Origin of the sequence: Pseudacidovorax intermedius (genome assembly GCF_001476815.1) — a bacterium.
GTDB lineage: Bacteria > Pseudomonadota > Gammaproteobacteria > Burkholderiales > Burkholderiaceae_C > Xenophilus > Xenophilus intermedius_A.
The window spans coordinates 1-112,539 of sequence record NZ_LDSL01000064.1; the positions used below are offsets into that span (position 1 = coordinate 1).

Genomic DNA, 112,539 nt, shown 5'->3' on the forward strand with positions numbered 1-112,539 from the left:
ACCTGCACGTCGTGGCCGGCGCCGAGAAGATCAAGGTGACCTTTTTCGACGGCCTGGAGTCGGTGGCCACCGTCACCAGCGTTCAGCCGGAAAACGATCTGGCCGTGCTGCAGGCGCAGAAGATCCCCGACGACCTGATGGCGGCCAGCATGCGCTCCACCGCCGACCTGCGCCCCGGCGACCAGGTGGCGGCCGTGGGCTTTCCCTTCGGCATCGGGCCGTCGGTGTCGAGCGGCGTGGTGTCGGGGCTCAAGCGCTCCTTCCAGTCGCCCGAGGGCCGGCAGGAGCTGTCCAACCTGATCCAGTTCGATGCCGCGGCCAACCCCGGCAACTCGGGCGGGCCGCTGATCAACATGGACGGCGAGGTGCTCGGCATCGTCACCGCCATCCTCAATCCCACGCACCAGCGCACCTTCATCGGCATCGGTTTCGCCGTGCCGATCGAGAACGCCGCCTCGGCGGTGGGCTCGCCCCCGTTCTAGCAGCGGTGCGCCGCCTTCGCCGGCCAGGTGCCGGCGCCGTCATCGCCGACCGACCGCCCTCTTCATCAGACCGCCACGGAAGACCCTCATGACCTCGCCCAGCACCCTCACCGACGCCGACGTTGCCGACACCGCCGAACTGATGGAGCAGATCCTGTATCAGGTCAAGCGCGTGGTGGTGGGCCAGGACCGCTTCCTCGAACGGGTGATGGTGGCCATGCTGGCCGGTGGCCACCTGCTGGTGGAAGGCGTGCCGGGCCTGGCCAAGACGCTCACCGTCAAGACGCTGGCCGACACCATGCGCGGCAGCTTCAAGCGCATCCAGTTCACGCCCGACCTGGTGCCGGCCGACCTGGTGGGCACGCGCATCTACAACCAGAAGACGGGCGAGTTCTCCACCTCACTCGGCCCGGTGTTCGCCAACCTGCTGCTGGCCGACGAAATCAACCGCGCGCCCGCCAAGGTGCAGAGCGCGCTGCTGGAGGTGATGCAGGAGCGCCAGGTCACCATCGCCGGCGAGACGCACCGCGTGCCGCGCCCCTTCCTGGTAATGGCGACGCAGAACCCGATCGAGACCGAAGGCACCTACCCCCTGCCCGAGGCGCAGGTGGATCGCTTCATGATGAAGGTGCTGGTGGACTATCCGACCGACGACGAGGAATTCGTGATCGTCCAGCGCGTGATCGGCGAGCGGCTGGAGGCATCGCCCGTGGCGTCCATCGAGCAACTGGCCCGGTTGCAGGCGCGCTCGCGCGAGGTCTACGTGGACCCGTCGCTCATCCAGTACGCCGTCAAGCTGGTGTCGGCCACCCGCAACCCCGAGAAATTCGGGCTGCGCGACACACGCCGCTTCATCACCTTCGGCGCCAGCCCGCGGGCCACCATCGGCCTGGCCGAAGGCGCCCGCGCCCTGGCCATGCTGCGCGGGCGCAGCTACGTGCTGCCCGAGGACATGAGCGACCTGGTGCCCGACGTGCTGCGCCACCGCGTCACGCTGTCGTACGAGGGGCTGTCGGAAGGGCTCACGCCCGACCTGCTGGTCGACAAGATCATGCGCGCCGTGCCGGCCCCGCCGCGGCCGCTGGAGCACGACAGGCTGGTGGCCTGAATGAAGCTCTGGAGCCGCAAGCCGCCGCCGGCGGCACCGGCCGCCAACGACGCCGCACCCGCCGCCGGCGCAGCGGACCGGCTGCTGCGCCGCCTGGAGTGGACGGTGATCCGCCGGCTCGACGGCCTGCTGCAGGGCGACTACCGCACGCTGATGCGCGGCACCGGCCTGGACCTGGCCGACCTGCGCGAATACCAGATGCACGACGACGTGCGCCACATCGACTGGAACGTCACGGCACGCCAGCAGGTGCCGCACGTGCGCGTGTTCACCGAAGACCGCGAGATGGCCGCCTGGTTCGTGCTGGACCTCAGCCGCTCGGTGGATTTCGGCTCCGGCGCGCGCGCCAAGCGGGAGATCTCCGCCGGCTTCGTCGGCGTGCTGGCGCGGCTGCTGACGCGGCACGGCAACCGCGTCGGCGCCCTGGTCTACGGCCACGACCTGGAGGCTGTGCTGCCCCCGCGCAGCAGCCGCCCGCATGTGCTGCGCCTGCTGCACGAGATGGAGCGCCGGGCCCATGCCGCCGACGGCGTCACCCGCGCCGGCCGGCACGGACACGACGGCATGACCCGGCTCGCGGACATGCTGCAGTCCGCCGCCGGGCTGATGCCGCGGCGCAGCACCGTCTTCGTCGTCTCCGACTTCCTGACCGAGCCGGGCTGGGAAAAGCCGCTCGCGCGCCTGGCGCAGCGCCACGAGGTGGTGGCCGTGCGCCTGTTCGACCCGCTGGAGCGCGAACTGCCCGACCTCGGGCTGGTGCCGCTGGCCGATGCCGAGACCGGCGAGCAGATCTGGGTCGACACGCACGACGCCGCCTTCCGCCGCCGCTTCGCCCAGCTCGCGGCGGAGCGCGAGGCGGCGCTGCGCGAGTCGCTGGCCGCGGCCGGCGTCGATGCGCTGGAGTTGTCCACCGCCGATGACCTGGTCGAGGCCATCGTCCGTTTTGCCGACATGCGCCGGCGCCGCGTGCGTGCCACCGGCGCCCCCGCGCGCCGCGCTGGAGAACTGCGATGAACGCTGCCCTGCCCGTGACCTTCCTGTGGCCGCAGTTCCTGTGGCTGCTCCCGCTCGTGCCGGTCCTGGTGCTGCTGTACCTGTGGCTGATCCGCCGCAAGAAGAAGATGGCGGTGCGCTACGCCAGCCTGTCCATCGTGCGCGACGCGCTGGGGGCGCGGCAGTCCTTCCGGCGGCACCTGCCGCCCCTGCTCTTCCTGCTCGCCATCGCCGCCCTGCTGGTGGCGGCAGCGCGGCCACTGGCCGTCATCACGCTGCCGTCCAACCAGCAGACCATCATCCTCGCCATGGACGTCTCGGGCAGCATGCGCGCCGAAGACGTCAAGCCCAACCGCCTGGTGGCGGCGCAGGAAGCCGCCAAGGCCTTCATCAAGGACCTGCCGCGCAACGTGAAGGTGGGCGTCGTGGCCTTTGCCGGCAGCGCCAACGTGGCGCAGCTGCCCACCACCAGCCGCGACGAACTGGTGGCGGCCATCGACTCCTTCCAGCTGCAGCGCGCCACGGCCACCGGCAATGCCATCGTGGTGTCGCTGGCCACGCTGTTCCCCGACGCCGGCATCGACCTGGCCGACTTCAGCGGGCCCAGCCGCCAGCAGGGCATCTCGCTCGACCGCGCCGGCCGAAAGCCGGCGGAGCCGCCCAAGCCGGTGCCGCCGGGTTCGTATTCGTCGGCCGCCATCATCATGCTCACCGACGGCCAGCGCACCACCGGTGTGGATCCGCTCGACGCCGCCAAGGCCGCCGCCGACCGTGGCGTGCGCGTCTACACCGTGGGCGTGGGCACCGTGGACGGCGAGACCATCGGCTTCGAAGGCTGGTCCATGCGGGTGCGGCTGGACGAGGAGACGCTCAAGGCCGTGGCCAACCGCACGGCGGCCGAGTATTTCTACGCCGGCACCGCCGCCGACCTGCACAAGGTCTACGAGACGCTCAGTTCCCGCCTGACCGTCGAGAAGAAGGAAACCGAGGTCACGGCACTGTTCGCCCTGGCCGCCGCGGCGCTGTCACTGGTCGCAGCGGGCCTGTCGCTGCTCTGGTTCAACCGCATCCTGTGATCGGCGGCGAGGCGGCTGCGGCGCCGAGGACCTAGATCCGCGATCCCCGAACGCGACAAGGCCCCGGCATGCCGGGGCCTGTATCCGGCCGACATGAAGATCGGCCACGCATGCGGTCGGGGCTCGTCAGTCGGCCATGGCCTCGATCATCACCTGGCCAAAGCCGGAGCAGCTGACCTGCGTGGCCCCGTCCATAAGGCGGGCGAAATCGTAGGTCACGCGCTTGCTCTGGATCGCCTTTTCCATCGCCGCGATGATCAGGTCGGCCGCTTCCTTCCAGCCCATGTGACGCAGCATCATCTCAGCCGACAGGATGCTGGAGCCCGGGTTCACGTAGTCCTTACCGGCGTATTTCGGCGCGGTGCCGTGCGTGGCCTCGAACATGGCGACCGTGTCGGACATGTTGGCCCCCGGCGCGATGCCGATGCCGCCCACCTGCGCCGCCAGCGCGTCGGAAATGTAGTCGCCGTTGAGGTTGAGCGTCGCGATCACCGAGTACTCGGCCGGCCGCAGCAGGATCTGCTGCAGGAAGGCGTCGGCGATCACGTCCTTGATGATCAGGTCCTTGCCGGTCTTGGGGCTCTTCACGCGCATCCAGGGGCCGCCGTCGATGGGCTCGCCGCCGAACTCGCGCGCCGCCAGGGCATAGCCCCATTCGCGGAAGCCGCCTTCGGTGAACTTCATGATGTTGCCCTTGTGCACGAGCGTGACGCTGGGCTTGTCGTGGTCGATGGCGTACTGGATCGCCTTGCGCACTAGGCGCTCGGTGCCCTCGATGGACACCGGCTTGAGGCCGATGGCCGAGCTCTCCGGAAAGCGGATGGTCTTGGCGCCGAGCTCGTCCACCAGGAAGCGGATCAGCTTCTGCGCCTTCTCGGAACGGGCCTCGTACTCGATGCCGGCGTAGATGTCCTCCGAGTTTTCGCGGAAGATCGCCATGTCCGTCTTGTCGGGCTCGCGCAGCGGCGAGGGCACGCCCTGGAAGTAGCGCACCGGACGCAGGCAGACATACAGGTCGAGCTGCTGGCGCAGCGCCACGTTCAGGCTGCGGATGCCGCCGCCCACCGGCGTCGTCAGCGGCCCCTTGATCGACACCACATGCTCGCGCACAGCGGCCAGGGTTTCGTCCGGCAGCCACACGTCGGGGCCGTAGAGCTGGGTGGACTTGCCGCCGGCGTAGATCTCCATCCAGTGGATGCGGCGCCCGCCGCCATAGGCCTGCTGCACGGCGGCATCCACCACCTTGCGCATGACCGGCGTCACGTCGCGGCCCACGCCGTCGCCCTCGATGAAGGGGATGATCACCTGATCGGGCACGTCGAGCGTGTTGTCGGCGTTGACGGTGATCTTCCGGCCCTCCGCCGGGACTTGGATGTGCTGGTAACTGGACATGGCTGGGGGTTGGAGAAGTGGAGCCGGCGCCTGCGAGAGGGGCCGCGCATGGCAGGAAAGCCGTCGGAATTCTAGACCCCGCCCTCCGTGGCCGATGGCAGCCCGCAAACCTACGCGCAAACTTCGCGAAGGCCGTCAACCGGATGGCGTCTCGGCCGTTTTACAAGCAGCCGGCCACGGTCTTCGTGAAGGGCTGAATGCTCATCCGCATTCCCAAAACCATCACTCCACTAGGATGTTCGTATGAAGAAGCTTCTCGCTTTCGCCACCGCCGGTCTGCTCGCCACCGGTGCCGCTTTCGCCCAAGCCCCCGCTGCGCCCGTCGACGCACCGGCCGTGAAGGCTGCTCCGACCAAGGCCAAGAAGGCCAAGCACAAGGTCGCTCACAAGGCCAAGGCCAAGAAGAGCGCCGCTGCCGCCTGATCGGCAACGCGCCCTGCACGAGGCCCGGCCATGCCGGGCCTTTTTCTTTGGGCGCAGCCGCAGCCATGCACGCGGGCTCGCCAAAGAAAAAAGCCTGGCGGGCGAACCCAGCCAGGCTTTGGTCGTGCGCTTCGGCCGTGGCCGAAGCAGGTGTAGTGGTGGAGCTGGGGGGATTTGAACCCCCGTCCGCAAGCCTTCGCCGCGCAGATCTACATGTTTAGCGCTCTGTTTTGGATCTCGCCACCGGCAACGCGCAGACGCACGCTTTGCCGGTTGCCAGCACCCTTGAATCTCGCGGCGGCCCAAGGTGCACGGACCGCCGCCAGCCAATGTGATTAACCTTGCAGCCGGGAGGCGTCAGATTGCTCTAACGCCCCCTTGCCCAGCCCATCGGCCGACTGTTGCAAGGCTCGCAGCGATTAGGCTGCGAGTGCGAAACGTTCGTCGTTTGCAGTTAGTTTGTTTGAATCTGTTTTACGAGCGCATTCAGCTCGACATGCACCACTGCGGTCCCGAACCCACGTCGAAACCAATGCAGCCCCAGAACCGAGCATTTTAGGCCGGCGCGAGCCATTGCAAGAGCTCAAGGGGCAAAGAAATCGTCGCATCGGCGCCCCAGAGCGTGTGGTCTGCCTCGGCGCCGAGGTAGCCGTAGGCCACCGCCACCGTCCGCATGCCCGCTGCACGGCCGGCCACGATGTCCCGCTGGTCGTCACCGACGTAGATGCAGCGCTGCGGCGCCACGCCCAGTTGGCGCGCGGCTTCCAGCAGCGGCGCCGGATGCGGCTTGGCATGCGGCGTGGTGTCGCCGCACACGATGGCGCCCGCGCTGGCGAACAGCGGCATGGCACGGGTGATCGGCAGGGTGAAGCGGCTCGCCTTGTTCGTCACCACGCCCCAGGGCAACCCGCGCCTTACCAGTTCGGCCACGAGCATCGGCACGCCCTCGAAGGCGTGCGAGCCGTCCAGCATGCAGGCTTCGTAGTTTCGGAAGAACTCCTCTCGCAGTTCGTCGAAGCCGGCGTCCTGGGGCGTGAGGCCGAAGGCGATGCTCAGCATGCCGCGCGCACCGGCGCCCGCCATCGACCGGTAGGCCGTCAACGGCAGCGAGGGCATGCCACGCACCACCCGCATGCGGTCGGCGGCTGCACCCAGTTCGGGCGCACTGTCGATCAGCGTGCCGTCCAGGTCGAAAAGGACGGCCTCGACGCCGGTCCACGCGTCTGCGGCCGGCGCAGATACCCCTTGCGGGACAGGATAGCGAACACTCATGCCGCGGCGGGCGCAGGGCGCCGCGTGGCGATCATGTAGTTGACGCTCACATCGTCGTTGAGCCAGTAGCGCCGGGTCAGCGGGTTGTACTGGAGGCCACGCGCATGGTCGACGTCCAGCGCCGCCGCGCGGCAGTAGGCGACCAGTTCCGACGGCCGGATCAGCTTCGCGTACTCATGGGTGCCCTTGGGAAGCATGCCCAGCACGTATTCGGCGCCCACGATGGCCAGCATGAAGGCCTTGGCGTTGCGGTTGATGGTCGAGAAGAAGACCCAGCCGCCGGGCTTGACCAGGCGCGCACACGCCGCCACCACCGATGCCGGTTGCGGCACGTGCTCCAGCATCTCCATGCAGGTCACCACGTCAAAGCTGCCAGGGGCCTCCTGCGCCAGCGCCTCCACCGCCACTTCCCGGTAACGCACACCGGACGTGCCGGCCTCCAGCGCATGGAGTTGCGCCACCTTGAGCGCCTTGCCCGCCAGGTCGATGCCGAGCACGTCGGCCCCGCGTCGTGCCATGGCGTCGGCCAGGATGCCGCCACCACAACCCACGTCCAGCACGCGCTTGCCGGCCAGGGGCACCTGGGACTCGATCCATTCGAGGCGCAGCGGATTGATTTCATGCAGCGGACGGAATTCGCTGTCCATGTCCCACCAGCGATGCGCCAGTTCCGAAAATTTGGCCAGCTCGGCCGGATCTGCATTGGGAGAAGTTGCCGTCATCCCTCAATTATGAAGCGGGCGGCATTGACGCTTCTGCGCGCGGTGTCAGCCTTTTGCCATAAAAAAACCCCGCCGAGGCGGGGTTTTCAGTGGGCTGACCGAAATCAGTTGGCGCGGGTGCCGACCACTTCGATTTCCACGCGACGGTTCTTCGCGCGGCCTTCCTTGGTGCGGTTGTCAGCGATCGGCTGCTTCTCGCCCTTGCCTTCGGTGTACACGCGGTTGCGCTCGATGCCCTTGGAGACCAGGTAGGCCTTCACGGCTTCGGCACGACGCACCGACAGACGCTGGTTGTAGGCATCGGTACCGATGGAGTCGGTGTGACCCACGGCGATGATGACTTCCAGGTTGATGCCCTTGATCTTGGAGACCAGGTCGTCCAACTTGGCGCGGCCTTCCGGCTTCAGGACCGACTTGTCGAAGTCGAAGAAGGCGTCGGCGGCGAAGGTGACCTTCGAGGCGGCGACGGCCGGGGGAGCGGGCGGAGCCGGCGGCACGACGGCCGGCGGCACAGCGGCGACCGGGGGAGCGGTACGGACCAGGGCGCCATCGCAGCCCACGGCAGCCGTGGCGGGGGTCCAGTTGGCATCGCGCCAGCACAGTTCGTTGGTGCCGTTCTTCCAGACCAGTTCGCCGGTGGCGTTCTGCCAGTTGTCGATCACGGGACCACCGTTCGCGGCGGTGACCTTGGTCTGCGCGCCGGCGGCCGTGGCGAGCGCAGCGACTGCAAACATCATCGCCACTTTATTCAGTTTCTTCATGGTTCTCCTCTTGGGGAAAAAGCCGCAGCCGCAGCCGCGAAACAAGGACGTCTCAAGTGACCACCACCCAAAACGCTGGAGGTCATTGTGCCATAGGGTCTTTCTCAAACTGGCCGCGCACGGCCCCCCTGGCGTAGGACTGCAACGGAAAGCCGACGATCTGTTGCTGTCTCGCGACACCCGCTGGCGGCGTAAAATCGCGCGCTTCGCCCTGCCGTCGCCTGCCGCCTCTCCAATGACATCGTTCGCCAAGGAAACCCTGCCCATCAGCCTCGAAGAGGAGATGCGGCGCAGCTACCTCGACTACGCCATGAGCGTGATCGTGGGCCGCGCCCTGCCCGATGCGCGGGACGGCCTCAAGCCGGTGCACCGGCGCGTGCTGTTCGCCATGCACGAACTCAACAACGACTGGAACCGGCCTTACAAGAAGTCGGCCCGTATCGTCGGCGACGTCATCGGCAAGTACCACCCGCACGGCGACCAGTCGGTGTACGACACCATCGTGCGGCTGGCGCAGGATTTCTCCATGCGCCACATGCTGGTGGACGGCCAGGGCAATTTCGGGTCGGTGGACGGCGACAGCGCGGCGGCGATGCGATATACCGAAATTCGGCTCGCCAAAATCGCCCATGAAATGCTGGCGGATATCGACAAGGAAACCGTCGATTTCGGCCCCAATTACGACGGCAGCGAAAAAGAGCCGCTGGTCCTGCCCAGCCGCCTGCCCAACCTGCTGGTCAATGGCTCCGGCGGCATTGCGGTGGGCATGGCCACCAACATTCCGCCCCACAACCTGAACGAGGTCGTGGACGCCTGCCTGCACCTGCTGCGCCATCCCGACGCCAGCATCGACGACCTGATGGAGATCGTGCCGGCGCCGGACTTCCCCACCGCCGGCATCATCTACGGCATCAACGGCGTCAAGGAAGGCTACCGCACCGGCCGCGGCAAGGTGGTGATGCGGGCCAAGTGCCATTTCGAGGACATCGACCGCGGGCAGCGCCAGGCGATCATCGTCGACGAGTTGCCTTATCAGGTGAACAAGAAGACGCTGCAGGAGCGCATGGCCGAACTGGTGCACGAGAAGAAGCTCGAGGGCATCAGCCACATCCAGGACGAGTCCGACAAGTCCGGCATGCGGCTGGTGATCGAGCTCAAGCGCGGCGAAGTGCCGGAGGTGGTGCTCAACAACCTCTACAAGCAGACGCAGCTGCAGGACACCTTCGGCATCAACATGGTGGCGCTGGTCGACGGCCAGCCCAAGCTGTGCAACCTGAAGGACCTGGTGCAGGTCTTCCTGCAGCACCGCCGCGAGGTGGTGACGCGGCGCACGGTGTTCAATCTGCGCAAGGCGCGCGAGCGCGGCCACGTGCTCGAGGGCCTGGCGGTGGCGCTGGCCAACATCGACGAATTCATCCGCATCATCCGCGAGTCGCCCACGCCGCCGGTGGCCAAGGCCGAGCTGATGACGCGCTCGTGGGACAGCAAGCTGGTGCGCGAGATGCTCACCCGCGCCCGCGCCGACGGCGGCACGATCAACGCCGACGACTACCGCCCCGAAGGGCTGGAGCGCATCTACGGCCTGATGGGCGACGGCCTCTATCGCCTGTCCGAGACGCAGGCGCAGGAAATCCTCCAGATGCGCCTGCAGCGCCTGACGGGCCTGGAGCAGGACAAGATCGTCGCCGAGTACAAGGAAGTGATGGCCGAGATCGACGACCTGCTCGACATCCTGGCCAAGCCCGAGCGCGTGTCGGTCATCATCGGCGAGGAACTCGGCGCGCTGCGGCACGAATTCGGCCAGACCAAGCTCGGCGCGCGCCGCAGCGAGATCGAATACAGCGCGCAGGACCTGTCCACCGAAGACCTGATCACGCCCACCGACATGGTGGTGACGCTGTCGCACAGCGGCTACATCAAGAGCCAGCCACTGTCCGAGTACCGGGCGCAGAAGCGCGGCGGCCGCGGCAAGCAGGCCGCCGCCACCAAGGAAGACGACTGGATCGACCAGCTCTTCATCGCCAACACGCACGACTACATCCTGTGCTTCTCCAACCGCGGCCGCCTGTACTGGCTCAAGGTGTGGGAAGTGCCGTCGGGCTCGCGCAATTCGCGCGGCCGGCCGATCGTGAACATGTTCCCGCTGGCCGAGGGCGAGAAGATCACCGTGGTGCTGGCCCTGACGGGCGAGACGCGCAACTTCCCGTCCGACCGCTACATCTTCATGGCCACGTCGATGGGCACGGTCAAGAAGACGGCGCTCGACGAATTCAGCAACCCGCGCAAGGCCGGCATCATCGCCGTCGACCTGGATGACGGCGACTACCTGATCGGCGCGGCCCTCACCGACGGCAAGCACGACGTCATGCTGTTCTCCGACGGCGGCAAGGCCGTGCGCTTCGACGAGAACGACGTGCGCCCCATGGGCCGCAATGCCCGCGGCGTGCGCGGCATGATGCTGGAAGAAGGCCAGGGCGTGATCGCCATGCTGGTGGCCGAGGACGAGACGCAGAGCGTGCTCACCGCCACCGAGAACGGCTACGGCAAGCGCACCAGCATCACCGAGTACACCCGCCACGGCCGGGGAACCAAAGGCATGATCGCGATTCAACAGAGCGAGCGCAACGGCAAGGTCGTCGCCGCCACGCTGGTGCACGTCGAGGACGAGATCATGCTGATCACGGACAAGGGCGTGCTGGTACGGACACGCGTATCAGAAATCCGCGAACTCGGCCGGGCCACCCAAGGTGTCACGCTCATCAATCTCGACGAGGGGGCGCAGCTCAGCGGGCTGCAACGCATCGTCGAGAACGATGCCAATGCAGCCGTCGAGGCAGAGGAAACCGACGACGGCGCCAACCCATCCCAGGAGAACCCCAATGAATAAACACTTCAAGACCGCGCTGATCGGCGCCACGCTCGCTGCCGCAGCCTCCGGCGCCTGGGCTCAGGACAAAGCCGCCCTCATCAAGCAATTCATCGAGCTGCAGCGCCCCGGCGTCGAGGCCCTGGCCCGCGGCCTGGTGGAAGAAGCCAGCCTGCCCATCGCCCGTGCCGGCGCCGGCTACCTGCAGACGCAGGTGCCCGAGGCCAAGCGCGAGGCCGCCGGCAAGGCGGCCGATGTCGAACTCAAGAAGTACTTCGACGAGACCTACCCGCTGGTGCGCGACAAGGCCGTACAGCTGGCGCCCAGCGCGCTGACGCCGGTGCTGGAGCAGAACTTCAGCGAAGACGAACTGCGCCAGCTCGTGGCCTGGATCAGCTCGCCGGTGAGCAAGAAGTACCAGGAAATCAACCCGCAGCTGCAGAACGCCCTGACCGAGAAGGTGGTGGCCGAGACCCGCGCCGCCGTCGAACCCAAGCTGCGCGCGCTGGACACCAACGTGGCCAAGGCCCTGGGCGCGCCGACCGATGGCGCCGCCAAGAGCGGCAACGGCGGCAGCGGCGCAAGCGCCGCGCCCAAGGCGCCCGCCAAGAAGTAAACCGCCCCCGACGGCCGGGCCGACGCGCCCGGCCGCGCCCTCCGCCCGTTCCGTGATCGTTGCATGACCACCTCCGCCGTCCGCCGCCCCTACAACTTCTCGGCCGGACCGGCCGCCATGCCGGAGGCGGTGCTCTCACGTGCCGCTGCCGAGATGCTCGACTGGCACGGCAGCGGCATGGGCGTGATGGAGATGAGCCACCGCGGCAAGGAATTTGGCGAAATCATCGGCCAGGCCGAGTCGGATTTCCGCCAGCTGATGGCCGTGCCGTCCAATTTCCGCATCCTGTTCATGCAGGGTGGCGGGCTGGGCGAGAACGCCATCGTGCCGCTGAACCTGTCGCGCGGCGGCACGGTCGACTTCGTGGTCACGGGCAGTTGGAGCACCAAGTCGCTCAAGGAAGCCGGCCGCTATTGCAAGGCGCGGGCGGCCACCAGCAATGCGGAAGGCGGCCATGTGGCGATTCCGGATCCGCAAGGCTGGTCGCTGAGCCCCGATGCGGCCTACGTCCACCTGTGCTCCAACGAGACCATCAACGGCATCGAATTCCAGGAACTGCCCGACCTGAAGGCACTGGGCAGCGATGCGCCGCTGGTCATCGACTTCTCGTCGCACGTCGCCTCGCGCGCCGTCGACTGGAACCGCGTCGGCCTGGCCTTCGGCGGCGCGCAAAAGAACCTGGGGCCGGCCGGCCTGACGCTGGTGGTGGTGCGCGAGGACCTGCTGGACCGCGCGCTGCCCATCTGCCCGAGCGCCTTCAGCTACAAGCTCGTGGCCGAGAACGACTCCATGTACAACACGCCCCCCACCTGGGGCATCTACATGGCCGGCCTGACCTTCCAGTGGCTGCGCGAGCAGCGCGAAGGCGAGCTCACCGGCGTGGCCGCCATGGAGGCGCGCAACATCGCCAAGGCGAAGCTGCTGTACGACTTCATCGACGGCTCGGCCTTCTACGAGAGCCGGGTCGACCCGTCCTGCCGTTCGCGGATGAACGTACCCTTCCTGCTGGCCGACGAGTCGCGCAACGAGGCCTTCCTCGCCGGCGCCCGGCAGGCCGGCCTGCTGCAGCTCAAGGGTCACAAGTCGGTCGGCGGCATGCGGGCCAGCATCTACAACGCCATGCCGCTGGAAGGCGTGCAGGCGCTGGTGGCCTACATGCGAGAATTCGAGCGTCTGCATGCCTGATCACGGGCATGAATCCGCCCGATGACCGCATCCCCATCCCCCTCGTCTTCTGCCTCGCCCGCCTCCAGCGACAACCTGGCGCCCCTGCGTGAGCGCATCGACGCGCTGGACGCCCAACTGCTCGACCTGCTGAACCAGCGCGCCCACGTCGCCGAGCTGGTCGGCGAGGTCAAGAAGCGCGAGGGCACGCCCTACTTCCGTCCCGACCGCGTCGCGCAGGTGATCGAGAAGGTCAAGCGCAACAACCCCGGCCCGCTCAAGGGCGCGCACGTCGAGGCCATCTGGCGCGAGATCATGTCCGCCTGCCTGGCGCTGGAGTCGCCCCAGCGCGTGGCGGTGCTGGGCCCCGAAGGCACCTTCTGCGAGCAGGCCGCCGTCGAGTATTTCGGCGGCGCGGCCGACCTGGTGTACTGCGCCACCTTCGACGAGGTCTTCCACGCCACGGCCGCGGGCAGCGCCCAGTACGGCGTCGTGGGCGTGGAGAACTCCACCGAGGGCGCCGTCGCCCGTTCGCTCGACCTGTTCCTGCATTCGCCGGCGCACGTGGTCGGCCAGGTGAGCCTGCTGGTGCGCCACAACCTGCTGTGCAGCCGCAATACGCTCGACGACATCGAAGTGGTGATGGCCCATCCGCAGGCGCTGGCGCAGTGCCATGGCTGGCTGTCCAAGCACCTGCCCAAGGCCGAACGCCGCGCCGTCTCCAGCAATGCCGAAGGCGCGCGGCTGGCGGCCACCAATCCCGCCTGGGCGGGCATCGCCAGCGAGCGCGCCGCCACCCAGTTCGGCCTGCACATCGTGGCGCATGCGATCCAGGACGATCCCTACAACCGCACCCGCTTCGCCGTCATCTGCCTGCCGCACACGCTGGCCATGCCGCCGGCCTCGGGCCGGGACATGACCAGCCTGGTGGTGTCGGTGCCCAACAGGCCGGGCGCGGTACACGACCTGCTGGTGCCGCTGAAGACGCACAAGGTCTCGATGACCCGTTTCGAGTCGCGGCCGGCACGCACCGGTCAGTGGGACTACTACTTCTACATCGACCTCGACGGCCATCCCGAGCAGCCCCACGTGGCGGCGGCGCTGGCCGAGCTGCGCGAGCTCTGCGCCTTCTTCAAGATCATCGGCGCCTACCCGGTCAAGGCTTGAGAAGGTGTGAACGAACCCGCCATGCCCGCTCGTCCTGCCAAAACACGCCCACTCTGCGTTGCAAATGCTCGCCATAGCCAGAGCTATGGCTGCGCTTTGCGCCTGGATTGGCCGCGTTTTCGCAGCCCGCTCGGCCACGCCGGATTCATTCACACCTTCTGAGAGGGTCCGGCATGTTCCAGCAACTCGGCCTGATCGGCTGCGGCCTCATCGGCGGCTCCTTTGCGCTGGCGTTGCGCCAGGCGGGGCTGGTGCGCCGGGTGGTGGGCTACAGCAAGTCGCCCTCCACCACCGAACGGGCCCGTCAACTGGGCGTCATCGACGCCGAGGCGCCCTCCGCGCTGCAGGCCGTCGCGGGTGCGGACCTGGTACTGCTCGCGGTGCCGGTGGCGGCGACCGAATCCACGCTGCGGGCCATCCGACTGGGCCTGGGCGAGGACGCGCTGGTGATGGACGTGGGCTCAACCAAGGCCGATGTGGTCGCCGCCGGCCATCGCGCCTTGCAGCAGCAGGCGGCCAACTTCGTGCCCGCCCATCCCATCGCCGGCAAGGAGGTGGCGGGCGTGGAGCATGCCGACGGCGCCCTCTTCGTCGACCGGCACGTCATCCTCACCCCGACCGAGCGCTCGCGTGCCGCGCACGTGCAGCGCGCCATCGAGGTGTGGAGCCGCATCGGCGCGCGCGTGCAGACCATGACGGCGCCCGCGCACGATGCCGCCCTGGCCGCCGTGAGCCACCTGCCCCACCTGCTGGCCTTCGCCTTCATGCAAGCGCTGAACGGCCAGGACGAGGGCGCGCGCTTCCTCGAACTGGCGGGGCCGGGCTTCCGTGATTTCTCCCGCATCGCCGCCGGCGACCCCACCATCTGGCGCGACATCCTGCTGGCCAACCGCGAGCAGGTGCTGCACCAGTCGCAGGCCTTCCGCGAGGCCTTGCAGCGCTTCGAAGCGCAGATCGCCGACGGCGATGCCGCGGGCCTGGCCGATGCCATCGGCGCGGCCAGCCGGGCGCGCGCCGCGTTGAAACCCGCCCTCAGCGGCTGACCCGTGCGGGCGCGCCGGCCGGCGCGCCTCCTCACCGGCCGCCGGCCTTGCAGAATCTGCCCACGCCATCGGGCGCCTTTCATTCCCTGCCTTCCTGCCCATGTACGCCACCGAGTTCCTCGACCTTCCCGCATTGGCCGGTGCCGCCGGCACCGTGCGCCTGCCGGGCTCCAAGAGCATCTCCAACCGCGTGCTGCTGCTGGCGGCGCTGGCGAGCGGCACGACCGACATCCACGACCTGCTCGATTCGGACGACACCCGCGTGATGCTGGAGGCGCTGGCCCAGCTCGGCTGCACCATTGCCCGCGACGGCGCGGTGCTGCGCATCGAGGGCCTGGGCGGGCAGGTGAAGCAGCGGCAGGCCGACCTGTTCCTGGGCAATGCCGGCACGGCGATGCGGCCGCTGACGGCGGCGCTGGCGCTGCTGGGTGGCGACTTCCAGCTGCGCGGCGTGCCGCGCATGCACGAGCGGCCGATCGGCGATCTGGTCGACGCGCTGGTGCAGCTGGGCTGCCCCATCGACTACCTGGGCAATCCCGGCTATCCGCCGCTGCGCATCCGGCCGGCCCAGAGATCGGCACTGCAGCTGGACGCGCCGATCCGCGTGCGCGGCGACGTGTCGAGCCAGTTCCTCACCGCCCTGCTGCTGGCCCTGCCGCTGGCCGCCGGAAGCCGCGACGTGGTGATCGAGGTGGTGGGCGAGCTGATCTCCAAGCCCTACATCGAGATCACGCTCAACCTGCTCGCCCGCTTCGGCATCCAGGTGCAGCGCGAGGAATGGCGGCGCTTCACCATCCCGCAGGGCAGCCGCTACGTCACGCCCGGACGCATCCACGTCGAGGCGGATGCCTCCTCGGCCAGCTACTTCATCGGCCTGGGCGCGCTCGCGGCGCCGCTGCCGGGGGGCAACGGCATCCGCATCGAAGGCGTGGGCGCCGACTCGATTCAGGGCGACATCCGCTTCATCGACGCCGCCCGGCAGATGGGCGCGCAGGTGGACAGCGGCCCCAACTGGCTGGCGGTGCGCCGCGGCGTCTGGCCGCTCCAGGCCATCGACCTGGACTGCAACGCGATTCCCGACGCCGCCATGACGCTGGCCGTGATGGCGCTGTATGCCGACGGCCCCTGCCGGCTGCGCAACATCGCCAGCTGGCGCGTGAAGGAAACCGACCGCATCGACGCCATGGCGGCAGAACTGCGCAAGCTGGGCGCCACCGTGGAATCGGGCCCGGACTTCATCGTCGTGCACCCGCTGCCCGCGGGTCACTGGAAGGCCGCGGCCATCCACACCTACGACGACCACCGCGTGGCCATGTGCTTCTCGCTGGCCGCCTTCAATCCCGACCACCGGCCGGTGCGCATCCTCGACCCGAAGTGCGTGGCCAAGACCTTCCCCGACTATTTCGAGACCCTGTTCTCGGTGGTCGCGGCGGACGACGTGCCGGTGCTCTGCATCGACGGGCCCACCGCCTCGGGCAAGGGCACGCTCGCGGCCGAACTGGCGCTGCGCCTGGGCTACCACTACCTGGACTCGGGCACGCTGTACCGCGTGGCCGGTCTCGCGACGCGGCGCGCCGGCCTGGAGCCGGAACCCGCCCACGAGGCCGCCATCGCCGCCCTCGCCCGCGCGCTGCCGCTGCGCTTCGACGCCGGCCGCGTGCTGCTGGCCGACGAGGACGTGACCGATGCGATCCGCACCGAGGCGGCCGGCATGGATGCCTCGCGCGTGTCGGCCCTGCCCGGCGTGCGTGCGGCGCTCACTGAACTGCAGCACGGATTTCGCCGCCTGCCGGGGCTGGTGGCGGACGGCCGCGACATGGGCACGGTGATCTTTCCCGACGCGCCGCTGAAGGTCTACCTCACGGCCAGCGCCGAGCACCGCGCCGAGCGCCGGCATAAGCAATTGATTTCCAAAGGAATTCCAGCTATACTCGCCGACCTTCGCGCGGACCTGGAAGCGCGCGACGCCCGCGATTCGAACCGTAGCGTCGCCCCGCTCAAACCCGCGCAGGACGCCCGCCTCCTGGACAACTCCTTCCTCAGCATCGATCAGTCGGTCGAGCAGGTGCTGGACTGGTGGCGGCAGGTGCAGCCCTTCGAGACGCATTGACACATCGTCGAAGCCGTCGTTGGGCTCGGCGCCCCGGCCCTGCCGGGCGCGCCCTTCGCTCCAGCCAAGCTCCCCTCGCGCGTCAGCGCACCGGCCTGCTGGTTGTTCAACCTCAACCCCCGGGCTTCACCGCCCACACCACCGGTTCCAGTCATAGAAACAGCCGCACGCGATGTTGCATGGGCGGCTGGAAACCTGGAGAGACCGGAAGGAAACTCAATGTCCGAATCTTTTGCCGCCCTCTTTGAAGAGTCTCTGAAGCGTTCCGAAATGCGCGCGGGCGAAGTGATCACCGCCGAGGTGGTCCGCGTCGAGCACAACCACGTCGTGGTCAATGCCGGCCTGAAGTCCGAAGCCTACGTGCCGATCGACGAATTCAAGAACGACAAGGGCGAACTCGAAGTCCAGGCCGGCGACTTCGTCTCCGTGGCCATCGGCTCCGTCGAGAACGGCTACGGCGACACCATCCTCTCGCGCGACACGGCCAAGCGTCTGGCTTCGTGGCTGGCGCTCGAGAAGGCCCTGGAATCCGGTGAATTCGTCACCGGCACGACCAGCGGCAAGGTCAAGGGCGGCCTCACGGTGCTGGTCAACGGCATCCGCGCCTTCCTGCCGGGCTCGCTGATCGACACCCGTCCGATCAAAGACCTGACTCCCTTCGAAAACAAGACGATGGAGTTCAAGGTCATCAAGCTCGACCGCAAGCGCAACAACGTCGTGCTGTCGCGCCGTGCCGTGGTCGAAGCCTCGATGGGCGAAGAGCGCGCCAAGCTGATGGAGACGCTGAAGGAAGGCGCCATCGTCCGCGGCGTGGTCAAGAACATCACCGAATACGGTGCCTTCGTCGACCTCGGCGGCATCGACGGCCTGCTGCACATCACCGACATGGCCTGGCGCCGTGTCCGCCACCCGAGCGAAGTGGTGCAGGCCGGCCAGGAAATCACCGCCAAGATCCTCAAGTTCGACACCGAGAAGAACCGCGTCTCGCTGGGCCTCAAGCAGATGGGCGACGACCCGTGGCTGGGCGTGTCGCGCCGCTACCCGCAAGGCACGCGCCTGTTCGGCAAGGTCACGAACATCGCCGACTACGGCGCGTTCGTCGAACTCGAGCCGGGCATCGAAGGCCTGGTGCACGTGTCCGAGATGGACTGGACCAACAAGAACGTGGCCCCCAACAAGATCGTCTCCATGGGCGACGAAGTGGAAGTCATGGTCCTGGAGATCGACGAGGACAAGCGCCGCATCAGCCTGGGCATGAAGCAGTGCAAGGCCAACCCGTGGCAGGAATTCGCGCAGAACACCAAGCGCGGCGACCGCGTTAAGGGCCCGATCAAGTCGATCACCGACTTCGGCGTGTTCGTGGGCCTGGCTGCCGGCATCGACGGCCTGGTGCACCTGTCCGACCTGTCGTGGAACGAAGCCGGCGAAACCGCCGTGCGCAACTACAAGAAGGGCCAGGAAGTCGAGGCCCTCGTGCTGGCCGTCGACGTGGACCGCGAGCGCATCAGCCTGGGCATCAAGCAGCTGGACGGCGACCCGTTCTCGACGTTCACCTCGGTGAACGACAAGGGCCAAATCGTGACCGGCAAGGTCAAGACCGTGGATCCGCGTGGCGCCGAGATCGACCTGGGCAACGACGTGATCGGCTACCTGCGCGCTTCTGAAATCTCCCGCGACCGCGTGGAAGATGCCCGCAACGTGCTCAAGGAAGGCGACGAAGTCACGGCCGTGGTGGTGAACGTGGATCGCAAGACCCGCAACATCCAGCTGTCGGTCAAGCAGAAGGACATGGTCGACGAGCAAGGCGCCATGGCCAATCTGAACCAGCAGTCGGCCCGCGAGAACGCCGGCACCACCAGCCTGGGCGCCCTGCTGCGCGCCAAGCTGGACGGCAGCGACAAGTAATCGACCCGAAAAGCGGCTGGCCGCGGGCCCTCACCGGTCCCGGCCTGCCGCGTGCCAGCAATGACACGTTCCGATCTGGTCGAAGAACTCGCCGCCCGCTTTGCGCAGCTGACGCACCGCGACGCCGAGCAGGCCGTCAAGACCATTCTCGACGCCATGAGCGACGCGCTGGTGCGTGGGCATCGCATCGAGATCCGCGGTTTCGGCAGCTTCTCGGTGAGCCGGCGCCCGCCCCGCATCGGCCGCAACCCGCGGTCGGGCGAGAGCGTGCAGATCCCCGAGAAGCGCGTGCCGCACTTCAAGCCGGGCAAGGCCCTGCGCGAAGCCGTGGACCGCTCGAGCGAGGCATGAGCGCCATCCACCCGGGCCGGGGTCCTCATCGGAGCCGGGCCGGCCGGGTGCCTACGTAGAATCGTCCCGCCCAACGGGACCCGCATGAAAAGAATCCGTTCCAACGCCTGTCGCACCGCGTGGTCACAGCCCCTCCAGTGGGGCGCACGTCACCTTGGGGCGGCCCGGCGATGAAGTACCTTCTGTGGCTGCTCAAGGCAGCCATTTTTTTTACCCTGTTCGCCTTCGCGCTCAACAACCAGCACGAGGCGACGGTGCATTTCTTTTTCGGCACCTCCTGGCGCGGACCCCTGGTGCTGGTGGTGCTGGCCGCCTTCGCCGCCGGTCTGGTGGTAGGCGCGCTGGGCATGCTGCCCGGCTGGTGGCGCCACCGAACGGCCGCCGCCGCCCTGCGCCAGCCGGTGAGCGCCCCGCCAGCGTCGGCCGATACGCCGGCTGCCAGCGTGGCTGCGGCGCCGCTGGCCGAACCTTCCGCTGCACGACGACATGGACTTTGACCTGAGCTGGCTGCTGCTGGGCCTGCCGGTGGCCTTCGTGCTGGGCTGGCTGGCCTCCCGGCTGGACCTGCGCCAGCTGCGTCTGGAAAACCGCCAGGCCCCCAAGGCCTACTTCCGCGGCCTGAACTTCCTGCTCAACGAACAGCAGGACCAGGCCATCGACGCCTTCATCGAGGCGGTGCAGAACGACCCGGACACGCAGGAACTGCACTTCGCCCTGGGCAACCTGTTCCGCCGACGTGGCGAGTACCAGCGCGCCGTGCGGGTGCACGAGCACCTGCTCTCGCGCGGCGACCTCAACCGCGCCGACCGCGACCGCGCCCAGCATGCGCTGGCGCAGGACTTCCTGAGCGCCGGCCTGCTCGACCGGGCGGAGGTCGCGCTGCAGAAGCTGGAAGGCACCCGCTTCGAGAACGAATCGCGGCTGGCGCTGCTGGCCATCTACGAACGCTCGCGCGAATGGGCCCAGGCCGAGGCCGTGGCCGCGAAGCTCGACGCCTCGGACCAGGCCAGCTACGCCGCCCGCCGGGCCCACCACCTGTGCGAGCAGGCCGCCGAGCACAGCACGCGCGGCAATGCCGACGAGGCGTTGCGCCTGCTGCAGGAGGCCGCGCAGCTCGCGCCGCAGGCCCCGCGTCCGCCCATTGACACCGCGGCCCTGCTGCTGCGCCAGGGCCGCGCGGCGGAGGCTTGGGGCACGCTGTCGGCGCTGGCCCGCACTGCGCCGCTGGCCCTGCCGCTCTACGCCGCCGCGCTGCAGCAGGCCGCCCAGGGCGCAGGTGAGCAGGCCGCCGCCACGGCACTGCTGCACGAGCGCTACGAGGCCGAGCCTTCCATCGACGTGCTCGAGGCCCTGATGGCGCTGGAAGCATCCATGCAATCGGCCGTGCCGGCGGACGGCCGCCCGGCCCCCACCGCCTCGCGGGACCGCTACCTGGAACACCTCACCCGCGTGCCCGGCTCGCTGTTGGCGGCCTCCCGCTGGCTGGCGGGCGAAACCCTGCGCGACGACGCCCGCACCCATCCCCCGGTACAGCGGGCGCTGGACCAGGTGGCCCGCCCGCAGATGCGCTATCGCTGCGCCGCCTGCGGCTTCGAGGCCCACCAGTACTTCTGGCATTGCCCCGGCTGTCAGGCCTGGGACAGCTATCCGCCCCGCCGCGTCGAAGAACTGTGATGTGCTTCACGCGCCGCCCCAGGCGGTGCATTGACAGCATCGACCCTGCTGCATTCTGATGAGCGCCTGCGTCCGGAGGGCGCAGCATCGTCAACCATTTCAGGGGGAAATCACACATGAAGCTCAAGAAGCTGATCGCTGCGGCCGTGTTCGGCCTGCTCGCCGCGGGCGCCTTCGCCGCGGTCGACGTCAACAAGGGCAGCGCCGCGGAACTCGATGGCCTGCCCGGCGTGGGCCCGGCCATGTCCCAGCGCATCCTCGACGCCCGCAAGCAGGGCGAATTCAAGGACTGGGCGGACCTGATGGCCCGCGTGAAGGGCATCAAGGCCAAGTCGGCCGCCAAGCTGTCGGCCGCCGGCATGACGGTGGGCGGCAAGCCCTTCGATGGCGCGGCCGCACCTGCCAAGGCCGCCAAGGACGGTGCGGCACCGGCTGCCAAGAAGTAGCCGCGGGCACAGCCCCCTCGGCACGAGGCCGCCTTCGGGCGGCCTTTTTCATGGCGCCCCCGTGGCCCTGGCAAACCCGCGGTCCATGGCGTGATATTTGCACGTAGTCTGGCCTTCCAATCACACAGAGTCGGAGCGTCTTCCATGATCGACAAGAAGGGCCTGGTGCTGGCCTCGCTGGTGTTCGGCAGCGCCGCCATGGCGCAGGTGAAGTGGGATCTGCCCACCGCCTATCCGCCGGCCAACTATCACACCGAGAACATCGTGCAGTTCGCCAAGGACGTGGAGACCGCCACCGGCGGCAAGCTGCGCATCACGGTGCATGCCAACGCCTCGCTCTTCAAGGCGCCCGAGATCAAGCGGGCGGTGCAGAGCGGCCAGGCCCAGGCGGGCGAGATCCTGCTGGCCAATTTCTCCAACGAGAACCCGATCTACGCGCTGGACGGCGTGCCCTTCCTGGCCACCACCTACGGCGACGCGCGCAAGCTCTACGACGTCTCCAAGCCCGCGATGGAGAATCTGCTGGCCGCCCAGAACATGAAGGTGCTGTTCATGGTGCCGTGGGCGCCGCAAGGCATCTACATCAAGAAGGAGATCGCCTCGGTGGCCGACCTGCGCGGCGTCAAGTGGCGCGCGTACAGCCCCGCCACCGCCAAGATCGCCGAACTGGTGGGCGCGCAGCCGGTGCAGATCCAGCAGGCCGAACTGAGCGCGGCCATGGCCACCGGCGCCGTCGAGGCCTACATGAGCTCCGGCTCCACCGGCTACGACACCAAGACCTACGAGAGCATCAAGAACTTCTACGACACCCAGGCCTGGATTCCGAAAAACGCGGTGCTGGTCAACGCCAAGGCCTTCGACGCCCTGGACGCCGCCGGCAAGGACGCGGTGCTCAAGGCCGCAGCCGCCGCCGAGGAGCGCGGCTGGAAGACCGCCCAGGCCAAGAACGACGAATACAAGAAGCTGCTGGCCGAGCGCGGCATGAGGATCCACAAGCCTTCGCCCAAGCTGGATGCGGACATGCGCCAGGTGGGCGGCATCATGCAGGCCGACTGGCTCAAGCTGGCCGGGGCCGACGGCGCGGCCATCGTGGACGTCTACAAGAAGAAGTAAGCCAGTCTTCGCGGCGCGTCGGCCCTGCCATGCAGTGCCGTGCGGGGCGGCGCGCCGCGCCTCCGAGGGATTTCCATGCGACGTTTTCTCGACCGCCTCTACGACGGGGCCGGCGCCCTGGGCGCCTTCTGCGTCTTCCTGATCTTCGTGCTGATGATCTGGGCCGGCCTCGGTCGCCAGTTCAACTGGCGCGTGAGCGGCATCAACGACATCGTGGCCTGGCTGTGCGCGGCGGCCTCCTTCTTCGCCATGGCCCATGCCTTCCGCCACGGCGACTTCGTGCGGGTGACGCTCTTGCTGGAGGCCGTGCCGCCGCGGGTGCGCCGCATGCTGGAGCTGGTCTGCCTGTTCATCGCCCTGGTCTGCGTGGGCTACCTCACCTGGTGGGCAACCAGCTTCACCTGGGAGAGCTACGAATTCGCCGAAATGGCGACCGGCCTGGTGGTGATCCCCATCTGGATTCCGCAATCCACCTTCGTCTTGGGCTGCTGGCTGCTGCTGCTCGCGCTGGTGGACGAGACGGTCGTGGTGCTGCGCGGCGGCAAGCCCAGCTACCAGCGCGCCGTGGAGGCCCGCCACGCGGCGGGCGACTTCTCCTCCGACGTGTAAGGACGCAAAGCAACCATGACCGAAACCCTGCTCATGGGCGCCATGCTGCTGGCGATCATGCTGGTGCTGCTGGCCGGCGGCGTGTGGATCGCCATGACCCTGGCCATCGTCGGCTGGGTGGGCCAGGCCTTCTTCACCAGCACGCTGCCGGGCAAGAACCTGTTCTCCGCCTTCTGGGAGAGCAATGCCAGCTGGGAGCTGGCGGCACTGCCGCTGTTCATCTGGATGGGCGAAATCCTGTTCCGCACCCGGCTCAGCGAGGAGATGTTCGAGGGCCTGCGGCCCTGGCTCAACCGCGTGCCCGGGCGGCTGATGCACACCACCATCCTCGGCTGCGGCGTGTTCGGCTCGGTGTCGGGCTCCTCGGCCGCCACCTGCGCCACCATCGCCAAGGTGGCGCTGCCCGAGCTGGTCAAGCGCGGCTACAGCGAAAAGCTGGCCATCGGCTCGCTCGCCACGGCGGGCACGCTGGGCATCCTGATCCCGCCGTCGATCACCATGGTGGTGTACGCGGTGGCGGCCGATGCCTCGATCATCCGCATCTTCCTGGCCGGCTTCCTGCCGGGGCTGCTGCTGATGCTGCTGTTCTCGGGCTACATCGGCTGGTGGAGCCTGCGGCATCCCGAGCAGGTGCCGCCGGCCGATCCGCCGATGTCCTTCGCGCGCAAGCTCAGGCAGTCGGGCAACCTGATTCCCTGCGCGCTGCTGATCGTGTTCATCGTCTGGGTGCTGGTGGCCGGCTGGGCCACGGCCACCGAATGCGCGGCCTTCGGCGTGCTGGGCTCGCTGGCCATCGCGGCCTGGGGCCGGGCGCTGAACTGGCGCAACTTCGTGGACGGGCTGATGGGCGCCACGCGCACCAGCTGCATGATCATGTTCATCCTGGCGGGCGCCGCCTTCCTGACCAAGACCATGGCCTTCACCGGCATCCCGCGCGAGCTGGCCGAATGGGTGGACAGCCTGCAGCTGTCGCCCTATGCGCTGATCGGCGCGCTGGTGCTGGTCTACCTGGTGCTCGGCACGGCCCTGGACGGCATCAGCATGATCGTGCTGACCAGCGCCGTGGTGCTGCCGATGATCCAGAAGGCCGGCTTCGACCTGGTGTGGTTCGGGATCTTCGTCGTGCTGCTGGTGGAGATCGCCGAGGTCACGCCGCCGGTGGGCTTCAACCTGTTCGTGCTGCAGAACATGACGGGCAAGGACAGCAACGTGATCGCCAAGGCCGCGATTCCCTTCTTCCTGTGCCTGGTGCTGTGCATCGCGCTGATCACGGTGTTCCCGCAGATCGTCACAGTGCTGCCGGACCTCGTGATGGGCGCCGAGCGCTGAGCCGCCGCCCGGACCGCCGCTCCCGCCACCGCCGCCGCCGCCTTGCGCACAATCGCACGATGCTTGCGAATGCTTTGTTCATCTGCGCCGCCGCCTGCGCCGGCGCCCTCCTGCGCTGGGGCTTCCAGACCTGGCTCAACCCCGGGGCCTGGCTGCCCTGGGGCACCCTGGCGGTCAACCTCATCGGCGGGCTGCTGATCGGCATCGCCATCGCCTTCTTCGGGGCGCGGCCCGACCTGTCGCCCGCCTGGCGGCTGACGGCGATCACCGGTTTCCTGGGCACGCTTACCACCTTCTCCAGCTTCTCGGGCGAGGTGGTCGGCATGCTGATGGCCGGCCGCGTGGGCCTGGCGCTGGCCACCATCGGCTTGCATCTGGGCGGCTCCCTACTGATGACCTGGGTGGGTTTCCGGGCCACGCAACACTGGGTCTGAGCCCAGCCGCGGCGGCCTGCGCCGTGTCCTACAGCGGGCCTCGCGGCCGTCCTGCATAACCGGCCGGTACGCACAGGTTTTTGCAATGGAGTCGAAGGGGTCGGTCGATAGAATCGATCACGATGCCCCTGGTCGCCCTCGTCCTCACCCCCTTTCTTGCCAGCGCACTGGCGGCCGTGATGCCGTCCGGCGCACGCAACCGGGGGGCAGGCATCGCAGGGTTGGCAGCGCTGGGCTGCGCCATCGTCGCGGCCCTGCAGTTCCCGGCGCTGGCGGGCGGCGAGGTGCTGCAGCAGACCTACCGCTGGATCCCCACGCTCGGCGTCGACCTGTCCTGGCGCATGGACGGGCTGGCCTGGCTGTTCTGCATGCTGGTGCTGGGCATCGGCGCACTGGTGGTGCTGTACGGGCGCTACTACATGTCCTCCTCGGACCCGGTGCCGCGCTTCTTCGCCTTCTTCCTGGCCTTCATGGGCGCCATGGTGGGCGTGGTGCTGTCGGGCAACCTGATCCAGCTGGTGCTGTTCTGGGAACTCACCAGCCTGTTCTCCTTCCTGCTGATCGGCTACTGGCACCACCGGCGCGACGCCCGGCGCGGCGCCCGCATGGCGCTGACGGTCACCGGTGCCGGCGGCCTGTGCCTGCTGGCGGGCGTGCTGCTGCTGGGCCGCATCGCCGGCAGCTACGAGCTGGACGTGGTGCTGGCCTCGGGCGACCTGGTGCGGGCCGACCCGCTCTATCCGCTCACGCTGGTGCTGCTGCTGGTGGGCGCTTTCACCAAGAGCGCGCAGTTCCCTTTCCACTTCTGGCTGCCGCGCGCCATGGCGGCGCCGACGCCCGTGTCGGCCTACCTGCATTCGGCCACCATGGTGAAGCTGGGCGTGTTTCTCATGGCGCGGCTGTGGCCCGTGCTCTCTGGCACGGACCTCTGGTTCTGGCTGGTGGGCGGCGCCGGCGCCATCACGCTGCTGCTGGGCGGCTACATCGCCATGTTCCAGCGCGACCTGAAGGCGCTGCTGGCCTATTCCACCATCTCGCACCTGGGCCTGATCACGCTGCTGCTGGGCATGAACAGCCCGCTGGCGGCGGTGGCGGCGGTCTTCCACGTGATGAACCACGCCACCTTCAAGGCCTCGCTCTTCATGGCGGCGGGCATCATCGACCACGAGACAGGCACGCGCGACATCAGCCGGCTGAGCGGGCTGCTCAAGCCGATGCCCATCACGGGGGCCCTGGCCATCATCGCCAGTGCCTCGATGGCGGGCGTGCCGCTGCTCAACGGCTTCCTGTCCAAGGAAATGTTCTTCGCCGAGACCGTCTTCCTCGACGGCTCGCCCTGGCTGGAGATCGGCCTGCCCGTGCTGGCCACGCTGGCCGGCGCCTTCAGCGTGGCGTACTCGGCGCGCTTCGTGTTCGACGTGTTCTTCGGCCCGCGCTGCGACACCGAGGTGCCCAAGCCGCCGCACGAGCCGCCGCACTGGATGCGCGTGCCGGTCGAACTGTTGGTGCTGCTGTGCCTGGTGGTGGGCATCGTGCCGGCCTGGTCGGTCGGCGGCTTCCTGGCCACGGCCGCCGCGCCGGTGGTGGGCGGCGACCTGCCCGACTACAGCCTGTCGATCTGGCACGGCTTCAACCTGCCGCTGGCCATGAGTTTCGTCGCACTCGCGGGCGGCGCCGCCATCTACCTGATGCAGCGGCGCCGGCGTGCCCTGGGCGGACTGACGCACACGCCGGGCCTGCGCCGCTTCGACGGCCAGCGCATCTTCGAGAACCTGCTCGCCCGCCTGTCCGAGCTGGGCCGCCGAGGCCGGCGCGTGCTGTCCACCAACCGCCTGCAGCCCCAGCTGCTGCTGCTGGTGCTGGTGGCCGTGCTGGGTGCCGGGGCGTCGCTGTGGCTGGCGCCCGCCGACACCGGCAGCCGCGAGCGCCTGCCCTTCTCGCCCATGTTCCTCATGACCTGGGTGATCGGCTGCACCTGCGCGGTGGCCGCCGCCTGGCAGGCCAAGTTCCACCGTCTGGCCTCGCTGATGCTCGCCTCCGGTGCCGGCCTGGTGTGCTGCATCACCTACATCTGGTTCTCGGCGCCCGACCTCGCGCTGACGCAGCTGGTGGTGGAGACCGTGACCACGCTGCTCATCCTGCTCGGCCTGCGTTGGCTGCCCATGCGCAAGGCCGAGGTGCAGCGTGCCGGGGAACGGTTCCGTCCGTGGGGCCGCCGCGGGCGCGACCTGCTGCTGGCCGGCGCGGCCGGCTGCGGCATGGCCGCCATGGCCTGGTACATGATGACGCGGCCCTTCCCGCAAAGCATCTCGCCCTTCTTCCTGCAGCGCGCGCTGCCCGAAGGCGGGGGCACCAACGTGGTCAACGTGATGCTGGTGGACTTCCGCGGCTTCGACACCTTCGGCGAGATCACCGTGCTGGGCATCGTGGCACTCACGGTGTATGCGTTGCTGCGCCGCTTCCGCCCCGCCGCCGAGGCCATGGCCCTGCCGCCGCAGCAGCGCGTGCAGCAGGACCAGGGCGGCACCGACCTCATCAACCCGCGCCGCGCCCGCGACACCGCCGTGGGCTACCTCATGGTGCCGGCCGTGCTGGTGCGGCTGCTGCTGCCGCTGGCGGCCATGGTGTCGGTGTACTTCTTCATGCGCGGCCACAACCAGCCGGGCGGCGGCTTCGTGGCCGGACTGGTGATGTCGGCGGCGCTGATGCTGCAGTTCATCGTCTCGGGGGCGGCCTGGACCGAGGAGCACCTGCGCATCTTCCCGCGGCGCTGGATCGCGCTCGGCCTGCTGGTCGCGCTCGGCACGGGTACGGGCGCCATCGTGGTGGGCTATCCCTTCCTGACCACGCACACGGCGCACCTGACGCTGCCGGTGCTGGGCGTGCTGCACGTGCCCAGCGCCCTGTTCTTCGACATCGGCGTGTTCGCCCTGGTGCTGGGCGCCACGCTGCTGACGCTCACGGCGCTGGCCCACCAGTCGATCCGCAGCCACCGCTGGGCGGAGGAGCAGGAGGAGAAGGCCGCCGCCAAGGCCGCGCTGGAGGCCGCCAACGCCGAGGCCATCCGCATCACCGGGGGGGCCGTCTGAATGGGCAGGCCTCCCCATTCCCCGCTGCGCGCAGCGCTGCCCCTCGGCGGGGCGCATCAATGCCCTCGGGCGGCAGGGAACCGTTGAGATGGAAGCCGTCCTCGCCATCGCCATCGGCGTGCTCACCGGCGCAGGCGTGTACCTGCTGCTGCGGCCCCGGACCTTCCAGGTCATCATGGGCCTGACGCTCATCTCCTACGCCGTCAACCTGTTCATCTTCAGCATGGGCCGGCTCAAGGTCGACAGCGAGCCGGTGCTGCAGCCCGGTGTCGTCGCCACCCTGCAGAACACGGCCGACCCGATGCCGCAGGCGCTGGTGCTGACGGCCATCGTGATCGGCTTCGCGATGACGGCGCTCTTCCTGGTGGTGATGCTGGCCTCGCGCGGCATCTCGGACACCGACCACGTGGACGGCCAGGAACGGGAGGAGACATGAACGAAATCCTCTCGCTACTCGACCGCCTGCTCGACTTCACCATGCCGCACCTAGTGGCGGTACCGGTGCTGCTGCCGCTGTTCACGGCCGCACTGATGCTGCTGCTGGGCGAGCAGCGCCGGCGCGCCAAGTCGGTGCTGACCGTGGTTTCCGGCCTGCTCGGCATGCTGGCGGCGCTGGCCCTGCTGCGCTGGGTCAACACGCCCGACACGGGCGGCGGCCCCGGCTCCATCGGCGTGTACCTGCCGGGCAACTGGCCCGCGCCCTTCGGCATCGTGCTGGTGGCCGACCGACTGTCGACCATGATGGTGGCGCTCACGGGCGTGGTGGCCTTCGCCGCCTCCATCTACTCCACCTCGCGCTGGGACCGGGCCGGCGTGCATTTCCACCCGCTGCTGCAGTTGCAGCTGATGGGCCTGAACGGCGCCTTCCTGACCGGCGACCTGTTCAACCTCTTCGTGTTCTTCGAGGTGATGCTGGCGGCGTCCTACGGCCTGCTGCTGCACGGCTCGGGGTCGCTGCGGGTGCGCGCCGGGCTGCATTACATCGCGATCAACCTCGCGGCCTCGTCGCTGTTCCTCATCGGCGCGGCCATGCTGTACGGCGTGACCGGGACACTCAATCTCGCGGACCTGAGCCAGCGCATCGCCGAGGTGGCGCCGGCCGACCGCGGCCTGCTGCATGCCGGCGCGGCCATCCTGGCGGCGGCCTTCTTCGCCAAGGCGGGCGCCTGGCCGCTGAACTTCTGGCTGGTGCCCGGCTACAGCGCGGCGGTGTCGCCGGTGAGCGCGGTCTTCGCGCTGCTGACCAAGCTGGGCGTGTACGTGGTGCTGCGCACGTGGACGCTGTTCTTCGGCGTCGACGCGGGCGACTCGGCCCTCTACGGCCAGTGGGTGATCGTGGGGCTGGGCCTGGCCACGCTGACGGTGGGCTCGCTCGGCATGCTCGGCTCGCAGCGGCTGTCGCACATGGCGAGCTTCGCGGTGGTGGTGTCGGCCGGCACGCTGCTGGCGGCGGTCGGGCTGGGGCAGGAATCGGTCTGGGCCGGCGCGCTGTACTACCTGCTGGGTTCTACGCTGGCCGCCAGCGCGCTCTTCCTGCTGATCGACATGATCGAGCGGTGGCGCAACGCCGGCCACAGCATCGCGCCGCACGAATCGGCGGCGACCACGCCCTTCCTCACCGAGGACCTGCAGGCGCTGGACGACGTCAACCTGGACGACGAGGCGCAGGCCCTGTACGGCCGCGCCATTCCCGCCGGCGTGGCCTTCCTGGGCCTGGCCTTCGTCTGCTGCGTGCTGCTGCTGGCCGGCCTGCCGCCGCTGCCGGGCTTCATCGGCAAGTTCGCGATGCTCTCGGGCCTGCTGGAGGGCCAGCGCACCGGCGCCTGGGGCTGGGCCTTCATGGCGCTGCTGCTGGTGTCGGGCTTCCTGACGCTGGTGGCCTTCTCGCGCAGCGGCATCCGACATTTCTGGACCCACACGCAGACCACGCTGCCCGCCCTGCGCGCACTGGAAGTGCTGCCGGTGGCCGGCCTGCTGGCGGCCTGCGTCGCGCTGGCCGTGGGCGCCGGCCCGGTTCTGCTGCATGCCCAGGCCACGGCGGCCAACCTGATCGACACCCGCGACTACCGCGCGGCCGTGTTCGCCGCCCGCCCCAAGCCCGGCCCGACGACCGCCGGCCCGCGGCTGGAGGTCCGGCCGTGATGCGCCGCCTGATCCCCTCGCCGCCGCTCACCATCGCGCTGTGGGTGGTGTGGCTGCTGCTCAACCAGTCGCTGCATCCGGCCACGATGCTGCTCGGCGCGCTGCTGGCGGTGGTGGTGCCGCTGCTCACCAAGGGCCTTCGGCCCGCGACGGTGCGCATGCGCAAGCCGATGCTGGCGCTGCGCCTCGTGCGGCTGGTGGTGGTCGACCTGCTGGCCTCGGCGCTGGGCGTGGCCCGCGCGCTGCTGACGCGGCGCACGCCGCAGATCCGTTCTGCCTTCGTGCGCGTGCCGCTGGCCATGCGCGATCCCAACGGCCTGGCGGTGCTGGCGATGATCCTGTGCCTGACGCCCGGCACGGCCTGGGCCGAACTCGCCGTCGACCGCAGCCAGCTGCTGCTGCACGTGTTCGACGTGCACGACGAGGCGGACCTGATCGAGCGCATCAAGCTGCGCTACGAAACCGTCCTGATGGAGATCTTCGAGTCATGACGCCTGTTCTGTTCTGGGCGCTCAAGGGCGCGTTGTTCCTGCTGGCGGTCGCCATGCTGTGCGCGCTGTTCCGCCTGCTGGCCGGGCCCACGGCACAGGACCGGGTGATGGCGCTCGACTGCCTCTACATCAACGGCATGCTGATGATGCTGACGCTGGGCATCGTGTATTCCAGCAGCGTCTACTTCGAGGCGGCGATGCTGATCGCGCTGTTCGGCTTCGTGGGCACCACGGCGCTGGCCAAGTTCCTGCTGCGCGGCGAGGTGATCGAATGAGCGGCGCCTTCGCCTTCTGGATCGAGGCCCTCACCGCCCTGCTGGTGCTGGTGGGCGCCGCCTTCGCGGCCATCGGCTCCTTCGGGCTGGTGCGCATGCCCAGCTTCTTCCGCCGCATCCACACCCCGACGCTGGGCGCCACGGCCGGCGTGTGGTCGGTGTCGCTGGCGACGGCGGTGTACTTCTCGGCGCAGGGTTTCTACCTCTTCCTGCATGCCGCGCTGATCGCGATGTTCGTCGCGCTCACGGCGCCGATCACCACGATCTTCCTGACCCGCGCCGCCCTGTTCCGCGAGCGGCAGAAGGGCGGCGACGTGCCGCCGCCGGCGGCCACGCGCGCCGACGGCGAGGACCCCGCCGAAGCGGCGGTGCGTCCCGACAGGACGCCGGACTGATCGCCCAGGCGGCACGGACAAGCCGCCTTGCGCAGTCGCGCGCAGTCCGTTAACGTCTTGTAACTTCTCAGCTTCCTGCGAATGCTCATGGTCGACAAGCGCCGCCTGCTCCGATCCTGTGCGGCCCTGGCCGCCACCGCCTGCGCGCCTGCCTGGGCCCAGGTGGGGCCGCGCCCGGCCCGGCCCGCCTCCGCGCCGCCCGAGGCCGATGCCGCCTGGCCGACGCGGCCGGTGCAGCTGATGGTGGGCTTTCCGCCCAACGCCTCGCCCGACACCGCCGCCCGCATCGTTGCCGCCCCCCTTGCCAAGCTGCTGGGCCAGCCGGTCGACGTGGCCAACAAACCGGGTTCAAGCGGCAACGTGGCGGCCGATGCGGTAGCGAAGGCGCGCGACGACCACACCCTGGGCGTGCTGATCAACGGCAACCTGACCATCGCCCGGCTGCTCGACCACGCCGTGCCCTTCGATCCCGAAAAGGACTTCGCGCCCATCGGCCTGATCGGCACTGCCCCGCTGGTGCTGGCCACCAGCGCCAAGGCCCAGGGCCACCGGCCCGACGAACTGCTGCTGTGGGCGCGCAACCTGGGAGCCGACGCCCGCTACGGCACGCCAGGCGCCGGCACCGTCGGCCACCTGGGCATGGAACTGCTCAAGATGCGCACCAGCATCAGCGCCCGCCACCAGCCCTTCGCCGGCAACCCGCAGGTGGTGGAAGCGATGCTGGCCGGCCAGATCGAACTGGCGCTGCTGCCGCCGGGCCTGGCGCTGCCGGCCGTCAAAGACGGGCGGCTCAAGGCCATCGGCATCACCGCGCCGGAGCGCAGCCCGCTCACCGGCGGCATGCCCACCCTGCGCGAGGCCGACGTGCGTGGCGCCGACCTGGAGATCTGGACCGCGCTGGCGGGCCCCGCCGGCCAGTCGACCGCCTCGATGGCCCGCATGAATGCCGCGCTGCAGTCGGTGCTGCGCACGCCCGAGGTGCGGGACGCCCTGCTCGCCGCCGGCTGGCAGGCCCGCGGCGGCACGCCGGAGGCGCTGGTGCGCCGCATCCGCAGCGACACGGCCACGCTGGGCGGCGTGATCATGATGCGCGGCATTCGCGCCGGCTGAGTCGCTCCGCGCGGCCTCTCGCCTGTCCTGTGCCGGACTGCACCGCGGCGGGCGGCTTCCTATGATCGCCGCCATGTACGCACCTCGCCGTCCGTCCCGCTCCGACTTCGTTCCCGTGCGCAACCTGCGCTACCACGTGCTGAGCTGGGGCGAGCCCTCCGCCGCCCGCGCGCCGCTCGTCCTGCTGCACGGCTGGATGGACGTGGCGGCCTCCTGGCAGTTCGTCGTCGACGCCCTGGCGCAGGACCGCCACGTCATCGCCCCCGACTGGCGCGGCTTCGGCCGCACCGGCGGCGGCGGCGCCGACAACTACTGGATGCCCGACTACCTGGCCGACCTCGACTGGCTGCTCGACCACCACGCCGGCGACCAGCGCGTGGACCTGGTCGGTCACAGCATGGGCGGCAACGTGGCCATGGCCTACGCCGGCGTGCGGCCGAACCGCATCCGGCGCCTGGTCAACCTGGAAGGCTTCGGCATGCCGGCTTTCCGGCCCGACGAGGCGCCCGGCCGCTATGCCCGCTGGATCGACGAGAACAAGAAGCTGCATGCCGGCGGCATGGCGCTGTCGGGCTATGCCGACGCCGACGGCGTGGCCCGCCGCCTGGCCAAGACCAACCCGCGCCTGGCCGCCGACAAAGCCGCCTGGCTGGCGCGCCAGTGGGCGCAGCCCGTGCGCCAGGCCGACGGCAGCGAGCGCTGGGAGATCGAGGGCGATGCGGCGCACAAGGTGATCAACGCCAACATCTTCCGCGTCGACGAGATCCTGGCGCTCTATGCCGCCATCACCGCGCCGGTGCTGGCCGTGGAGGCCGGCGACGACAGCCTGGCCGGCTGGTGGGCCGGCCGCTACACCCTGGAGGAATACCACCAGCGCCTGCGCAGCCTGCGCGACGTGCGCACGGCGCGCGTGGAAGATGCGGGCCACATGCTTCATCACGACCAGCCCGCGCAGGTGGCCGCCTTGATCGAGGACTTCTGCGCCGCCGGCTGAGCCTGCGCCGCCCCGGCCGCCCACAAGCGGCCTTTTCCGACAGTCCGCAGGCACGCCATCGGGCAGACTCTTTCGGTTTTGCCCTGACTACCGCCTGCCCCATGGACCGACGCCCCGCCATCGCCAACGATGAGTTCCGCCGACTGCTCAGCCGCAACGTCAAGCTGCCGCTGCTGCTCGGCATGCTGGGCGCGGTGGTGTTCGTGGCGCTCATCGCCTACCTGCTGTCGGTGATCAGCTGGGTCGAGCACACCGACAAGGTCACCCGCACCGCCACCGAGACCCAGCTGCTGCAGGCCGACATGCAGGCCGCCGTGCGCGGCTACCTGCTCACCGGCAACGACGGCTTCCTGCAGCCCACGGACATCGCGCGCACCCGGGCCCATGCCCTTCTCGGCGAATTGCGGCTGCTGGTCGGCGACAACCCCCAGCAGGCCGCGCGTGCCGCCAAGCTCGACGAATTGCAGCGCACCTGGGAAGCCTACGCCGACGACGTGGTGAGCGCCAAGCGCCGCGGCGAGGAAATCGGCGACCGGCTGCAGTCCGGCCGCGGCAAGCGCCTGGCCGACGAATCCCGCGCCACGCTCGACGCCTTCCTCACGACCGAACAGGCCCTGCGCGCCGAGCGCAACCAGAGCGCCAACCGCGCCGCCATCGGCGTGGTGGCCGGCTACCTGCTGTTGAGTGCGCTGATCAGCACCGTGCTATCGATCTTCGGGCGGCGGCAGATGCTGCAGCTGTCCGACCGCTACGGCACCGCACTGGCCGAACAGGCGGTGCACGCCGAGCGCATGGAAGAGCAGGCCTGGCTGCGCGGCACGCAGACCGAGCTGGCCAGCCGGACCGTCGGCAAGCTCACGGCGCACGACCTGGGCCGCCAGGTGCTGGACTTCTGCGCCCAGCACCTGCGCAGCGCAGTCGGCGCGGTGTACGTGGCCGAATCCGACGGCAGCCAGCGGCGCGTGGCCAGCTACGGCTTCTCGCGCGAGGCCGAGGCGGCATCGCAGAGCTTCCTGCCCGGCGAGGGCCTGGTGGGCCAGGTGGCCGCGCGCGGCGAGCTGATGGCACTCACGCCCGTGCCGCCGGGCTACGTGCGCGTCAATTCCGGCCTGGGCGATGCAGCGCCGCACACGGTGGTGCTGCTGCCCATCGCCCACGAGGGCCAGGTCAACGGCGTGGTCGAGCTGGGCCTGATGGCCGCGCCCCTGCCGCGCGAGCTGGAGCTGCTGCGCAACGTGGCCGAGGACGCCGGCAGCTCCATGGCCGCCGCCCGCTACCGCGAGCGCCTGCAGCAGGTGCTGGCCGAGACCCAGCAGCTCAACGAGGAGCTGCAGGTGCAGCAGGAAGAGCTGCGCACCGCCAACGAGGAGCTTGAAGAGCAGTCCCGCGCGCTCACCGAGAGCCAGGCCAACCTGGAGAACCAGCAGGCCGAACTGGAGCAGATCAACAGCCAGCTGGCCGAGCGCACCGAGCAGCTCGACCAGCGCAACGCGGCACTGCGCCGCGCCCAGTCCGACCTGGAGGAGCGCGCCGACGCGCTGGCCCGCGCCAGCCGCTACAAGTCGGAGTTCCTCGCCAACATGTCGCACGAGCTGCGCACGCCGCTCAACAGCGCCCTCATCCTGTCGAAGCTGCTGGCCGACAACGCGCCGGGCAATCTGAGCGAGGAGCAGGTGCGCTTCGCGCGCTCGATCCACGACTCGGGCAACGACCTGCTCACGCTCATCAACGACGTGCTGGACATCGCCAAGGTCGAGGCTGGGCGGCTGGACATCCATGCCGAGCACCTGCCGGTGGCCCGGCTGATGGATGCCCTGACGTCCACCTTCTCGCCGCTGGCCCGGAACAAGTCGCTGACGCTGCGCATCGAGATGGCGCCGGATGCGCCGGGCCATGTCATTTCCGACCGGCAGCGGGTCGAGCAGGTCCTAAAGAACCTGCTGTCCAACGCCATCAAGTTCACCGAACGCGGCGAAGTCGCGCTGCGCGTGCTGCCCGGTGCGGGCGGTGGCGTGCGCTTCGAAGTGCAGGACTCCGGCATCGGCATCCCGAAGGACCAGCAGGCGCTGATCTTCGAGGCCTTCCACCAGGCCGACGGCACCACCAGCCGCAAGTACGGCGGCACCGGGCTGGGCCTGTCGATCTCGCGCGACCTGACGCGCCTGCTCGGCGGCACGCTCGCCGTCGACAGCGAGCCCGGCCGCGGCAGCACCTTCGTGCTGAGCCTGCCGGCCGACGTCGCCCAGCGGCTGGAAGGCGACGATGCCGCGCCGCTGCCCCTGCCGCGCAGCGCTGGGCCCACCGCGCCGGTCGCCCCGGCACCGGCGCCCGCCGCGCCAGAGAGCGCGCCTGCCGCGCCCCGCCCCGCCCCGGCGCCCAGCTTCGAAGACGACCGTGCCCATCCGCCGGGCGACAAGCGCCGCGTGCTGGTGATCGAGGACGAGCCGCAGTTCGCCCGCATCCTGTACGACCTGGCGCACGAATACGGCTGGCACTGCATCGTGGCCCACGGCGCGGCCGACGGCTTCGCGCTGGCGCAGGAGCTGCAGCCTCACGCCATCCTGCTCGACATGCGCCTGCCCGACAGCTCCGGCCTGACCGTGCTGCAGCGGCTCAAGGACGATGCCGGCACGCGCCACATCCCGGTACACGTGGTGTCGGCCCAGGACCAGGCCGAGGCCGCGCTGCACATGGGCGCCGTCGGCTACGCGCTCAAGCCCACCACGCGCGAACAGCTGCAGGCCGTGTTCTCGCGGCTGGAGGCACGGCTCGCGCAGAAGGTCAAGCAGGTGCTGCTGGTGGAAGACGACGACGTGCAGCGCGAGAGCGTCGTGCACCTCATCGGCGACGAGGACGTGGCCATCACCGCCGTCGGCACCGGCGAGGAAGCACTGGCGCTGCTGCGCGAGCGCGTCTTCGACTGCATGATCACCGACCTGCGCCTGCCCGACATGCAGGGCGGCGAGCTGCTGCAGCGCATGTCGGCCGAGGAGATCTGCTCCTTCCCGCCCGTCATCGTCTACACCGGCCGCAACCTCACGCGCGACGAGGAGGCCGAGCTGCTGCGCTACTCGCGCTCCATCATCATCAAGGGCGCGCGCTCACCGGAGCGGCTGCTCGACGAAGTGACGCTGTTCCTGCACAAGGTGGAGTCGCAGCTGTCGGCCGAGCGCCAGAGCATGCTGCGCACGGCCCGCGAGCGCGACCGCGTGTTCGAGGGCCGGCGCATCCTGCTGGTGGACGACGACGTGCGCAACATCTTCGCCCTGACCAGCGCGCTGGAGCAGCGCGGCGCCAAGATCGAGGTGGCGCGCAACGGCCGCGAGGCGCTGCACAAGCTCGACGCCGTGCCCGACATCGACCTGGTGCTGATGGACGTGATGATGCCGGAGATGGACGGCCTGGAAGCCACGCGCCGCCTGCGCGGCGACCCGCGCTTCCGCAAGCTGCCCGTCATCACCGTCACCGCCAAGGCCATGAAGGACGACCAGGAGCAGTGCCTGGCCGCGGGTGCCAGCGACTACCTGGCCAAGCCCATCGACCTGGACCGCCTGTTCTCGCTGCTGCGCGTGTGGATGCCGCACATGGAGCGCCTGTGAGCGCCAACCCCGCGCGGCAGGGCGCCAGCCCCGGCGAGGCCGGCGGCGACGTGCTGCCGCAGCGCGGCGCGCGCGGCGGCCCGGCACCGGGCGAGCCCGCCCCGCCGCCGCCCAGCGCGGCCGACATCGAGGTGCGGCTGCTGATGGAAGCCATCTACCTGCGCTACAGCCACGACTTCCGCGACTACACCGGCGCCTCGCAGAAGCGCCGCGTGAACTATGCGCTGGAACAGATGGGCTTTCGCAGCATCTCGGCCCTGCAGGAGCAGGTGCTGCGCGACGACCAGGTCTTCGGCCGGCTGCTGCAGTACCTCACCGTTCCGGTCAGCGAGATGTTCCGCGACCCGGACTACTTCCTCGCGCTGCGCCAGCAGGTGGTGCCGGTGCTGCACACCTACCCGTCCATCAAAGTCTGGGTGGCCGGCTGCAGCACGGGCGAGGAGGTCTATTCCCTCGCCATCCTGCTGCGCGAGGAAGGCCTGCTCGACCGCGCACTCATCTACGCCACCGACATCAACCCGCAGTCGCTGGAGAAGGCGCGACAGGGCATCTTCCCGGCCGACGCGGTGCGCGAGTACACGGCCAACTACCAGCGTGCCGGCGGGCGCAAGTCCTTCTCCGACTATTACACCGCCGCCTACGGCAGCGCCCGCTTCGACCCCGCGCTGTGTGCCAACGTGATCTTCGCGGACCACAGCCTGGCCACCGACAGCGTGTTTGCCGAGACGCACCTGGTGTCCTGCCGCAACGTGCTCATCTACTTCAACCGGCGGCTGCAGGACCGGGCGCTGGGCCTCTTCCACGACTCGCTGTGCCACCGCGGCTTCCTGGGGCTGGGCGCCAAGGAGAGCATCGACTTCTCCGCCTACGGCGAGCGCTTCGACACCCTCGCCCGGGCCGAGCGCATCTTCCGCAAGAGGGCCTGATGCGCAGCGCGGCTTCGCCCTCCCCCGCCCCGGCCGCCCAAGCGGACGACGACGGCTTCGCGCCCGGTGCGCTGCCGGTGGTCGACGCCGTGGTCATCGGCGCCTCCGCCGGCGGCGTGGACGCCCTGCTGCGCCTGCTGGCCGACCTGCCCACGCCCTGGCGGCTGCCGATGGTCGCCGTGCTGCATCTGCCGCAGGACCGCGACAGCCGGCTGGCCGAGATCTTCGCGCACCGCCTGCCCATCCCCGTGTGCGAAGCGCGCGACAAGGCCGACGTGGCGCCCGGCACCCTGCATTTCGCGCCGCCCGGCTACCACCTGGGCATCGAGGCCGAACGCTGTTTCTCGCTCAGCTGCGAGCCGCCGGTGCATTTCTCGCGCCCCTCCATCGACCTGCTGATGAGCTCGGCCGCCGATGCCTACGGGCCCCGCCTGGCCGCCCTGCTGCTGACCGGCGCCAACGAGGACGGCGCGCGGGGCCTGGCCGACATCGGCCAGGCCGGCGGCCTCACGGCCGTGCAGGCACCCGACGAAGCCCTCGCGCCCCAGATGCCGCAGGCCGCCCTGGCCCTGCGGCGCCCCGATTTCGTTCTCTCCCTGGCCCTATTGCGCCGATTGCTGATCCGGCTCGACGCCCAGCACCATGTCCACTGAAACGCCCGAGATCGAAACCAAGCTCCTGATCGTCGACGACCTGGAGGAGAACCTGATCGCGCTCGAGGCGCTGATCCGCGACCCGGGCCGCCGCGTGTACCAGGCGCGCTCCGGCGACGAGGCGCTGGCCCTGATGCTGGAGCACGAATTCGCCCTGGCCGTGCTGGACGTGCAGATGCCCGGCATGAACGGCTTCGAGCTGGCCGAGCTGATGCGCGGCACCGAGCGCACCCGCACCATCCCGATCATCTTCGTCAGCGCCGCCGGCCGCGAACTCAACTACGCCTTCCAGGGCTACGAGAGCGGTGCCGTCGACTTCCTGCACAAGCCGCTGGACGCGCACATGGTGCGCAGCAAGGTCAGCATCTTCGTCGAGCTGTACCACGGCCGCATGGCCCTGCGGCGCGAGATGGAGGCCCTGGCCGCGATGCACCGCGAGCAGCAGGCGCTGGTGGCCGAGCTGCGCGAGGCCCGCGCCGACCTGGAGCGCGCGGTGCGCATGCGCGACGACTTCATGTCCATGGTCTCGCACGAGCTGCGCACCCCGCTCAACACGCTCTACCTGGAGACGCAGGTGCGCAAGATGCACCTGGCGCGCGGCCACATGTTCTTCTTCACGCCCGAGCGGCTGAAGGAGACGGCCGAACGCGACCAGCGCCAGATCCAGGCCATGGTGCGCCTGATCGACGACCTGCTGGACGTGACGCGCATGCGCAACGGCCGCCTGTCGATGAGCCCGCAGGCATTCGACCTGAGCGCCATGGCGGCGCGCGTGGTGGCGGCCCTGGCCCAGCAGGCCGAGGCCGCCGGCACCGCCATCCACCTGGAAGCGCCCGAGCCGCTCACCGGCGTCTGGGACGAATTCCGCCTGGAGCAGGTGCTGACCAACCTGCTGACCAATGCCCTGCGCTACGGCGGCGGCAAGCCGGTGGACGTGCGCGTCGCGCTGCGCGGCGAGGAAGCCGTGATGAGCGTGCGCGACCGCGGCATCGGCATCGCGCCGGAGGACCAGGCCCGCATCTTCCAGCAGTTCGAGCGCGCCGAATCCGGCCGCCGCGAGGTCGCCAGCGGCCTGGGGCTGGGCCTGTTCATCACCCAGCAGATCGTCCAGGGCCACGGCGGGCGCATCGAACTGGAGAGCACGCCGGGCGACGGCTCCACCTTCCGCGTGGTGCTGCCCTTCGAGCCGCCCTCGGCCGACGACGCCGCGTGAGAAAATCGCGCGTTTCCCCGAACACCCGCAAGAACAGGACCGCACCATGGACGCAGAACAGATCAACCTCATTGGCACCACCCTGGCCGACCTGAGCACCCGGACGGCCGACTTGCGGAGGTATCTTTGACTTCGATGCCAAAGCCGAACGCCTGAGGACCGTCAACGCCTCGCTGGAAGATCCGTCGGTCTGGAACGACCCCAAGAAGGCCCAGGAGCTGGGCAAGGAAAAGAAGGCCCTGGACGGCGTGGTGCTGGTCATCCAGCGCCTGGAGCGGGAGCTGGCCGACAACACCGAGCTCTACGAGATGAGCAAGGAAGAAGGCGACGAGGCCGGCCTGAAGGCCATCGCCGCCGACGCCGAGGAACTGCGCAAGGAAATCGAGCAACTCGAGTTCCGCCGCATGTTCAACAACCCGGCCGACCCGAACAACTGCTTCGTCGACATCCAGGCCGGCGCCGGCGGCACCGAGGCGCAGGACTGGGCCAGCATGCTGCTGCGCCAGTACCTCAAGTACGCCGAGCGCAAGGGCTTCAAGACCACGGTCGAGGACGAGTCCCCCGGTGAAACCGCGGGCATCAAGAGCGCCACGATCAAGGTGGAAGGCGAGTACGCCTTCGGCCTGCTGCGCACCGAGACCGGCGTGCACCGCCTGGTGCGCAAGTCGCCCTTCGACTCCTCGGGTGGGCGCCACACCAGCTTCGCCTCGCTGTTCGTCTATCCGGAGATCGACGACTCCATCGAGATCGAGATCAACCCCTCGGACGTGCGCGTGGACACTTACCGCGCCAGCGGCGCCGGCGGCCAGCACATCAACAAGACCGACTCCGCGGTGCGCCTGACGCACTTGCCGACCGGCATCGTTGTGCAGTGCCAGGACGGCCGCAGCCAGCACAGCAACCGCGACGTGGCCTGGAAGCGCCTGCGCTCGCGCCTGTACGACTTCGAGATGCGCAAGCGCCTCGAGGAGCAGCAGAAGCTGGAGGACAGCAAGACCGACGTGGGCTGGGGCCACCAGATCCGCAGCTACGTGCTGGACAACAGCCGCATCAAGGACCTGCGCACCGGCGTCGAGATCTCGGCCACGCAGAAGGTGCTCGACGGCGACCTGGATCCGTTCATCGAAGCCTCGCTGAAGCAGGGCGTCTGATGCTCGGACGCAGCCCGCGCCCGGACGGCGCCACCCTGCCCGTGCAGGCGCTCATCTTCGACATGGACGGCACCATGATCGACTCCATGCCCTGGCATGCGAAGTCGTGGGTGGCCTTCGCCCAGCGGCACGGCATCGCCATGCCCGCCGACGAGATCCTGCGCCGCACCACGGGCCGCACCGGCACCGAGTGCATGCGCGAGGTGTTCGAGCGCGAGTTGCCGCCCGACGAATGCCTGGCGCTGGTGAATGAGAAGGAAGCGATCTACCGCGAGCTCTTCGATGCGACCTTTGCCGAGGTCGCGGGCTTCACCGCCTTCGCGCGGCAGGCCGCAGCCCGCGGGCTGAAGATCGCGGTCGGCACCGCCGGCGACCGGCACAACATCGCCTTCGCGCTCCAGCGCCTGAAGATGGACCCGCCGCCGCTGGCCATCGTCGGCGGCGACGAGGGCCTGCGCGGCAAGCCCGAGCCCGACATCTTTCTCGAAGCGGCCCGCCGCATCGACGCCGATCCCGCGCGCTGCATCGTCTTCGAAGACGCACCCTTCGGCATCGAGGCCGCGCGCCGCGCCGGCATGCGGGCCGTGGCCGTGTGCAGCACCCACGGCGCCGACGAACTCGCCGGCCCGCATGTGATTGCGGCCGTGCCCGACTACCACTCCCTCCTCCGCTCTCATTTTCTGGAGACGCTCGATGTTGCTCTCTCGTGACGCCCAATCGGCCCAGCCCGTCGCCATCCAGCGCGAGGACTATGCGCCGCCCGCCTACTGGATCGACACCGTCGACCTGTGCTTCGACCTCGACCCCGCCAAGACGCGCGTGCTCAACCGCATGAAGATGCGGCGCAACCCCGAGGTCGCGGCCCAGCCGCTGCGCCTGGACGGCGACGAACTCAACCTGGCGCGCGTGCTGGTCAACGGCCAGGGCGCCGCCTTCCGCATGGAAGGCAGTCAGCTGGTGATCGACGGCCTGCCCGACGACTTCGAGCTGGAGATCTTCACCACCTGCTGCCCGGCGAAGAACACCAAGCTGATGGGCCTTTTCGTCAGCCAGAACACCTTCTTCACCCAGTGCGAGGCCGAGGGCTTTCGCCGCATCACCTACTTCCTGGACCGTCCGGACGTGATGGCCAGCTACATCGTCACCCTGCGCGCCGACAAGGCGGCTTACCCGGTGCTGCTGTCCAACGGCAACCTGGTCGAGGAAGGTGAATTGCCCGAGGGCCGCCACTTCGCCAAGTGGGTGGACCCGTTCAAGAAGCCGGCCTACCTGTTCGCCCTGGTGGCCGGCAAGCTGGTGGCGCGCGAACAGCGCATCAAGGCCCGCAACGGCCGCGAGCACCTGCTGCAGGTCTACGTGCGCGCCGGCGACCTGGACAAGACCGAGCATGCGATGAACTCGCTGATCCATTCGGTGCTGTGGGACGAGGCCCGCTTCGGCCTGCCGCTGGACCTGGACCGCTTCATGATCGTCGCCACCAGCGACTTCAACATGGGCGCGATGGAGAACAAGGGCCTGAACATCTTCAACACGAAGTACGTCCTCGCCAGCCAGGCCACTGCGACCGACGCCGACTACGCCAACATCGAGAGCGTGGTGGGCCACGAGTACTTCCACAACTGGAGCGGCGACCGCGTCACCTGCCGCGACTGGTTCCAGCTCTCGCTCAAGGAGGGCCTGACGGTCTTCCGCGACCAGGAGTTCAGCATGGACCTGTGCGCCGAGCCGTCGGCGCGCGCGGTCAAGCGCATCGAAGACGTGCGGGTGCTGCGCACGGCGCAGTTCCCCGAGGACGCGGGCCCGATGGCCCATCCGGTGCGGCCCGACAGCTACATCGAGATCAGCAACTTCTACACCGTCACCATCTACGAGAAGGGCGCCGAAGTCGTCCGCATGATGCAGACGCTGGTGGGCCGCGAAGGCTTCGCCCGCGGCATGACGCTGTATTTCGAGCGCCACGACGGCCAGGCCGTGACCTGCGACGACTTCGCCCAGGCCATCGCCGACGCCAACCCCGACAGCGAACTGGCCCGCCGCCTGCCGCAGTTCAAGCGTTGGTACAGCCAGGCCGGCACGCCGCGCCTGGCCGCCACCGGCCACTACGACGCCGAGGCACGCACGTACACGCTCGCCTTCTCGCAGAGCTGCCCGCCCACGCCGGGCCAGTCGGTGAAGGAGCCCTTCGTCATCCCCGTGGCCCTCGGCCTGCTGGGCGCGGACGGCCGCGCGCTGCCGCTGCAGCTGGAAGGCGCCGCGCAGCCGGCCGGCGAATCGCTCACGCTGGTGCTGCACGAGGCCGAGCAGCGCTTCACCTTCACCGGGGTGGACGAGGCGCCCGTACCCTCGATCCTGCGCGGCTTCAGCGCGCCGGTGGTACTGCAGTTCGACTACACGCGCGAGCAGCTGCTCGCCCTGCTGGCCCACGACACCGACCCGTTCAACCGCTGGGAAGCCGCCCAGCGTCTGGCGCTCGGCGCCGCGCTCGCGGCCATCGGCGACGACACGCGCGCGCCCGACGCGCCGGTGCTCGACGAGGCCTTGATCGCCGCCATGCGCGAGGTGCTGCGCCATCCCACGCTCGACGCCGCCTTCAAGGAACTGGTGCTCAGCCTGCCGTCGGAGGTCTACATTGCCGAGCAGCTCGACGTGGTCGACCCGCAGCGCGTGCACCGCGTGCGCGAGGCCATGCGCACCCAGCTGGCGACGGCGCTCTTCGCCGAATGGCAGCAGGCCTACGAGGACAACAAGGACACCGGGGCCTACCGGCCCGAGCCCGTCTCGGCCGGCCGCCGCGCCCTGGCCGGCATGGCGCTGGCGAACCTGTGCATCGCCGCGCGCGAGTCGGGCGACACCGTGTGGCCCGGCAAGACGCTGCAGCGCTTCAAGGACGCGTCCAACATGACCGACCGCTTCAACGCGCTGACGGCACTGGTGGTGGCCGGCCATCCGCTGGCGGCGCAGGCCCTGGCGCGCTTCCATGCGATGTTCAAGGACGAGGCGCTGGTCATCGACAAGTGGTTCGGCCTGCAGGCCAGCGCGCCCGACCGGGACGGCGACGTGCTGCCGCTGGTCAAGCAGCTGACGCGGCACGCCGATTTCTCCATCAAGAACCCGAACCGTGCGCGCAGCGTCATCTTCAGCTACTGCAACGCCAACCCCGGCGCCTTCCACCGCCTCGACGCGGCCGGCTACGTGTGGTGGAGCGACCGCGTGATCGAGCTGGACGAGATCAACCCGCAGGTCGCCGCCCGCCTGGCGCGCGCGCTGGACCGCTGGAGCAAGCTGGCCGAGCCCTACCGCAGCGCCGCGCGCGAGGCCATCGCCCGCGTGGCGGCCCGGCCCGGCCTGAGCAAGGACACGCTCGAAGTCGTCAGCCGCGCGCTCGCCCCCTAAACGTTTTCAGCCATCCCACAGGAGACCCCATGGCCTCTCAGAACATTTCCCTCACCCGCTACCTCGTCGAGCAGCAACGCGTCGACGGCCTCATTCCCGGCCAGCTGCGCCTGCTGCTGGAGGTGGTGGCCCGCGCCTGCAAGCGCATCAGCCTGTCGGTCAACAAGGGCGCCCTGGGCGGCGTGCTGGGCACGGCCGGCAGCGAGAACGTGCAGGGCGAGGTGCAGAAGAAGCTGGACATCATCGCCAACGAGGTGCTGATCGAGGCCAACGAATGGGGCGGCCACCTGGCCGCCATGGCCAGCGAGGAGATGGACAGCATCTACGTGGTGCCCAACCGCTATCCGCAGGGCGAGTACCTGCTGATGTTCGACCCGCTCGACGGCTCCAGCAACATCGACGTCAACGTCAGCATCGGCACCATCTTCAGCGTGCTGAAGAAGCCGGACGACCACCCGGGCGTGCAGGAGGCCGACTTCCTGCAGGCCGGCTGCAAGCAGGTGGCCGCCGGCTACTGCCTGTACGGCCCGCAGACGGTGCTGGTGCTCACCGTGGGCGACGGCGTGGCCATGTTCACGCTGGACCGCGAGCAGGGCAGCTTCATCCTGACGACGGACAAGATGGAGATCCCGGCCGACACCAAGGAATTCGCCATCAACATGAGCAACATGCGCCATTGGGACGCCCCGGTGAAGCGCTACATCGACGAATGCCTGGCCGGCAAGGACGGCCCGCGCGGCAAGGACTTCAACATGCGCTGGATCGCCAGCATGGTGACCGACGTGCACCGCATCCTGACCCGCGGCGGCGTCTTCATGTACCCCTGGGACAAGCGCGAGCCCGAGAAGCCGGGCAAGCTGCGCCTGATGTACGAGGCCAACCCCATGGCCTGGCTGGTCGAGCAGGCCGGCGGCGCAGCCACCAACGGCCGCCAGCGCATCCTGGACATCCAGCCGGGCAAGCTGCACGAGCGGGTGTCGGTGGTGCTGGGCTCGAAGAACGAGGTCGAGCGCGTCACGCAATACCATTTGGAAGCCTGAGATTTTTCAGGCTATACTTGCGGGCTACTTTCGAAGCCGCTGACCAAAGCGGCTTCTCGCACTAAAATGCAAAGTCCGCCGGCGTAGCTCAGTTGGTAGAGCAACGCACTCGTAACGCGTAGGTCACCAGTTCGATTCCGGTCGCCGGCACCATCTTCAAGCCCGCAAGCTCACCGCTTGCGGGCTTTTTTGTTGGCCGGGCTGCTCCGGTACAGCGCAGCCGGTCGGCGCACTGGATCGCCCATCCGTTGGAGGACAGCGTTAAGCTCCCCTCCCCCTCTACACACTGAAGCGATGGCCGCGCCGACCGACTGGCTGGGTGCTTCTTCCCACCTCCAACTGCTCGCCAGCGCCTGGCTGGGCGCGGCCGCCTGCCTGCTGTGCGGCTGGCACGCCTTGCGCACGGGCGCCGGTCTCGGCACACGCGCCGACCGCGCCGCGGGCCTGCTGCTGGCCGGCCTCGCCTGGCTTTTCGGGCTGCTGCTGCCACTGCAGGCGACGCTCGGCCTGGGCGGCATCGAGGAGGACGGTGCCCCCTGGGGCTGGCCGCTGCTGCCGCTGGCCGCGCTGGCGGCGGTGCTCGGCGCCGGCTGGGCACGGTCCCCGCGCCGCGGCGCCATCGCCGCCGGCCTGAGCGGCCTGGCCGGGCTCGGCCTGTGGATGGCCTGGCGCGTGCCTGCGCTGGCGGCGGTGGCCGTGCTGCTCGCCTGCGCCGCCGCCGGCATTCTGATGGTCTATGCGGCCCTTCGCCATACGCGCCGTCCGGCAACCGGGCCGGCTTACAGTCCTTTGCCGATCGCCCTGGCGGCCGCCGCGGGCGCCTGCGCCATCGTGGCCCTGGGCGCCCTGCTGGGCGACGCGCCCGCCCCCGCGCTGCCGCCGGTGTTCGGCCTGCCCTGGCCCGCGCAGGCGCTCCTGCTGTGCGCCGCGGCCGTGGGTTACGCCGGCCATGCGGGCCTGCGCCAGGCCCGCGCCCGTCAGGAAAAGATGGACGACCTCCAGCGACGCTTCGACCAGGCGCCCGACGGCCTGGTGCTGATCGACGGCGAGGACCGCGTCACCGCCGCCAACGCCGCCGCGCTCCGGCTGCTGGGCCTCGCACCCGGCGCCGCCCTCGGCCAGGCGCTTCCCGCCCTGCTGGACGCCACGCACACCGATTTGTCCGACTGGCTGCACGACGCGGCCAGCAGCCCGGCCGGCCCCGGCGAACGCCGGGCGCTGCGCAACCTGCCCGGCGGCGGCACGCTGGCACTGCGGCTGGCCCACGCCGACCTGCGCCCGGCGACGCACCCGGGCACCGAACGGCTGGTCTCGCTGGTGGACATCAGTGCCCAGCATGCCGAGGAAGAAGCCATCCGCCGCCGCGAGCGACGCTACCGCGGCCTGATCGACAACATCCCCGGCGTCTCCTTCACCCTGCTGCTCGACGAGGGCCACACGGTCACCTTCGCCAGTCCCCGCGTCGAAGGCCTGACGGGCTGGACGGCCTCCGAATTCACCGCCGGCCGGCGGACGCTGGTCGACCTGATCCATCCTTCCGACCGGCAGCGCGTGCAGCAGGCGCTGATCCTGGCCAGCGGCCTGGCGGAGGGCGCGCCGGTGACGGCGGAATTCCGCCTGCTCCACCGCAGCGAGACCGAGCGCTGGGTCTGGTTCACCGGCCAGGTGTCCCATCCGCGCGAAGGCGGCGCGGCGCGCCTGGACGGCGTGCTGCTGGACATCACCGAAACCCGCCGCCAGCACTGGCTCCAGGAGGGCATGTCCGAAGCCGTGCGGCGCGTGATGGGCGTGGCCGTGTTCGACATGGACGGCCGCATCGAATGGGCCAACGACCGGCTGCTCGGCTGGATGGGCTATTCCCGCGCCGAAATCGGCAGCCGCCACCACCACGACCTGGTGGACGCCGTCACCGGCCGCCAGACCGCCTTCGACGCTCTGTGGGAGCGCCTGCGCCGCGGCGAATTCGAGGTCGGCGAATACCGCCGCGTGACGCGCCAGGGCCAGGAGTTCTGGCTGCAGGGCTCCTACAACCCCATCTTCGACGCCGACGGCATCGTGGTGCGCGTGGTGCTGCTGGCGCAGGACATCAATCCGCGCCGCCAGATGGAAGGCGCCCTGCGCGAAGCCAAGGCGCGCGCCGAGCAGGCGGCCGCGGCACGCACCATGTTCCTGGCCAACATGAGCCACGAGATCCGCACGCCGATGAACGCCATCCTGGGCTTCACCGAACTGCTGCTGGAAGGCCCGCTGGCGGTCGAGCAGCGGCGCCACCTGCAGACCGTGCGCCAGTCGGCCCAGAGCCTGCTGGGCCTGCTCAACGGCATTCTCGACACCGCCAAGCTCGACCGCGGCGCACTCGAGCTGGAGCTGGCCGACTTCTCCCTGCGCGAACTGCTGGAGCAGACCGCCGCCTCGCTGCGGCTGGAGGCCGAGCGCAAGGGCCTGAAGCTGCTCGTGCTGTGGGACGACGCACTGGCCGAACATTTCCGCGCCGACGCGGTGCGCATCCGGCAGGTGCTCACCAACCTTCTGGGCAATGCCATCAAGTTCACCGAACGCGGCGAGGTGCGGCTGGAGGCCCGCCGCGCCGGCGATCTGGTGGAGCTCGCCGTGCGCGACACCGGCATCGGCATCCCGGCCGACCGGCTGGCCGCCATCTTCGACCCCTTCGCGCAGGCCGACGCCTCCACCAGCCGCCGCTTCGGCGGCACCGGCCTGGGCACCACCATCGCGCGCCAGCTCACCGAGCTCATGGGCGGGCGCATCGAGGTGCAGAGCGAGCCGGGCGAAGGCAGCCTGTTCCGCGTGCTGCTGCCGCTGGCGGCCGGCCTGGCCCAGGCGGTGCGCACGCCCTCCGATGACGACCAGGGCATCGAGCCCCCCCCGCTGGCCGTGCTGGCCGTGGACGACGTGCCCGAGAACCGCGACCTGGTGCGCCTGGCGCTCGGCCAGCGCGGTCACCAGGTCCACACGGCCGGCGACGCCACCCAGGCGCTGGCGCTGATGGCGGCCCACCGCTTCCATGTGGTGCTGCTCGACGTGCACATGCCCGGCATCGACGGCCTGGAAGCCGCCCGCCGCATCCGGGCCCACGAGGCCCTGCGCAGCCTGCCGGCCACGCCGCTGATCGCCCTGAGCGCCAGCGTGCTGCCGGCCGATCGGCAGGCCGCACGCGAAGCGGGCATGGACGGCTTCGTGCCCAAGCCTTTCGAGGCCGCCCAGCTGCTGGCCGAGATGGCGCGCGTCACCGGCCTGCAGCGCGGCGACGGCGAGCGGTCGATGGCCGCGGGCGAAGCGACGCACCCGCCCGCCGAACGCGGCATCGACTGGAACCGCGGCATCCGCAACTGGGGCGGCGAGTCCTGCCTGCGCCACGCCATGGCCCAGATGCTGGCGCAGCATCAGGACGGCGTCCTGCTCGACCTGATCGAGCGCGGCGAGCTGGACGACGCCCGGCAGGCCGCGCACCGGCTGCGCGGCCTGGCCGGCAACCTGGCCTGCGACGGCCTCTACACCGTCGTCACCCGGGTCGAGCTGGCCCTGGCCAATGGCCAGCAGGATGCGGCGCTCGAGGCCATGCCGGCGGTGGACGAAGCGCTGCAGGCCGTGCAGTCCGAACTGGCCGACCGGCCCGCGCCCGCCGCCGTGGCGGGCATCGAGGGCACCGAGCGCACGCTGCTGGACAACGCCCGGCTGCGCCAGATGCTGGACGGCATCCTGGCCACCCTGCGCCGCAACGAGATGACCGGCGACGACGACTGGGCCGACATCGCCGCCACGCTGGCCTACCTCGGCGAGGGCGAGGCGGCCGACGTGCTGCGCCATGCGCTCGACGGTTTCGAATTCACCACCGCGGCCGGACTGCTGGAATCGCTGATCGACCGCCTGCCGGCCGACGCGGCCGTGGCCGGCGAGAAGGCCTCCCACCCATGATCGACCTCTCCGCCATCCAGCGGCCCACCGTGCTCGTCGTGGACGACGAACCCCTGAACCTGCAGGTGGTGCGCAGCATGCTGCATGCCGATTACCGGCTGGTGTTCGCCAAGGACGGCCGCAGCGCCCTGACCCTGGCCGCCGCCGCCACGCCCGACCTGGTGCTGCTGGACGTAATGATGCCCGGCATGACCGGCTACGAAGTCTGCCGCGAACTGAAGAGCCAGGCGCTGACCCGCTTCGTGCCGGTCATCTTCGCCACCGCGCTGGCCGACGAGGCCAACGAGGAACTCGGCCTGGCCTGCGGCGCGGTCGACTACGTCGTCAAACCGCTGAACGCCGGCATCCTGCGCGCGCGCATCCGTACGCACCTGTCGCTGGTGCGCATGGAAGAGCTGCACGTCACGCGGCTGCAGGCCATCCGCTGCCTGGGTGCCGCCGCCGAATACAAGGACAACGAGACCGGCCTGCACGTGGTGCGCATGAGCCACTATGCGCACGTGCTGGCCCTGGCGGCCGGCTACGGCGCCGCCGAGGCCGACGACCTGCTGCATGCCGCGCCCATGCACGACATCGGCAAGATCGGCATTCCCGACGCCATCCTGCAGAAGCCCGGCGCCCTCACGCCCGAGGAGCGCACGGTGATGATGGAACACCCGCGCATCGGCGCCGACATCCTGGGCAACCATCCCTCCCGGCTGTTCCAGCTGGCACGCACCATCGCCCTCACCCACCACGAGAAATGGGACGGCAGCGGCTATCCGCACGGCCTGGCCGGTGCCGACATTCCGCTGGTCGGCCGCATCGTGGCCCTGGCCGACGTCTTCGACGCCCTCACCAGCGCGCGGCCCTACAAGCCGGCCTGGCCGGTGGAAGACGCCATGGGCTGGATCCAGAGCCAGAGCGGCAGCCATTTCGATCCCGCGCTGGTCGAGCTGCTGCAGCAGAACCTGCCGCAGCTGCTGGAGATCAAGGCGCGCTTCGGCGAGGAAACGGCTGCGCTGCCGCCGCCGGCCTGAGACGGTGTGAACGGCACCTCCCGGCGGCGACCTTGGCGCTGGCATCCACGCTCCTGCTCTGCCTGGTGACGGCGGTCTTCGACGGCGACACGCTCCAGGCCGACTGCGACGGCACCGGCCCGCTGGCCGTGCGCCTGCATGCCGTCGATGCGCCCGAGGCCGGCCAGCCGCACGGGCGCAGCGCGCGCCGCCTGCTGGCGCAGCTGGCCCTGCACCGCGAGGTCGAACTCCATTGCGTGGACCAGGACCGCTACGGCCGGCAGGTCTGTGCGGTGAAGGTGCCGCCGCAAGACATGCCCGATGCCGCGCCCTCCCTGGACGCCGGCGAAGCCCTGCTCGACGCCGGCCTGGCCTGGTGGTACCGGCAGTACGCCCGACGGCAGACGGCGGCGGAACGACGGCGCTATGCCGCCGCCGAAGCCGGTGCACGCCGCGCGCGTCGCGGCCTGTGGCAGGACGCGCTGGCCGAGCCGCCCTGGCAGTGGCGCCACGAGCACCTGCCCCACGGGCACGCAGACGCCCCGGCACCGGACAGGCCTTGAGGCCCGCACGCGCCGGCAACCGCGCCTACTAGTCAGGCGGCCGCCGCCTCCAGCGGCCGGGCCAGCACCCGGTCGATGCGTCGGCCTTCCAGCGCCAGCACCTCGAAGCCCCAGCCGGCGCATTCGATCTGCTCGCCGACCGCCGGCAGCCGGCCCGACACCGACATCAGCAGGCCGGCGACGGTGTTATAGCGACCGCGCTCCTCGTCCGGCAATTCGCGGATCGCCAGCCGTGCCCGCAACTCGGACACCGGCATCAGCCCGTCCAGGTTCCAGCTGCCGTCCGGCTGCGGCATGGCCCAGGCGTCGGCCGGCATGTGCGGATGCAGCTCGCCGGTGATGGCCTCCAGCAGGTCGCGCGGCGTCAGCAGGCCCTGCACCACGCCGTATTCGTCCACCACCAGCACCATGCGGCCGGCGCGGGCACGGAACTGCTCCAGCAGTTCCAGGCCGGTGAGCGTCTCGGGCACGAAGGAGGCCGGCTGTGCCAGCGTGCCCAGCGTCCCCTCGTGGGCCGTGCCCAGCTTCAGCAGGTGGGCCACGCTCACCACGCCCACCACGTCGTCCAGCGAATTGCGGCACACCGGGTACCAGGAATGCATCAGGTTGAGCGCACCGGCCGCCGCCACCTTTTGCAGCGCCTCGGCCACGGTCAGGTTGGCCGGCATCCAGTCGATGTCGCTGCGCGGCACCATCAGCGAGGACAGGCGCCGGTCGTCCAGGTGGAACACGTTGCGCACCATCTGGTGCTCGTGCCGCTCGATCAGGCCGGCATCCACGCCTTCCTCCAGGCTGGCGGAGATCTCTTCCTCGGTCACGCCGCGCGCGCCGGTGGCGTCGATGCGCAACAGCTTGAGCGTGGCCGCGGTGGTGCCCGACAGCAGCGCCACGAAGGGCTTGGCACCCCGCGCCAGCCCGCCCATGGGCCGCGACACCCAGCGCGCCACCGGCTCGGGATACAGCTGGCCGATGCGCTTGGGCACCAGCTCGCCGAAGATGATCGAGAAGAAGGTGATGCCCGTGACCACGACGGCGGTCGACAGGATGCTGGCCGGGCCTTCGCCCATGCCCCATTCCTGCATCTCCAGCGCCAGCGGCCCGGCGAAGGCGGATTCGCCCACGATGCCGCTGAGCATGCCGATGGAGGTGATGCCGATCTGCACCGTGGACAGGAACTGCGTCGGCGTGTCCAGCAGCTTGAGCGCCGCGGCCGCGCCCAGATCCCCCGTTTCGGCCAGGGCGGCCAGCCGTGCGCGGCGGGCGGTGGCCAGCGCCATTTCGGACATGGCGAACAACGCGTTGCATGTCGTCAGGAAGGCCAGCAGCAGGATATCCATCGAGGGGCAAAGGGGAGAATGAGGGCATGGCACTCTATCTCATCGGCGACGTGCAGGGCTGCGACGCCGCCCTGGGCCGGCTCCTGGACACGCTCGACTTCTCCCCCAGCCGCGACCGGCTGGTGCTGCTGGGCGACCTGATCAACCGCGGCCCCGACTCCCTGGGCGTGCTGCGCCGGGTGCAGGCCCTGGGCGACGCGGCGCGCAGCCTGCTCGGCAACCACGACCTGCACCTGCTCGGTGTGGCCCACGGCGTGCGCAAGCCCGGGCGGCGCGACACGCTGGCGCCCATTCTTCAGGCGCCCGACCGCGACGCCCTGCTCGACTGGCTGCGCCACCGCTCGATGGCGCTGCACGAGCGCATCGGCGGCCGCGACCTGCTGATGGTGCATGCCGGCGTGCTGCCGGCCTGGACGGTGGACGCCACCCTGGCCCATGCCCGCGAACTGGAGTCGGTGCTGCGCAGCCCGGACCTGGGCGCCTTCCTGCACGAGATGTACGGCAACGTGCCCGACGCCTGGTCCGACGGGCTGCGCGGCACGGCGCGGCTGCGGGTGATCGTCAACGCCCTCACGCGGCTGCGCTTCTGCAGCGCCGCGGGCGTGATGGACTTCGAGACCAAGGACGGCGCCGCGGAGACGCCGGCCGGCCTCCTGCCCTGGTTCGACGTGCCCGGCCGCCGCACCGCCGAGGCGGTGGTCGCCTTCGGCCACTGGTCCACGCTGGGCTGGCTGTCGCGGCCGGACCTGCTGTCCACCGACACCGGCTGCGTCTGGGGCGGCTGCCTGACGGCGGTGCGCATCGGCGCCACGCTTCAGGATCGCGAGCGCATCGACGTGCGCTGCGAGCAGGCCCAGCCGCCGGGCTGAGGCGCCGGGACCGCGCCGATGCCGCCCTCGAAGCGGCTCGGCTCCACTCAGGCGGCGCTGCCCAGCACCTTGTCCAGCCCGGCCTTGAGGTGGCCGACGCTTCGGTCGACGTTGCGCCACTTCTCCAGGCCGAACAGGCCGATGCGGAAGGTCATGAAGTCCGCACCCTCGCCGCACTGCAGCGGCACGCCCGAAGCGGTTTGCAGGCCGGCCTCGATGAATTTCTTCGCGCTCTGGATGCCGGGGTCGGTGGTGTAGCTCACCACCACGCCGGGCGCCTTGAAGCCCTCGGCCGCCACGCTGGGCAGGCCGCGCGACTCCAGCAGGGCACGCACCTTGTCGCCGATCTCGAACTGCGCCCGGCGCGCCGCCTCGAAGCCCCAGTCGCGGGTTTCCTGCATGACGTCGCGCAGCAGCACCAGCGCGTCGGTCGGCATGGTCGTGTGGTAGGCATGCTGGCCGCGCTCGTAGCCTTCGGCGATCTGCATCCACTTCTTGAGGTCGCAGGAGAAGCTGCTGCTGGTGGTGCCCTCGATGGCTTCGCGGGCACGCTCGCCCAGCATCACCATGGCGCAGCAGGGCGAGCCGCTCCAGCCCTTCTGTGGGGCGCTGATCAGCACGTCCACACCGGTGGCTTCCATGTCCACCCACACGGCGCCGGAGGCCACGCAGTCCAGCACAAAGAGCGCGCCCACCTCGCGGGCGGCGGCGCTCACCGTGCGCAGGTAGTCGTCGGGCAGCAGGATGCCGCTGGCCGTTTCCACGTGCGGCGCGAAGATCACCTTGGGCTTCTCGGCGCGGATGGTCGCCGCCACCTCCTCGGCCGGGCACGGCGCCCAGGGCGCCTGCGGCCCTTCGCCCTGCTGGCGAGCTTGGCAGACGATGGCGCCGCCGCCCAGTCCGCCGGCGTCGAAGATCTGGCTCCAGCGGTAGCTGAACCAGCCGTTTCGCACGATCAGCACCTTCTCGCGGTTGGCGAACTGGCGCGCCACGGCCTCCATGCCGAAGGTGCCGCTGCCGGGCACCAGCACGGCGGTGCGGGCGTGGTAGACCTCCTTGAGCGTGGCCAGGACGTCCTGCATCACACCCGTGAAGCGCTTGGACATGTGGTTGAGCGCGCGGTCGGTGTAAACCACCGAAAACTCGAGCAGTCCGTCGGGATCGACGTCGGGCAGCAGGCCGGGCATGGGAGGTCTCCTTTTTTGATCGATGCAGGGTCAAGGCCAGCACGGTGGCTGGCAGAAAAACGAAAGCTGGCACGGATGCCAGCTCGTTCAAGATCGCGGCGCCCCGCCGACCGAGGCTTGCTCAGCTCAAATTAGTTCTGCTGCTGCGGCTCCGCCGACTTGAACAGCGCCGCCACCTTGCGCTTGGTGCGGATGTTGGACGAGCCCGGCGGCTTGGCGGCCGCCGGTGCCTTGGCGGCGGACTCCCAGGCGGGCGCCTCGTCGCGGCCTGTGGCTTCGTAGGGCTTGTCGAAGAACGGGTCACGCGGCGCATGCGACGTGCGCTGCGGCCGCGGGGCGCGGTAGCCCTCGGCGGCGGCGGGGGCGCTGCTGCGCGGGCGGTCCAGCGTGTCGCGGGCGTCGCCCGTCTCGCCGTCCTCGCGCCAGCGGCGCCGGCCGTCGTTCATGCGGCCGCGCGGACGGTCGTCGTCCATCTCCAGCGGCTGCAGTTCGATCTTCTTCTTGATCAGCTTCTCGATGTCAGCCACCAGACGGGCATCGTTGCCGCCGCCGGCGAAGCTCACCGCCAGGCCCGAGGCGCCGGCGCGGCCGGTGCGGCCGATGCGGTGCACGTAGTCTTCGGCGTTGAAGGGCACGTCGTAGTTGAAGACGGCGGGCACGTCCTTGATGTCCAGGCCACGCGCGGCGACGTCGGTGCACACCAGCAGGTCGACCTCGCCGGCCTTGAACGCGGCCAGGGCCTTGAGGCGCTCGTCCTGGCTCTTGTCGCCGTGCAGCGCCGTGCAGCGCAGGCCCTCGCGCTCCAGCGAGCGCGCCAGGCGGGCGCAGCCCAGCTTGCTGTTGACGAAGACGAAGGCCTGGGTGATGCCGCGCTGGCGCACGATCTGCTTAAGCGCGCGGCGCTTGTCGTCCTCGTGCACGCCGTAGAACACCTGCTCGACGGTGGAGGCCGTCTCGTTGGGCCGCGCCACCTCGATGGTGATCGGGTCCTGCAGGTAGCTGGAGGCCAGGCGCTTGATCTCGGGCGAGAAGGTGGCAGAGAACAGCAGCGTGGTGCGCTGCTTGGGCAGGTACGACAGGATGCGCTGCAGATCGGGCAGGAAGCCGATGTCCAGCATGCGGTCGGCCTCGTCGAGCACCACGTACTCGACCTGGTTCAGCACCGCGTTCTTCGCCTCGATGTGGTCCAGCAGCCGGCCGGGGGTGGCCACCAGCACCTCGACGCCCTTCTTCAGCTCCGCGGTCTGCGGCTTCATGTCGATGCCGCCGAACACCACGGTGCTGCGCAACTGGGTGTACTTGGCATACAGCTTGACCTGCTGCGCCACCTGATCGGCGAGTTCGCGCGTCGGCAGCAGCACCAGCGCGCGCACCGGATGCCGGGCGGGCGAGGTGGAGGCGTTCTCGTGCTTGAGCAGGCGATGCAGCAGGGGCAGCGAGAAGGCGGCCGTCTTGCCGGTGCCGGTCTGGGCGGCGCCCATCACGTCCTGGCCGGACAGCACCACCGGAATCGCCTGCGCCTGGATCGGCGTCATGTGTTCGTAGCCCATGTCGGCCACGGCGCGCTTCAACGGGTCCGCCAGCGCGAGGTCGGAATAGAGAGTACTCATAGGAAGTCCGCGATTGTCGCACTGCCTTCAAAAACGGCAGTGACAGCGGGGTGACGGGCCATTCGGCCGCCGGGGTGGGCCCCCCTGAGGCCGTCAGAGCGTGCTGGCGTTGAAGGTGTCGCAGGCCTTGACCTGGCCGCTCTTGTAGCCGTTCATGAACCAGCGCTGGCGCTGGGCGCTGCTGCCGTGGGTGAAGCTGTCGGGCACCACGGCACGGCCGGCCGAGCGCTGCAGCGCGTCGTCGCCGATCTTCTCGGCCGCGTTCATGGCGGCAGCGATGTCGGACGGGTCCAGCCACTGCTTGGATTCCTGCGAGCGCTGCGCCCATACGCCGGCGAAGCAGTCCGCCTGCAGTTCCACCCGCACGCTGGTGGCGTTGGCCTGCGCCTCGCTCTGGCGGCGGCGCAGGTTGTCGACCTTGTCGGTGATGCCCAGCAGGTGCTGCACATGGTGGCCGACTTCGTGGGCGATCACGTAGGCCTGGGCGAACTCGCCCGGGGCGCCCAGCTGGTTGCGCAGCGTGTCGTAGAAGCGCAGGTCGATGTAGACCTTGCTGTCGCCAGGGCAATAGAAGGGGCCCATGGCACTTTGGCCGGTGCCGCAGGCGGTGTCGATCCGGTTGTCGAAGAGCACCAGAATCGGCGGTCGATACTGCGCGCCGCCTTCACGAAACACCTCGCCCCAGACCACCTCAGTGTTTCGAAGAACTGTTCTGACGAAAGCCGTCTGCTGGTCGTTGCGCGGCGCATGCGAAGGCGCCTGTTGCTGCTGGACGACCGGGCTTCCGCCGCCGCTCAGGGCGCCGAGCAGCGTCAGAGGGTTGATGCCGAAGATCCATCCCGCCACCACGGCAATCGCCACCGTGCCCAGGCCGATGCTTCGGCCACCGATGGGAAAGCCCCCGCCGCCGCCCATGCCACGGCGGTCTTCGACGTTGTCGGACTGTTCGTTGCCTTCCCAGCGCATCGTTTTCCTTTCGACCGGCCCTGCCGGCGGCGCGACCCGCGCCGCGGCGTGTCCGCTCAACGGGCCAGTGTGTAGCCCACCGACTGTACGCTGGCCGCCTCGGCAAAGGCGGCCGTCAGACGAGCGCGCTGGGCACGCGTCTCCGCCGCGGCCTGTACGTCCGCGCGCTCCTGTTCGGCCCGCGCCCTCGCCGCCTGCACCTGCCCCTGCGTCACCTGGTAGAGCGCCACCAGCTGCAGCACGGCGACGACCGCCAGCAGCCCGATCACGATGCGCTGGAAGCGCGAGAGCGAGGAATCGGACGCTGACACCGAGAACGAGGAAGACAGTGAGGACATCGGCTACTCCTGCGCGGCCCCTCCGCGCCATGGCGGCGAAGCATGGCCTCGATGCCCAGGCGCCAGATGGAGGCCCGTCCCGCAGCGGCTTGTAGGTTGCGGCGGGCGCGCGCTGTCGGTCGCGCAGGCGGCCCATCTGTCGGCACCACCGACGCGGCGGGCGTCGGGCGCGCACGCGCCAAGGCCGAGGCGGCCGTCCCGGCCCCGGGTGGGCGGCCCGGCGTCGACCGGCCCGCTCAGCCCCGCGTCAAGCCTTGGGCAGCGTGACGCCGCTCTGCCCCTGGTACTTGCCGCCGCGGTCCTTGTAGCTGACCTCGCAGACCTCGTCGCTCTCGAAGAACAGCACCTGGGCGCAGCCTTCGCCCGCATAGATCTTGGCCGGCAGCGGCGTGGTGTTGGAGAACTCCAGCGTGACGTAGCCTTCCCACTCGGGCTCGAAGGGCGTGACGTTGACGATGATGCCGCAGCGCGCGTAGGTGCTCTTGCCCAGGCAGATGGTCAGCACGTTGCGCGGAATGCGGAAGTACTCCACCGTGCGCGCCAGCGCGAAGCTGTTGGGCGGGATGATGCAGACGTCGGCATGGATGTCGACGAAGCTCTTCTCGTCGAAATTCTTCGGGTCCACCACCGTGCTGTGGATGTTGGTGAAGACCTTGAATTCCGGCGCGCAGCGGATGTCGTAGCCGTAGCTGCTGGTGCCGTAGCTGATGAGCTTGCGACCGTCCTGCTGGCGCACCTGGCCGGGCTCGAAGGGCTCGATCATGCCGTGCTGCTCGGCCATGCGCCGGATCCATTGGTCGCTCTTGATGCTCATGGGAAGACTCGCGCTGGGCGTGCCGGGGCACGCGTCGGAAAAGAGGGCCCGCATTGTGGCACGCGCGGCCCCGGCAGCCGCTCAGCCTGCGCGGGCGATCACCGTGCGCTCGATGACGCGGTCGTCGCCCAGCACGATGAGGGCGAAGAGCAGTTCCTCCAGCGATGCCGCATTGGCCGACTTGCGCGCCAGAAGCGGCGTCGCCGACGGATCCAGCACCAGGAAGTCGGCCTCGCAGCCCGGCTGCAGGTTGCCGATGGTGCCGGTCAGGCCCAGCGCCTGCGCAGCGCCGGCCGTGTGCAGCCACCACAGGCGCGAGGGCGCCAGGCTCAGGCCGGGCTTGGTCTGGCCCTCGCGGCCGACGTAGTAGGCGGCCAGCATGGTGTGGAAGGGGCTGAAGCTGGTGCCGCCGCCCACGTCGCTGGCCAGGCCATGCAGGTAGTCCACGCGCTGGGCGCCTTCGAAGTCGAAGAAGCCGCTGCCCAGGAACAGGTTGCTGGTCGGGCTGACGGCCGCGGCGGTGCGCGTGGCGCGCATCAGCTGCCGGTCCTCGTCGTCGAAATGGATGCAGTGGGCATACACGGCCCGTTCACGCATCAGGCCGAAGTCGTCGTACACGCCCAGGTAGGAACGCGAGGCGGGGAACAGCTCGCGCGCCCACTTCACCTCGTCCTTGTTCTCGGCCACGTGCGACTGGATCCAGGTGTCGGCATGGCGCGCCGCCAGCTCACCGGCGCCGCGCAGCTGGGCCTCGGTGCTGGTGGGCGCGAAGCGCGGCGTGATGGCGTAGCCGAGCCGGTCCACGCCGTGCCAGCGGCGGATCAGGTCCTCGGTATCGGCCAGGCTGCGCTCGGTCTCGTCACGCACGCCGTCGGGCGAATGGCGGTCCTGCAGCACCTTGCCGGTGATCAGGCGCATCTGCCGCCGCTGCGCGGCCGCGAAGAGCGCATCGACCGAGGCCGGGTGCGAAGTCGCGAAGGTCAGCGAGGTGGTCACGCCATGACGCAGCAGTTCGTCCAGGAAGACCTCGGCCACCTCGGCCGAATGGGCGGGTTCGGCAAAGCGGGTCTCGGCCGGGAAGGTGTAGTTCTCCAGCCAGGGCAGCAGGCCGTCGGCGGGCGCGCCGATGATGTCCGTCTGCGGGAAGTGGATGTGCATGTCCACGAAGCCGGGCGCCAGGATGCGGCCCGGCAGGTGCTCGGGCGCCACATCGGGATGGCGCGGCTGCACGGCGCCATGGCTGCCGGCATCGACCACGCGCTCGCGGCCCTGGGCGTCGGGGGCGACGACCAGCAGGCCGTCGGTGTCGAACACGGGTTGCCCGGCGTCGTCGAAACGCAGGAGCGAGGCGCGGTAGGCTTTTTTCATCGTGGGTGGGCGTGGGAGATGGCGCAGGGCCTGCAAGCGGCAGGCCACGGCGGAGGGTGCGGCCGGCGCACGCCGCCGGGGTCGAGCGTACTGGAAGCCCGGCCCGCGCAACGGCGGCGCGCCGTATAGCGGCTATATGGCGCTCGGTTCGCCGTCAGGGCGAGACGCGGCCCTGCACGCCCTCGGCCAGCCAGTTCATCCGCAGGATCTGCCCGTCGTCCAGCGCCTGGCCGCGCGGGATGACGACGCGCCCCTGGTTGTCGTGCACGTCGGCCGCGACGGCGCGGAAGGGCTGCAGCCGGCCGGCGGCGATGTCCTGCTGGCGGGCCAGCACCTCGTCCTGAACCGCCCGGGGCACCCTGGGGCCGAAGTCGCCGACGCGGATCATGCCGTCCTTGACGCCGCCCCAGGTGTCGGTGCTCTTCCAGCTGCCGTCGAGCACGGCCCTGGCGCGCTGCACGTAGTAGTCCCCCCAGCGGTGGGTGACGGCCACGATCTGCGCATCGGGCGCCACCTGCCGCATGTCGGAGTGGTAGGCCACGGCCATCCGGCCACGGTCCTGCGCCGCCTTCATGACGGCGGTGGAGCCCGTGTGGAAGGCCAGCACGTCGGCGCCCTGGTCCATCAGCCGCATGGCGGCGTCGCGCTCAAGGCCCGGGTCGAACCACTGGTTGAGCCACACGACCTTGACCTGGGCCGCCGGATCGACCGAGCGCATGCCGAGCGTGAAGGCGTTGATGCCCTGCAGCACCTCGGGGATAGGGAATCCCGCCACGTAACCGGCGATGTGCGACCGGCTCATCCGCCCCGCCGCCACGCCCGCCAGATAGCGGCCTTCGTAGTAGCGGGCATTGGCCGTGGCGACGTTGTCGGCCCGCTGCAGGCCGGTGACGGACTCGAAGCGCACCTGCGGAAATTCCCGTGCCACGCGCATCGTCGGCGCCATGTAGCCGAAGCTGGGCGTGATGATCAGCTGGTGGCCCTGGCGTGCCAGATCGCGGATCACGCGCTCGGCGTCCGGGCCCTCGGCCACGTTCTCGACGTAGGTGGTCTTCACCTTGCCGGGCAGCGCCGCCTCGATGGCCTGGCGGCCCAGCTCGTGCTGGTGCACCCAGCCGGCGTCGCCCAGCGGCGCGACATAGACGATGCCCACCCTGAGCGGCGGCTGCGCCGGCTGGGCGTGGGCGAAGGGGGAAGAAAGAAAACAGCAGGCAGCCGCGAGCGCGGCGGCGAGGTTTTTGTACATGGTGTTCCTCGACATGGCCCCGAAAACGAAAACGCCGTGCAGCGGGGCGCTGCACGGCGGGCGGGATTGTAGGGAGCGGCGCTTTTCCGGCGCCTCGACGGCCGACCGGCGCCCTGCCCGGGCGCCGTCGCCGCTCAAGCCGCCACAGGCGCGCTGGTGCGGATCAGGTGGTCGAAGGCGCTCAGCGCCGCCTTCGCACCATCGCCGGCCGCGATGATGATCTGCTTGTACGGCACCGTGGTGCAGTCGCCGGCCGCGAAGACGCCGGGGACCGAGGTCTGGCCCTTGGCGTCCACGATGATCTCGCCGTGGCGCGACAGTTCGACCGTGCCCTTGAGCCAGTCGGTGTTGGGCACCAGGCCGATCTGGATGAACACGCCTTCCAGGTCCACGCGCTTCTCTTCACCGGTGGCGCGGTCCTTGTACGTCAGGCCGTTCACCTTGTCGGTGCCGGTGATGGACGTGGTCTGCGCGTTGGTGAGCACCGTCACGTTGGGCAGGCTGGTCAGCTTGCGCTGCAGCACGGCATCGGCGCGCAGCTGGGTGTCGTACTCGATCAGCGTCACGTGGCCGACGATGCCGGCCAGGTCGATGGCCGCCTCGACGCCGGAGTTACCGCCGCCGATCACCGCCACGCGCTTGCCCTTGAACAGCGGGCCGTCGCAGTGCGGGCAGTAGGCCACGCCCTTGTTCTTGAACTCCTGCTCGCCGGGCACGTTGATGTTGCGCCAGCGGGCACCGGTCGACAGGATCACCGTCTTCGCCTTGAGCGTGGCACCGCTTTCCATCTGCACCTCGACCAGGCCGTCGCCCGGCACCAGCGCCGACGCGCGCTGCAGGTTCATCACGTCCACGTCGTAGTGGCGCACGTGCTCATCCAGCGCCAGCGCGAAGTGCGGGCCCTGGGTTTCCTTGACGGAAATGAAGTTCTCGATGCCCAGCGTGTCCAGCACCTGGCCGCCGAAGCGCTCGGCCGCCACGCCGGTGCGGATGCCCTTGCGGGCGGCGTACACCGCGGCCGCGGCGCCAGCCGGGCCGCCGCCGACGATCAGCACGTCGAAGGCCTCCTTGGCGCTGAGCTTCTTGGCCTCGCGCTCGACGCCACTGGTGTCGATCTTGGCCAGGATCTCTTCCAGGCTCATGCGGCCGGAACCGAACATCTGGCCGTTCATGAAGACCGTGGGCACGCCCATGATCTGGCGGTCCTCGATCTCCTTCTGGAAGGTGCCGCCTTCGATCATGGTGGCCTTGATGCGCGGGTTCTGCACGGCCATCAGGTTCAGGGCCTGCACCACGTCCGGGCAGTTGTGGCAGGTGAGCGAAACGTAGACCTCGAATTCGAAGTCGCCGTCCAGCTGCTTGATCTGGTCGAGGATGGCCTGCTCCACCTTGGGCGGATAGCCGCCCTGCTGCAGCATGGCCAGGATCAGCGAGGTGAACTCGTGGCCCATGGGCAGGCCAGCAAAGCGCGGGCCGTCGGTCTGGCCGGGCTTGTTGACGGAAAACGAGGGCTTGCGGGCGCTGCTGCCGGGCTGGTCGATCACGGTGACCAGCTTGGAGGTGCTGGCGATGTCCTGGAGCAGTTCACGCGTCTGTGCCGACGCCGGCGAATCGTCCAGCACAGCCACGATCTCGATGGGCTGGGAAATGCGCTCCAGGTAACTGGAAAGCTGGGCTTTGGTGGCGGCGTCGAGCATGGTGTTTCTCTCTCTGGCGTTGGTCTTCGATGGGGGACGGGCCTCGGGCGCTGGGCCTTTCGGCGGGGGCACGTCTCCTGCATCTAGGGACGGGCCGGCAATAAAAAAAGCCCGGGTCACGTGGTGCCCCGGGCTCGGGGGCAGCTGCTGCGCAGCCGCCCGGCAGGCGGTGTCAGGCGCGCGCCGGCCGTCCTCCCGTGGAGGAAGAGGCTCGGTGCGGGCGGCCTGACGCCAGCCGGGCGAAGGGCATGCTCAGATCTTGCCGACCAGGTCGAAGGACGGCTTGAGCGTGGCGGCGCCTTCTTCCCACTTGGCGGGGCAGACTTCGCCGGGGTGGGCGGCCACGTACTGGGCGGCCTTGACCTTGCGCAGCAGGTCCTTGGCGTCGCGGCCGATGCCTTCGGCGGTGATTTCCAGCGCCTGGATCACGCCCTGGGGGTCGACGATGAAGGTGCCGCGGTTGGCCAGGCCCTGGTCTTCACGCAGGACTTCGAAGTTGCGGCTGATGGCCAGCGTGGGGTCGCCGATCATCGTGTACTTGATCTTGCCGATGGTTTCCGACGAGTCGTGCCAGGCCTTGTGGGTGAAGTGGGTGTCGGTCGACACGGAGTAGATCTCCACGCCCATCTTCTGGAACTCGGCATAGTGGTCGGCCACGTCGCCCAGCTCGGTCGGGCAGACGAAGGTGAAGTCGGCCGGGTAGAAGAAGAAGACGGACCACTTGCCCTTGACGTCGTCGCTGGACACGTCGACGAACTTGCCATCCTTGTAAGCGGTGGCCTTGAAGGGCTTGATTTCGGTGTTGATCACGGACATGTGCGGTTCCTCTTGAGGTCGAAAAAACTTGCGAGCCACTAGTATATGCATGGCTCATCAAAAATTGATAGATAAACACTATCAATCACCAACCCGGTGGCTATGGGCGACCGGCGCGAGGCAGCAGACCGATACGAACGCCTCTCACGATCAAACGCATGCAGACCGCCGCGGCCGGGTCTTGCCTTGTGGGGGCCGCGGCGCACCCGCACAATCCGCCGCTTCGGGACCTTCCGGTCCGAGGACGAGAACATGCAAGGCGATCCCCAGGTCATCGACCACCTCCAGGCCCAGCTCAAGATCGAACTGACGGCCATCAACCAGTACTTCCTGCACTACCGGATGCTCAAGCATTGGGGCTTCGACAAGCTGGCGAAGAAGGAATATTCCGAATCCATCGAGGCCATGAAGCACGCGGACAAGCTGATGGACCGCATCTTCATGCTCGACGGCCTGCCCAACCTGCAGGACCTGGGCAAGCTCAACGTCGGCGAGGACGTGCCCGAGATCCTCGACTGCGACCTGCGCACCGAGCAGGGCTCGCAGGCCACGCTCAAGGCCGGCATCGCCTACTGCGAGTCGGTGCGCGATTTCGTTTCCCGCGACCTGCTGGAAGACATCCTGGAGGACACCGAGGAACAGATCGACTTCCTGGAGACCCAGATCGATCTGATCGGCAAGGTCGGCCTGCAGAACTACCTGCAGTCGCAGATGGGCGACGCGGACTGAGTCCACGCTGCCGCACCTTCCGCCGAGTTGCGTCCGCGCAGGGCGCACGGAAATGAACAGACAGGGCCCTTCGGGGCCCTTTCTGCTTCATGAAACTTTACAGAGCGCCATGCGCTCCCGATTTGCTAGCAACAGCGCTTTCCAGGACGAGCTTCAAAGGCGTGTTCGGCCTCCCACCCTTTCGGCGATACAAATAGCATCCATTCTCATCTTGGTCGCTAGAATGCGCGGCGTCCATGACTGCCGCCACCGCTTCCGCCCGCCGCGCCGCCTGGCTCAAGACCCTGCACCAGTGGCACTGGGTGAGTTCCGCACTGTGCCTGGTCGGCATGCTGCTGTTCAGCGTGACGGGCATCACACTCAACCATGCGGCGGACATCGAGGGCCGCCCTGCCGTCTCGCAGCAGACGGCCACCGTGCCGCCGCCGCTGCGCGCGGCGCTGCAGCAGATGCAGCCGCAGGTGCAGCAGCAGCACCGCGGCCGGGCGCCCGTGCCGGCCGCGCTCGGCGACTGGCTGCGTTCCCAATGGGCCGTCGACGCCGGAGTGCACGAGGCCGAATGGTCGCCCGAGGAGCTGTACCTTTCCCTGCCCCGGCCCGGCGGCGATGCGTGGGTGCGCATCGCCCTGGATGACGGCAGCGCCGAGTACGAGCTGACCGACCGCGGCTGGATCTCCTACCTCAACGACCTGCACAAGGGCCGCCACACCGGCGCGGCCTGGCGCTGGTTCATCGACGTCTTCGCCGCCGCAGCGCTGGTGTTCTCGCTCACCGGCCTGCTGATCCTGCAGATGCATGCCGGCAAGCGGCCCTTCACCTGGCCGATGGTGGGCCTGGGGCTGCTGGTACCGGTGCTGCTGGCCCTGCTGCTCGTGCATTGACCGGCCCCCTTTTTTCCTTCCCTCGCTTTCGTCAAAGGACGCCTCGTGCAGATTCGCTATCCCCTCGCCCCACTCACCCTGTCGATGCTGTTCGCCGGACCGGCCGTGGCGGCCGGCCTGGGCGTGAACGTGGAGATTCCCCGGTTGAACGTGTCCGAGTACCACAGGCCCTACGTCGCGGCCTGGATCGAGCGGCCGGACAACAGCATCGCCACCACGCTGGCCGTCTGGTACGACGTGCGCACCCGCAACAACAACCCCGAGGGCGAGGGCACCAAGTGGCTCAAGGACCTGCGCCAGTGGTGGCGCCGCGGCGGGCGCGAGTTGTCGGTGCCGGTGGATGGCGTCACCGGCGCCACCAAGCCGGCCGGCAAGCACCAGTTGCAGTTCGCCGAAGGCAGCAAGCCGCTGGGCCAGCTGGCGCCAGGCAGCTACCGGCTGGTCGTGGAGGCCGCCCGCGAGGTCGGCGGCCGCGAGGTGGTAACGGTGCCCTTCCAGTGGCCGCCCGCCAAGGCGGAGGTGGCCAGCGCCGCCGGCAAGGAAGAACTGGGCGAGGTCAAGGTCGAACTCAAACCCTGACGGGGCCTGGACGCCTCCCGCCCTGCGTCCCCGCCCGATCCGCCCCACGACCCCGCCGGCCCCCGACGGCCGCCCATCCGCTCTCTCGCCTTTCCAGGAACACCGCCATGCGCCTTCCCTTCCGCCTTGCCGCCGCCGCACTCGCCTTCGGCGCCGTCGCCGCCCAGGCCCACAACACCTGGCTGCTCCCCGCCACCACCGTGCTCGCCAAGCCCGACTGGGTGACGGTGGACGGCGCCGTCTCCAACGACCTCTTCGTCGCCAACCACTTTCCGCTGAGCCTGGACAACCTGCAGGTCACCGGTCCCGACGGCGCAGCGGTCAAGCCCGAGAACGCCGCCCGCCTCAAGTACCGCAGCGTGTTCGACCTCAACCTGCCGCAGCCCGGTACCTACCGCATCGCCGTCGTCAACCAGGGCGCCTTCGCCAGCTGGAAGGACAAGGCCACCGGCCAGCCGCGGCGTGCCCGCGGCAGCGCCGAGACCCTGGCGCGCGAGGTTCCCGCCGATGCGCAGGACCTGGCGATCACCCAGTCGCTGGGCCGGGTGGAGACCTTCGTCTCGGTGGGCAAGCCGACGCCGATCCGGCCCACCGGCCGCGGGCTGGAGCTGGTGAGCACCGCCGGCGCCACCGACCACGCCAAGGGCGAGACGTCCGAATTCACGCTGCTGCTGGACGGGCAGCCGGCCGCCGGGCTGGACGTCACCGTCACGCAGGGCAACACCGTCTACCGCGACAAGCTGGGCGAGGTCAGCGTCAAGACCGACGCCCAGGGCCGCTTCAGCATCACCTGGCCCGCTGCCGGCATGTACTGGCTCGAGGCGAGCACGCGCGACGCCAAGACCTCGCTGCCGCAGGCCAGGGAGCGCCGGCTGAGCTACGCCGCCACGCTCGAAGTGCTGCCCTGATGCCGACCCGCCGCCGCGCCCGATGACCCGCACCCTGTCCTTCGCCCGCTGGGCCGCGGGCGGCTATGCGTCCGTGCCCGCGCCGCGCGCGGCGGACCCGGCGCGGCTGCAGACGCTGGGCGGCCCGACCATGGGCACGCACTGGTCGCTGCGGATGGACAACCCGCGGATGCTGCCGCAGACCGCCGTCCGCGAGGCCATCGAGACGGTGCTGGCGCAGGTCGTCGCCCAGATGAGCCACTGGGCGCCCGATTCGGACCTCAGCCGCTTCAACGCCGCGCCGGCCGGCCACCGGGTCGAACTGCCGCAGGCGCTGGCCGCCGTGCTGGCCCGCGCCAGCCATTGGGCACAGGCCAGTGGCGGCGCCTTCGATCCCACGCTCGGCGCGCTGGTGGCCGCCTGGGGCTTCGGGCCGCAGGCCGCGCCGGCCGGTCAAAGCGGCCCGCCGGACGCCGCCACGCTCGCGCGTGCCCGGGCCACGGGCGGCTGGCAGCGGCTGGCGCTGCGGCCCGGTGCAGCCGGTGCGCCGCCCTCGGCGCTGCAGCCGGGCGGCCTGCAGCTGGACCTGTCCGGCATCGCCAAGGGCCATGCGGTGGACCTGGGCGCCCAGGCGCTGCAGCAGCTGGGCCTCACGGACTTCCTGTTCGAGATCGGCGGCGAGCTGGTCGCGCGCGGCCTGCGGCCCGGGGGCCAGCCCTGGCGCGTGCAGGTGGAACCGGCCCTGGACGACGAGGCGCAGGCCCTCGCCCTGCCCTTGCAGGACGTGGCCATCGCCACCTCCGGCGACCGCTGGCACGTGCGCGCCCACGGCCGCCGGCGCTGGTCCCACACCCTCGACCCGCGCACCAGCGCGCCGGCGGCGCATGCACTGGCAGCCGTGACCGTGCTGCAGCCGCGCTGCGCCGATGCCGACGCCCTGGCGACCATCCTCACGGTGATGGGCCCCGCCGAGGGCACGGCCTTCGCGGACCGGCTGGGCGTGCCCGCGCTCTTTACCGAGCGCCTGGCGGACGGCCTGCTGCAGCGCCGGGCCAGCCGGGCCTGGCCCTTCGGCACACGCGCGGCGGCCTGATGCGGGCGGCACGTCCATCGGGTCGCCCGGGAACGGGGCCTACTCCGTCTAAGACCCTCCGGCGATGAACGAACTCGCACGCCAGCTGGCCGCCGGCGGCGCCACGCTGGCCTATGCCGGCCTGTGCGCCGCCCTCTACCTGCGCGAGCGCCGCCGCGCCGCCGCCCAGGCCGGCGCCGCCGCGGCCCTGAACGACAGGGGCGGCCCGCCGGTGCTGGTCGCCCATGCCACGCAGACCGGCCAGGCCGAAACCCTGGCCTGGCAGACCGCCAAGGCGCTGCATGCCACCGGCCTGGCGGTGCGCGTGCTGCCGCTCAACGCCGTGGACGCCGCGCTGCTCGCACGCACGCCGCGCGCACTGTTCATCGCCAGCACCTACGGCGAGGGCGATGCGCCCGACGGCGCCAGCGACTTCTTCGACACCTGCATGGCCCGGCCGGCCGCTCTGGCGCCACTGCGCTATGGCTTGCTGGCCCTGGGCGACCGGCAGTACGCGCGGTTCTGCGGCTTCGGCCGGCAGCTGGACGACTGGCTGCGCGCCAGCGGCGCCACGCCCGACTTCGCACCCATCGAGGTGGACCGCGGCGACCCCGAGGCGCTGGCGCAGTGGCAACGCCGCCTGGGCGTGGACGCCGCCGCGCCCGCCGCGGCCGCAACGCCGCAGCCCTGGACGCTGGCACGCCGCGAACACCTCAACCCCGGCAGCCAGGGCGGGCCGATCCACCTCGTCACGCTGCGCCCGCCAGCCGGCCCGCCGCTGCGCTGGGAGGCCGGGGACGTGGCCGACGTGCATCTGGCGGAGGACCCCGGCCGGCCGCGCAGCTATTCCATCTGCTCCATCCCGGAAGAAGGCGAACTGCGCCTGCTGGTGCGCCAGGTGCGTCATGCGGATGGCCGTCCGGGTGCCGCGTCGGGCCTGCTGGGCACGTTGCTGCAGCCCGGGCAGCAGGTCGATCTGGCGCTGCGGCCGAACCCGGGCTTTCGCCTGGGCGACAACGCGCGGCGGCCGCTGGTGCTCATCGGCAACGGCACCGGGCTGGCCGGCCTGCGCGCCTTGCTGCGGGCCCGCATCTCGCGCGGCCTGCACGACCAGTGGCTGGTGTTCGGCGAGCGCCAGGCCGCGCATGATGCGCTGCTGGACGACGAACTGCGCACCTGGCTGGCCGAGGGCCGGCTGGCGCGGCTGGACCGCGTCTTCTCGCGCGACCAGCCCGCGCGCCGCTACGTCCAGCATGTGCTGCTGGAACAGGCGCAGGCGCTGCGCGCCTGGTGCGCGCGCGGTGCCGCGTTCTATGTGTGTGGCAGCCTGGAAGGCATGGCCGCCGAGGTCGATGCCGCCCTGCGCCAGGTACTGGGCGCGGTCGGCGTGCAGGCGCTGCGGCGCGAGGGCCGGTACCTCCGCGACGTGTATTGAGCGGCGTTGCCGCCGGGCCACAGGGCCACCACCGGCCCCTCCTCGATCTCGCCAATCTTGTTGCGACTCGTTATCATTTGAGGCTCCGCAGCGCTTGCCCCGCTGCGGCCACACAAAGCCAGCCACGCGCCCTCCCGTTGCGCCCAGCCAAGCAGATCACGCAACGTTTTTCCAATCCCCGGAGGGATTCCCATGGCCTACATCAAGAGCCGCAAGCACGCCGCGCCGCGTGCTGCTTCCGCCTGGACCGGCGCCGCAGCCGCCCTGGTCGCCATCGCCGCGCCGGCCGGCGCGCAGAACGCACCCGCCCCGAGCAACACGGCCGCGGCCGCCACGCTGCGCGAGGTGCGCGTCGAAGGCGCGACCGAGTCCTTCAAGGCCGACACCGTCTCCTCGCCCAAGTTCACCCAGCCGCTGGTGGACACGCCGCAGACCATCACCGTCATCAAGAAGGAAGTGCTGCAGGAACAGGGCGCCACCACCCTGACCGAGGCGCTGCGCAACACGCCCGGCATCACCTTCCAGATGGGCGAGAACGGCAACACCTCCACGGGCGACGCCGTCTTCCTGCGCGGCTTCGACACCTCCGGCAGCATCTTCGTGGACGGCGCCCGCGACGTCGGCACCGTCACCCGCGACATGTTCAACGTCGAGCAGGTCGAGGTGGTCAAGGGTCCGGCCAGCGCCGACATCGGCCGCACAGCGCCCACCGGCTACATCAACCTGGTCAGCAAGGTGCCCCAGGCATCCAACTTCTTCGCCGGCAGCGTCAGCCTGGGCAGCGCCGACGCCAAGCGCGCCACCGCCGACCTCAACCGCGTGCTGAACGCCGAAGGCACGACGGCCCTGCGCCTGAACGTCATGACGCAGGACAGCGGCGTGCCGGGCCGGGACTACGTCAAGAACAAGGGCTGGGCCTTCGCGCCGTCCATCGCCTTCGGCCTGAACACGCCGACGCGCGTGATCCTGCAGTACCAGCACGTCGAGCAGCGCAACCGGCCCGACGGCGGCATTCCCACCGTCGGGCTGCAGGGCTACTACCTGGCGCAGCTGGCCGCCCGCGGCGGCAACGGCCCGCAGCCCGACACGCGCAACTACTACGGCTGGCTGTCCGACCACGACAACGTGGACGGCGACATGCTCACCGCCCGTGTCGAGCACGACTTCGACGGCGGCGTGAAGCTGCGCAACCTCACCCGCTGGGGCCGCACCGACCAGGACCTGGTGCTCACCGCGCCCTTCAGCAACGGCCTGCTGACGCCCTCGGTCGCCAATCCGCTGACCTGGTCCACCCGCCTGCTGCCGCAGGGCAAGGGCCAGCGCAACGAGATCCTGGCGAACCAGACCAACGTCACGGCCGACGTGCAGACCGGCAGCGTCAAGCACTCGATCAGCGCCGGGCTGGAGCTGACGCGCGAGGAACAGGACAACACCACCAGGGCCGCGACGATCAACGCCGGCAACGGCGTGCGCACGGTCTCCGGCACGCCGCCGACGGTGTCCTACCTGGCCTACACCAGCCTGTACGCGCCCAACCCGTACCGCGCCTTCGTGCCGGTGCTGCCCACCGGTGCCAGCACCGCCGGCAGCACCCGCACCGCGGCGCTGTATGCCTTCGACACGCTCAAGTTCAACGAGCAGTGGCAGCTGACCGGCGGCCTGCGCTGGGAGCACTACCGCACCCGCTTCAACAGCCTGGCCGCACCGGTCAACGGCGTGCAGACCGCGCTGGGGCAGGAGGCCTCGGACAACCTGCTCACCGGCAAGCTGGGCCTGGTCTACAAGCCGGCGGACAACGGCAGCGTCTATGCCGCCTATGCCACGGGCGCCCAGCCGCCGGGCGGCAACTTCAGCTTCCCGACCTCGCTGACCACCGCCAACGTCAACAACCTCAACCTGGACCCGCAGAAGTCCAAGACCTTCGAGGTGGGCACCAAGTGGGACGTGATGGACAAGCGCCTGGCCCTGTCGGCGGCCGCCTTCCGCACCATCAACCAGAACGAGCAGGTGCAGGTGGATGCCTTCGGCAACTTCGAGCAGTACGGCAAGACCCGCGTCCAGGGCCTGGAGCTGAGCGCCGTCGGCCAGATCACGCCGGCCTGGCAGGTGATCGGCGGCCTGGCCCGCATCGACACCGAGATCCTGCAGGGCCCGCTGACCGGCACCAGCACCAACGGCGCGCAGATCCGCTACTCGCCCAAGCTGTCGGCCACGCTGTGGACCAGCTACCGCCTGCCCCTGGGCCTGACGGTGGGCGGCGGCGTGCGGTACGTGTCGACCCAGCAGCGCGCCACGTCCGCCGCGGCCATCACCGCCACCAGCTTCTTCCCCGAAGTGCCGGCCTACACCGTGTGGGACGCGATGATCGGCTACGAGGTCAACCGCAACGTGAGCATCCAGCTGAACCTGTTCAACCTGACCGACAAGTTCTACCTCGCGCGCGTGAACAACGCCGGCAACCGGCTGGTGATGGGCACGCCGCGCTCGGCGACGCTGAGCGCTAATTTCCGGTTCTAGACGCGACCCCCTGCCGTTTCTCGGCGCTCTCTTGCTCGCGCTTTCGGCTTGGAGGGGTGCACCCGGAGGCCCGGCAAAGCCGGTTCCCCGGGTGCCCTGGCGTGGCCTGCTCCGCGGCCATTCGAACCTTGTGGTCACGGTCGATGCCGGCCCAGCGCAGCAGCAGAGCGCGCCGCCCCCCAAACCCGGCCCTCGCGGCCGGTTTTTGCATGGAGCCAGCGGGCGTCGCAGCCCGGCCGTGACACCCAACCCTCACCGCAAGGAACACCCCCCATGATGGTCCACGTCCCCCAGGTCCTCAGCCCCGCGCAGGTGGCGCAGATGCGCGCCGCACTGGACGCCGCCGACTGGATCGACGGCCGCGACACCGTCGGCCCCCAGGGCGCGCGCGTCAAGCACAACCGCCAGTTGGCCGAGCAGTCGCCGGTGGCGCTGGAACAGGGCCGCATCATCCGCGAGGCGCTGGCGGGGCATCCGCTCTTCTTCTCGGCGGCATTGCCGGCGCGCCTGGTGCCGCCGCTCTTCAACCGCTACGAGGGCGGCGAAACCTACGGCCTGCACGTGGACGGCGCCGTGCGCAGCCTGCCCGGCGGCGGCGGCCAGCTGCGCACCGACCTGTCGTGCACCCTGTTCCTCTGCGAGCCGGAGGACTACGACGGCGGCGAACTGGAGGTGGTCGACACCTATGGCACCCACGAGGTGAAGCTGCCAGCGGGTGACCTGATCCTCTATCCGGCCAGCAGCCTGCACCAGGTGCATCCCGTCACGCGCGGCGCGCGGGTGTGCGCCTTCTTCTGGCTGCAGAGCATGGTGCGCGACGATGCGCGGCGCGCCCTGCTCTTCGAGCTGGACCGCAACATCCAGAGCCTGCGCCAGCGCCTGGGCGAATCGGCCGAGAGCGTGGCCCTCACGGCCACGTACCACAACCTGCTGCGCATGTGGGCCGAGGTGTAGGTGTTGGCGCCGCACCGCCCGAGGAGAAGACGAAGCCCCCACGGCGGCTGAGGATGACGATAGAAATTGCGAATGCGAGAAATTCGTATTTATAATCGCCGCACTTCCTCATCACAGCCAGCCAACTGCAGCCCCTGTCATGATCGTCTGTGTATGCCGCCGTGTTTCGGACCGCGAGATCGTTCGGCATGCCCGGGCCGGCATGAGTTTCGACGAGATTCAATTCGAACTCGGTGTGGCCACCCAGTGTGGCCGCTGCGAAACCTGTGCACGCGACGTGGTGGCCCAATGCAGTGCATCGCATCCGGTGGCCGCCCTCCACAGCGACATCGAACCCCGCGCGATCCAGCTTGCCACCGCCATCACGGAGAGCAAAGCATGGAATTCTTCGCGGCCCTCGTCGGCAGCCTGAGCTTCGCCGGTTCGGTGTGGTGGGTGCTGCGGCGCTAGATCGCCTCTTCTGATCTAAGCTTTCCGGCCCGCCCAGGCGGGCCTGGATGTGTTTCTGGGTTGACCGTGTCGAGCCGCCTTTCTTCTCCTTCCCATTCCTCCCCCCTGGCGCTGTCGCGCACCACGCTGATCGTCGGCGGGGTCGTGCTCTTCCATGCCGCCGCGCTCTGGGCGCTGCAGAGCGGCCTGATCCGCAAGGCCGCCGAAGTGGTGGTGCCGGTCGAAATCCTGGCCCAGATCATCGAGGCGCCCAGGCCTGCGCCGCCGCCTCCCCCGCCACCGCCGCCGCCCGCGCCGCCGCAGAAGCAGGCGCCCAAGCCGCCGCCGCGGCCGATCGCCATCCGCGAGCCCAAGCCCGTGCCGGCACCCAATGCGCCCACCGGCGTGGTGGAGCCGCCGCCGGTCACGGCACCGACGCCCGCGCCCCCCGCACCGCCTGCGCCGCCCGCGCCCGTGGCACCGCCGACGCCGCCGGCCCCGCCTGCGCCGCGGCTGGTGGAGATCAGCCAGGGCCAGACCACCTACGTGCGCGAGCCGCGCGTCGTCTATCCGACCATGAGCCGCAAGCTCGGCGAGACGGGCACCGTCATCGTGGCCGTGTACTACGGCGCGGACGGCCATCCCAAGCGGGCCGAGATCGCCAAGTCCAGCGGCTTCGAGCGCCTGGACCAGACCGCCGTGGCCGCCGCCATGAGCTCGCAGGTCACGCCCTTCCGCCAACTGGGCGGCGGGGACGCCAACACCGTGTACCTGCTGCGCGCCCCCTTCAACTTCGTCCTGAACTGATTTTTCCGCTGGAGTATTTATGGATTCTCAATTTGGCCTGCTGCACGTCTGGACCCAGGGCGACTTCGTCACCAAGGCCGTCGCCATCCTGCTGCTGGGCATGTCGCTCGCGTCGTGGATCGTGATCCTGGTCAAGGGACTCGACGTGGTGCGCTACAAGCGCATGGCCCGGCAGTCGGGCCATTTCTGGCACAGCGAGGACTTCGCCACCGCGCTCGACAAGCTGGGCAAGGACGACAGCAACCCCTTCCGCGCGCTGGCGCTCGAGGGCCGCGAAGCCGCCGCCCACCACCGCAACACCAAGGCCCACCTGCACGACCAGCTCGACGTGAGCGACTGGATCACCCGCTGCCTGCGCAACGCCATCGACGAATTCACCGCCCGCCTGCAGGGCGGCCTGGCGATCCTGGCCTCGGTCGGCTCCACGGCGCCCTTCATCGGCCTGTTCGGCACCGTCTGGGGCATCTACCACGCGCTGCTGGGCATCGGCACCGCCGGCCAGGCGACCATCGACAAGGTGGCGGGCCCCATCGGCGAGGCGCTGATCATGACCGCGCTGGGCCTGGCCGTGGCCATTCCCGCCGTGCTGGGCTACAACGCCCTGGTGCGCGGCAACAAGTTCGTGCTGAACAAGCTCAACAGCTTCGCCCACGACCTGCATGCCTACTTCGTCACCGGCGGCCGCGTGCAGGCCAACGGCGAGGCGGCCACCATCGTCTCGCTCAAGAAGGGCTGATGCCATGGCCTTCGGAACCCAGGACGAACCGGACGACGTGATGAACGAGATCAACATGACGCCCCTGGTGGACGTCATGCTGGTGCTGCTCATCATCTTCATCATCACCGTGCCGGTGATGAAGCATGCGGTCAACATCGACCTGCCCCGCGCCACCAACGAGCGCGAGGAAACCAAGCCGCAGACCATCCAGCTGAGCGTGGGCGCGGACGGCAGCTACTACTGGAACCAGGACAAGGTCGACGACGCGACGCTCGAGCAGCGCCTCGCGGCCGAAGGCGCGCGCGACCCGCAGCCCGAACTGCACATCCGCGGCGACAAGGACGTGCGCTATGAACGCGTGGCCAAGGCGATGGCCGCTGCGCAGAAGGCCGGCGTGCGCAAGATCGGCTTCATCACCGATCCGACGCCGCAGTGAGGACGAGCCCCGCAGGGGCAACGTCGCGCCATCGAAGCCGGCCTCGCGCCGGCTTTTTCTTTGGCGGGCCGGCAGGCACGCACACCCTCGCCGGACGACCGTTACGTGTGGGGAGGTGATCGTTTTGTCAGACCCGGATGGTGGTCGGAAAATCGGAAAACCTGAATCGGGGCGCGGGGTTACGTGAAGTCGGCGAGGTCAGCGGGCCGTTTGGCAGAGTGGGCCAAATTGGGCCGCCCGCGGCGTCAGAACGGCCGCTGTGGGCCGGGAATGGGTTGGGCCGAGCCAGGGTAGCCCGAAACGGGATGACGAGCCCAAGGGCCTGATTTCATTGAGAAATACCTCACACCGCGTCACTCGCGGTGCTCTGCCGCCAGCGGCGCCGCCCAAGCGTTGAGGTCGGACGTTTGAGGTCGGACGGGTGATTTTGCGTCCGACCTCGAAAAATCCATGCGCATCAACAGCTTGCGGCGGTCCGTTTCCCTTGACGCGAGCGTCCGACCTCGCGCAAGGTCGGACGCAAAAAACGGCCCGCTCGGGGCCGTTTGGCGTTGGAAAGGGCGTCCGGGCATGGGCGAGGTCGGACGTTTAACCGGTTTAACTGACGCCGAGTTAAACCTACAGATCGAGCTGCGCCTGCAGGTCGGACGCCTGATCGGCGCCCGCCACGATGCGTTCCACTGACCGCTCGGTGAGGCGGTAAAGCAGCGCCAGCTCGCGCGCCGTCCGGTGCTTGTACTCCTCGCGGATCCGGGCGTTCCGGGCCGCCGTCAGTGCCGCCGTCGCCTTCGGCAAGGGGTAGCGCAGGCCGTGGCCATCGTGCGAGAACTCGGCGCACAGCGCCCGCAGGTTGTCTAGGCCGATCAGCTCGGCGTATGGATGCTCAGCCGTAGCCTCCGCCGGGATGTAGACGCGCACCCCGCCGTACTGCTCCACGAAGCGCAGCGTTGCGGGCAGCCCGATCAGGCGCACGAACTGCTGCAGCAGCGGAGGCAGCAGCTCTTCGGCCGGTGCGGTCTTGCCGGTCATGGCTGGGCGTCCGCCTTGGGCCGGTTGAGCATGGCCTTCAGGGCCTCGATGACCTTCGTGGCGTCGGCCACCGGCAGGAACCTGGCGTGGGAGTAGCCGGCGCCGGTCACACGCGCGATGAAGGCAAGCAGCGCCTGCGGCGAGCCGTCGCGGATCCGCTGCGTCTCGCTGAGCTTCTTCCAGAGCCAGACGATCTTCTCCGGCTGACCGAAGGGGCGCTTCTTGGCTGGCGCGGCACCCTGGGCCTCCAGATAGCGAAGCACGCGCTGCCGGCCGGCGTGGTCCAGATCGCGCGCGCTGCTGACGCTGCCCTGGGCCATCAGCACGGTGCGGTAGGTGGCGTCGTCCAAGCCGAGTTGAGCCTTCGCCATGTGGATCCGCGCAAGGTCGGCATTTCGGTTGTCGCGAGCGAGTTTGCTCATCGCGCGCCTCCGGTGACAAACGGCACGGCCTTGACGATGGCGACATCGCCGGACTGTCCAAGGTCGGATTCGAACGAGTAGCCGAAGGGCCAGCGCGCACCTGTGATGGCCTTGTGCCGCCTGTCCCACCGATCCGAATGCTCTTCGTCCGAGATGCCATCTTCAAAGGGGTCCGGCATCCTGGCCAGGCGCTTTTGCAACGAGTGGAAGAAGGCATTCACCCGCCTCGCTGCGGCGTCGGCTTCGCCCTTCGTGAGTGCCGCGGCCACCACCTCCAGACTGTCTTCGTAGCCAATGACGGGGCGGACGATCACCCACGCCTTCTTCATGCGGCACGTCCTTTCCTCGACCGTCCGCCCAGCTTGGCCTGGGCGGCGCGCTGCTCGCACCATCTGCTGATCTCGCGGATGAAGATGCTCAACCAGGGCGACGGGTGCTGGGAAGGCAGGCCAGTCGCCTCGGTGGCTTGGCGCGCGCACTCGTCATAGTCCGGGAGCGGCGTGGCCGGATCCTTCGGGACCATTACCCAGCCTTCGGGCGACACCGCATCATTGACCACGGCGGCAAAGTCGCGCGCCAGGTCGATGCTCATCCATCGTCCGGTCTTGTGGTCGATCACGTCCGGCCCGAAGGGCCCGTCAGGGCGATAGGTGAATCTCTTGCTCATGGCTGCACCAGGTGGGTAAAAAGGTTGCGCTGCCCGATCTCGTCCACGGCCTCCGTGCGGCAGCTGGGGCACAGGTGGCTGTTGGGTCCGACCTGGGTTGCGTGTCGTTCGCACATGGCGGCATCGCACGTCCCTTTGCCAGACTTCGAAGGGCCATCGCACAAGAAGCCGCTGGGGGCCAGGCACGCGGCTTCCTTGCCTTCGATCAGCACGCGGGCAGCACAGGGCGCGGGCAGCTTCGAGCCCTTCATGTGCACGATCCCAATGCCCAGGCGGTAGAACGGCATCAGGCGGCCCTCCGGCTCTCGCGGAAGTCGCTGTAGTTCGCCGCCACGATCAGGCGCATCGGCAGCGGGCTGACGCTGTTGCCGCACATGCGCACCTGTGCCTTCGCCGAGAGGCGCTTGCCGTCGGCCGTGCGGTCGATGATGTAGCCTGGGGGGAAGTCCTGGGCGTTGTACAGCTCGCGCGGCACCAGCATGCGCAGGCAGATGTCCACGATCACCCAGGGTTCGCCCTTGAGCCACACCGTCACCAGTGCGAGGCGGTCGTGCGTGGTGATGGTGGTCATCGGGTCGCGCAGGTCGGCCCACTGGCCGCCGGTGCCGTGGTAGCGCATCAGGAAGGCCGCGCAGCGCAGTGCGCCCGCCTCTTCGTGCCCGGTCAGGCCGTTCCGCAGCTCGGCGGTGATGAGCTGCTGTTGGCTGCCGCTGGTGGTGGCGGTGGACAGCGGCGCCCGCACGTCGCGCGCGGGCGTGGCGTTGAATCCGCCGTTCGCCTGCACCAGATAGGCCGTCGTGAGGCCCTGGCCCGCGCCGCTGGCCGTGATGGTGCCCACCGGCCCGCGGATGTCGTTGACGCCGTAGCTCCAGCGCTCGCCGCCCGCTGCACCCTCGCCGTGCCCCATCTGCACCAGCGTGGCGGCGGCGAGACCGAACTTGCCGCCCCCCGCCACGATGGTGCCGAGAGGCTGCTGCAGATCGAGCGCGCGCGGCGCCTGGCCGTCTCGCTCGCCATAGCCCATCTGGATCAGCGTCGCCACCGCCAGGGCCGTCTCACCGCCGTTGGCGGTGGTGATGGTGCGCAGCGGCTCCTGTGTGCTGTAGGCCGTGTCCCGGCTGTGCGTCACGGGCACGAGCGTCGGGGTCAGCAGCATTTTGTGGCCGCCGGTGAGCACCGGCGCGAGAGGCTCCGACACCGGCCGGGGTGCGTTGTTCGCCATGTTGTTGACGATGTACGGCTCAGGGCTCTCCAGCACGAAGCGGCGAAGACCGTATGCCACGCGGCGCATGGTGGCCTCGGCCAGGGGCTTCTCGCGGTCGAAGATGCTGCGCCCGGGAATGCTCCAGTCGATGCAATCAGCGGCCGGGCGGTAGGCTTTCAGCTTGCCCGTGGGCTTCTTCGCGTGGGTCTGCTCCGGCCAGGCGATGGGAAGTCCATCGCAGCGGGCCACCAGGTAGAGACGCTTGCGGGTGCTGTGGGCACCCAGCTGCGCGTTGACGATCACGCGCCACTGCACCACGTAGCCCAACGAGCGCAGCGCGCCGACGAAGTGCTCCCAGTTGTGGCCCTTGCGCGAGGGATCGGGCACCAGGAACTGATTGCCGCGGGGCACGCGCTCGCCCGGATCGGCCACGCGGTGCACCAGCTTGCCCGTCTTCGGGTCGCGCACGCGGTCCAGCGTCAGCACCCGGCCGGTGGCGGGGTCGCGCTTGGCGATGAGCGGCGACCACACGAGCATCTGCTCGACGTTCTCCAACGTGATCACGTCCGGCCGTACCTTGCCTGCCCAGCGTAGCACCTGCCACGCGAGGGAGCGGATCTCCTGCTTCCGCGGCTGGCCGCCCAAGGCCTGGGAGTGGTGGGTGCAGTCGGGCGAGGCATGCAGCAGGCCCACGGCCTGGCCCCGGGTCACGGCCAGCGGATCCACCTCGCGGATGTCGGCGCGGAAATGCCGGGTCTGCGGGTGGTTCGCCTCGTGCATGCCGATGGCGTCCTCGTCGTGGTTGATCGCCACGTCGACGGGGCGGCCGATGGCCTGCTCGATGCCGGTTGACGCGCCGCCGCCACCGGCGAACAGGTCGATCACGAGCTTGGCGGCCAGTGCCAAGACAAATTGGGGCGTCAGCACGGCACGCTCCCTGACCAATTGGTGGCTGTCGGATCGGAGCTTAGAAACCGATACTGCTGCGCAAACCGCAGGAGGACTAGATGACTGAAAGCCCCGTCGAACGATGCATGTTCCTCTGGCACATGCAGAGCAGCGAGTGCGCCTCGTGGGTACAAGCCTGGGGATCGATCTTTGCCATCATTGCTACGGTCGGCGTTGTAGCGCTGGCGCACTATCTGCAGCGCACGGCCAAAAAGCGAGACGACCACGACGCGGAGACGCGCGAGCTGGAGTATGGCTATCAGCTCGCCCACGGCTCTGCGCGCGTCGCTGAGAAGATCCCGTCCTTCATCAGCGATACAGGGGTTAGCTGGCTTGACGGGCGTGCAATGCTCGCTGAGGTGACCGCCTACGCTGACGCCTTCAGCCGGTTCGACGCGTCGAAGATGCAGAGCACCAGACTTTTCCAAGCGGTGTTGGCTGCCGATGCCCTCACCCGGCTTCTCCAGCAACAGTTGGAGGACTTGCTCGCTGCGAAGGCAGAACCCGCTGTCACGGTCAAGCCAATCTTTAACGCAGCACTCGCCCGCGCCCAACGGCGTCCAGGAGCAGTGCGAGATCTGATCGAACAGATCGCTCAAGAGCTGAGCTCTCATGCCCGGACTATTGGGAGCGTGCTGGATGACCGAAAAGTCAAACCCGAGAGCAAACGGCTCGTTGGCGATGTGATTCTTCGCGCCCTCTCGGATATCACCACCCCTTTCCTGCGATAGGGAGCTGCAAGGCACGTTCATACGGCGCCTCGTCGAATGGGTTCAGAGGGGATGGAGTCGGCGGCACAGCTGCCCTTCCAGGCAAAGCAAACCTGCATGTCTGCATAGCCAAGCTTCGCGAGGATGCAGGCCGCGATGTAGGCCGCGCCGACGATGGCGAAGGCGGTCTTCATGAGCGGACCTCCAGGTCATCGGCGATGAACGCGAGAGCGTCGACGCTCAGATGCGGTCCGAAGACGCGCCGCCCGCCATAGGTGAACTGCTCGCGCGCCTCGTGCTCGACGCTGGTCAGCACCAGCTTCAGCGCCGTTTGCACCAGTTCGCTGGGCGTCATGTGCTCCGAGAGCAGCCACTTGCGCGTGGACTGGGTGCACAGCCGTTCGGGAGCGTCGTTGTCCGGCGCGTAGAAGTGCGCCTGCAGGTAGAAGTGGCCGCAGCCTGGCGCGACGGGCTTCACGCTGAAGACGTAGCCGGGAAAGGCCACCTTGCCCAGTACCTGGCGCATCTGGTCGGGCGTCATCATTACGAGGCCTCCCCCCGCAGCTGCGCATAGCGGCCCAGGAAGAGGTTGTAGGCCTCGTGCGGCGCCCAGGGAGTGATGGTGATGGACAGGCACGCAACGCCGGCGATCAACGGCCACTCGTCGTCGTGTGGCGGCATGAGGTCACGCTGCTCGGTGGCCAGCATCACGCGGTCGAAGTACTTCACGCTCTCGGGCAGCGGCAGCGGCACGTTGAAGCGCTCCATCACCGCCGCCTCGACGCGCTTCTCCACGCGCCGATATTCGGGCAGCAGCTCCTTTAGCGGACGCGGCATGTCGCCCACGAAAGCCTCGGCCGCGTCATGCATGAGCGCCGAGTAGGCGTCGGCGGGCGGCACGTAATACGACATCAGCACGCTGTGCTGGGCGACCGAGTAGAACCGGCGGGTGTGGCCGCCGAAGCGGCAGAGCTTCGACAGGGCAGCAGCCACGTCCGTGATGTCAAAGACGGACTGGGCCGGCGTCAGGAAGTTGAAATAGTTCCCACCGGCGGTCAGGATGTCGGGACGGGTGTTCATCGCTTGATCTCTTCGAGGAGTTGCATGGCGGCATCCAGGCGGGGCTGGACGAGCCAGCGCCAGATGCCGATGAGGCTGGTGGCGGAGAACACCAGGTGCTGCAGCTGGAGGCGCCAGTGCCCCGTCTCGCGGCCGAAGACCCACCAGACGGCATTGCTGGCCAGGAAGAGCACGAAGCCCCAACCCGCGTGCCGGCTGTTCAGGGCCAGCAGCAGCGCGCCGGCCGCGCCGAGGACAGCGCCGAGCGTCTCGATCCATTCGAGATACGTCATCGCGGAGGCCTCCGCGGTGCGGGGAGCTTGAGCGGCTCCATGCCGATGCGCAGCTGCGCATCCTGCAGCTGCTCGGGGCGCACCAGCTTCACGGACATGCGGGTGGCCCTGCGGTCAGGATCCTGGCGATACACGGTCTCGCCGTCCTCGTAGTGCTCTTCGCACACGAGGGCAGCGGCGAGCAGAGCCAGTGCCTTCTGAGCGTGGTCCATCGGCAGCACAAAATGCTGATAGCCGATCTCCAGGCAGCCCAAGGGCCCCGCGGGTGGTTTGCGGCCGGCCATCAGGGTCTCCCCCATCGAGCTGCGACGATCAGGCGGCGCAGCTTGGCCTTTTCATGGTTGGCTTGTTCGAGCTGGCTGCCGTTATCGAACAGTCCACCCACCAGAGACCATGAGCTGGCGAATACCTGGGCCTGGTACAGGATGGCATCGACGGTCGGCGCCTCCTCCGCCTGCTTGGTGCCGCCCGCCGAGAGGGGCAGCACCGGCTTGCCGTTGATGTACACCTGCTTGAGCTCTGCCCTGTCGATGACCCGGGCTGCATCCTCGCGGACTTCTTCGGCGGCCAGTTCCGCGGCGAGGCGCTCCAGCTGCTCGTAGGTGAATGAGTAGCCTCGGACGGCGCGCATGGGCGGCGGCGAGAACGAGACTGCGCCGACCTCGGCAGGCAGCTCGGACAGACGGCTCCCGTTCACGGTGCGATCCTCACGTTGCGGTGCAGCCATTCCGCCGCGAGGCGGTTGACGCCGGCCCACTGAAGGGGCAGGAAGTGGTGATTCCAGACAGGCACCGTGTCCGTCTGCAGCGCCTGCGCAAGCTCCTCCTGCAGAGCGGTGCAGCACAGGTGCACGCCGAAGGTGTCGGGCACCCCCGTGTCCACGTTGTGCTCGAAGACATCCGCCGCGAGGTGAGCGCCGCACTCGGGGCACCGAATGAACTCCGGCAGGTCCAGGCAACCCGCGCGCGAAAGCACTGCTGGGCCAACACCCAGCCGGGCCCGCGCCTGCGCGAACTCGACCACGGTCGCCAGCTGGGCCCGCTGCGTGAGTCGGTGGATCTCGATGCGCAGCCTCACCTTGGCGAGGCTGCACGCGGTTTCGGCATGGAAAGGGTGGTTCATTCGCCCTTCTCCTCGCCGCGCCCGAAGGCGCCGTTGCAGAAGCTGAGCAGGGCGATGCCCACGAAGACGCCCGCAGAGAAGGCGAGCGCGCAGCTGGTGAAGGTGCCGAGCGTCATGACGTCACACCGCAGCCAGGTCAAGGGCGATGGCGATGTAGTCGCCGCTGTGCTCGTCGCGCTCGTAGAAGCGGATATAGGGCTTGCTCGACGCCACCTTCATGGAGTCGCCGATGGCCTTCATGGCGTTCTGCCAGCGCGGATCATCGATCTGCAGCCGGCGCAGCCCCAGCACGCGGCCAGTGTTGATCTTGCCGGCCTGGTCGACGTCGAAGGCGTCATTGATCAGCGCCTTGATCTCGGCCTTCGAGCCTTTGCTCCATTCCTGAATGCACTCGTCCACCAGAACCTTGGCTGCCTGCAGCCGCTCGTCGAAAACGAGCGTGTCCTGGATCTGGCGCACCACCTTGTAGCGGCCGTCGAACGTCATCAGCGAGACGTTGCCCTTGGCGCCGCCCGTCTTCGTGTCGTACTCGGCCAGGCTGCGCTCGATGAACTCCTGTACGGCCGCCATCGAGTTCAACTTGAACGCCGTGAGCTTGGCCTGTTCATCCTTCGCCATGGCCACCAGGGCCTCCACAACCTGGGTGCGGTCCTTGTCGATGGGCTTGATCTTGGAGATGGGGATGAACGAGCCCTTGGCGTCTTCCCAGTAGCCCGGGGGGATGTCTTTTTTGGACATGGGGTTTCCTTTCGGAGGGTGGTGGATCAATGGATGGGGGCGCCAGCCGGCGCGGTCCCGCGGGCGGACATCGCCAGCTGCATCGCAGCCGTCATGGCCGTGTTCGCAGCGGACTGCGTGCAGCAGGGGTGCTGCATGCGCGATAGAGGGTCAGCAGCGCACTGAGCCCCACGTGGTGATGCTGGCCGTTCAGGCAAGCGCCCAGCTGCTCGATCAGGGCCGTCACTTCGGCTTCGGTCTTTGGGTCGGGCATGGCGCCTCCTAGTGAATGGTTTCCATCAGCTCCAGCAGCGTCATGCCCTGGAGCACCGTGCACCGCGGGGTGACGCAGTACTCGTAGTGCAGCCCGCCCTCCGCCAGCCGGCGCTCGCAGCAGCCGGACTTGTGGAGGTTGCGCATCGTGTTGCCGAGGTGCGTGCCGAACTCGCGCCAGGCACGTTCCTGGGCGAGCAGCTCGGTCACGCTCCACCAGCCGCCTGCACGCAGGAGGTGCAGCCAGACCTGGCGGGTGCGGTCCACAGCGGTGGACATCAGCCGCCCCTCCCGAACAGCACGCGCAGCCGCCGCGCCAGGCGCGCCCAGCGGCTGCAGCGGTAGACCTCCACGGCGCCAGGCTCGAAGGGAAAGCGTGCCGCGCTCATGACCGGCCTCCACGGACGGCCGTCAGGTGTGCGCCGCCAGGCAGCACGAAGTCGATGTAGTCGCGGTGGGCATCAGCAATGGCCATCCGGCGGTCGATGCCGTAGAAGCGCATCAGCCGACGGGCGCGCCGCTTGATCCAAGCCAGCCGGGGCCGCTCGATGTGGATGGCGGGCATCACTCGGCCCCTCTAGGCTTGCGCGGTTTAACTTCGCGCGGCGGCGCAGGGGCGCAGGCGACCTTGTGGGGGCACTTCTGGCATGCCTGCCAGTGCTGCATCTCCCGCGGGTTGCTGGTGGGCGCGCTGCGCCATGCATAGGCCCTGCAGCGGTCTGCCGAGATCACCACGGGCTCGCCTCCGCCACCATCGCTCGTGAGATACGGGCAGGTGTAGTGCCCAAAGGTGTGGATCACCTTGTCCGCAACGCGGCCTGTGCTGGCCTCGCCGCTGCCGTACTTGCCCTTGGCGTTCAGGACGATGCTCAGCGTTGCGTGGCTGATGCCCAGCAGCGCTGCGACCTCGTAGTGCTTCATGGCGCTGCAGCGATCCACCAGGATCTTGAACCAGGGCTCCTGCGTGTAGCTCACGGTGCGCGGCTCCTTGCCTTGGCGCGGATGTCCGGCGGCGTGGGGCCCAGGTCGACCATCAGGCCGTAGCGCTTGGCGCCCTTGATGCGCCGGTCGCTGGGCTGGATGGCCAGAGGGCACTGCCGTGACCAGGCGAGCAGCAGTTCGCTGGCCCGGGTGCGCGCGCGTCCAACGTCCTGGCCTGCGTCCACCAGCAGGTTGGCAGCCTCCTCCGCGGTGAGCACCTTGCGGATGCACAGGAGCTTCCACAGCCGGCCGGCGAAGGGCTCCACCTGGTCGGCGGGCGTCATCGGGCCGTGCGCAGCCTTGTGCAGGCTCGGCAGCAGCTTCTTGGCCCCCCGCACGGCTTCACAGCCAGCAGGCGTCAGTCGGTACTGAAGCGGTGCGGTGTCCGGGACACCGGGCTGCGGTGCCCGCTCGATCAGATTGGCTCGCACCATCCCGTTGATCGCCGCGCGCCCGGCGGAAGTACTTCGCAGAGAGGGCACCCAGACAGCCAGGGCACCTTCGTTGAAGGTCAGATTCGAATCGGCGTTGCGCGCCTGCAGCGTGAGCAGAGCAACGGCAACCTGCCATGTCTTGACCGGTCCCATCTCAAGCCCCCGCCCGGCCGAGAGGTGCCGGCTTGAACTCGCTCACCAGGCGCTTGTTGGCGATCTGGCTTGCCTCGACCTTGCTGAGGCTGTTTGCCTGGGCCCACGCCTCAATCAGCGGGATCGCGTTCAGGACGCCGCGGATCATGCCTTTCGACTGGCGGTGGATCTCTTCGATCACACCGTCATCGACCGCCACTTCGCACTTGGCCTGCACCGTGGAGCGAACGTCCGCGATGTCCAGCGGCTTCAGCTCAACGTCGCCACCGACGCGGCTGCCGATCCAGCCGTGAGCGTCGACCTTGAGGCCCAGCTGCTTCATGCCGACGAGCACGCAGACGATGCCCGTGACATCGGTGATGTCGCGCAGGGCCTCCATCAGGTCGATGGTCAGCTTCGAGCCCGCACCCTTGAACAGGTGGTCCGCTTCGTCGATCACGATGGGCGTCTGGTGCACACCCAGGTGGGCGATGCACGCGCTCTGGATCTGGTGGACGCTGCCGCGGGGGTCGAGGCCCAGGGCGGACGCCAGTTCAGCGAGCATCGACTTGGTCCGCCATGTGCTCTTCGCACGCAGGAAGACGCCGCCGATGTCCACCGTCCACCGATTCGTCAGTTCGCTCTTGCCGATGCCGTAGGGCCCGTACACCACAAGCAGGCCAGCCTCGCGCGCGCCCCGCCCCTCGACCTGTTTGAACCGCTGCTGCAGCGCCTTGTAGTTCGCCGTTTTGACGAATCCTGGCTTCATGATCACAATCTCCTTGTCTGTGGCATCACCACGTTTGCAGGCACGCTCGGTGAAGGTGGCCGCCTTCACCGGGCACTCTTAAAAATCGCTTCGTTCTCATCCCACGCCAGGCCACGGCCCTGGAAGTACTCGGTGAGACCTGCGTACTCCGCACCCGTGACGTAGCCCTGCACCCATTGGGTGTCTTCCCCTGTCCATTCGCTGCGGTGGCACATCAGCCACTCGTAGCGGTCGCTCGCCGATTCAAAGAAAGGCCGCCTCGTGGCCGCTTGCGCCTCCACGATCTCGTCGGGGGAAGTGGGGAGGGTCTCGGCAAAGGAAGCGCCCACGACGATGGGCACCAGCACCTCGGGGGCGCTGGGCTCGAGCAGCAAAAGTGATTCGGCGAGCGGGGGACCGCTGATCTCGCGCAGGGCGACCTCGACCTTTTCTTCCAGACGCTGCACGCGGCGCTTGGCGCGCTGTTCGCGTGCGTGGTCGATGACCGCCTTCGGGAAGTAGTCGCCTTTGCGGCCGTCCCACTTGGCTTGGCACACGAACTGGCCGTCCGTCGTGTAGATCAGCACGAAGGTCGGGTCGTGGATGTCGTAGCGGACGGAAACAAGCTTGCCGTCCACGGACATGCCCATCAGCTCGTCGGCCGTGTAGTCCTGGTTGAACAGCGACACCAGGCCGCGCGTGGCCGTCCGCAGGACCGAGGGCATGAACGTCATGCGCAACTGCTGTACGTCCAGCTTCACCTGCAGCTCGGGCTCGAACATCGCCTGCCAAGCTTCGTCCGGCGTCATGCGCTTGCCGTCCGCGCGGCGAGGCAAGGCACGGTGACGGTGGTGGGCGTTGTATTCGGCGACGCCTGCCTCGACGGCATCCAGGAACTGCTGCCAGCTGGGCACCTTGGGCGTCAGCGCCACCACCTCGCCTGTGGACTCAGCGCGCTTGAGTGCGCGACGCTCCTTGTCGATGTCGGCCCGCACCTTGCGCAGCGTGCCCTGGTCGACGTCGCTGCCCTGGTACGAGCCGAAGCGCCGCGCCACGTTGATCATGTGGGTGCGCCAACTGCGCTCGATGAGGCCGTGGCCCTGGGGATGCCCCGCGATGCCGGTGTGGTGCTCGCTGCCCAGACGCTTCATGATGCCGTCGACCGGGCAGTCGAAGACCTTAGCCCGCTCGCCTGCGCCGTTGTCCGAGTAGACGATGGCCCACACGCCCGCATTGCCGACCGCGTGCCGCATGGCATCCCCCACCGCGATGGTGTTCTCTGAGAGTGAGGCCGACCAGCCGCAGACCCTGCGCGTGGCCGCATCGATCACGAGGGTGACCTCGGGCGCGAAGGGCGCGCCGTGATCGGGGTGGCGCACCTTGGCCTTGAAGGTGTGGCCGTCCACCAGGCAGACGTCCAATGGGCGCAGGCTGCTGGTGTCGCGTTTGCGGTAGGGCAGCTTGGCCGCTCGCTCCGATCCGCTGTGGCGCGCCTTGATCAGCTTGACCTTGTCGACCTTGGCAAGGGCGCGCCGGGCCCGGCCGTAGAGCTGTTCCCAGCTGTCGTAGTCGCGGCCGAGATCCTTGGTGACTTCCTTGGCAGCCACCGAGAGGTTGCGATACAGGGCGTTGCGCGAGTGATACCGCGCCAGCACCTCTGCCACGTCTTGATCGAGTGCCGCTACGACCTCGCGCGATTGCTCTGCAGGCAGCAAGCCTGTCCAGCCATCGGCCTGGTATTGGGCAAGCCAGCGGTACAAGGTGCGAGCGCTGACCGCTGCCGTTCGGGCCCGGCGATTCGCCAGGCGCGCAGCCGCCTGCAGCTCCGGGCTGGCTTTGCCGGTGAGCAGCTGCAGCGCCACGATCTGGCATGCCTTGTCACGGCCCTGCAGCGGGGCCAGTTCCAACGCCTGCTGGATGAGGGTGAGGCGCGCATCAGCGCAGGCCCGCTCCTGGTCGCTGGGGGGGCGGCGCGCAGCTGCCGCAACTGCCGGCAGCGATCCTGACTGGATCGGCATGGGAGCGGGCGCGGGAACGTCAGTCGTGTTCACCGGTATCGCGGCCACCTGCCTGACCAGGACCGCATTGCGCGTCTCCGTGGGCAGAGCGCTGCAGTCGTACTCCATCCCGCCTCCTCCCACGCGGCCAGAACGAGGGCGACTTGGCAGGCCGAGGCTGGTGGCGCGCTCCCGGGCCCGCCGCTCCGATGTCGGCATTCCGGGAAGCCCTGCAAGCTCGCGAGCAGTCAGCCAAAGGCTCACTTCGCGCCCCTTCCTACGCGGGTCCGCTTGCCGATGGCCTTCGGGTTGCGCGTCAGCTTCTCCGCCCGGTCTCGCGAGCGGCTGTACCGGGACGGCCAGATTTCTTCAGCTTTCTTACCAAGTGCGCCTGCAACGATCTTCTCGGCAGCCAACCAAGGGCGGTGCAGAACCTCATTGATATGGGCGTAGCCGTGTTTCTTCGCTAACCGCGAGAGGTTTGTGTCGGCCATTTCTAGGGCCGCTTTAACCTGTGCCGGGTGCCAATCCATCGGTTCTCCACCAATATGTGTTGATGGGCTCGATTATGAACACAGATTGGTTTTTATGCCACCGCACAGACATGCATCGGGTTATTCGATGCCGAAACAACACTGACCGGATTGACGACACCCTCCGGCGTGTCTAATCTGTGCGGATGCGCACAATTCGGGAACATGCTATGGATTCGGCCAACGTTTCAGGGCAGGCCACCCAGCCCGGCGCGCCCATTGCTGACCGAGTCGCAGAACTGCTCAGGGCGCAAGGCACGCGGATCCGGGCTCTCAGACAAGCTCAGGGAATGACCATCGAGGGATTGGCCGAGAAGGCGCAGTTGCACTTCAATACCGTGGGCCGGATTGAACGAGGTACATCAGAGGCCAGCCTGGAGCAGCAATTGGCGCTTGCCGATGCCCTGGGAGTGCCGCTCAGCCAACTCAGCGTCGCGCCCGCTTCCTCATCGGATGAGCGAACCCTGTCTGCTGAACTTGATGGAGAGGACTACGCATTGATCGAGATGCTCGACGTGCGGGTGAGTGGCGGCTCGGGCGCTATCAACGGTGGCGCCGAGACCGTAGGCCGCTTTGCGTTTGCGAAGTCCTGGCTGAATCAGAAGGGCATTCGGCCGACCGACGCTCGCATCGTTCGCGTGCGTGGGCGCTCGATGTCTGACCGCATAAACGATGGGGACATACTGCTCGTGGACGTGTCTTGCAACCAACTCACGCGCGAGGGGGTGTATGTGATCGAGTTGAACGGTGAGGACTACGTGAAGATCCTGCAGAGGGACTTCGTCACGGGTGGTGTGCGCATCGTCAGCTACAACCCGGAGTTCCCTCCGCAGGTTCTGTCTCCACAACAGGCGAACGAACTTCGCATCACCGGCCGAGTGGTCTGGCACGCAGGAGAACTTTGATGAAGGCGAGTCTTCTATTTTTCGCGTGCGCCCTTGCTGGTTGCGCTGCCCAACCCCAGGTCGAAATGGAGTGGGCAGCTCAGCGCGCAGACGCAGCGCCGTTTGGTGTCTCTCGGGATCGATGCGCTTATGAGTCAACGGCGGCCACCCAGGCTCCCGATTACTCCTACAGGTCAGCGCTCGGCCAAAGCTTGGATCAGCAGCGGCGCCGGGATGAGTTGTTCGTGCTCTGCATGCGCGCCCAGGGCTACGCCCAGCAGATCAAGCGTTCAGATGCACTCAAGGCGCAAGACGCGCATTGGGCCGAGCTGGAGAGGCAGTGGGAGGTCGCGCGTAGTGACCGCATCAAGGCACGAGCCGATCTAACCGCGAACCCCAATGGCCCGAACGCTGCAGAGTTGAGCGAGCGCATTCGTCAACTCAACCTCACGGTGCGCTCGCTCGAACGGCGGCTGAGCTACGCGCCAACGGCAGCTGTCAGCACCGACCATAATTCGACTGCCCCCGATTGACCCCATCGTCGGGCACGTGCTAACTTAAAGCGCTATCTCCGCGATCAAGGCCGACATCTGTCGGCCTTATTCGTTTTGGGCCCTCGCATGACGATCCGGCTCATGCGAGTCCCCACCACAGTCTGGAAGTTCGGCGCGCCGCTGGCCCTTGCAAGCGCGGGCCTGATGGCGCTCCTGGGGCAGTGGGAGCCGGACCACGCCAACCCCGGGCGTGTCTACGCCGACAACCTCGCCGGCGGCTTGCCTACTGTCTGCAACGGCATCACCAAGCACGTCAGCCCCTATCCGGTGGTGATCGGCGACACCTGGTCGCCCGAGCGCTGTGCCGAGGTCGAGCAGCTCGTCATCGAGCGCGGCCAGCTCACGCTGCTCGACTGCGTAAAGACGCGCATCGGCCAGAACACGTTCGATGCCCTCTCCTCCTTCGCCCACAACGTGGGCAGCCGCAACGTCTGCGAGTCTCGCGCTCTGGGTCTGATCAACACCGGCCGGCTCGCCGAAGGCTGCCGCGCCCTCGCCTTCACCTCCGAAGGTCAGCCCAACTGGAGCCTGGTGCGAACCGGGCGCATGCTGCCCAACGGCAAGCCGGAATACCGCTTCGTCCAGGGACTGCACAACCGCCGCAAGGCAGAGGCCGCGTGGTGCATCAAGCCCGATGGAGCGAAGCCATGACCGGATTCAAGTCTTACCTGTGGGCCGTCGTTGCCATGCTGGTCTTCGCGGCCATGCTCTTCGGCCTCGGCGCCTTGGCCTACCACGCGGGCGACAGCGCCGGCCAGACGCGTGAGCGCGTCGTCTGGGTCAAGAAGGAGCGCGACCAGGCCCAGGCCTTCGCCAAGCAGCTCGACGCCGAAGTCAAGCGCGCCCAGCAGGCCTCGGCCGCACTGAACCGCAGCCTGATCGCCCTCAACGATTCCTATGCAGCCCTCGAAGGGAAATACCGTGATGTTCTGGCTCGCGTGCCTCTGCTCGCTCCTGCTGTTGTTCGCCCTGTCCGTGTGGCTGGGGGTGCGAGCAGTGGGCCACCGACTGCCGCTCAGCCGGCCAGCGCTGACGCAGGCCCTGACGACCCGCAGCGCGGCGGTGTCGATCCTGATCGTTTTCGCCTCAGCCTTGCTGCTGTATGGATGTGGAACAGCTCGCTCGCCGGTGCTGACGTACCGGCCCATACCTGCGGATCTGCTGACACCTCCGAGCAAGCCTGTGCTGCTGACTCCGGCCTCAGCCTCGCCGACGCCTGGGCCAACCACCACGCCAATGCCAAGTCCTGCGCGACCGACCGCACCCGGTTCCGTGCGCTGATCGAGTTCCTTACCGAGAGCCCCACGCAATGAGCGCACCCGACGAACTGGACCGCAGACAGGAGTTGATCCTGCTGGGCCGCATCCATGGCCTGGTCGAGTCGCTCAAGACCGGCCAGGACGTGACCAACATGCGTATCGATGACCTGGCGAAGCGGTTCGACGCGCGGCTCGATGGCATCGACGCGCGCCTGCGGACGGTGGAGCAGCGAGCGGCCGTCGCCGGCGCCGTGTCGGGTGGAGCCATGGCGGTGGGCACCGCGCTGATCCTCGAGGGCCTCAAGATGTGGCTGCGCGGCAGCGGCGGCGGCGGCGGCCCGTTCCTGGGCCCCTGAGCGATGGCGCACGGCTCGGAGAAGCGCGCCACGCTGCGCGGCCTGTACGTCTACCAGCGCCTGTCGATGGAGATTGCCTGCACCAAGGCAGGCGTTCCGAAGTCGACGGGTAATCGCTGGAAGGCCGAGGCCAAAGCCGAGGGCGACGACTGGGACATGGTGCGCTCGGCCATGGCGCTGGGCGACGAGAACTTCGCCACCATGGGTCGGCGGCTACTGGAGGACTATCTGGTGCAGCACCAAGCCACGATGGACATGCTGCGCGATGAACAGGGCCTGAGCGCGCTCGACCGGGCCCAGACGCTCGCCAGCATGAGCGACTCCTTCGGAAAGACGATGGCGAGCTTCCGCCGGCTCTCGCCCGAGTTAAACCGCCAGGCCATTCAACTGGAGGTGCTGCAGCGTATGGCCGCCTTCGTGCAGCAACGCTTCCCCCAGCACGTCGCGGCCATGCTCGACCTCCTGGAGCCCTTCGGCGAAGAGCTGGCGAAGGCGGGTTAAACCGTGGCGAAGAAACCGGGCAAGGAGTTCTTCGAAGGGCTGGCGCAGCTCGCCGAGCAGCTGCGCCGCCAGATCGACGCCAACCTCGACGGCTGGGACATCTCGCCGGAGGCCGTGGCCGAGCGGCGCCGCAAGGTGTTCGATCCGATCAGCGGCTATGAGTACTGGGACCGCACCTACTTCCCGCACTACGGCACGGCGGAGCCGAGCGAGCTGCACAAGTACCTGTACGAGCGCCTGCCGCGCATCGTGGCGACCAAGGCCGGTCAGCGCGACGCCATCGCCGCGCCGCGGGGCGAGGCCAAGTCCACGAAGGTCTCCATGTCCTTCGTGCTGTGGACCGTCATCACCGGGATCAAGTGGTATCCGGTAATCGTGATGGACGCCTTCGAGCAGGCGGCGGAAATGCTCGAAGCCATCAAGGCGGAGCTGGAAGCCAACCCGCGCATCGCGGGCGACTTCCCCGAGGCCGCGGGCCAGGGCAAGGTCTGGCGCGCCGGTGTGATCGTCACGGCCAACGGCCGCAAGGTCGAGGCCTTCGGCTCGGCCAAGAAGATCCGGGGCCGCCGCCACGGCGCTCACCGGCCCGACCTGGCCATCATGGACGACATCGAGAACGACGAGAACGTCCAGACACCGGCGCAGCGCGACAAACTCGCCAAGTTCGTCACGGCGAGCGTGCTCAACCTCGGCCCGCCCGACGACAGCATGGACGCCATCATCATCGGCACCGTGTTGGCCTACGACTCGGTCCTGGCCAGGTTCCTGAAGAACCCGATGTGGCACGGCAAGGTCATGAAGGCCATCATCCAGTGGCCGGATGACATGGACCGGTGGGACACCTTCGAGGGCCTGCTGCTCAACGCCAGCTCTCCTGATGAGGGCATGGCATCGGCCATGGCTTTCTACGAGGAGAACCGGGCAGCGATGGACAAGGGCGCCAAGGTGTCCTGGCCGGCGCTGCGCCCGCTGGTCAAGCTCATGATCAAGCGGGCTCGCGAAGGCCATGGCGCCTTCGACAGCGAGCAGCAGAACGACCCCACGGCCGGCGACGACGCGCCGTTCGCCAACAGCATCCACTTTTGGGTCAACCGGATCGCCGAGTGGATCTTCTACGGCGCCGTGGATCCTTCGCTCGGGCGCCAGGGCAAGGGGCGCGGCAGCAAGACCGACCCCAGCGCCATCGGCGTGGCGGGCTACCAGCGGACGCTGGGAGTCATGGATGTGGTCGAGGCCAAGATCAAGAAGCGCACGCCCGACCGGATCATCAGCGACATCATCGAGCTGCAGCAGGAGTACTGCTGCATCGTGTGGGGCGTCGAGGCCGTCCAGTTCCAGGAGTTCCTGCGCACTGAGCTGGTCAAGCGCAGCGCGGCGGCCGGCGTGCCGGTGCCCGCGCGCGCCCTCACGCCGATCACCGACAAGGATCTGCGCATCGAAAGCCTGCAGCCCCACATGCACAACGGGCTGATCCGGGTCCACGCCAGCCAGTCGACCCTCATCGACCAATTCCGCCACTTCCCCAACGCCGACCACGACGACGGGCCGGACATGGTCCAGATGCTGTGGATGCTGTGCGTGACGGGCGGCGTTGCAGCAGCTGCACAGGGCGGCATTGCCGCCACCCCAGCACAGACCGCGCGGGAGCGCTATGGCCGCCAGGCGGCCGGCATGTTCGGCCGCCGCCGTTGAAAGAGCCCATGACCTTCGAAGAACAGACTCTCCTCATCATCAAGGGATCCATCGCCGACCTGCCGGAGGCAGAGCGCCAGCGGGTGGAGACCGCCGAGCGGCACATCCGCGCGCTGATCCAGCAGGACAAGGGCGCGGCCGTCATGGCCATGGCACTGATCGGCGCCGAGCTGGACGCGGGGCGCTGACCATGGGCTGGCTCCAGCGTTTAACCGAAACCTTCGGCGCCCTCGCCGCGGCACAGCCCGCGCCCGAGCCAGCGCCGGCCCCAGCACCGCCTGCGGCGCCGGTGCGCGAGGCGGCTGCGGCCCAGGACACGGCCGACGAGCCGGGCTTTACCCGACTGACCGGCAACGGCACCGGCCGCGGCACCGAGCGCGACCTGGCGCCGCTGGCGCAGGACCGCATGGTCAAGCTCGCTGAGTACCTCTGGCAGTCGAACCTCCTCGCCAACCGGCTGATCGAGCTGACGCTGGCCTACCTGCTCGCCGAGGGCGTGACGCTCCAGTGCAAGGACGATGAGCACCAGAAGAGGCTCGACCGCTTCTGGAACGACCCCATCAACAACTGGCCGCTCAAGCTCGAGCCGCGCGTGCGCGAGCTGTTCCTGGCCGGCGAGCAGTGCTACATCTGCCATGTGAACGAAGCCAACGGCATGGTGCGCTTGGGCTACCTGGACCCACGCCAGATCGGCACCGTGGTCATGGACCCGGACAACATCGAGCAGCCCATCGGCGTCGTGACGCGGCGGGACGCGCGCGGGCGGTACAACAAGTACCGCGTGGTGGTGCTGGGCAAGGACGAGGAGCTGTTCAGTCGGCGCACCGCCGAGATCCGCGCGAGCGACTTCACCGACGGCGATTGCTTCCTCTTCCAGATCAACAAGCTGCCGAGCGGCACGCGCGGCCGCAGCGACCTGCTGGGCCAGATGGACTGGCTGGACGCCTACGACAACTTCCTGTTCGATGAAATCGACCGCATCGGCTTCCTGCGCTCCTTCGCCTGGGATGTGACGATGACCGGCGCCGACGACGCAGCCGTGAAGGAATTCGAGAAGAAGTTCAAGGCGCCGTCACCCAACAGCACGTTCGTCCACAACGACCAGATCAAGCTGGAGGCGAAGTCGCCCAGCCTGCAGGCCGCTGACACCAGCACCAGCGCGCGCCTGCTGCGCAATCACGTTCTGGGCGGCGCCACCGTGCCCGAGCATTGGTTCGGCGGCGGCGGCGATGTCAACCGGGCCGCCGCCTCGGAGATGGGCGAGCCCACCTTCAAGGTGCTGACGAGCCGGCAGACGAAGCTGAAGTTGATGTTGGAAGAGATCGGCCGCTTCGTGCTGATGCATGCCGACCGCTCCGGCGGCGAGCCGGACTGGAGCGACGAGCGCTGGCAGGTGACGGCGGTGTTCCCGGAGCTGATCAACGCCGATCTGACCAAGTTCGCCGCCGCAATGCAGGGGGTGGTCAGCGCCGTGGTGATCCTGATCGACAAGGGCCTGATGACCCAGGAGACGGGCTTGAGCATGGTGGCTGACGTGGCCCAGCGCTTCGGCCAGGAATTCGACGCCAAGGCGGAGCTGGAGGCGGCCCAGGAAGAGTTCCGAGAGCGCGAGACGGCGCGTGCCGCGGCGGACACGTTCAACCTGCCGGCGGATCTGCGGGCAGAGCAGCAGCGCCAGCAGGCCGGAGCCGGCGGCGCGGGCGCGCCCACGCCGGCGCCCGCCCCGGCTGCATGACGCCTGAGCAGAAGTCCTTCCAGGCCGCGCTCGCCGAGCGGCTGCGCCAGCGCGCACGCACCATGCTTGCCGGCGAAACCCAGGTGCTCAAGCAGCTCGCGCAGGCGCGCACCGAGATCCTGACCATCCTCGCCGGGTTGCCCAGCGACTACCAGCAGTGGCAGCTCTCCCTCCTGGTCGGCCAGATCACCGAGGTGCTCGATGGCGCCACGGGCCGGGCCGGCGCGTTGTTCGACACCACCGCCCGCGACATCTGGCAGCAGGGCGAGGACTTCATCGACAAGCCACTCGCCGTGATCGGCCGGGCCGTGGAGTTGCAGCTGCCCCTCCTCGACACCCGCGTCCTGACGGCGATGCGCAGCTTCGGCCAGCTGCGCCTCAAGGACGTGGGCAGGGAAGCAACCAGCAAGATCGGCGCGCAGCTCAGCCAGGTCACCATCGGCGCCCGGCCGGTGCAGGACGCCGTGCGCGCCATCCAGGCCCAACTGGCTGGCCCGACGCCGGTGCGTGCGACGACCATCGTGCGCACCGAGGTTGGACGCGTCTTCGCGGTGGCCAGCGAGGATCGGCTGGAGCAGGCGGCCGACTTGGTGCCGGAGCTGCAGAAGCAATGGCGGCGCAGCGGCAAGATCCACAGCCGGTGGACGCACGACCTGATGGACGGTCAGGTCGTGGGCGCCAGGGAATCCTTCAAGGTGCCCAACCCGGGCGGGGGCTTCGACATGATGAAGTGCCCCCACGATCCCCAGGCCCCGGCCGAGCAGGTGATCAACTGCGGATGCGTGGCGCTGCCGACGATGAAGGGGTGGCAGGTCATGACGCCGGGCGCCAAGCCATTCACCAAGAAAGAACTGCAGCTCGACGGAAGAAAGGCTGCTCTGGACCAGGCGGCGAAGCGCGCCGGCCGGCGCCGGGAGGGTGGCTGATGGCGCTCAGGCCGTAGGAGCCGCGATCCGGGTAAGACGCCACCAGGGTATGGAATTTTCCGGCGCGGCCCGCCAGCGCCCGGTTAGCCCGGAGTTAAACGTATCGGCGGGGCCGGGTGGCGATGTGGAATCCGGCCATCGGGCGTGGTAGCCTGAAAACGCCCCCTCAGGGCCCCTGGCCGACACCTGTCGGCCTTATTTATATGTCGGCGCTCGCTGACAGTCGCTCCATCCCTTATCTGGAGCGACATCGATGTCCGACACCCCCCAGGCTGACAAGGCCGCCAAGGAGCTGACCGCCGCCGAGGCGGCCAAGCGCGTCAGCCGCCCGATCTACGAGCAGGCCCAGGGCAAGGATGAGTCCGGCGCCCCCATCCTGATCTCGAAGTTGGTCAAGCGTGCGCCTGTCAAGGTGGACGAGGTACTCAGCTTCAAGGATTACGGCACCCACGTCGTCGTGGTCACCACCGACGGCCAGAAGTTCAGCAGCCTGGACGGCAAGGACGCCTGATCGTCATGGTCAAGCTGATCCCGGCCGGCAGCGGCTTCGCCCGGCTCACCGAGGCGGTCACCACCGAGTACGGCCAGCTCATCGAGCTGGTGCGCCAGGCGGTGCAGGCCAAGGTCCGCGTGGCCGGCATCACCAGCGACTACTACGTCGACGTGCGCGGCATCTGGCCCGACCAGGTCGTGGTCAGCGTGCGCGGTCGCCTCTATGCCTACGCCTACACCCTGGGCGCCGACAACACCGTGGTGGTGGGCGACGGCCAGGAGGTGGTGGCGAGTTACCAGCCGGTGGCGGCGGTCGATCCGGCGGCGGTGCGCGAATCGGTGCACCAGCAGGGTTCGACGTTGCTGTCATCCCATATGACGGTTGGCGTTCTGGGTGGGTTGTCGACGCAAAGCGCGCAACTGCAGCACTTGGTGCAGGCCGAAGCGTTCCGCGAGGCCACGGACGGCTCCATCCAGGTCACGCTCCTGCGGGCTGGCCGCTCGATCAACAACAACTTCTACCCGGACGCCGTGCTGCGCGAGTCCGCACCGCAGTTCGAAGGGGTGCGGGTCTTCGTCAAGAGCGACGACGAGCACACCAGCGGCAAGGGCAAGGACGTCCGCAATCTGATCGGCGGCGTCTACGGCGTCCGCTTTGTCGAGGGCAAGGGTGCCGACGCGGGCGCGCTGGTCGGCACCTTCAAGCCGCTGGACCCGAAGGACGCCGCCGTCGTCAAGATGACCGAGGCGGTCAAACGCGGCCTCACCGGCCTGCTGGGCCTGTCCATCGACGCAATCGCCCAGACCAAGAAGCGCCAGCAGGGCCGCGAAGTCCTGCGCGAGGCGGCCAAGTTCCTCAAGGTTCATTCCGTCGACCTGATCGTCGAGCCGGGCGCTGGTGGCGGCCTGGATCGTCTTACCGAAGCCACCGCCACCGACATCTCCCCCAACTCCCCCGAAGGAAGCACCATGCCCCTGTGGAAGCAGCGTCTGCTGGAGGCCATCAAGGCCAAGGATCCGGCCGCCCACGCCAAGATCGACCCCGCCACCATCGGCGATGACGACCTGGTCAACCTGCACGAGTCCGTCTGCGGCTCCCTTCTGGCCCCGCCCGGCGCCGACCGGGTGACCGAGGCCGCCCGCGGCGACGACGCGCCCGTGACCCGCGCCGACCTGGCGATGCTCCAGGTGCGCCAGGCCGCCGCGGTCAAGATCACCGGCAGCAAGCTGCCGCAGCTGGCCAAGGACCGCCTGGCGGCCAACTTCGCCGGCATGGAGCGCTTCACCGAGGCCCAGGTGGACGATGCCATCAAGAGCGAAGGCGAGTATCTGGCCCGGTTCACCGAGTCGGGCTCCGTTCGTGTGCCGGCGTTCGGCAACATCGAGGTCGGCGACCGAAGCGCCCAGATCAAGGACATGCTGGACGCGTTCTTCGATCCGGCACACAAGGACCACCGCAACATCCAGTCGTTCCGCGAGGCCTACGTCGAGATCACCGGCGACCGCCGCGTGACCGGCCGCATCGAGAACTGCGACCTGTCGCGCCTGTCCGAGAGCCTGGGCATCATGCGCGAGTCGGTCAGCAGCAGCACCTTCTCGGCCGCGCTGGGCGACAGCATCACGCGGCGCATGCAGGCCCTGTACCTGGGCATGGTGGACCTGGACACCTGGAAGAAGGTGGCGACCTGGGGCCCTGTGAATGACTTCCGCACCCAGGAACGCATCCGCATCGGCGGCTATGGCAACCTGCCCGCCGTGGCGCAGGGCGGCACCTACCAGCCGCTCACCACCCCGGGCGACGACAAGGCCACCTACGCGGTGACCAAGCGCGGCGGCACCGAGGACGTGACGCTGGAGGCGATCAAGAACGACGACGTCCAGGCGCTGCGCCGCATCCCGCTGGAGCTGGCACTGGCCGCCAAGAACACGCTGTACGAGTTCGTGTTCGACTTCTACCGCGCCAACCCCACGATCTACGACACCAAGGCGCTGTACCACGCCGACCACGGCAATCTCTTCACGGCCGCGCTGTCCGCCGCCGAGTTCGTCGCGCACCGCCTGGCGATGCAGAAGCAGACGCGCGCCGGCAGCGGCAAGCGGCTGGCCACGGCTCCGGTCTCGATCCTGGTGCCCTTCGAATTGCAGGAGACGGCATTCAACCTGTTCGTGCGCAACCAGAACCTGGACAAGACCTTCGTGCAGTCGATCAACCCGGAGATCATTCCGGTGTCGTACTGGACCGACGGCAACGACTGGGTGACGGTCGGCGACCAGGCGCGCGCCCCGGTGCTGGAGATCGGCTTCCTGGACGGCCGCGAGGATCCCGAGCTGTTCGTTCAGGACATGCCCAACGTGGGCTCGATGTTCACCAACGACAAGATCACCTACAAGATCCGGCACATCTACGGCGGCAACATCCTGGTCGACGGCTGGAAGGCCACCACCAAGGCCGTGGTGGCCTGACGGCATGGCCCTGGTCGACTATGAGCAGCTCGTCGCGCGCCTGGTGGGCGGGCAGAACGCCGGCGTCGACCAGGGCGACATCGCCAGCGCCATCGCTCTGGCGGTGACGCGTTACAGCGCCGATCAGCCCCGTGTGCTGGTGCGCAACACCGCGTGGCTGCTCCAGGGCAACCTGGCGCCGCTGCCGGCGGACTGGGAGGTCGGCAGCGGCATCCTCTCGGTCGAGTACCCGGTCGGCCGCTACCCGGCACAGTTGATCGACGCCGAGGTCTACCAGGATGCCGGCGGCGCCCAGCTCGTGAGCATCGAGCCGCTGCCGGCCGCCGCGGTGGTGCGGGTGACCTTCACCGTTCGGCACCAGCTCGGCGCCCAGGCCGACACGATTCCCGAGGTGCACCGCGAGGCGGTTGCCAGCTACGCCGCCCACTCGCTATGCCGACAGTTGGCCGCGCGCTTCAGCGGCGAGCGGGAATCGAGCATCAGCGCAGACGGCAGCAATACGGACTCCCGCGCCCGCAACTACGCGGCGCGCGCGAAGGAACTGCGCGCGACCTACTACGGCGCCATCGGCAAGCCCGACCCCGCCTTGCAGACGAGCGGCCAGACCGCCGGGTCGGGCGCGACACCCGCTGCCGCGGTCGCCAGCTGGGAGGGACGGCCGCGCAACCGGCTCACGCGCATGGGGTCCGGCCTGTGAGCAGCCTGCATCTGAGCATCGGAGGCCTGGCGGCCATCAACCGTGGCCTGGCCGAAGATCCGGCCATGGCTCGGCGCGAGCTGTTGATCGCAATGACCGAGGCCACGCTGCTGGTCGAGCGCGAGGCGAAGGAGCGCATGCCGCGCGGCGCCACGGGCCTGACTGCGCAGTCCATCCAGTCCGATGCCTTCAGTACGCCGGCCGGCGTGCTGGGGGTGGTGAGCAGCTCGCTGCCGTCCGCTTCGGCCGTCGAGCTGGGCACGCGGCCCCACATGCCGCCCATGGATGCGCTGGTGCCCTGGGTTCGGGCGGTCCTCGGCGTGTCGCCGAAGCGCGAGCGCAGCGTGGCTTACCTGGTGGCCCGCAAGATCGCGCGGCGCGGCACGCCCGCGCAGCAGCCCTTCGCCAAGGCCATCGCGGCGACCGAGAGCCGGGTGCTGCGCATGTTCGAAGCGGCGGCCGGACGCATCGCCGCCCGCTCGGCAGGAGGCGCATCGTGAGCGGGCTGGCCGACATCCGCGCCGCGATCCTTGCCTCAGTGGGGGCAGTGCCCGAGGTGGGGCCGGTGCACGCTTACGAGCGATACATGCGCGAGGAAAGAGACTTCGCCGCGCTCTACCTCTACCAGCCCGCAGGCGCTCCGCAGCCCCAGGTTCGTGGCTGGTGGTTGAGGCGCTGGAGCACAGACGAGCGCTCGCCCAACGTGGCTCGCAGCATCGATGTGCACACTTGGCGCCTGCGCGGCTACATGGCCCTGGCTGATGCCGACGCCTCCGAGTTGGTGTTCGATGAGCTGATCGAAGCGATCCGTACCCGGATCCGGCACGACCCCACCTTCGGCGGTGTCTGCAACCCCGGCTCCGGTCTCGATGGCGACGAAGACAGCGGCGTGCAGGTCGGCGACGTCGGGCCGGTCAGATTCTGCGGGGTGCTGTGCCACTCCGCCGTCCTCACTTTCAAGACCTGGAGCTACCAATGAGCAGACGCACTTCCGGCCCGGCTACCTCCGAGGCACGCGAGCCGAACGAAAAGGGCGCGGCGCCGGCAGACGCCGCCGAGCTGCCGGACACCCCGGTGCCGGACGAGCACGCCGGCACCGGCGGCCTGTACGAGATCCGCGACGGCCAGCGCGTGCTGGTCGAGCGCACCGCGCAACCCTGAAGGAAGTTAAACCATGTCCCTGATCACGCGGCGCATGGCCATCCTGGCCAAGATCGAAGCCACCCTGGGCGTCGACGCCATACCCACCGGCGCGGCCGACGCGATGCTCGTCGGCTCCCCCAACCTGTCGCCCCTCGAAGGCGACGAGGTCGAGCGCGACATCGTGCGGCCGTACTTCGGTGCCGGCGGCTCGGTGCTCGCCACGCAGTTCCGCAAGCTGAGCTTTGCGGTCGAGTTGGCGGGCGTAGGCGCTGCCGGCGATCTTCCCGGCTACGCCGCGCTGCTGCGCGCCTGCGCCATGTCCGCCACCGTGGCGGCCAACACCAGCGCCACCTTCGCGCCGGTCACGGACGGGCTGGAGTCGCTGTCGATCTACGCCAACATGGACGGCGTGAACCACGCCCTGCTGGGCGCGCGCGGCAGCTACAAGCTCGACATCAGCGCCAAGGCTCTGCCGAAGTTCGAGTTCGAGTTCACCGGCGCCTACGTGCCGCCGGCCGACACGCCCCGCCCCGCAGCGGTCTACCCGAAGTTCCTGGCGCCGCTGCCCGTCAACAAGGCCAACACCACGCTCGCGCTGGACGGCTTCACTGCGGCGGCCAGCGCCTTTTCCCTGGACGCGGGCAACACGGTGGTCAAGCGCGACCTGATCAACGTCGACACCACCGAGATCACCGGCCGCAAGTCCACCGGGTCGGTGACCTTCGAGGCCACGCTGGTTGGCACCAAGGCGTGGGTGGAGATGGCCCGCGCTTCCGCCATCGTGCCGCTGGCGCTGCGCCACGGCCAGGGCGCCACCAACGTGGTGGAGGTGAAGTCGACCCGCGCGCAACTCGGCAAGCCCAGCTACAGCGACGTCGACGGCATCCAGATGATCACCATCCCGCTCGTGTTCGTGCCCGCGTCGGGCAACGACGAGTTCTCCATCATCGTTCGCTGACCATGGCCCAGAAACTCAAGATCAACGCCAAGCCCACCTTCTCGGCTCCTGTCGTGCTGCGCCTGGCCGCCGACAACGGCGAGGTCCAGGACGTGCCCTTCACCGCGATCTTCCGCCGCGTCAAGGGGAGCGAGGCCAACGCCATGCAGGCGCAGCTGGAGGCGCGCCAGCTCAAGGACAGCGAGCTGCTGGACAAGGTGCTGGCGGGCTGGGAGGGTCTGGAGGCCGAGGACGGCACGCCGTTCCACTTCACGCCCGAGAACAGGGCTGCCGCCCGCGAGGACTGGCCGACCTTCGAGGCGGCCATCGTCTTCGCCTACTTCAAGCACCAGGACGCGGCCGTCGTAAAAAACTGAAGGAGGCCGTCCGCTTCCTGTTCGGCGCACGAAGCGCCAGTATCCACGAGGAGCCCATCGATGAGGAGATTCGCCGCCAGGCTGCTCGGCTTGGTCTCGATGCTGAGCGCCTGGTGCGCGAGCCCACCCGGCAGGACGGCGCCGGCTTCGAGTTGTGGGAGGAGCACGTCGCCGCGTTCCAGGTGTTCTTCCTGTGCGCCCGCCAGTGGCGCTTCAGCCTGGGCTTCGGCTCAGTTTGGTATGAGGGCCTGGATCTCGCTGCGGTGGACGTGGCGATGCGGCGCCTGGGTGTCCCCGATGAGCGGCAGGAGGAGCTTCTGTTTCAGCTCCGGGTGATGGAGGAGGAAGGAAGGGCCGTGCTCAACGGCGCGGGCTGACGAAGTTGTTCAGCACCAGCAGAGGCACGATCACGATGGGCGAGACCAGCGCCAGCATCAGCCACCAGGTGGGATGCGACAGGCAGAACAGCAGGCCGAGGAGCCAGAGGGACAGCCACTTCATGATGGGCGGACTGTAGCGCATTGACCGCCGCGCCGCGCGCCGGCAGACTTGGCACTCCAGACGACAGAAAAGGCCGACACGCGTCGGCCTTATTCATTTGGGCGTTGCCCTCGACCATAGACAGACGATGGCAAACGAGCGGCAAGTCGGAATTCGGATGACGGTGGATGCAACGTCGGTCTCGACGCAGCTCCCCGCAGCCGGCGCGCAGTTCGACCGCTTCGCCGCCACCACCGAAGCCTCGTCGCGGCGCGCCACCCAGGCCGTCGCCCGCGTCAACATGTCGGTCACGGACCTGGTGCGCGGCGCCGCGGGCCTGACCGTCGTGGCCGCAGCCGTGGGCACTGTCACCTCCGCCCTCAGCGAGCTGCCCCAGCGCGGGCTGGCCTTCACCAGCGAGGTGGAGGTGGCCCAGCTGGGCATGGCCGGCATCCTGCGCTCGATGACGGCCGTCAACGGCCAGCAGACCCAGTGGAATGACGCCCTGCGGATCTCGGGCGACATCATCGGCAAGCTCAACGACGACGCCCTGCGCACCGCGGCCAGCAGCCAGGAGTTGGTGGGCGTGTTCCAGGCACTGCTCGGGCCGGGCCTGGCCGCGCGCATGACGCTGGACCAGGTCCGCGAACTGACGGTGGTGGGCACCAACGCCGTCAAGAGCCTGGGCCTGTCCGGCGGCCAGGTGGTGCAGGAGCTGCGCGACCTGGTGCAAGGCGGCATCACCGCCTCTGGCTCGTCGCTGGCCACTGCCCTCGGCCTGAAGGACGAGGACATTGCCAAGGCCAAGGCATCGAGCGAGGGCCTGTTCGCCTTCCTGATGTCCCGGCTCAAGGGCTTCAAGGACTCCAGCGAGTCCTATGGCAGCACGCTCAAGGGATCCTTCGAGCAGCTGCAGGAAGGCGCGACGCGCCTGGCCGCCGACGGCATGAAGCCGCTGACCGACGAGATCAAGAAGGCGCTGCAGGGCGCCTCGGACTTCCTCGTCGTCACCAATGCCGCCGGGCAGCAGCAGATCAACCCCACTCTCGTGGCGGGCCTGCAGCACTACGCCGAGTCGGCGGCCAAGGCCCTGTCCGTGGGCCGCGACGTCGTGCAGCAGCTGTGGGAGCACCGGGAAGCCATCGGCCTGCTGATGGCGGCCTACAAGGCCTTCCGCATCGGTCAGTGGGCCGCGGAGGCCGCCGCCGCCGTCCAGGCCAAGATGGAGCTGTCGCAGGCGGATCGCCTCGCGCGCGTGGAGGCCGCAGCCAGCCAGGCCGCGGATGCCCAGGCCGTGACCAGCAGCCGTGCCAAGGTGACGGCGCTGCTGGCCGAGCTGGCGGCCAAGCAGGCCTCGGCCGAAGCCGACGTCGCTGCCGCTGCGGCGCAGCGCGCGCAGCTGGTGGCGACGAACGAGGCCATCGCCATCTCGCGCGCCGAGGTGTTGGCGAAGATGGAGTCGGCCCGCGCCACCATGGCCCAGGCCCAGGCGCAGATCCAGGCGGCACAGGCGGCCGGCGCGCAGAGCTTCGCCCTGGCCGCGGTGCGCGACGGCACCGTGGCCCTGTCCGCGGCCCAGCAGCGGCACGCCGCGCTGATGACCGAGCTGGCGGTGCTGGGCCAGCAGCAGGCGCGGGTGAATGCGCAGATCACGGCCACCACCGTCGCCCAGGCAGCAGCCCAGGACGCTGCTGCTGCGGCGGCAGGCCGGCTGGGCGCGGCCACCGGCGCGGCCTCCCTGGCCAGCCGCAGCTTCGGCTTGGTGGTCGGCGCCCTCGGCGGGCCCGTCGGCATCGCCATCATGGCCGTGGCCGGTCTCGCCATGTGGCTGTACCGGCTGAAGTCGGCCGCCGACGACGCCGCCAAGACGGGCCTGCAGATCCAGCGGGCCGAGAAGGATGCAGCCAGCGGCAAGGTGCCGGAGATGCGCGACGTGGCGGCCATGGAGGCCGAGCTGTCGCGCTGGAAGGATCGGCGCGATGAGCTGATTGTCTCGGGCAAGAAGAGCATGACCGAGTGGGTGAACGGTGCCCCGGTTAAATCGACGGTCGAGAGCCTGGACGCTGGCATCGCCAACCTGGAGGAACGGCTGGGCAAGGTCCGGGCGGCCTCCACCGGCGCGGCGCAGGGCCAGCAGCAGCTGACGCTGACGGTTGAGGGCGCGCGCCAGGCCTGGCGCAAGGCCAACGGCGACGTGAAGACGTCCGCCTCCATCCAGGAGGAGTACACGCAGAAGCTGCACGGCTCCCAGACGGCCTTCCAGCAGTACCTGGCCGTGCTGGAGAAGAACGGCGCCACCGAGTCCACGATCCAGGAGGCGCGCAAGCGCCAGGCGCTGGACGAAGCTGGCCTGAAGGCCGAGCGCGACAAGGCGCTCAAGTCGCTCAGCGCCGACGGCGTGTCGACCGAGAAGCGCGGCCTGGAGGCGCAGATCGCCGCGGTCGAGAAGGGCTATAAGCTCAAGGCGCTCGCCATCACCGACGGCATGGATGAGGTGGACAGCCTGGTCAAGCGCGACCTGATGTCGGACTACGCTGCCGTGGGCCGGCGCCGCGAGCTGCAGCTGCTGGACCTGAAGAACCGCGAAGACGCCCTGCTCCAGAAGATCGCGCTGAAGCGCAAGGAAAAGGACTCCGAAAAGGAGGTCGCCTCCCTGCAGGGCGAGCTGGCCGAGTTGCCCGCCCAGCGGCGCAACATCGACAGCAAGGCCGCGCGCGACCAGGAAGAGCTGCTGGTGGCGCCGCAGATCGCCCAGCTCAAGGCCCTGCGCCAGACCATCGACGGCGTGCGCGACCAGGCTACCGAGCAGGAGCGTGCCAACGCCGTGATCGGGAAGGCCAAGACGGCGGTAAACGACCTCACCATCGCCTATCTCGAGCGCCAACAGGCAGAGCTTGAGGGTTCTCAAGGCAGCACTGCCTACGTGGCTGCCCTGGAGGAGCGCATCGCGGCCGAGAAGCGCCTGCGAGCCGCTGTAGGCGCTGGAGAGGGGCTTCAGCTCGCACAGGACTGGAAGGACAAGCAGCGCGAAGAGGCTCGGAAGATGTCCGAGGACACGCGCAGCATGTTCATCCAGGGCGTGAATGGCCTGCTGTCGAGCGACGCCAACGTCTTCGAATCGCTCGGCAGCTCGCTGCGCAACACCATCATCAGTGCGGTCGCTGGCGCGTTCTACGACGCCCTGTTGAAGGATGCGGTCGACAACTTCACGAAGCTCGTGAGTTCGGAACTGCGGAAGGCAATTTCCCCGGGCGGGGATAGCTCCGGCGCGTCGTTCGGTTTGAGTCTGCTCAAGGGGGCAAGCAGCATTTACTCCAGCGGCCTCTCTGGCAACGCAGCAGCGGCAGCGGCAAGTTCCATCGGTGGAAGCGACACCTTGGGCACCATGATCGGGCTGATGGGCCTTGTGAAGCCCAGCGCCAAGGGGAACGTCTTCGACGGTGCCGCCGGTCTGAGCAGCTACGTCAACACGCTGGTGGACCGCCCTACCGTCTTCCCGTTCGCCAAGGGCGGCATCGGTCTGATGGGCGAAGCCGGCACCGAGGGCATCTTCCCGCTGCGCCGCGACAGCCAGGGCCGCCTCGGCGTCATCGGCATGAGCGGTGGCCAGGGCGGCGCGCCGCTGCACTACGCACCCACGACCCACTTCCACCTGGACAGCCGCGTCGACCGCGGCGCGGCCATGGCCGACGCACAGCGCCTGGTGAAGGAAAGCGACCGCCGCCAGTTCGAACGGCTGCAGCGCCTGCGGATTGCACCCGAATGAGCATCATCGAGATCCCGGCGGGCCTGCCGGTTAAATCACAGGTCTGGGGCATCCGGTCGTTCGACCAGGCCTTCGGCAACGGCGATACCGGTTCCACCCAGGTGGCGGTGCTGGGCCCGCCGCGTCGCGGCTGCTCTCTCGTGAGCGAGGAAGCGATTCCGGTGACCAGCGAGGCCGACCTGTGGTCCATGCTGCTTCACAGCCTGGAGGGCCGCGTCAACAAGCTGGCGGTCTACGACCTGCTGCGCCCTGCGCCGCGAGGCACCGCACGCGGTGCCTGGGTGGCGGCAGCTGCAGCCGCGCCTGGGAGCAGCACGCTGACGATCCAGGCCGGTGCGGCACAGACCGGGCGCACCCTGCTGGTGGGCGACTGGATCGGCGTGAACCAGGCCGGCGCCCAGCGCCAGCTACTGCACGTCCAGGCGCCGGCACAGGTCGACGGCAATGGCGTGCTGGCGGTGTCGTTCAAGCCCGTCCTCCGCGTAGCGGTGGCCGCAGCCAGCGTCGTGGTGTGGGACAAGCCCACATGCCTGATGCGCCAGGTGCCAGCCGACGCGAAATGGACCACCGAACGTCGCATGCGCGGCGGCTTCTCGCTGGACCTCTTGGAGAGCTGGGAATGAGCGTCGAGACCAATGCTGGCTTCGACGCCGCAGCCCAGGCGCCGGCCTACGGCGTGCTCGCGCTCGTCGAGGCCCGTGCGCGTTCCGGCGTGATCCGGCTGACGGACTGGCCGCTCGACGTTGTGGCCATGGGGCAGACCTGGAAGGGCATCGGCTCGCTCGGCAAGGTCGGCGAGCTGCACGAGAGCGATGACGGCGCCGCGCAGAAGCTCGACTTCACGCTGTCGCCGGTCGACCTGAGCATGAAGGCGTTCGCCCTGTCGGATGCCAACGACTGGCAGGACCGACCGATCCGGCTTTGGGTGGTCCTGGTAGACGCGCAGACCCACCAGATGGTGGGCTCCCCCGTTCTTCGATTCGCCGGCGTCATGGACAACATGAAGCTGGACCGCCCCGAGGCCAACGACGGAAGCGAGGAGCCCGGCATCCGCCTGGCGGCGCGCACCGCCACCTACAACGTCCGCAACAACCCGGCGGCCCTGCGCATGAACAACGCACAGCACCGCGCTCGCTTCCCAGCCGAGCGGGGCTTCGAGTACCTGCAGGGGTTGATCGGCAACCCGTCCGTCTACGCCAGCCTGGCCTTCAGCGCCTTCCTCTACATCCGCAACATGCTGGGGGTGAAGTGAAAGAGCTGGACGCCTTCATCGACGCGCGGCGCGACCAGGACTTCGCCTACTTCGAACGAGACTGCGCCACGCTGGCCGCTGACTGGGTGCAGCTGCGCACTGGCGCGGATCCGCTGGCATCGCTGCGCCTGGACGGCGGGCCGCTGGCCAGCCGCCGCCTGCTCACGGCCCTGCGCCATGTGCGGGCCCACGGCGGCTTGCACGCCGCGGCCGTCGAGCTGCTGGGCCCGGCGCTGCCCGGCCTGATGGCCTGCCGCGGCGACATCGTGCTCATGCGTAGCGGTGGGCGGCTCGGGCTCGTGAGCGGGCATGCCTTCGGCATCTGCACCGGGCAGAACCTGGTGGCGCCTGGCAAGGACCGGCTCACTTTTCTGGGCCTGACGGCGGGGGTGGCGGCATGGCGCGTGTGATACGAGTCCTGCTCCTGGTGCTGCTGGCCAGCTTCGTGCTGCCAGCCCATGCGGAACCGGTCACGACGTTCTTCACGGCCATCGGGTACGCCCTCGGCGCGTCCACCGCCGCCACGGCGTTCTCTGTCGGCGCGTTCGTTGTCTCCACCGCGGTGACCATCGCGACGTCGGCATATCAGTCCAGCCAGGCCAAGAAGGCTGCTCGGGCCGCAGCCGCCAAGCAGCTCGCCCAGGACATCGCGTCGTTGCAGGACCGCACGATCACGGTCCTGCAGTCCGATTCGCCACCGCGCGTGGTGTACGGCTCGCCCGCGCCCTTCGCCGGATCCGTGACGGCAATGTTCTCGTCCGGTGCCGGCGACGAGTGGACCCACATGGTGGTGATCTGGGCGGGCCACCCCTGTGCGGGCATCGATGAGATCTACATCGATGACGATCCGGTCCAGGCCGACGCGAACGGCTGGACCACGAACGAAGCCCTGTTCCACAAGGCCACCAGCGGCTTTGATCTGAGCGCCGGGCCGGCGGTGCACGTGTCCCACCACCTGTCGCCCGGCGGCGTGGACGTGGCCGACGCCTATCTGATGGACGTGCTCAACGTTCGCAGCCCCGGGCTCTGGACGGCCGACCACAAGCTGAGCGGCTACACGTACTCGGTCATCAGCGTCAACAAGGTGTTTGAGCGGTTCCGCAATGGCCTCTCGTACAAGATGCTGGCAAAGCTGCGCGGCAAGCTTGTGCTGGACGTGCGCACTGGCCAGCGCGTGTACAGCCGCAACGCCGCGCTGTGCCTGGCCGACTTCCTGACCAGCGAAGAGGGCTTACAGGCCGAGTTGGATCAGATCGATCTGGATGATCTGATTGCCGCGGCGAATGCGTGCGACGAGCAGGTGTATGGCCCGGAGGCCGTGGCCGACCTCACCAACTTCGGCGGTAGCCGCGCGCGCTACGTGGTGGACGGGCTCTTCAAGACCGACCAGGACCGCGACGCCACGCGCCAGCAGCTCGAAGGCGCCATGGCCGGCCGCTGCCTGGAGAGCGCGGGCGTCTGGCGCATCCTGGCCGGTGCATGGTCCACGCCGGTGATGCACCTGACCGCGGACGATCTGCTGGCGCCCAGCAGCGTGGAGCAGATGTCCACCCCCGGCAAGAGCCGGTTCAACGGCGCCAAGGGCAGCTACGTGCGCGCCAACGGCAACGGCATCAGCGAGGATTTCGCGCCCTACAGCAACGCGACCTTCCTGCAGTTGGACGAGGTCGAGCGCCTGGATGACCTGGCGCTGCCCTGGACCGGCGCGCACGTGCGCGCGCACCAGCTGGCACGCATCAAGGTCGAGAAGAGCCGCGGTGGCTTCACCGTGCGCATCCACCCCAAGATGCGCGCATGGGCCGTACAGCCGGGCGACCGGATCCAGCTGACCGAGCCATACCTTGGCATCATCGGAAAGAACTTCGTCGTCACGGACTGGGTGTATTCGCGCTCGACGCCGCTGTCCCTGCTGCTGGAGGAAGACGAGCCCGATTACTACGACCTGGCGGACGAGGTGCGCGCCGACGCCGCGCCCAACACGAACCTGGTTAACCCGTTCGCGTTGCCCAACGCGCCGCAGGGCCTGACGGTGTCCAGCGGCCTCGAGGCGGCGGCCGTCCAAGGCGCCACCCTTGTGGTTCGGGCACACGTGCAGTGGAACCGTGCCGTCGACGCGCGGGTTCTGTTCGGCGGCGCGGTGCGGGTGCAGTGGCGCGAGGAAGTCGCGCAGGGGCAGGACGAGAAGCCATGGCAGGTGATCGAGCTGCCGGGCGAGTCGGTCGACGTTTACCTGCTCGGCCTGGATGTGGGTCAGCCCTACATGGTGCGGGTCCAGTTCGTCACGTCGGTGGCCAGCTCGCCCTGGGCGTACTTCGGTCACACGGTCGAGGGCAACACCGAGAACCCGGCCGACGTCTCGGGCCTGGAGCTGTGGATCGCCAATGACGGCATCCGGGCCCGCTGGGCGGCGCCCACCGGCGTCGACCTCCTCGAGTGGGACGCCACCCAGGTGCGCCGCGGCGCCACCTGGCTGGCCGCTGCGGCCGACGTGCGCTTCGACGGCCGCACCACTACCGCGAACCTCGGCTGGTTCCCCGCCGGCCCCCAGGTGGTCTGGGCCGCTCACCACTCGGTCACCGGCCGCTGGTCGGCGCCGATCTCCTCGCCCATCGCCATCACCATCCCGGCGCAGCCCATCGTGAGCTTCGGGATCTCGATGCAGTTCGTGCAGTTGAAGTGGCCAGACTGCCGCACGAGCCAGCCCATCGCCTACTACCTGGTGCGGCGCGGGCAGGCCTGGGCCACGGCCGAGGCTATCGGTCAGTCCGCCGCCACCTCGTTTAACTTGCAGGGCCAGATCGGTGCCGCTCGGTACTGGGTTGCGGCCGTCGACGTGGCCGGCAACGTCGGCGCGCCGGCCTATGTCGACGTGACGGTCGAGCAGCTCATCGAGGGCGCGCTCGACACGCTCGACCAGCAGCTCGGCGACGCCTTCCAGCAGATTCAGCAGTCGAACAGCGACTGGGCTGCAGCGGTCGCCCAAGCGGCGCAGACTCAGGCCGCCGCGCTGCTGCAGGCGGTGCAGAAGAGCGCGGCGGACCTGGCAGCGGAGGCGCAGGCGCGCGCCGCCGCCATCACGGCCGCAGCGGCCACCGAGGCACAGGCCCGGGCGGCTGGGCTGGCGCAGGCGGCGCAGGACCGCGTCAACGCCCTGGCCAGCGAGGTGATCGCCCGCAACGCGGCGATCCAGCAATCCGAGATCGCGCTGCAGGCGAGCATCGATGCCCTGCACACCCAGCTCGGGGACATCATCGGCGCGGCCGACTACGACCCCGCGCACGCCTATGCCGCCGGCGAGCTGGTCAAGAAGGACGGCAAGCTCTGGCGCTCCCTGGCCGCCATGCCGGCCAACGCGGGCCACGCGCCGCCGGACGCCGCCTTCTGGCAGCTGGTGGGCAACTATGACTCCATCGGCGAGGCCGTCGCCGCGCTGGCGGCCCAGTCCGAGGAACAGCTCGCGCGCATCCAGACGGTCGAGGGCGGGCTCGCTGTGCAGGCCAGCAGCATGCAGAACGTGCAGGGCCGCCTGCATTCGGTGGAAGGCGGCACTGCGGCGAACGCTGGTGCCATCGGTGGGCTGCAGGCCCTCACGTCCGACATCAACGGACGCCTGGTCAGCGCGGCCCAGAACGTCCTTGACCTGCAGGCGCTGACGCGCCTGGACCTGGGCAGCCTCGTGCGCGACGGACAGTTTGACCGTGTCGGCACCTGGTCGGGCATTACGCGTACCCCGCGCACCGCCGCCGGCGTGCCCGCGGGCGCACCGACCACCTATGTCGGCTTCAAGCCCGGCCGCGACTCCTACGAGAACGGCCAGGCCTTCTACGTGCGGCGCGGTGATCGGTACTGGGCCACGGCCACGGTGGCGAGCGTCAACGCGGCGCTGCCCTTCACGGTCGGCTTTCACTTCCACAACCCGGAGACGAACCAGCATCACTGGCACGCGGCCGATGTGACCTATGCCACGGCCGGCGCCTGGAAGCGCCTGGAGGGCGAGGTGCCGGCGCCCGACTGGGCGACGGTGGCCGAGGTGTGGCTCCAGATCAACGGCAGCGGCGACCTGTCCGGCGAAGGCTGGTACGTCACCAACGTGGACGCCCGCAGCATCGCGAGCCAGGGCGTCACCAAGGCGGCTATTCAGGTCCAGGCGACGGCCAACCAGGCCACCAGCGCACGCGTCGACCAGCAGGGCAACACGCTCGCCAGCCACGCCAGCGACATCCTGCGCCTCACGGGCGACGTGGCCGGCAAAGCCGACGCCTCGGTGGTCCAGTCCATCCAGCAGACCGTGCAGCAGCACGGCACCGAGCTCTCCACACAGTCCGGCCAGCTCGTGAGCATGGCGAACCGCCTCACGGGCGCCGAGGGGCAGCTCAGCGGGCAGGCCTCGGCGTTCGCGCAGCTCAGCTCCACGGTGGTGGACCTCAACGGCACCTTGACGGCGCACACCCAGCGTCTGGACCAGCAGCAGACCGCCCTCGGCACCAAGGCCAGCGCCTCGGCGCTGGATGCCACCAATGTGACGGTGGGCAACCTCGCCAATCAGGTCGGCAGCGAAGCGGCGCGCACCACGGCGCTGACCGCCCGCATGGACAACCTGGCCGTCGGCGGGGCCAACCTGCTGACGGGGACGCGCGACTGGGCCACCGCGACGTTCAACGGCCCGACCGCGCTCGACGGCGAGTTCCTCGGCCTCAAGGTTCTGCGCTCGGACGGCCCTTGGGCCTACCGGTCCTTCCCCCTGCACGTCGAGGCGGGCCAGCCCTACGCGCTGAGCTTCTGGGCTCGCACGACGGCGGATGCCCCGGCCAATGGCGGCGTCTACTGGTTCAACGGCACGATGGAGGTGGAATGGACCTTCACCGGCCAGATGAAGCGGTACGCCTGGCTCTTCACGCCGGGTGAGACGCGCGACCTTTACATCCGCATCGAGTCGAGCAACGCCGGCGGTGGCCGCTCGATATGGGTGGCCGGGCTCAAGGTCGAGCGCGGCAACGTCGTCACGGACTGGGCGCCTTCGGCGGGCGATCTGTCGGCGGCCGA

At 69.1% G+C, this 112,539-nt stretch carries 114 protein-coding genes, 1 tRNA gene and 1 other RNA gene (1 of these 116 only partly in view); 78 read left to right on the top strand and 38 right to left on the bottom strand.

Annotated elements, in window-relative coordinates:
• The 4 genes from NS331_RS10590 to NS331_RS10605 form a co-directional block, all read left to right on the top strand.
• Positions 1-482: S1C family serine protease (locus NS331_RS10590; RefSeq protein WP_153012812.1), on the top strand; the 482-nt coding region annotated here is incomplete at its 5' end.
• A gap of 88 nt (positions 483-570) precedes the next feature.
• Entirely contained in the window at positions 571-1,590 is a 1,020-nt protein-coding gene (locus tag NS331_RS10595; RefSeq protein WP_058641956.1) for an AAA family ATPase, read from the top strand.
• Positions 1,591-2,604 carry a DUF58 domain-containing protein gene (locus NS331_RS10600; RefSeq protein WP_058641957.1) on the top strand — a complete coding sequence of 338 codons (1,014 nt, stop codon included), beginning with the start codon at positions 1,591-1,593 and terminating at the stop codon, positions 2,602-2,604.
• Between the two features lie 14 nt (positions 2,605-2,618).
• On the top strand, positions 2,619-3,659 hold the full coding sequence (locus NS331_RS10605; protein WP_058642067.1) for a VWA domain-containing protein: 1,041 nt from the start codon (positions 2,619-2,621) through the stop codon (positions 3,657-3,659).
• Between the two features lie 126 nt (positions 3,660-3,785).
• Here NS331_RS10605 and icd read toward each other — a convergent pair whose 3' ends face one another.
• Positions 3,786-5,051 (bottom strand): NADP-dependent isocitrate dehydrogenase, encoded by a 1,266-nt coding sequence (gene icd / locus NS331_RS10610; RefSeq protein ID WP_058641958.1) that lies wholly within the window; start codon positions 5,049-5,051, stop codon positions 3,786-3,788.
• A gap of 243 nt (positions 5,052-5,294) precedes the next feature.
• Between icd and NS331_RS10615 the strand changes: the two genes are divergently transcribed.
• Positions 5,295-5,474: a hypothetical protein gene (locus tag NS331_RS10615; protein ID WP_058641959.1), complete on the top strand. Its 180-nt coding sequence runs from the start codon at positions 5,295-5,297 to the stop codon at positions 5,472-5,474.
• 156 nt (positions 5,475-5,630) lie between these two features.
• Here NS331_RS10615 and ssrA read toward each other — a convergent pair.
• From ssrA to ompA, 4 genes are all read right to left on the bottom strand, one after another.
• Positions 5,631-6,016: a transfer-messenger RNA gene (gene ssrA / locus NS331_RS25480) on the bottom strand.
• 13 nt (positions 6,017-6,029) lie between these two features.
• Positions 6,030-6,746 carry an HAD-IA family hydrolase gene (locus tag NS331_RS10620; RefSeq protein ID WP_082702395.1) on the bottom strand — a complete coding sequence of 239 codons (717 nt, stop codon included), beginning with the start codon at positions 6,744-6,746 and terminating at the stop codon, positions 6,030-6,032.
• Positions 6,743-7,468 carry a bifunctional 2-polyprenyl-6-hydroxyphenol methylase/3-demethylubiquinol 3-O-methyltransferase UbiG gene (gene ubiG / locus NS331_RS10625; RefSeq protein ID WP_058641960.1) on the bottom strand — a complete coding sequence of 242 codons (726 nt, stop codon included), beginning with the start codon at positions 7,466-7,468 and terminating at the stop codon, positions 6,743-6,745. The genes NS331_RS10620 and ubiG overlap by 4 nt, the downstream gene beginning before the upstream one ends.
• Positions 7,469-7,572: 104 nt before the next feature.
• On the bottom strand, positions 7,573-8,229 hold the full coding sequence (gene ompA / locus NS331_RS10630) for an outer membrane protein OmpA (RefSeq protein WP_058641961.1): 657 nt from the start codon (positions 8,227-8,229) through the stop codon (positions 7,573-7,575).
• A gap of 235 nt (positions 8,230-8,464) precedes the next feature.
• Here ompA and gyrA point away from each other — a divergent pair, with 235 nt between their 5' ends.
• The 35 genes from gyrA to NS331_RS10805 all read left to right on the top strand — a co-directional run bounded on the left by gyrA (position 8,465) and on the right by NS331_RS10805 (position 51,021).
• Positions 8,465-11,116, top strand: coding sequence for a DNA gyrase subunit A (gyrA, locus tag NS331_RS10635; protein WP_058641962.1), 2,652 nt, complete (start codon positions 8,465-8,467; stop codon positions 11,114-11,116).
• Complete coding sequence (locus NS331_RS10640) at positions 11,109-11,711, top strand: DUF2059 domain-containing protein (protein WP_058641963.1); 603 nt, start codon at positions 11,109-11,111, stop codon at positions 11,709-11,711. The genes gyrA and NS331_RS10640 overlap by 8 nt, the downstream gene beginning before the upstream one ends.
• A 63-nt stretch (positions 11,712-11,774) precedes the next feature.
• Positions 11,775-12,896, top strand: coding sequence for a 3-phosphoserine/phosphohydroxythreonine transaminase (gene serC, locus NS331_RS10645; protein ID WP_058641964.1), 1,122 nt, complete (start codon positions 11,775-11,777; stop codon positions 12,894-12,896).
• Between the two features lie 21 nt (positions 12,897-12,917).
• Positions 12,918-14,042: a prephenate dehydratase gene (pheA, locus tag NS331_RS10650; protein WP_058641965.1), complete on the top strand. Its 1,125-nt coding sequence runs from the start codon at positions 12,918-12,920 to the stop codon at positions 14,040-14,042.
• A gap of 173 nt (positions 14,043-14,215) precedes the next feature.
• Positions 14,216-15,085: a prephenate dehydrogenase gene (locus NS331_RS10655; protein WP_058641966.1), complete on the top strand. Its 870-nt coding sequence runs from the start codon at positions 14,216-14,218 to the stop codon at positions 15,083-15,085.
• Between the two features lie 100 nt (positions 15,086-15,185).
• On the top strand, positions 15,186-17,195 hold the full coding sequence (locus NS331_RS10660; RefSeq protein ID WP_058641967.1) for a bifunctional 3-phosphoshikimate 1-carboxyvinyltransferase/cytidylate kinase: 2,010 nt from the start codon (positions 15,186-15,188) through the stop codon (positions 17,193-17,195).
• Between the two features lie 219 nt (positions 17,196-17,414).
• Positions 17,415-19,100, top strand: a complete 1,686-nt coding sequence (gene rpsA, locus NS331_RS10665) for a 30S ribosomal protein S1 (RefSeq protein ID WP_058641968.1) — start codon at positions 17,415-17,417, stop codon at positions 19,098-19,100.
• 60 nt (positions 19,101-19,160) lie between these two features.
• A complete protein-coding gene (locus NS331_RS10670; protein ID WP_058641969.1) occupies positions 19,161-19,451 on the top strand; it encodes an integration host factor subunit beta in 291 nt (96 codons plus the stop codon).
• Positions 19,452-19,621: 170 nt separating this feature from the next.
• The gene (locus NS331_RS10675; RefSeq protein ID WP_058641970.1) at positions 19,622-19,948 is read left to right on the top strand and encodes a LapA family protein; all 327 of its coding nucleotides are present in this window, start codon (positions 19,622-19,624) and stop codon (positions 19,946-19,948) included.
• The gene (lapB, locus tag NS331_RS10680; RefSeq protein ID WP_058641971.1) at positions 19,938-21,125 is read left to right on the top strand and encodes a lipopolysaccharide assembly protein LapB; all 1,188 of its coding nucleotides are present in this window, start codon (positions 19,938-19,940) and stop codon (positions 21,123-21,125) included. Before NS331_RS10675 ends, lapB begins: the two co-directional genes overlap by 11 nt.
• A gap of 116 nt (positions 21,126-21,241) precedes the next feature.
• The gene (locus NS331_RS10685; RefSeq protein WP_058641972.1) at positions 21,242-21,571 is read left to right on the top strand and encodes a ComEA family DNA-binding protein; all 330 of its coding nucleotides are present in this window, start codon (positions 21,242-21,244) and stop codon (positions 21,569-21,571) included.
• A 144-nt stretch (positions 21,572-21,715) separates the two neighbouring features.
• Positions 21,716-22,684 carry a TRAP transporter substrate-binding protein gene (locus NS331_RS10690; protein ID WP_058641973.1) on the top strand — a complete coding sequence of 323 codons (969 nt, stop codon included), beginning with the start codon at positions 21,716-21,718 and terminating at the stop codon, positions 22,682-22,684.
• Between the two features lie 75 nt (positions 22,685-22,759).
• On the top strand, positions 22,760-23,293 hold the full coding sequence (locus NS331_RS10695) for a TRAP transporter small permease (protein WP_058641974.1): 534 nt from the start codon (positions 22,760-22,762) through the stop codon (positions 23,291-23,293).
• A gap of 15 nt (positions 23,294-23,308) precedes the next feature.
• Positions 23,309-24,622, top strand: a complete 1,314-nt coding sequence (locus tag NS331_RS10700; protein ID WP_058641975.1) for a TRAP transporter large permease — start codon at positions 23,309-23,311, stop codon at positions 24,620-24,622.
• Between the two features lie 59 nt (positions 24,623-24,681).
• A complete protein-coding gene (gene crcB / locus NS331_RS10705) occupies positions 24,682-25,056 on the top strand; it encodes a fluoride efflux transporter CrcB (RefSeq protein WP_058641976.1) in 375 nt (124 codons plus the stop codon).
• A gap of 122 nt (positions 25,057-25,178) precedes the next feature.
• Positions 25,179-28,145, top strand: coding sequence for a monovalent cation/H+ antiporter subunit A (locus NS331_RS10710; RefSeq protein WP_058641977.1), 2,967 nt, complete (start codon positions 25,179-25,181; stop codon positions 28,143-28,145).
• An 88-nt stretch (positions 28,146-28,233) separates the two neighbouring features.
• The gene (locus NS331_RS10715; protein WP_058641978.1) at positions 28,234-28,581 is read left to right on the top strand and encodes a Na+/H+ antiporter subunit C; all 348 of its coding nucleotides are present in this window, start codon (positions 28,234-28,236) and stop codon (positions 28,579-28,581) included.
• Positions 28,578-30,287, top strand: coding sequence for a monovalent cation/H+ antiporter subunit D (locus NS331_RS10720; protein ID WP_058641979.1), 1,710 nt, complete (start codon positions 28,578-28,580; stop codon positions 30,285-30,287). The genes NS331_RS10715 and NS331_RS10720 overlap by 4 nt, the downstream gene beginning before the upstream one ends.
• Positions 30,287-30,778 carry a Na+/H+ antiporter subunit E gene (locus NS331_RS10725; RefSeq protein WP_058641980.1) on the top strand — a complete coding sequence of 164 codons (492 nt, stop codon included), beginning with the start codon at positions 30,287-30,289 and terminating at the stop codon, positions 30,776-30,778. The genes NS331_RS10720 and NS331_RS10725 overlap by 1 nt, the downstream gene beginning before the upstream one ends.
• Positions 30,775-31,053 (top strand): K+/H+ antiporter subunit F, encoded by a 279-nt coding sequence (locus tag NS331_RS10730; RefSeq protein ID WP_058641981.1) that lies wholly within the window; start codon positions 30,775-30,777, stop codon positions 31,051-31,053. Before NS331_RS10725 ends, NS331_RS10730 begins: the two co-directional genes overlap by 4 nt.
• Positions 31,050-31,448 (top strand): monovalent cation/H(+) antiporter subunit G, encoded by a 399-nt coding sequence (mnhG, locus tag NS331_RS10735; RefSeq protein ID WP_058641982.1) that lies wholly within the window; start codon positions 31,050-31,052, stop codon positions 31,446-31,448. The genes NS331_RS10730 and mnhG overlap by 4 nt, the downstream gene beginning before the upstream one ends.
• A gap of 81 nt (positions 31,449-31,529) precedes the next feature.
• Positions 31,530-32,558 carry a Bug family tripartite tricarboxylate transporter substrate binding protein gene (locus NS331_RS10740; RefSeq protein WP_058641983.1) on the top strand — a complete coding sequence of 343 codons (1,029 nt, stop codon included), beginning with the start codon at positions 31,530-31,532 and terminating at the stop codon, positions 32,556-32,558.
• Between the two features lie 73 nt (positions 32,559-32,631).
• Complete coding sequence (locus NS331_RS10745; protein WP_058642069.1) at positions 32,632-33,552, top strand: alpha/beta fold hydrolase; 921 nt, start codon at positions 32,632-32,634, stop codon at positions 33,550-33,552.
• Between the two features lie 101 nt (positions 33,553-33,653).
• Positions 33,654-37,151: a response regulator gene (locus NS331_RS10750; protein WP_058641984.1), complete on the top strand. Its 3,498-nt coding sequence runs from the start codon at positions 33,654-33,656 to the stop codon at positions 37,149-37,151.
• Between the two features lie 125 nt (positions 37,152-37,276).
• Positions 37,277-38,077 carry a CheR family methyltransferase gene (locus tag NS331_RS10755; protein WP_502263808.1) on the top strand — a complete coding sequence of 267 codons (801 nt, stop codon included), beginning with the start codon at positions 37,277-37,279 and terminating at the stop codon, positions 38,075-38,077.
• The gene (locus NS331_RS10760) at positions 38,077-38,730 is read left to right on the top strand and encodes a chemotaxis protein CheB (RefSeq protein WP_082702396.1); all 654 of its coding nucleotides are present in this window, start codon (positions 38,077-38,079) and stop codon (positions 38,728-38,730) included. Before NS331_RS10755 ends, NS331_RS10760 begins: the two co-directional genes overlap by 1 nt.
• The gene (locus NS331_RS10765; protein WP_058641985.1) at positions 38,720-39,943 is read left to right on the top strand and encodes a hybrid sensor histidine kinase/response regulator; all 1,224 of its coding nucleotides are present in this window, start codon (positions 38,720-38,722) and stop codon (positions 39,941-39,943) included. The genes NS331_RS10760 and NS331_RS10765 overlap by 11 nt, the downstream gene beginning before the upstream one ends.
• A 46-nt stretch (positions 39,944-39,989) precedes the next feature.
• A protein-coding gene (gene prfB / locus NS331_RS10770) for a peptide chain release factor 2 (RefSeq protein ID WP_153012813.1) occupies positions 39,990-41,094 on the top strand; the annotation gives its coding sequence in 2 pieces (ribosomal slippage) (positions 39,990-40,070 and positions 40,072-41,094; 1,104 coding nt in all).
• Positions 41,094-41,804 (top strand): HAD family hydrolase, encoded by a 711-nt coding sequence (locus tag NS331_RS10775; protein ID WP_058641987.1) that lies wholly within the window; start codon positions 41,094-41,096, stop codon positions 41,802-41,804. The genes prfB and NS331_RS10775 overlap by 1 nt, the downstream gene beginning before the upstream one ends.
• Positions 41,788-44,487 carry an aminopeptidase N gene (gene pepN / locus NS331_RS10780; RefSeq protein ID WP_058641988.1) on the top strand — a complete coding sequence of 900 codons (2,700 nt, stop codon included), beginning with the start codon at positions 41,788-41,790 and terminating at the stop codon, positions 44,485-44,487. Before NS331_RS10775 ends, pepN begins: the two co-directional genes overlap by 17 nt.
• Positions 44,488-44,516: 29 nt before the next feature.
• Positions 44,517-45,527 carry a class 1 fructose-bisphosphatase gene (locus NS331_RS10785; protein ID WP_058641989.1) on the top strand — a complete coding sequence of 337 codons (1,011 nt, stop codon included), beginning with the start codon at positions 44,517-44,519 and terminating at the stop codon, positions 45,525-45,527.
• A 77-nt stretch (positions 45,528-45,604) separates the two neighbouring features.
• Positions 45,605-45,680, top strand: a tRNA-Thr gene (locus NS331_RS10790).
• Between the two features lie 141 nt (positions 45,681-45,821).
• On the top strand, positions 45,822-49,460 hold the full coding sequence (locus NS331_RS10795) for a hybrid sensor histidine kinase/response regulator (protein WP_058641990.1): 3,639 nt from the start codon (positions 45,822-45,824) through the stop codon (positions 49,458-49,460).
• A complete protein-coding gene (locus NS331_RS10800; protein ID WP_193758081.1) occupies positions 49,457-50,479 on the top strand; it encodes a response regulator in 1,023 nt (340 codons plus the stop codon). The genes NS331_RS10795 and NS331_RS10800 overlap by 4 nt, the downstream gene beginning before the upstream one ends.
• Positions 50,480-50,511: 32 nt before the next feature.
• A complete protein-coding gene (locus tag NS331_RS10805) occupies positions 50,512-51,021 on the top strand; it encodes a thermonuclease family protein (RefSeq protein ID WP_242873717.1) in 510 nt (169 codons plus the stop codon).
• Positions 51,022-51,053: 32 nt separating this feature from the next.
• Here the strand turns inward: NS331_RS10805 and NS331_RS10810 are convergent, their stop codons facing one another.
• Positions 51,054-52,358, bottom strand: a complete 1,305-nt coding sequence (locus NS331_RS10810) for a hemolysin family protein (protein ID WP_058641991.1) — start codon at positions 52,356-52,358, stop codon at positions 51,054-51,056.
• Positions 52,359-52,384: 26 nt separating this feature from the next.
• On the opposite strand from NS331_RS10810, the gene NS331_RS10815 reads away from it, so the two are divergent.
• Entirely contained in the window at positions 52,385-53,227 is an 843-nt protein-coding gene (locus NS331_RS10815; RefSeq protein ID WP_058641992.1) for a symmetrical bis(5'-nucleosyl)-tetraphosphatase, read from the top strand.
• A 47-nt stretch (positions 53,228-53,274) separates the two neighbouring features.
• Here NS331_RS10815 and NS331_RS10820 read toward each other — a convergent pair whose 3' ends face one another.
• From NS331_RS10820 to ahpC, 9 genes are all read right to left on the bottom strand, one after another.
• Positions 53,275-54,414, bottom strand: a complete 1,140-nt coding sequence (locus tag NS331_RS10820; protein WP_058641993.1) for a pyridoxal-phosphate-dependent aminotransferase family protein — start codon at positions 54,412-54,414, stop codon at positions 53,275-53,277.
• Between the two features lie 131 nt (positions 54,415-54,545).
• The gene (locus NS331_RS10825) at positions 54,546-56,024 is read right to left on the bottom strand and encodes a DEAD/DEAH box helicase (RefSeq protein ID WP_058641994.1); all 1,479 of its coding nucleotides are present in this window, start codon (positions 56,022-56,024) and stop codon (positions 54,546-54,548) included.
• A 93-nt stretch (positions 56,025-56,117) separates the two neighbouring features.
• Positions 56,118-56,990 carry a KPN_02809 family neutral zinc metallopeptidase gene (gene ypfJ, locus NS331_RS10830; RefSeq protein WP_058641995.1) on the bottom strand — a complete coding sequence of 291 codons (873 nt, stop codon included), beginning with the start codon at positions 56,988-56,990 and terminating at the stop codon, positions 56,118-56,120.
• A gap of 56 nt (positions 56,991-57,046) precedes the next feature.
• The gene (locus tag NS331_RS10835; protein WP_058641996.1) at positions 57,047-57,328 is read right to left on the bottom strand and encodes a hypothetical protein; all 282 of its coding nucleotides are present in this window, start codon (positions 57,326-57,328) and stop codon (positions 57,047-57,049) included.
• Between the two features lie 247 nt (positions 57,329-57,575).
• A complete protein-coding gene (gene dcd / locus NS331_RS10840) occupies positions 57,576-58,142 on the bottom strand; it encodes a dCTP deaminase (RefSeq protein ID WP_058641997.1) in 567 nt (188 codons plus the stop codon).
• Positions 58,143-58,223: 81 nt separating this feature from the next.
• Complete coding sequence (gene guaD / locus NS331_RS10845; RefSeq protein ID WP_058641998.1) at positions 58,224-59,510, bottom strand: guanine deaminase; 1,287 nt, start codon at positions 59,508-59,510, stop codon at positions 58,224-58,226.
• Positions 59,511-59,664: 154 nt separating this feature from the next.
• Positions 59,665-60,756: a BMP family ABC transporter substrate-binding protein gene (locus NS331_RS10850; protein WP_058641999.1), complete on the bottom strand. Its 1,092-nt coding sequence runs from the start codon at positions 60,754-60,756 to the stop codon at positions 59,665-59,667.
• A 134-nt stretch (positions 60,757-60,890) separates the two neighbouring features.
• Positions 60,891-62,453, bottom strand: a complete 1,563-nt coding sequence (ahpF, locus tag NS331_RS10855) for an alkyl hydroperoxide reductase subunit F (protein WP_058642000.1) — start codon at positions 62,451-62,453, stop codon at positions 60,891-60,893.
• 252 nt (positions 62,454-62,705) lie between these two features.
• Positions 62,706-63,269: an alkyl hydroperoxide reductase subunit C gene (gene ahpC, locus NS331_RS10860; protein WP_058642001.1), complete on the bottom strand. Its 564-nt coding sequence runs from the start codon at positions 63,267-63,269 to the stop codon at positions 62,706-62,708.
• A gap of 252 nt (positions 63,270-63,521) precedes the next feature.
• On the opposite strand from ahpC, the gene bfr reads away from it, so the two are divergent.
• From bfr to NS331_RS10920, 12 genes are all read left to right on the top strand, one after another.
• Positions 63,522-63,998, top strand: a complete 477-nt coding sequence (gene bfr, locus NS331_RS10865; protein WP_058642002.1) for a bacterioferritin — start codon at positions 63,522-63,524, stop codon at positions 63,996-63,998.
• A gap of 236 nt (positions 63,999-64,234) precedes the next feature.
• Positions 64,235-64,879 carry a PepSY-associated TM helix domain-containing protein gene (locus NS331_RS10870; protein WP_058642003.1) on the top strand — a complete coding sequence of 215 codons (645 nt, stop codon included), beginning with the start codon at positions 64,235-64,237 and terminating at the stop codon, positions 64,877-64,879.
• Between the two features lie 84 nt (positions 64,880-64,963).
• Entirely contained in the window at positions 64,964-65,458 is a 495-nt protein-coding gene (locus NS331_RS10875; protein WP_193758087.1) for a DUF2271 domain-containing protein, read from the top strand.
• Between the two features lie 107 nt (positions 65,459-65,565).
• Positions 65,566-66,366, top strand: coding sequence for a DUF4198 domain-containing protein (locus NS331_RS10880; protein ID WP_058642005.1), 801 nt, complete (start codon positions 65,566-65,568; stop codon positions 66,364-66,366).
• Between the two features lie 22 nt (positions 66,367-66,388).
• Complete coding sequence (locus NS331_RS10885; RefSeq protein WP_082702397.1) at positions 66,389-67,438, top strand: FAD:protein FMN transferase; 1,050 nt, start codon at positions 66,389-66,391, stop codon at positions 67,436-67,438.
• Positions 67,439-67,502: 64 nt separating this feature from the next.
• Positions 67,503-68,852 (top strand): sulfite reductase subunit alpha, encoded by a 1,350-nt coding sequence (locus tag NS331_RS10890; RefSeq protein ID WP_058642006.1) that lies wholly within the window; start codon positions 67,503-67,505, stop codon positions 68,850-68,852.
• Positions 68,853-69,044: 192 nt separating this feature from the next.
• Entirely contained in the window at positions 69,045-71,369 is a 2,325-nt protein-coding gene (locus NS331_RS10895; protein ID WP_058642007.1) for a catecholate siderophore receptor Fiu, read from the top strand.
• A 273-nt stretch (positions 71,370-71,642) separates the two neighbouring features.
• Entirely contained in the window at positions 71,643-72,323 is a 681-nt protein-coding gene (locus NS331_RS10900; protein WP_058642008.1) for a Fe2+-dependent dioxygenase, read from the top strand.
• A 139-nt stretch (positions 72,324-72,462) separates the two neighbouring features.
• Complete coding sequence (locus NS331_RS10905; protein WP_058642009.1) at positions 72,463-72,735, top strand: (2Fe-2S)-binding protein; 273 nt, start codon at positions 72,463-72,465, stop codon at positions 72,733-72,735.
• A gap of 104 nt (positions 72,736-72,839) precedes the next feature.
• Complete coding sequence (locus tag NS331_RS10910) at positions 72,840-73,559, top strand: energy transducer TonB (protein WP_082702406.1); 720 nt, start codon at positions 72,840-72,842, stop codon at positions 73,557-73,559.
• A 19-nt stretch (positions 73,560-73,578) separates the two neighbouring features.
• Positions 73,579-74,295 (top strand): MotA/TolQ/ExbB proton channel family protein, encoded by a 717-nt coding sequence (locus NS331_RS10915; protein ID WP_058642011.1) that lies wholly within the window; start codon positions 73,579-73,581, stop codon positions 74,293-74,295.
• A 4-nt stretch (positions 74,296-74,299) separates the two neighbouring features.
• Positions 74,300-74,713, top strand: coding sequence for an ExbD/TolR family protein (locus NS331_RS10920; protein ID WP_058642012.1), 414 nt, complete (start codon positions 74,300-74,302; stop codon positions 74,711-74,713).
• A 618-nt stretch (positions 74,714-75,331) separates the two neighbouring features.
• Here the strand turns inward: NS331_RS10920 and NS331_RS10925 are convergent.
• Genes NS331_RS10925 through NS331_RS10950 form a run of 6 tightly spaced genes read right to left on the bottom strand, consistent with a single transcriptional unit; the run spans position 75,332 to position 78,962 of the window.
• On the bottom strand, positions 75,332-75,742 hold the full coding sequence (locus NS331_RS10925; protein ID WP_058642013.1) for a Mor transcription activator family protein: 411 nt from the start codon (positions 75,740-75,742) through the stop codon (positions 75,332-75,334).
• Positions 75,739-76,164 carry a regulatory protein GemA gene (locus NS331_RS10930; RefSeq protein WP_082702398.1) on the bottom strand — a complete coding sequence of 142 codons (426 nt, stop codon included), beginning with the start codon at positions 76,162-76,164 and terminating at the stop codon, positions 75,739-75,741. The genes NS331_RS10925 and NS331_RS10930 overlap by 4 nt, the downstream gene beginning before the upstream one ends.
• Positions 76,161-76,493 carry a hypothetical protein gene (locus NS331_RS10935; protein ID WP_058642015.1) on the bottom strand — a complete coding sequence of 111 codons (333 nt, stop codon included), beginning with the start codon at positions 76,491-76,493 and terminating at the stop codon, positions 76,161-76,163. The genes NS331_RS10930 and NS331_RS10935 overlap by 4 nt, the downstream gene beginning before the upstream one ends.
• Positions 76,490-76,831 carry a hypothetical protein gene (locus tag NS331_RS10940; RefSeq protein ID WP_153012814.1) on the bottom strand — a complete coding sequence of 114 codons (342 nt, stop codon included), beginning with the start codon at positions 76,829-76,831 and terminating at the stop codon, positions 76,490-76,492. The genes NS331_RS10935 and NS331_RS10940 overlap by 4 nt, the downstream gene beginning before the upstream one ends.
• The gene (locus NS331_RS10945; protein WP_058642017.1) at positions 76,828-77,118 is read right to left on the bottom strand and encodes a hypothetical protein; all 291 of its coding nucleotides are present in this window, start codon (positions 77,116-77,118) and stop codon (positions 76,828-76,830) included. The genes NS331_RS10940 and NS331_RS10945 overlap by 4 nt, the downstream gene beginning before the upstream one ends.
• A complete protein-coding gene (locus tag NS331_RS10950; RefSeq protein WP_058642018.1) occupies positions 77,118-78,962 on the bottom strand; it encodes a DNA cytosine methyltransferase in 1,845 nt (614 codons plus the stop codon). The genes NS331_RS10945 and NS331_RS10950 overlap by 1 nt, the downstream gene beginning before the upstream one ends.
• An 80-nt stretch (positions 78,963-79,042) precedes the next feature.
• On the opposite strand from NS331_RS10950, the gene NS331_RS10955 reads away from it, so the two are divergent.
• Positions 79,043-79,714 (top strand): hypothetical protein, encoded by a 672-nt coding sequence (locus tag NS331_RS10955; protein WP_153012815.1) that lies wholly within the window; start codon positions 79,043-79,045, stop codon positions 79,712-79,714.
• Between the two features lie 17 nt (positions 79,715-79,731).
• Here the strand turns inward: NS331_RS10955 and NS331_RS26630 are convergent, their stop codons facing one another.
• The 16 genes from NS331_RS26630 to NS331_RS25485 all read right to left on the bottom strand — a co-directional run bounded on the left by NS331_RS26630 (position 79,732) and on the right by NS331_RS25485 (position 87,982).
• A complete protein-coding gene (locus NS331_RS26630) occupies positions 79,732-79,887 on the bottom strand; it encodes a hypothetical protein (RefSeq protein WP_193758082.1) in 156 nt (51 codons plus the stop codon).
• The gene (locus NS331_RS10960; RefSeq protein ID WP_153012816.1) at positions 79,884-80,237 is read right to left on the bottom strand and encodes a hypothetical protein; all 354 of its coding nucleotides are present in this window, start codon (positions 80,235-80,237) and stop codon (positions 79,884-79,886) included. The genes NS331_RS26630 and NS331_RS10960 overlap by 4 nt, the downstream gene beginning before the upstream one ends.
• Complete coding sequence (locus NS331_RS10965; RefSeq protein ID WP_058642021.1) at positions 80,237-80,773, bottom strand: YfbR-like 5'-deoxynucleotidase; 537 nt, start codon at positions 80,771-80,773, stop codon at positions 80,237-80,239. The genes NS331_RS10960 and NS331_RS10965 overlap by 1 nt, the downstream gene beginning before the upstream one ends.
• Positions 80,770-81,045, bottom strand: a complete 276-nt coding sequence (locus NS331_RS10970) for a hypothetical protein (RefSeq protein WP_058642022.1) — start codon at positions 81,043-81,045, stop codon at positions 80,770-80,772. Before NS331_RS10970 ends, NS331_RS10965 begins: the two co-directional genes overlap by 4 nt.
• A complete protein-coding gene (locus tag NS331_RS10975; RefSeq protein WP_153012817.1) occupies positions 81,042-81,329 on the bottom strand; it encodes a hypothetical protein in 288 nt (95 codons plus the stop codon). Before NS331_RS10975 ends, NS331_RS10970 begins: the two co-directional genes overlap by 4 nt.
• Complete coding sequence (locus tag NS331_RS10980; RefSeq protein WP_058642024.1) at positions 81,329-81,742, bottom strand: hypothetical protein; 414 nt, start codon at positions 81,740-81,742, stop codon at positions 81,329-81,331. The genes NS331_RS10975 and NS331_RS10980 overlap by 1 nt, the downstream gene beginning before the upstream one ends.
• The gene (locus NS331_RS10985) at positions 81,739-82,167 is read right to left on the bottom strand and encodes a hypothetical protein (RefSeq protein ID WP_058642025.1); all 429 of its coding nucleotides are present in this window, start codon (positions 82,165-82,167) and stop codon (positions 81,739-81,741) included. Before NS331_RS10985 ends, NS331_RS10980 begins: the two co-directional genes overlap by 4 nt.
• Positions 82,168-82,287: 120 nt before the next feature.
• Positions 82,288-82,905, bottom strand: coding sequence for a DUF3164 family protein (locus NS331_RS10990; RefSeq protein ID WP_058642026.1), 618 nt, complete (start codon positions 82,903-82,905; stop codon positions 82,288-82,290).
• A 91-nt stretch (positions 82,906-82,996) separates the two neighbouring features.
• Complete coding sequence (locus NS331_RS26635) at positions 82,997-83,158, bottom strand: hypothetical protein (RefSeq protein WP_193758083.1); 162 nt, start codon at positions 83,156-83,158, stop codon at positions 82,997-82,999.
• A gap of 8 nt (positions 83,159-83,166) precedes the next feature.
• The gene (locus tag NS331_RS10995) at positions 83,167-83,436 is read right to left on the bottom strand and encodes a hypothetical protein (protein ID WP_058642027.1); all 270 of its coding nucleotides are present in this window, start codon (positions 83,434-83,436) and stop codon (positions 83,167-83,169) included.
• 106 nt (positions 83,437-83,542) lie between these two features.
• On the bottom strand, positions 83,543-83,725 hold the full coding sequence (locus NS331_RS11000) for a hypothetical protein (protein WP_206597330.1): 183 nt from the start codon (positions 83,723-83,725) through the stop codon (positions 83,543-83,545).
• Positions 83,722-84,132, bottom strand: a complete 411-nt coding sequence (locus NS331_RS11005; RefSeq protein ID WP_058642029.1) for a hypothetical protein — start codon at positions 84,130-84,132, stop codon at positions 83,722-83,724. The genes NS331_RS11000 and NS331_RS11005 overlap by 4 nt, the downstream gene beginning before the upstream one ends.
• Positions 84,129-84,725: a hypothetical protein gene (locus NS331_RS26130; protein ID WP_153012818.1), complete on the bottom strand. Its 597-nt coding sequence runs from the start codon at positions 84,723-84,725 to the stop codon at positions 84,129-84,131. Before NS331_RS26130 ends, NS331_RS11005 begins: the two co-directional genes overlap by 4 nt.
• Position 84,726: 1 nt before the next feature.
• The gene (locus tag NS331_RS11015; RefSeq protein WP_058642031.1) at positions 84,727-85,542 is read right to left on the bottom strand and encodes an AAA family ATPase; all 816 of its coding nucleotides are present in this window, start codon (positions 85,540-85,542) and stop codon (positions 84,727-84,729) included.
• Complete coding sequence (locus NS331_RS11020; RefSeq protein WP_275936458.1) at positions 85,539-87,713, bottom strand: Mu transposase C-terminal domain-containing protein; 2,175 nt, start codon at positions 87,711-87,713, stop codon at positions 85,539-85,541. Before NS331_RS11020 ends, NS331_RS11015 begins: the two co-directional genes overlap by 4 nt.
• Positions 87,710-87,982 (bottom strand): helix-turn-helix domain-containing protein, encoded by a 273-nt coding sequence (locus NS331_RS25485; RefSeq protein WP_082702400.1) that lies wholly within the window; start codon positions 87,980-87,982, stop codon positions 87,710-87,712. The genes NS331_RS11020 and NS331_RS25485 overlap by 4 nt, the downstream gene beginning before the upstream one ends.
• A 170-nt stretch (positions 87,983-88,152) precedes the next feature.
• Here NS331_RS25485 and NS331_RS11025 point away from each other — a divergent pair, with 170 nt between their 5' ends.
• The 19 genes from NS331_RS11025 (at position 88,153) to NS331_RS26645 (ending at position 102,375) form a co-directional block, all read left to right on the top strand.
• On the top strand, positions 88,153-88,887 hold the full coding sequence (locus NS331_RS11025) for an XRE family transcriptional regulator (protein WP_193758084.1): 735 nt from the start codon (positions 88,153-88,155) through the stop codon (positions 88,885-88,887).
• Positions 88,887-89,399 carry a hypothetical protein gene (locus NS331_RS26135; RefSeq protein ID WP_153012819.1) on the top strand — a complete coding sequence of 171 codons (513 nt, stop codon included), beginning with the start codon at positions 88,887-88,889 and terminating at the stop codon, positions 89,397-89,399. Before NS331_RS11025 ends, NS331_RS26135 begins: the two co-directional genes overlap by 1 nt.
• Positions 89,400-89,486: 87 nt before the next feature.
• Entirely contained in the window at positions 89,487-90,071 is a 585-nt protein-coding gene (locus NS331_RS11030) for a lysozyme (protein WP_058642034.1), read from the top strand.
• Positions 90,068-90,733: a hypothetical protein gene (locus NS331_RS27115; RefSeq protein WP_058642035.1), complete on the top strand. Its 666-nt coding sequence runs from the start codon at positions 90,068-90,070 to the stop codon at positions 90,731-90,733. Before NS331_RS11030 ends, NS331_RS27115 begins: the two co-directional genes overlap by 4 nt.
• On the top strand, positions 90,730-91,035 hold the full coding sequence (locus NS331_RS25490; RefSeq protein ID WP_242873718.1) for a hypothetical protein: 306 nt from the start codon (positions 90,730-90,732) through the stop codon (positions 91,033-91,035). Before NS331_RS27115 ends, NS331_RS25490 begins: the two co-directional genes overlap by 4 nt.
• A 3-nt stretch (positions 91,036-91,038) precedes the next feature.
• Entirely contained in the window at positions 91,039-91,536 is a 498-nt protein-coding gene (locus tag NS331_RS11045) for a DUF1804 family protein (protein WP_058642037.1), read from the top strand.
• Positions 91,537-91,539: 3 nt separating this feature from the next.
• Positions 91,540-93,228, top strand: coding sequence for a phage terminase large subunit (gene terL, locus NS331_RS11050; protein WP_058642038.1), 1,689 nt, complete (start codon positions 91,540-91,542; stop codon positions 93,226-93,228).
• Between the two features lie 8 nt (positions 93,229-93,236).
• Positions 93,237-93,416, top strand: coding sequence for a hypothetical protein (locus NS331_RS11055; protein WP_058642039.1), 180 nt, complete (start codon positions 93,237-93,239; stop codon positions 93,414-93,416).
• A gap of 2 nt (positions 93,417-93,418) precedes the next feature.
• Entirely contained in the window at positions 93,419-94,963 is a 1,545-nt protein-coding gene (locus NS331_RS11060) for a phage portal protein (RefSeq protein WP_082702402.1), read from the top strand.
• Positions 94,960-95,889, top strand: coding sequence for a putative phage head morphogenesis protein (locus tag NS331_RS11065; RefSeq protein WP_058642041.1), 930 nt, complete (start codon positions 94,960-94,962; stop codon positions 95,887-95,889). The genes NS331_RS11060 and NS331_RS11065 overlap by 4 nt, the downstream gene beginning before the upstream one ends.
• Before the next feature lie 253 nt (positions 95,890-96,142).
• Positions 96,143-96,400 carry a hypothetical protein gene (locus NS331_RS11070; RefSeq protein ID WP_058642042.1) on the top strand — a complete coding sequence of 86 codons (258 nt, stop codon included), beginning with the start codon at positions 96,143-96,145 and terminating at the stop codon, positions 96,398-96,400.
• A gap of 5 nt (positions 96,401-96,405) precedes the next feature.
• Positions 96,406-98,844: a phage major capsid protein gene (locus tag NS331_RS11075; RefSeq protein ID WP_058642043.1), complete on the top strand. Its 2,439-nt coding sequence runs from the start codon at positions 96,406-96,408 to the stop codon at positions 98,842-98,844.
• 4 nt (positions 98,845-98,848) lie between these two features.
• Positions 98,849-99,541, top strand: coding sequence for a hypothetical protein (locus NS331_RS11080; protein ID WP_058642044.1), 693 nt, complete (start codon positions 98,849-98,851; stop codon positions 99,539-99,541).
• On the top strand, positions 99,538-100,041 hold the full coding sequence (locus tag NS331_RS11085; protein ID WP_058642045.1) for a hypothetical protein: 504 nt from the start codon (positions 99,538-99,540) through the stop codon (positions 100,039-100,041). Before NS331_RS11080 ends, NS331_RS11085 begins: the two co-directional genes overlap by 4 nt.
• Positions 100,038-100,520: a hypothetical protein gene (locus NS331_RS11090; RefSeq protein WP_058642046.1), complete on the top strand. Its 483-nt coding sequence runs from the start codon at positions 100,038-100,040 to the stop codon at positions 100,518-100,520. Before NS331_RS11085 ends, NS331_RS11090 begins: the two co-directional genes overlap by 4 nt.
• Positions 100,517-100,702, top strand: coding sequence for a hypothetical protein (locus NS331_RS11095; RefSeq protein ID WP_058642047.1), 186 nt, complete (start codon positions 100,517-100,519; stop codon positions 100,700-100,702). The genes NS331_RS11090 and NS331_RS11095 overlap by 4 nt, the downstream gene beginning before the upstream one ends.
• Positions 100,703-100,715: 13 nt before the next feature.
• Positions 100,716-101,642: a phage tail tube protein gene (locus NS331_RS11100; protein WP_058642048.1), complete on the top strand. Its 927-nt coding sequence runs from the start codon at positions 100,716-100,718 to the stop codon at positions 101,640-101,642.
• Between the two features lie 2 nt (positions 101,643-101,644).
• Positions 101,645-101,998: a phage tail assembly chaperone gene (locus NS331_RS26640; RefSeq protein WP_058642049.1), complete on the top strand. Its 354-nt coding sequence runs from the start codon at positions 101,645-101,647 to the stop codon at positions 101,996-101,998.
• Positions 101,999-102,111: 113 nt separating this feature from the next.
• On the top strand, positions 102,112-102,375 hold the full coding sequence (locus tag NS331_RS26645; RefSeq protein ID WP_058642050.1) for a DUF1799 domain-containing protein: 264 nt from the start codon (positions 102,112-102,114) through the stop codon (positions 102,373-102,375).
• Here NS331_RS26645 and NS331_RS26650 read toward each other — a convergent pair.
• Complete coding sequence (locus tag NS331_RS26650) at positions 102,359-102,499, bottom strand: hypothetical protein (RefSeq protein ID WP_193758085.1); 141 nt, start codon at positions 102,497-102,499, stop codon at positions 102,359-102,361. The two genes, NS331_RS26645 and NS331_RS26650, sit on opposite strands and share 17 nt — an antisense overlap.
• Positions 102,500-102,656: 157 nt before the next feature.
• Here NS331_RS26650 and NS331_RS11115 point away from each other — a divergent pair, with 157 nt between their 5' ends.
• The 5 genes in view from NS331_RS11115 to NS331_RS11135 are tightly spaced (at most 17 nt apart) and all read left to right on the top strand, a layout consistent with a single transcriptional unit that may run on beyond the window.
• A complete protein-coding gene (locus NS331_RS11115; protein WP_058642051.1) occupies positions 102,657-106,244 on the top strand; it encodes a phage tail tape measure protein in 3,588 nt (1,195 codons plus the stop codon).
• Complete coding sequence (locus NS331_RS11120; protein WP_058642052.1) at positions 106,241-106,867, top strand: hypothetical protein; 627 nt, start codon at positions 106,241-106,243, stop codon at positions 106,865-106,867. Before NS331_RS11115 ends, NS331_RS11120 begins: the two co-directional genes overlap by 4 nt.
• Positions 106,864-107,496, top strand: a complete 633-nt coding sequence (locus NS331_RS11125) for a hypothetical protein (RefSeq protein ID WP_058642053.1) — start codon at positions 106,864-106,866, stop codon at positions 107,494-107,496. Before NS331_RS11120 ends, NS331_RS11125 begins: the two co-directional genes overlap by 4 nt.
• On the top strand, positions 107,493-107,906 hold the full coding sequence (locus NS331_RS11130) for a DUF6950 family protein (RefSeq protein WP_058642054.1): 414 nt from the start codon (positions 107,493-107,495) through the stop codon (positions 107,904-107,906). The genes NS331_RS11125 and NS331_RS11130 overlap by 4 nt, the downstream gene beginning before the upstream one ends.
• A 17-nt stretch (positions 107,907-107,923) precedes the next feature.
• A protein-coding gene (locus NS331_RS11135; RefSeq protein ID WP_058642055.1) for a phage tail protein crosses the window boundary here: on the top strand, positions 107,924-112,539 show its 5' portion. It continues 3,538 nt past the right edge of the window; only the first 4,616 of its 8,154 coding nucleotides appear in the window; its start codon is at positions 107,924-107,926; its stop codon lies beyond the right edge, outside the window.

Bases quoted from the DNA above. Each gene is read 5' to 3' on its own strand.
- NS331_RS10595 (WP_058641956.1), top strand. From the start codon at position 571: ATGACCTCGCCCAGCACCCTCACCGACGCCGACGTTGCCGACACCGCC.
- NS331_RS10600 (WP_058641957.1), top strand. From the start codon at position 1,591: ATGAAGCTCTGGAGCCGCAAGCCGCCGCCGGCGGCACCGGCCGCCAAC.
- icd (WP_058641958.1), bottom strand. From the start codon at position 5,051: ATGTCCAGTTACCAGCACATCCAAGTCCCGGCGGAGGGCCGGAAGATC.
- NS331_RS10615 (WP_058641959.1), top strand. From the start codon at position 5,295: ATGAAGAAGCTTCTCGCTTTCGCCACCGCCGGTCTGCTCGCCACCGGT.
- NS331_RS10620 (WP_082702395.1), bottom strand. From the start codon at position 6,746: ATGAGTGTTCGCTATCCTGTCCCGCAAGGGGTATCTGCGCCGGCCGCA.
- ubiG (WP_058641960.1), bottom strand. From the start codon at position 7,468: ATGACGGCAACTTCTCCCAATGCAGATCCGGCCGAGCTGGCCAAATTT.
- ompA (WP_058641961.1), bottom strand. From the start codon at position 8,229: ATGAAGAAACTGAATAAAGTGGCGATGATGTTTGCAGTCGCTGCGCTC.
- gyrA (WP_058641962.1), top strand. From the start codon at position 8,465: ATGACATCGTTCGCCAAGGAAACCCTGCCCATCAGCCTCGAAGAGGAG.
- NS331_RS10640 (WP_058641963.1), top strand. From the start codon at position 11,109: ATGAATAAACACTTCAAGACCGCGCTGATCGGCGCCACGCTCGCTGCC.
- serC (WP_058641964.1), top strand. From the start codon at position 11,775: ATGACCACCTCCGCCGTCCGCCGCCCCTACAACTTCTCGGCCGGACCG.
- pheA (WP_058641965.1), top strand. From the start codon at position 12,918: ATGACCGCATCCCCATCCCCCTCGTCTTCTGCCTCGCCCGCCTCCAGC.
- NS331_RS10655 (WP_058641966.1), top strand. From the start codon at position 14,216: ATGTTCCAGCAACTCGGCCTGATCGGCTGCGGCCTCATCGGCGGCTCC.
- NS331_RS10660 (WP_058641967.1), top strand. From the start codon at position 15,186: ATGTACGCCACCGAGTTCCTCGACCTTCCCGCATTGGCCGGTGCCGCC.
- rpsA (WP_058641968.1), top strand. From the start codon at position 17,415: ATGTCCGAATCTTTTGCCGCCCTCTTTGAAGAGTCTCTGAAGCGTTCC.
- NS331_RS10670 (WP_058641969.1), top strand. From the start codon at position 19,161: ATGACACGTTCCGATCTGGTCGAAGAACTCGCCGCCCGCTTTGCGCAG.
- NS331_RS10675 (WP_058641970.1), top strand. From the start codon at position 19,622: ATGAAGTACCTTCTGTGGCTGCTCAAGGCAGCCATTTTTTTTACCCTG.
- lapB (WP_058641971.1), top strand. From the start codon at position 19,938: ATGGACTTTGACCTGAGCTGGCTGCTGCTGGGCCTGCCGGTGGCCTTC.
- NS331_RS10685 (WP_058641972.1), top strand. From the start codon at position 21,242: ATGAAGCTCAAGAAGCTGATCGCTGCGGCCGTGTTCGGCCTGCTCGCC.
- NS331_RS10690 (WP_058641973.1), top strand. From the start codon at position 21,716: ATGATCGACAAGAAGGGCCTGGTGCTGGCCTCGCTGGTGTTCGGCAGC.
- NS331_RS10695 (WP_058641974.1), top strand. From the start codon at position 22,760: ATGCGACGTTTTCTCGACCGCCTCTACGACGGGGCCGGCGCCCTGGGC.
- NS331_RS10700 (WP_058641975.1), top strand. From the start codon at position 23,309: ATGACCGAAACCCTGCTCATGGGCGCCATGCTGCTGGCGATCATGCTG.
- crcB (WP_058641976.1), top strand. From the start codon at position 24,682: ATGCTTGCGAATGCTTTGTTCATCTGCGCCGCCGCCTGCGCCGGCGCC.
- NS331_RS10710 (WP_058641977.1), top strand. From the start codon at position 25,179: ATGCCCCTGGTCGCCCTCGTCCTCACCCCCTTTCTTGCCAGCGCACTG.
- NS331_RS10715 (WP_058641978.1), top strand. From the start codon at position 28,234: ATGGAAGCCGTCCTCGCCATCGCCATCGGCGTGCTCACCGGCGCAGGC.
- NS331_RS10720 (WP_058641979.1), top strand. From the start codon at position 28,578: ATGAACGAAATCCTCTCGCTACTCGACCGCCTGCTCGACTTCACCATG.
- NS331_RS10725 (WP_058641980.1), top strand. From the start codon at position 30,287: ATGCGCCGCCTGATCCCCTCGCCGCCGCTCACCATCGCGCTGTGGGTG.
- NS331_RS10730 (WP_058641981.1), top strand. From the start codon at position 30,775: ATGACGCCTGTTCTGTTCTGGGCGCTCAAGGGCGCGTTGTTCCTGCTG.
- mnhG (WP_058641982.1), top strand. From the start codon at position 31,050: ATGAGCGGCGCCTTCGCCTTCTGGATCGAGGCCCTCACCGCCCTGCTG.
- NS331_RS10740 (WP_058641983.1), top strand. From the start codon at position 31,530: ATGCTCATGGTCGACAAGCGCCGCCTGCTCCGATCCTGTGCGGCCCTG.
- NS331_RS10745 (WP_058642069.1), top strand. From the start codon at position 32,632: ATGTACGCACCTCGCCGTCCGTCCCGCTCCGACTTCGTTCCCGTGCGC.
- NS331_RS10750 (WP_058641984.1), top strand. From the start codon at position 33,654: ATGGACCGACGCCCCGCCATCGCCAACGATGAGTTCCGCCGACTGCTC.
- NS331_RS10760 (WP_082702396.1), top strand. From the start codon at position 38,077: ATGCGCAGCGCGGCTTCGCCCTCCCCCGCCCCGGCCGCCCAAGCGGAC.
- NS331_RS10765 (WP_058641985.1), top strand. From the start codon at position 38,720: ATGTCCACTGAAACGCCCGAGATCGAAACCAAGCTCCTGATCGTCGAC.
- NS331_RS10775 (WP_058641987.1), top strand. From the start codon at position 41,094: ATGCTCGGACGCAGCCCGCGCCCGGACGGCGCCACCCTGCCCGTGCAG.
- pepN (WP_058641988.1), top strand. From the start codon at position 41,788: ATGTTGCTCTCTCGTGACGCCCAATCGGCCCAGCCCGTCGCCATCCAG.
- NS331_RS10785 (WP_058641989.1), top strand. From the start codon at position 44,517: ATGGCCTCTCAGAACATTTCCCTCACCCGCTACCTCGTCGAGCAGCAA.
- NS331_RS10795 (WP_058641990.1), top strand. From the start codon at position 45,822: ATGGCCGCGCCGACCGACTGGCTGGGTGCTTCTTCCCACCTCCAACTG.
- NS331_RS10800 (WP_193758081.1), top strand. From the start codon at position 49,457: ATGATCGACCTCTCCGCCATCCAGCGGCCCACCGTGCTCGTCGTGGAC.
- NS331_RS10810 (WP_058641991.1), bottom strand. From the start codon at position 52,358: ATGGATATCCTGCTGCTGGCCTTCCTGACGACATGCAACGCGTTGTTC.
- NS331_RS10815 (WP_058641992.1), top strand. From the start codon at position 52,385: ATGGCACTCTATCTCATCGGCGACGTGCAGGGCTGCGACGCCGCCCTG.
- NS331_RS10820 (WP_058641993.1), bottom strand. From the start codon at position 54,414: ATGCCCGGCCTGCTGCCCGACGTCGATCCCGACGGACTGCTCGAGTTT.
- NS331_RS10825 (WP_058641994.1), bottom strand. From the start codon at position 56,024: ATGAGTACTCTCTATTCCGACCTCGCGCTGGCGGACCCGTTGAAGCGC.
- ypfJ (WP_058641995.1), bottom strand. From the start codon at position 56,990: ATGCGCTGGGAAGGCAACGAACAGTCCGACAACGTCGAAGACCGCCGT.
- NS331_RS10835 (WP_058641996.1), bottom strand. From the start codon at position 57,328: ATGTCCTCACTGTCTTCCTCGTTCTCGGTGTCAGCGTCCGATTCCTCG.
- dcd (WP_058641997.1), bottom strand. From the start codon at position 58,142: ATGAGCATCAAGAGCGACCAATGGATCCGGCGCATGGCCGAGCAGCAC.
- guaD (WP_058641998.1), bottom strand. From the start codon at position 59,510: ATGAAAAAAGCCTACCGCGCCTCGCTCCTGCGTTTCGACGACGCCGGG.
- NS331_RS10850 (WP_058641999.1), bottom strand. From the start codon at position 60,756: ATGTACAAAAACCTCGCCGCCGCGCTCGCGGCTGCCTGCTGTTTTCTT.
- ahpF (WP_058642000.1), bottom strand. From the start codon at position 62,453: ATGCTCGACGCCGCCACCAAAGCCCAGCTTTCCAGTTACCTGGAGCGC.
- ahpC (WP_058642001.1), bottom strand. From the start codon at position 63,269: ATGTCCGTGATCAACACCGAAATCAAGCCCTTCAAGGCCACCGCTTAC.
- bfr (WP_058642002.1), top strand. From the start codon at position 63,522: ATGCAAGGCGATCCCCAGGTCATCGACCACCTCCAGGCCCAGCTCAAG.
- NS331_RS10870 (WP_058642003.1), top strand. From the start codon at position 64,235: ATGACTGCCGCCACCGCTTCCGCCCGCCGCGCCGCCTGGCTCAAGACC.
- NS331_RS10875 (WP_193758087.1), top strand. From the start codon at position 64,964: ATGCTGTTCGCCGGACCGGCCGTGGCGGCCGGCCTGGGCGTGAACGTG.
- NS331_RS10880 (WP_058642005.1), top strand. From the start codon at position 65,566: ATGCGCCTTCCCTTCCGCCTTGCCGCCGCCGCACTCGCCTTCGGCGCC.
- NS331_RS10885 (WP_082702397.1), top strand. From the start codon at position 66,389: ATGACCCGCACCCTGTCCTTCGCCCGCTGGGCCGCGGGCGGCTATGCG.
- NS331_RS10890 (WP_058642006.1), top strand. From the start codon at position 67,503: ATGAACGAACTCGCACGCCAGCTGGCCGCCGGCGGCGCCACGCTGGCC.
- NS331_RS10895 (WP_058642007.1), top strand. From the start codon at position 69,045: ATGGCCTACATCAAGAGCCGCAAGCACGCCGCGCCGCGTGCTGCTTCC.
- NS331_RS10900 (WP_058642008.1), top strand. From the start codon at position 71,643: ATGATGGTCCACGTCCCCCAGGTCCTCAGCCCCGCGCAGGTGGCGCAG.
- NS331_RS10905 (WP_058642009.1), top strand. From the start codon at position 72,463: ATGATCGTCTGTGTATGCCGCCGTGTTTCGGACCGCGAGATCGTTCGG.
- NS331_RS10915 (WP_058642011.1), top strand. From the start codon at position 73,579: ATGGATTCTCAATTTGGCCTGCTGCACGTCTGGACCCAGGGCGACTTC.
- NS331_RS10920 (WP_058642012.1), top strand. From the start codon at position 74,300: ATGGCCTTCGGAACCCAGGACGAACCGGACGACGTGATGAACGAGATC.
- NS331_RS10925 (WP_058642013.1), bottom strand. From the start codon at position 75,742: ATGACCGGCAAGACCGCACCGGCCGAAGAGCTGCTGCCTCCGCTGCTG.
- NS331_RS10930 (WP_082702398.1), bottom strand. From the start codon at position 76,164: ATGAGCAAACTCGCTCGCGACAACCGAAATGCCGACCTTGCGCGGATC.
- NS331_RS10935 (WP_058642015.1), bottom strand. From the start codon at position 76,493: ATGAAGAAGGCGTGGGTGATCGTCCGCCCCGTCATTGGCTACGAAGAC.
- NS331_RS10940 (WP_153012814.1), bottom strand. From the start codon at position 76,831: ATGAGCAAGAGATTCACCTATCGCCCTGACGGGCCCTTCGGGCCGGAC.
- NS331_RS10945 (WP_058642017.1), bottom strand. From the start codon at position 77,118: ATGCCGTTCTACCGCCTGGGCATTGGGATCGTGCACATGAAGGGCTCG.
- NS331_RS10955 (WP_153012815.1), top strand. From the start codon at position 79,043: ATGACTGAAAGCCCCGTCGAACGATGCATGTTCCTCTGGCACATGCAG.
- NS331_RS26630 (WP_193758082.1), bottom strand. From the start codon at position 79,887: ATGAAGACCGCCTTCGCCATCGTCGGCGCGGCCTACATCGCGGCCTGC.
- NS331_RS10960 (WP_153012816.1), bottom strand. From the start codon at position 80,237: ATGATGACGCCCGACCAGATGCGCCAGGTACTGGGCAAGGTGGCCTTT.
- NS331_RS10965 (WP_058642021.1), bottom strand. From the start codon at position 80,773: ATGAACACCCGTCCCGACATCCTGACCGCCGGTGGGAACTATTTCAAC.
- NS331_RS10970 (WP_058642022.1), bottom strand. From the start codon at position 81,045: ATGACGTATCTCGAATGGATCGAGACGCTCGGCGCTGTCCTCGGCGCG.
- NS331_RS10975 (WP_153012817.1), bottom strand. From the start codon at position 81,329: ATGGCCGGCCGCAAACCACCCGCGGGGCCCTTGGGCTGCCTGGAGATC.
- NS331_RS10985 (WP_058642025.1), bottom strand. From the start codon at position 82,167: ATGAACCACCCTTTCCATGCCGAAACCGCGTGCAGCCTCGCCAAGGTG.
- NS331_RS10990 (WP_058642026.1), bottom strand. From the start codon at position 82,905: ATGTCCAAAAAAGACATCCCCCCGGGCTACTGGGAAGACGCCAAGGGC.
- NS331_RS26635 (WP_193758083.1), bottom strand. From the start codon at position 83,158: ATGCCCGACCCAAAGACCGAAGCCGAAGTGACGGCCCTGATCGAGCAG.
- NS331_RS10995 (WP_058642027.1), bottom strand. From the start codon at position 83,436: ATGTCCACCGCTGTGGACCGCACCCGCCAGGTCTGGCTGCACCTCCTG.
- NS331_RS26130 (WP_153012818.1), bottom strand. From the start codon at position 84,725: ATGGGACCGGTCAAGACATGGCAGGTTGCCGTTGCTCTGCTCACGCTG.
- NS331_RS25485 (WP_082702400.1), bottom strand. From the start codon at position 87,982: ATGGATTGGCACCCGGCACAGGTTAAAGCGGCCCTAGAAATGGCCGAC.
- NS331_RS11025 (WP_193758084.1), top strand. From the start codon at position 88,153: ATGGATTCGGCCAACGTTTCAGGGCAGGCCACCCAGCCCGGCGCGCCC.
- NS331_RS26135 (WP_153012819.1), top strand. From the start codon at position 88,887: ATGAAGGCGAGTCTTCTATTTTTCGCGTGCGCCCTTGCTGGTTGCGCT.
- NS331_RS11030 (WP_058642034.1), top strand. From the start codon at position 89,487: ATGACGATCCGGCTCATGCGAGTCCCCACCACAGTCTGGAAGTTCGGC.
- NS331_RS27115 (WP_058642035.1), top strand. From the start codon at position 90,068: ATGACCGGATTCAAGTCTTACCTGTGGGCCGTCGTTGCCATGCTGGTC.
- NS331_RS25490 (WP_242873718.1), top strand. From the start codon at position 90,730: ATGAGCGCACCCGACGAACTGGACCGCAGACAGGAGTTGATCCTGCTG.
- NS331_RS11045 (WP_058642037.1), top strand. From the start codon at position 91,039: ATGGCGCACGGCTCGGAGAAGCGCGCCACGCTGCGCGGCCTGTACGTC.
- NS331_RS11055 (WP_058642039.1), top strand. From the start codon at position 93,237: ATGACCTTCGAAGAACAGACTCTCCTCATCATCAAGGGATCCATCGCC.
- NS331_RS11060 (WP_082702402.1), top strand. From the start codon at position 93,419: ATGGGCTGGCTCCAGCGTTTAACCGAAACCTTCGGCGCCCTCGCCGCG.
- NS331_RS11065 (WP_058642041.1), top strand. From the start codon at position 94,960: ATGACGCCTGAGCAGAAGTCCTTCCAGGCCGCGCTCGCCGAGCGGCTG.
- NS331_RS11070 (WP_058642042.1), top strand. From the start codon at position 96,143: ATGTCCGACACCCCCCAGGCTGACAAGGCCGCCAAGGAGCTGACCGCC.
- NS331_RS11075 (WP_058642043.1), top strand. From the start codon at position 96,406: ATGGTCAAGCTGATCCCGGCCGGCAGCGGCTTCGCCCGGCTCACCGAG.
- NS331_RS11080 (WP_058642044.1), top strand. From the start codon at position 98,849: ATGGCCCTGGTCGACTATGAGCAGCTCGTCGCGCGCCTGGTGGGCGGG.
- NS331_RS11095 (WP_058642047.1), top strand. From the start codon at position 100,517: ATGAGCAGACGCACTTCCGGCCCGGCTACCTCCGAGGCACGCGAGCCG.
- NS331_RS11100 (WP_058642048.1), top strand. From the start codon at position 100,716: ATGTCCCTGATCACGCGGCGCATGGCCATCCTGGCCAAGATCGAAGCC.
- NS331_RS26640 (WP_058642049.1), top strand. From the start codon at position 101,645: ATGGCCCAGAAACTCAAGATCAACGCCAAGCCCACCTTCTCGGCTCCT.
- NS331_RS26650 (WP_193758085.1), bottom strand. From the start codon at position 102,499: ATGAAGTGGCTGTCCCTCTGGCTCCTCGGCCTGCTGTTCTGCCTGTCG.
- NS331_RS11115 (WP_058642051.1), top strand. From the start codon at position 102,657: ATGACGGTGGATGCAACGTCGGTCTCGACGCAGCTCCCCGCAGCCGGC.
- NS331_RS11120 (WP_058642052.1), top strand. From the start codon at position 106,241: ATGAGCATCATCGAGATCCCGGCGGGCCTGCCGGTTAAATCACAGGTC.
- NS331_RS11125 (WP_058642053.1), top strand. From the start codon at position 106,864: ATGAGCGTCGAGACCAATGCTGGCTTCGACGCCGCAGCCCAGGCGCCG.